The following is a 115,028-nucleotide window of genomic DNA, read 5'->3' on the forward strand; positions in this document are numbered from 1 at the left end:
TGCCGGCTGATCAGCATGTCGCGCTGAAACCAGAGCGGAATGCTCCAGATGTAGTCGCCGGACTGATTCGGCAGCCAGGACTGCGCGGCATAGCAGCGGACATCGACCTCGCCGTGTTCCATGGCGCCTTGCGCCCGCGCCCGGGGCAACACATGAAATTCGACCGGCACGCCGACTTGGGTCGCGAGGCTGAGCATCACGTCATACAGGATCCCCTGGGTTACACGCCCGCGCTCCAGTTGCACCATCGGCATCGCCCAACTGTCGGGCACCACAAAACGCAGCGGCGCTTCGGCGGCGGCGACGCTCAGACTTATCCACAGCAACGCCCCCAAGGCAAAACGCATAAACGCTCCGGTACGTCATAAACCTGAGCCGATAAAAAGCCCCCCAAAGTGCATCTTAGCCAGATTAGACGAGCGCACCGGATGCAATTTTGGCCTTGCTCCGCTAGCATTAGCCGCTTCTGTTCCTTCGTTGCGACGGTTTTCGATGAGTTATCAGGTTCTTGCACGTAAATGGCGTCCGCGCTCGTTCCGCGAAATGGTCGGCCAGACCCATGTGCTCAAGGCTCTGATCAATGCCTTGGACAGCCAGCGGCTGCACCACGCGTACCTGTTCACCGGTACGCGCGGGGTCGGCAAGACCACTATCGCGCGGATCATCGCCAAATGCCTGAACTGTGAAACAGGTATCACTTCGACGCCGTGCGGCGAGTGTTCGGTGTGCCGCGAAATCGATGAGGGCCGCTTTGTCGACCTGATCGAGATCGACGCCGCGAGCCGGACCAAGGTCGAGGACACCCGCGAGCTGCTCGATAACGTGCAATACGCGCCGAGCCGCGGGCGCTTCAAGGTCTACCTGATCGACGAAGTGCACATGCTTTCCAGCCATTCCTTCAATGCGCTGTTGAAAACCCTTGAAGAGCCGCCGCCCTACGTCAAGTTCATCCTGGCGACGACCGACCCGCAGAAACTTCCTGCAACCATTCTGTCGCGGTGCCTGCAGTTCTCCCTCAAGAACATGACCCCGGAGCGCGTGGTCGAGCATTTGACCCACGTCCTGGGCGTCGAGAACGTGCCGTTCGAAGACGACGCACTGTGGCTGCTGGGCCGCGCCGCCGACGGCTCGATGCGTGACGCCATGAGCCTGACCGACCAGGCCATCGCCTTCGGTGAAGGCAAGGTCATGGCTGCCGATGTGCGGGCCATGCTGGGCACGCTCGATCATGGTCAGGTCTATGACGTTCTGCATGCGCTGATCGAAGGCGACGCCAAGGCCTTGCTCGAAGGTGTCCGCCATCTGGCGGAACAAGGCCCGGACTGGAGCGGCGTGCTCTCCGAAATTCTCAACGTGCTGCACCGTGTCGCCATTGCCCAGGCGTTGCCTGAAGGCGTCGACAACGGTCACGGCGACCGCGATCGGGTGCTGGCACTGGCCCAGGCCTTGCCGGCCGAAGACGTGCAGTTCTATTACCAGATGGGCCTGATCGGTCGTCGCGACTTGCCGCTGGCGCCAGACCCGCGCGGTGGCTTCGAAATGGTCCTGCTGCGAATGCTCGCGTTCCGACCGGCGGACACCGCGGACGCCCCGAGGCAACCGCTAAAGCCAGTGGGGATCAGCCAGGCCACAGTTGATTCCGCAAATTCAGTGGCTGCCGCGCCGGTAGTCGCTACGGCAGTTGCCCCCGTTGTCCCTGCGCTTATGTCGGTGCTTGAGCCCGTCGCTGAGGCGGTGCCTGCTCCCGCGCCTGAACCGGTTGCACCCGTTGTAATGGCCGAGCCTGTGGTTGAGCCGGTCGCGGTCGAGGCGGCGGTCGATTTGCCGTGGAATGACCCGGTCGAACTGGAACCCGTCCAGCAACCCGCCGTCGAGCCGGTGCTTGAAACCGCCAGCGAACAACCTGATCTGCCGCCCATGCCGTTGCCGACGCCAGACAGCGTGGTGCCGGACGCGCCGGAGTGGGCCGCTGCGCCGATCCCGGAACCGTCGGTGGCCGACGTCGATGCTGCCACACCGGGCGTGGACCTGGATGACGAGCCGCCGCTGGACGAAGACTACATCGAGCCGGACATGGATTCGGCCTACAGTTACCTCGATGAGCTGGCCAGCGAACACGCTGCCGAGCCAGCGCCGGAACCCGAGCCTGAGCCGGCCGCCATGCCCGCCACCGGCCTGGCCCTGCAATGGCTGGAATTGTTCCCGAAACTGCCGATCTCGGGCATGACCGGCAGCATTGCCGCCAACTGCACCCTGATCGCCGTCGATGGTGACAACTGGCTGATGCACCTGGACCCGGCCCACAGCGCCTTGTTCAACGCGACCCAGCAACGGCGTCTCAATGATGCGTTGAACCAGTTTCACGGGCGCACGCTGACCCTGAGCATGGAGCTGATCAAGCCGGAGCAGGAAACCCCGGCCCAGGCCGCTTCCCGTCGTCGTGCGAACCGTCAGCGCGAGGCCGAGGAGTCGATCCACGGTGATCCGTTCATCCAGCAAATGATGCAGCAGTTCGGTGCGGTGGTCCGCAACGATACTATTGAACCTGTCGAAGCCCTGGTCAGTCAGGGCTAATAACTGAAGGCGTTTGGCCCCAAGGGCCGGGCGCTGTTTAAATCCAAGTACTTTTGAGGTGATTCCCATGATGAAAGGTGGCATGGCCGGCCTGATGAAGCAGGCACAGCAGATGCAGGAAAAAATGGCCAAGATGCAGGAAGAACTGGCCAACGCTGAAGTCACCGGTAAAGCCGGTGGCGATATGGTCACCGTGGTGATGACCGGTCGTCACGACGTGAAGCGCGTGACCATCGACCCGAGCCTGGTTGAAGGCCTGAGCGAAGACGACAAAGAGATGCTGGAAGCCGTGTTCGCCGCCGCCGTCAACGACGCCGTGCGCAAGATCGAAGCCAACAGCCAGGACAAAATGGGCAACATGACCGCTGGCATGCAACTGCCACCGGGTATGAAACTGCCGTTCTGATTCGCCAAAGCGCGTCGGATGAGCTACAAAAAAATGCCAGGCAGTGCGCCTGGCATTTTTGTTTTTGTCAGGCCAGGTTAATCCCTGTGGCGAGGGAGCTTGCTCCCGCTGGACTGCGCAGCGGTCCCCTTCATTTCAGCTAAAGAGCGGGCCGCTTTGCGACCCAGCGGGAGCAAGCTCCCTCGCCACAATGAAAGGCAGAAACATCGAACGCCACACCACCACAACGGTCTGCTCCCCTATACCGCCGAATTCATCGATCACAGGAGACGCTCACATGCCAGACGCATTGACCCTCAACCAACGTATCGTCCTGGCGTCGCGCCCCTTAGGCGCGCCGACACCGGAGAATTTTCGCCTGGAACGGGAAGCACTGCCGGAACTTGCCGACGGCCAGGTCCTGCTCAAGACTCAATACCTCTCGCTGGACCCCTATATGCGCGGTCGTATGAGTGATGCACCGTCCTACGCCGCGCCGGTGGAAATCGGCGAGGTGATGACCGGTGGCGCTGTCAGTCGTGTCGAGCGCTCGCTGAATCCGAAATTCCATGAAGGCGATCTGGTGGTGGGCGCCACCGGCTGGCAGAGCCACAGCATCAGCGACGGTCGCAACATCATTCCGGTGCCGAGCGGTTTGCCGTCCCCGTCCATGGCCCTGGGTGTGCTGGGCATGCCGGGCATGACCGCGTACATGGGCCTGATGGACATCGGCCAGCCCAAGGCCGGCGAAACCTTGGTGGTCGCGGCCGCCTCGGGCGCGGTGGGTTCGGTGGTCGGCCAGGTGGCGAAGATCAAAGGCCTGCGCGTGGTGGGCGTAGCGGGCGGTGCGGAAAAATGCCGCTACGTGGTGGAGGAATTGGGGTTCGACGCTTGCGTAGACCACAAGAGCCCGAACTTCGCCGATGAACTGGCCCAGGCGTGCCCCGAGGGTATCGATATTTACTACGAGAACGTCGGTGGCAAGGTGTTCGATGCGGTGGTGCCGCTGCTCAATGCCAAGGCGCGGATTCCTTTGTGCGGCCTCATCGCTTCCTACAACGCCCACGAAGCGCCGACCGGCCCGGATCGCCTGCCGCAATTGCAACGCACCTTGCTGACCAAGCGCGTGCGCATCCAGGGCTTCATCGTGTTTGACGACTACGGTGATCGTCAGCCGGAGTTCGTCAGTGCCATGGCGCCGTGGGTGCGTGACGGCAAGGTCAAGTTCCGCGAAGACGTGGTCGATGGCCTTGAGAATGCGCCTGAGGCCTTCATCGGTCTGCTGGAAGGACGCAACTTCGGCAAACTGGTGGTGCGGGTCGCCCGGGACTGAATAATTGACGCTATACAGAGGCGCGGGTATAAACCGCGTCTCGTTGATTTGTCGGACGTTTCCCCATGAGCTTCAGCCCTTTGATTCGCCAACTGATCGATGCCCTGCGAATTTTGCCGGGTGTCGGTCAGAAAACCGCCCAGCGCATGGCGCTGCAACTGCTTGAGCGTGATCGCAGCGGTGGTTCGCGACTGGCGTCGGCACTGAGCCAGGCCATGGAAGGGGTGGGCCATTGCCGGTTGTGCCGCACGCTGACCGAAGACGACCTGTGCCCACAATGTGCCGATACGCGCCGTGACGACACCTTGCTCTGCGTGGTGGAAGGTCCGATGGACGTGTACGCCGTGGAGCAGACCGGGTTCCGGGGTCGCTATTTTGTGCTCAAGGGCCATCTCTCGCCGCTCGACGGCCTGGGACCTGAGGCCATTGGCATTCCGCAGCTGTTGGCGCGGATTGAAGAGGCGGGCACCTTTACTGAAGTCATTCTGGCTACCAACCCGACGGTGGAAGGTGAGGCGACGGCGCATTACATTGCGCAGTTGTTGAGTAACAAAGGTTTGATTGCCTCGCGTATCGCCCACGGTGTGCCGTTGGGTGGCGAGCTGGAACTGGTGGATGGCGGGACGTTGGCGCATTCGTTTGCCGGGCGTAAGCCGATAGCCTTGTAGTGTTTGAACCGACGCCATCGCCAGCAAGCCGGCTCCTAGAGGGGCGCGTGATATCTCTGTAGGAGCCGGCTTGCTGGCGATCCAGGCGCCTCGGTCCATCTGATTCACAACAATCCTGTTGAAAACCAAGCAAGCGCTCGGTTAACTTCGCTGAACCTTCAGTGGAGTTCGCCGATGCCTGCCTTTCAGGAATATTTCGATCCCAGCCACCAATTGGTCCGCGACAGCGTCAGACGTTTCGTCGAGCGTGAGATCCTTCCGGATATTGATCAGTGGGAAGAAGCTGAAAGCTTCCCCCGCGAGCTTTATCTCAAGGCCGGTGCGGCGGGAATCCTGGGGATCGGCTATCCCGAATCCCTGGGCGGCAGTCACGAAGGCGATCTGTTCGCCAAGGTCGCTGCCAGCGAAGAGCTGATGCGTTGTGGCTCTGGCGGCCTGGTGGCCGGCCTCGGTTCGCTGGACATCGGGCTGCCACCGATTCTCAAGTGGGCCCGGCCCGAAATCCGTGATCGTGTCGTGCCGCAAGTGCTGGCCGGCGAGAAGATCAGCGCGCTGGCCGTCACCGAGCCCAGCGGCGGCTCCGATGTGGCCAACCTGCAAACTCGCGCTTTGCGTGACGGCGACTTTTACCGGGTCAGTGGCAGTAAAACCTTTATCACCAGTGGCGTGCGCGCGGATTTCTACACCGTGGCGGTGCGCACCGGTGAGCCGGGTTTCGGTGGCATCAGTCTGCTGCTGATCGAAAAAGGCACACCCGGTTTCACTGTCGGCCGTCAGTTGAAGAAGATGGGCTGGTGGGCGTCGGACACGGCCGAATTGTTCTTCGATGATTGCCGGGTGCCGGTGGGAAATCTGATTGGCGCCGAGAACATGGGCTTCGCCTGCATCATGGGCAACTTCCAGAGCGAACGCCTGGCGTTGGCGTTGATGGCCAACATGACGGCGCAGCTGGCGCTTGAGGAAAGCCTGAAATGGGCGCGTCAGCGCGAAGCCTTTGGCAAACCCATTGGCAAGTTCCAGGTGCTCAAGCACCGCCTCGCGGAAATGGCCACGGCCTTGGAGGTGTCACGGGAATTCACTTACCGTCAGGCGGCGAAGATGGCGGCAGGGCAGAGCGTGATCAAGGAGATTTCCATGGCCAAGAACTTCGCGACCGACACGGCAGACCGGATTACCACGGATGCGGTGCAGATCCTCGGTGGCCTCGGTTACATGCGCGAGAGCCTGGTGGAGCGGCTGTATCGGGATAACCGGATCCTGTCGATCGGCGGCGGGACGCGGGAAGTGATGAACGAGATCATTAGCAAGCAGATGGGGCTTTGAATCTTGTGGTGTAGCGGCTGACGCCATCGCGGGCAAGCCCGCTCCCACAGGATTATCGTCAGACACAAATCTTGTGTACGGCGTAGATCACTGTGGGAGCGAGGCTTGCCCGCGATGGCGTCAGTGAGAACGCCGCCTTACTTCTCGCTCAACGAAAACTGCGTCAGGCAAAACGTAGGAATCCCCATCTCTTCCAGCCGCTGCGAACCACCCAGCTCCGGCAGATCAATAATTGCCGCCGCTTCATGAACCCGCGCGCCCATGCGCCGAATCAGGTTCGCCGCCGCAATCAGCGTACCGCCAGTGGCGATCAAGTCATCAAACATCACCACCGAGTCGCCTTCGCACAAACTGTCGGCGTGCACTTCGAGAAAGGCTTCGCCGTATTCGGTCGCATACCCCTCGGCCAACACGTCGGCCGGCAGTTTGCCTTGCTTGCGGAACAGCACCAGCGGCTTGTTCAACTGATAGGCCAGCACCGAGCCGATCAGGAAACCACGCGCATCCATCGCGCCGATGTGCGTGAAGTCCGCCTCGACATAACGGTGGACGAAGCTGTCCATCACCAGGCGCAGGGCCTTGGGCGACTGGAACAGAGGCGTGATGTCACGAAAGATCACGCCCGGCTTCGGGAAGTCGATCACGGGGCGGATCAGGGATTTGATGTCGAAGGATTCGATGAGCATCGTCGAGGTGTCCTGGCAGGCTGCAAACGTCGCAGTATAACGGCGGCTGAACTGTTTCGCTCAGCCGCAATCATTGCCATCAGCCTTCGAGCGAGCCACCGGCCAGTGCGCAGAGCTGGATCGGGTCGAGGATGTGGATTTCCTTGCCCTCGGCGGCGATCAGTTCGTTTTGCTGGAAGCGCGTGAACACCCGGGACACGGTTTCCACCGCCAGGCCCAGGTAGTTGCCGATTTCGTTGCGCGACATGCTCAGGCGGAACTGGTTGGCCGAGAAGCCCCGGGCACGGAAACGTGCCGAGAGGTTGACCAGGAACGTGGCGATGCGCTCGTCGGCGGTTTTTTTCGACAGCAACAACATCATTTGTTGATCGTCACGAATCTCGCGGCTCATCACCCGCATCAACTGACGGCGCAGTTGTGGGAGTTGCAGGGCCAGTTCGTCGAGGCGTTCGAAGGGGATTTCGCACACCGACGTGGTCTCCAGGGCTTGCGCCGAGACCGGGTGCTTTTCAGTGTCCATGCCCGACAAGCCAACCAGTTCGCTCGGCAAGTGGAAGCCGGTGAGCTGTTCTTCACCGCCATCGCTCAGGCTGAAGGTCTTGAGGGCGCCGGAGCGTACTGCATAAACGGAATCGAAAGTATCGCCTTGGCGGAACAGGAACTCGCCTTTTTTCAGCGGGCGACCCCGTTTGACGATCTCGTCCAGCGCTTCCATGTCTTCCAGATTCAGAGAAAGTGGCAAACAGAGGGGGGCCAGGCTGCAATCCTTGCAATGGGCTTGGCTATGAGCGCGCAGCTTTACTGGCTCGGACATTTCTTCAATCCTTGTGGGAAAACACACATAAGCCGTAAGGGTAACTCACGGGAGGACATTCAGGCACGCGGCGATTTTGCCGCAGGGTCGTAAAGCCAGCATTTTGCTACCCGGCAACTAGATCACTCGCGAAAACCGCTGGTGATTGTGCTGTTGCAAATAGGCATCGAACACCATGCACACCGATCGCACCAGCAAGCGACCGGCGGGCAATACGTTGATTCGCTCATTGTCGAGGCTGATCAAACCGTCATCGGCCATGGTCTGTAGCTGCGGCCACAGGTCACCGAAGTAACCGCGAAAATCGATGTTGAAAGCCTGTTCGATGTCCGCGAACTCCAGATTGAACGTGCAGATCAACTGCTGAATCACCGCCCGCCGCACGCGATCATCGGCGTTGCACAGCAGGCCACGGCTGGTTGCCAGTTGGGCGGAGGCCAGCGTGTTCTGATACTGATTCAGATCGCTGTTGTTCTGGCAGTAAAGGTCGCCGATCTGGCTGATGGCCGACACCCCCAGTCCGATCAGATCGCAATGACCGTGAGTGGTGTAGCCCTGAAAGTTACGCTGCAGGGTCGATTCTTCCTGGGCAATCGCCAGCTCATCGTCGGGCAGGGCGAAGTGGTCCATGCCGATGTAGCGGTAACCGGCAGCGGTCAGTTGTTCGATGGTGCGCTGCAGCATTTCCAGCTTCTGCGCCGGCGTCGGCAACTCGTTGCTGTTGATCCGCCGCTGCGGCATGAAGCGTTCCGGCAGGTGCGCATAGTTGAACACCGAGAGCCGATCCGGTTGCAGCGCAATGACCTCGTCGACCGTGCGGGCGAAGTTTTCCGGGGTCTGCTTCGGCAAGCCGTAGATCAGGTCAATGTTGATCGAACGAAATTGCAGGGTCCGGGCGGCGTCGATCACGGCGCGGGTTTCTTCCAGGCTTTGCAGGCGATTGACCGCCCGTTGCACCGCCGGGTCGAGGTCTTGCAGGCCAATGCTGACCCGGTTGAAACCCAGTTCACGGAGCAGGCCCATGGTCGACCAGTCGGCTTCGCGCGGGTCGATCTCAATGCCGTAGTCGCCGGAATCGTCGTCCAGCAGATTGAAGTGCTTGCGTAACTGGGCCATCAACTGGCGCAGTTCGTCGTGGCTGAGAAAAGTCGGGGTGCCGCCGCCAAAGTGCAGTTGTTCAACTTTTTGCGCCGGGTCGAGGTGACAGGCGATCAGCTGGATTTCCTGCTCAAGGCGCTGCAAATAGGGCAGGGCGCGGCCACGGTCCTTGGTGATGACTTTGTTGCAGGCGCAGTAGTAGCAAATGTTCGCGCAGAACGGCACATGCACGTACAGCGACAATGGGCGCAGGGCCTTACGGCTGTCGCGCAGGGCGTGGAACAGGTCGAACGTGCCGACCTGTCCGTCGAATTGCACCGCGGTCGGGTAAGAGGTATAGCGCGGACCCGCCAAGTCATAACGGCGGATCAGATCGGTGTCCCAACGAATGGCGTCGAGCATCATGCGGGCATTCCCCCGGATAGGCTGGCAGTGTTAGCGAGTCTATGGGGTGCGACGCGGGGGCATCTTGATTTGCATCAACGGTCAGGATTTGTGTTGCCCGTTCGGGCCTCATCGCGGGCAAGCCCGCTTCCACAGGGATTGCAGTGTTCACAAAACCTGTGGGAGCGGGCTCGCCCGCGATGGGGCACCACCGATCTAATGCCCCATGAGCCAATGCTGATGCGGCCCCGGCAAGGTCCAGATGCCGAACAGGATCACCAGTAATCCGCCTGTCATCCGCACGCTACGCTTGCGCAACAACGCCGTGACCCGCTCCGCCGCCAGCCCGGTGGCCAGCAGCACCGGCCACGTACCGAGTCCGAACGCGAGCATCAGCAATGCACTGTCCAGCGCATTGCCCTGGCTCGCCGCCCACAGCAACGTGCTGTAAACCAACCCGCATGGCAACCAGCCCCACAGCGCGCCCAGCAGCAACGCGCGGGGCAGGCTCGACACCGGCAGCAGTTTGTTGGCAACCGGCTGGATATGCCGCCACAGGCCGCGGCCGAGGCTTTCGATACGGGTCAGGCCGCTCCACCATCCGGCGAGGTACAGGCCCATGGCGATCAGCAACAATCCGGCGATCACACGCATGAACATGGCGGCCGGGCTGTTGGCCACTGCCCAACCCGCCAGGCCGATCAAAAGACCGGCCGTTGTATAGCTGAGAATTCGCCCCAGGTTGTACGCCAGCAACAGGCGAAAACGGCGGCTGCGCTGCTCCTTGGGAATCGCCAGGGTCAGCGCTCCCATCAAGCCGCCGCACATGCCCAGGCAATGTCCACCGCCGAGCAGGCCGAGAATCACCGCAGACACCAGCAGTGGCGCCAACTCAAGCATGCGGAGGCGCCTTGTCGTCCGGTTTGGCCGGATGGCCGCTGGCTTCGTCGACCGCGGCTTTGTGGTTCGGGTCCTGGTCGTCGAACAGAATGCTGTGGGCCGGGCCGTCGAGGTCGTCGTACTGACCGCTGTCGACCGCCCAGAAGAAGATATAGATAGCGATGGCCACGATCAGCAGCGCGGCCGGGATCATCACGTAGAGAGCTGGCATCTGGACTCCATGCCCGCGCGGCTCAGGCCGGCAGCGGGCGGGTTTCTGGTGTGGGGCGGGCGCCAGGCGTGCTCGGCAGGCGAGTCAGGCGCAGGGCGTTCAGCACCACGGTCAACGAACTGATGGACATACCGACCGCAGCCCAGACCGGCGTGATCCAGCCGAGGGCGGCGAACGGCAACATGAGGCCATTGTACAGCCCGGCCCAGAGCAGGTTCTCGATGATTACCCGACGGGTGCGCCGCGCGAGGCTGAAGGCTTGCACCAGCGCATCGAGACGGTTCGACAGCAACACCGCATCGGCGCTGGTTTTCGCCAGATCGGTGGCCGAACCCATCGCCACGCTGATATCGGCAGCGGCCAGCACTGGCACGTCATTGACGCCGTCACCGAGCATCAACACCTTGCGGCCTTCCTTGTGCAGCTGGTGCAGGACCTGCAATTTGTCATCCGGGCGCAAACCGCCCCGGGCTTCGTCGATGCCCAGTTCGGCTGCCACGCTGGCGACCATCGGTGAGGTATCGCCCGACAGCAGCAAGGTGCGCCAGCCACGGGCCTTGCAGGCTTCCAATAGCGCCGGTGCATCGGCACGCAAACGATCATCGAGGACAAACCACGCCAGCGGCCCTTGGTCGTCGCCGAGCAGCAGCCATTGCCCCGCTTCATCGGGCATGACCGGTTCGGCCGCGCCACTGAGTTCGCAGACAAAACCCGGCTGGCCGATGCGCAGGCGTTGCGTGCCGACCAGGCCTTCGAGGCCAAGCCCCGGCGTACTGAGGACTTCTTCGGCCGCCAACGGCGCCCGGCCAAAGGCGCGGGCAATCGGGTGTTCGGAGCGGTTTTCCAGGGCTGCGGCGAGACTCAGGCATTGATCGCTGTCGAGCGCGCCGAGAGGACGGATCGAGCGCAACGCCAGGCGACCCTCGGTCAACGTGCCGGTCTTGTCGAAAATCACCGTGTCGATCTGGTTCAGACCCTCCAGCACATGGCCGCGGGTCAACAAAAGACCAAGCTTGTGCAACGTGCCGGTGGCGGCGGTGAGGGCGGTGGGCGTGGCCAGCGACAAGGCGCACGGGCACGTTGCAACCAGCATCGCCAGGACAATCCAGAAGGCTCGCGACGAATCCAGTTCCCACCACAACAGGCCGATTGCCGCTGCCGCGATCAATGACAGCAACAGGAACCATTGTGCGGCGCGGTCGGCGATTTCCGCCAGTCGCGGCTTTTCGGCCTGGGCACGATCCAGCAGGCGGACGATGGCCGACAGTCGCGTGTCCTGGCCCAACGCCAGGACTTCCACGGTCAACGCGCCTTCAACGTTCAGCGTACCAGCGGTCACTGCATCGCCCAGCGTGCGCGGTTGCGGCAGGTATTCGCCGGTCAGCAGCGATTCGTCGATGCTCGACTGGCCATCGAGGATCTTGCCGTCGGCCGGCAGGATCGCACCCGGGTGCACCAGCACTTGATCGCCGACACGCAGTTCGCTGAGCAGGATGCGTTCGCTCTGGCCGTCGGCACTCAGACGCAGGCACGAAGCGGGCAACAGGTTGACAAGCTGTGCGGTGGCGGCGGCGGTGCGCTCCCGGGCGCGACGTTCCAGATAACGCCCGGCCAGCAGGAATAGCGCGAACATCCCTACGGCATCGAAATAGAGCTCGCCGACGCCGGTGATCGAGGTCCAGATGCCGGCGATGTAGGCACCGCCGATCGCCAGCGACACCGACACGTCCATGGTCAGATGGCGGGTGCGCAAATCGCGCATCGCCCCTTTGAAGAACGGCGCACAGCTGTAGAACACAATCGGCGTGGTGAGGAACAGTGCGACCCAGCGCAGGATGGTGTGCAGCTCGGGGCTCAAGTCGATGTTGAATTCCGGCCAGGTGGCCATGGTCGCCATCATCGCCTGGAACCACAGCAGCCCGGCCACGCCGAGTTGGCGCAAGGCCAGGCGGTTTTCGCTGGCCAGTTGTTCGCTGGCGCGGTCGGCTTGGTACGGGTGGGCGGCGTAACCGATGTGGCGCAGTTCGCTGAGCACTTGGCTCAACGGCAATTGCGCGTCGGCCCAGCGCACGTGCAGGCGATGGTTGGACAGGTTCAGTCGCGCTTCGGCCACCGCCGGCAAGGCGCGCAGGTGTTTCTCGATCAGCCAGCCGCAGGCGGCGCAGCTGATGCCTTCCATCAACAGGGTGGTTTCGGCGAGTTCGCCGTCGTGGCGCACGAAAGGCTTTTGCACGTCGGCGCGGTCGTAGAGCGCCAACTCGTCCACCAACTGCACCGGCAAGGCTTCGGGGTTGGCCGATGACTCGCTGCGGTGCTGGTAATAGCTTTCCAGACCACCGGCCACGATTGCCTCCGCCACGGCTTGGCAACCCGGGCAGCAGAACTCGCGGATTTCACCGAGGACCGCAGCGGTGAAGCGGCTGCCGGCCGGGACGGGCAGGGCGCAGTGGTAGCAGGGGGTTGGCGTGGTCATCTGTGCTGCCATGGAAACCATTGTGGCGAGGGAGCTTGCTCCCGCTCGGCTGCGCAGCAGTCGTAAACCTGCGAACGCGCTATGACTGAAAGAATCGGTTTGCTGGTTTCAGGGGGCGCTTCGCATCCAGCGGGAGCAAGCTCCCTCGCCACAGTTGACCGTGTTCACTGGAACTTACTTCTTCAGGTCTTCCGCGCCTTGCAGCGGCTCGTCACCCAGCAGCAGTTCCTTGTCATGGCTGACCAGCTCTTCTTCGAACATGCGCCAGATGTGGTCGTCCTGAGTGCCCAGTAATTCGACAAAGCGACGGCCTTCAATCTTGTCGCTCAATTGACCGATGTAGCGGCCCTGTTCGGTTTCGCTGCGGGCGAGGGTGATCTTGCGATCCTTCTCCGGCTGGGTCGGTGAGATCAGGTTCAGCTCAAGGGTTTCAGGTTGGCTGTTGCCGCTCAGGCGCAGGTCGACTTCGCCGGTCACGTCATCCAGGTGAACGCTGGCCCGCAGCAACAGGGTCTGGGCCAGCAGCTCACGATCAAGGGAGCGGTTGATGCCTTTGCCGGCCTCGTAGTAGTTGTCGTTGACCAGGTTATCCGGGTTGTTCACCGCGATCGTCACCATGGACAGGGTCAACGTCACGGAACAGGCCAGGATGGCGATGATGATCCATGGCCAAAGATGCTTGTACCAAGGGCTTGCGGCGTTTGCTGCGGGCATGATCACTTCTCTCAACGAATTTGTGGGCCGATGAATCGGCTCTTGGCTTCAACGTGGATGCTGTCGTCGTCGGCATCCTTGAGGATGAATTTCACCTCGTTGGTGCTCGATGGCAGTTTTTCCGGTGCGATCGACAGTTCGACCGGCTGGCTGAAAATCTCCCCGGCGGCGACTTTGATCTCGCGCTTGCCTTGCAGTTTGAGGTCCGGCAGGCCTGAGGCTTCAAGTACGTAGGTATGGTCGCGCTGGTCTTTGTTCATGATCTTCAGGCTGTAGACGTTCTCGATCCGGCCTTCGGCGTTCTCGCGATACAGCACGCGGTCCTTGCTGACGTCGAAACCGACCAGCGACCGCATGAAGAACGCGCCCGCCAGCAATCCCATCATGGCCAGCAACACCACGGCATAGCCGATCAGGCGCGGGCGCAGTTTATGGGTTTTTTGCCCGGACAGGTTGTGCTCGGTGGTGTAGCTGATCAACCCGCGCGGGTAGTCCATCTTGTCCATGATGCTGTCGCAGGCATCGATGCACGCAGCGCAGCCGATGCACTCAATTTGCAGACCGTCGCGAATGTCGATGCCGGTCGGGCAGACCTGGACACACATGGTGCAATCGATGCAGTCGCCCAGGCCCTGGGCCTTGTAGTCGACACCTTTCTTGCGCGGGCCACGGCTTTCACCACGGCGCGGATCGTAGGAAACGATCAGCGTGTCCTTGTCGAACATCACGCTCTGAAAGCGCGCATACGGACACATGTAAATGCACACTTGCTCACGCAGCCAGCCGGCGTTGCCGTAGGTGGCGAGGGTGAAGAAGCCGACCCAGAAATACGACCAGCCATCCGCTTCGCCGGTGAAGAAATCGATGGTCAGCTCGCGAATGGGCGAGAAGTAACCGACGAAGGTCATGCCGGTGACGAAGCCGATCAACAGCCACATCGAATGCTTGCTGAATTTGCGCAGGAATTTGTTGGCGCTCATCGGCGCCTTGTCGAGCTTGATGCGCTGGTTGCGGTCGCCTTCGGTGACCTTTTCGCACCACATGAAAATCCACGTCCAGACGCTTTGCGGGCAGGTATAACCGCACCACACTCGACCGGCGTACACGGTAATGAAGAACAGGCCGAAGGCGCTGACGATCAAGATCCCGGAGAGCAGGATGAAATCCTGGGGCCAGAAGGTCGCACCGAAAATGAAGAATTTGCGCTCCGGCAGGTTCCACCAAACGGCTTGATGCCCGCCCCAGTTCAGCCAGACCGTGCCGAAATACAGCAGAAACAACCCGGCACCGCCCATCATCCGCAGGTTGCGGAACAGGCCGGTGAAGGCGCGGGTGTAGATTTTTTCTCGAGAGGCATAAAGATCGACGCTGTTGTTTGCGTCTTTGGCGGGCGGTGTGACGTCGTGTACCGGAATCTGATTGCTCATCATTGCATCCCACGGCAGTGGAAAAATGCCTCGGTCAGTACGTGCCGACCGCGGTCAAAAAGAGGTGTTGCAGTGGCGCAATGATACGCCTGTCGCTCTAGCTCAAGGGTGCGACCTTTGGTCGCGTTGGGCAAATTCAATTGATGGTGTAGTGACTTGAATCAATTGACTTGTAGATTATGGACGTTTTTTCGTGGTGCAGAATCAGAGGTGGGGCGATTCCTCGCCGCTGCTTGGCCGACGAGGTGACGGCGAGCTGCGGACCTCATCCGTCCGGGAGGTCTGCCGCTGGAATACACGCCATGGCGGCTGTAACTTCATAGTTGTCTCCTTGCAGTATCAAGCCAGCAAAACTCATAACTAACCAAGTTTAACTTGGTGGGGTGATTGTTCGTTGGTGTGCGACAGAAATATATTTATTTAATTGAAGTTACTTGGTTGTTTGATGTTTTGGTCTGTTTCCAATAAGTTAATTCGGCGCGGCTTGCTGGTTGCGCACTTTATCTAATACTAATGGAAACGGAATTCTATGATTTCTAAGAAAGTTAAGCGGTTTGTGCTGGGCGTTTGTCTGCTGTCTATGGCGCCTTTGGCCTATTCAATAGAAGGTGCTCCACGTCACATGATCTTCGCTTCGGATACGCAATACCCGTGGACAGACAAGCTCGACCGCAGAGAGCCCGAGTCCGAGGCGGATTTCAATAAACGCTCGAAATGGTTGGTGGAGACCCAGTTGGCGAGTATTGCCGACTTCCGTAAGAACCATGCGCAATCCCATGTACCACTGATGATCAATGGTGACATCACCGCTTTCGGTCACGGCTGGCAGCGCTCTTACATGAATTCGATGTTGAAGAAATACTTCAATGGCGATTTCTTGTATGGCTTGGGTAACCACGATTATGAGAATAACGTGGATGATTGCTTCAGCAATAACTGTGCGGCCGGCAGTATCGTGGAGTTTAAAGAACACCATGAGGGCAAGGTTGATGATTTTGACTTGAAAGTCACCGGAAATTTTCTGAGTCGGCTGTACTCCGGCAGTCTCGCCTATTCCAAAAACATAGGCGATGTCCATATGGTGCAACTCAATAATGAGCCGACCTATGCCACCCGGATTTCTCATGCGTTAAACCCGACGACGTTCGACATCACCAGTACCCTGGATTGGCTTGAAAACGATTTGAGAGTCGCTCGGACTCAGGGTTACGCCATCATTATCAACATGCACAAGCCACAGGAAATGATGGGTGACAGTGAGCAAACACGGCGCTTTTATCAGATGATCAGGAAGTATGAGGTCACTGCCATCTTCGCCGGTCATCTCCATGATCAAGGTGGTGATGCCTATGAAGTGAACGGCGTGCCGATGTACCTGAGCGGTGCCACTTCTCAGCAAACCTACCTGGTTGCCAGTTTCTCGGAGGATCGCAAGCAGTTGCACATCAACCTGGTGAAGGGCAATCAATGGCAGAGCCGCAAGCTGCTGGATACGGTACCGGTGAAATCGATCTGGGCCAGTCGCCCATGAAAAAGGCCCCGCCAGATCACTGACGGGGCCTTCTTTGTTGCGTCAGGCGTGTGCCTTACTGAGCGTCTTCCGTCGGCGCTTTCTCACCGTGAGAGAGGCTGTAGACGTAAGCGGCCAGCAGGTGAACCTTGTCGTTCCCTTGCAGCAGTTCTTGCGCAGGCATCTGGCCCTGACGGCCGTAACGGATGGTCTGCTGCAGTTGAGCGAAGCTCGAACCGTAGATGAACGCTGCCGGGTGAGTCAGGTTCGGTGCGCCCATGGCCGGGGTACCTTTGCCTTCCGGACCGTGGCACACGGCGCAGTTGGCGGCAAACAGCTTCTGGCCGGCAACCGGATCGGCCTTGGTGCCTTCCGGCAGCTTGCGGCCATCGAGGTTGGTCAGTACGAACGAAGCAACGTCCGCAACGCCTTGCTCGCCGATCACGTCAGCCCATGCCGGCATGACCGCGTGGCGGCCACCCATGATGGTGGTCTTGATGGTTTCTGCCTCACCGCCCCAGCGCCAGTCGGCGTCGGTCAGGTTAGGGAAGCCATAAGCGCCCTTGGCGTCGGAGCCGTGGCAGACCGAGCAGTTGGAGGCGAACAGGCGGCCACCCATCTTCAGGGCTTGCGGGTCCTTGGCGACTTCTTCAATCGGCATCGAAGCGAACTTGGCGAAGATCGGACCGAACTTGGCGTCCGACTTGGCCATTTCCTTTTCCCACTCGTGAACGCCGGTCCAGCCGGTCTGGCCGTTGGCGAACGCGGTCTGCTTCTCGTTATCCAGGTAGTTGTAACCCGGCAACAGGCCTTTCCAGTTACCCAGGCCCGGGTACAGCACCAGATAGCCCAGGGCGAAGATGATGGTGCCCACGAACAGCATGAACCACCATTTCGGCAGTGGGTTGTCGTACTCCTCGATCCCGTCGAAGGAGTGGCCAACCGTTTCCTCTGTCTGCTCGGCGCGCTGGCCCTTGCGGGTGGACAGCAGCAGCCAGGTCAGGGCGAAGATGGTGCCGAGACTGAGGACTGTGACGTACAGACTCCAGAACGTAGTCATTCTTTGTTACTCCTAGAAGCTTGCTCGACGTGCTTGATGGCTTCGGGATCATCCGCGAAAGGCAGCAAGGTCGCGTCTTCAAACTCCGACTTGCGCTTGGGGCTGAACACCCACAACGCCAGACCGATGAAGGCCACCATCACAACAACGGTGCCCAGGCCACGAATCATCCCGATATCCATCTAAATCACCGTTTGCTTTTGATGATGGTGCCCAGGCCTTGCAGATAGGCCACCAGCGCGTCCATTTCGGTTTTGCCCTTCACAGCATCCTTGGCACCGGCGATGTCTTCGTCGGTGTAAGGGACGCCGAGCGTGCGCAAGACTTCCATTTTCTTGGCGGTGTCTTTGCCGTCGAGCTTGTTTTCCACGAGGAACGGGTAGGCCGGCATTTTCGACTCGGGCACCACGTTGCGCGGGTTGTACAAATGCGCACGCTGCCAGTCATCGGAGTAACGACCGCCGACACGGGCCAGGTCCGGACCGGTACGCTTGGAGCCCCACAGGAACGGGTGGTCCCAGACGCTTTCACCGGCAACCGAATAGTGGCCGTAACGTTCGGTTTCCGCACGGAACGGGCGGATCATCTGCGAGTGGCAGCCGACACAACCGTTGGCGATGTAAATGTCGCGGCCTTCCAGTTCAAGGGCGGTGCGAGGCTTCATGCCTTCGACCGGCTTGTTGGTGACGTCCTGGAAAAACAGCGGAACGATCTGGGTCAGGCCGCCGATACTGACGGCGATAACCATGAAGAAGGCCAGCAGGCCAATGTTCTTCTCGACTGCTTCATGCTTCATCAGTGAGCTCCAACTACAGCGATCTGAGCGGCGGCTTCGGCTTCAGCCGGGTTCGAGGCGCGTACAGTCCGCCATACGTTGTAGGCCATGAACAGCATGCCGCTGGCAAAGAACGCGCCGCCCAGGGCGCGAACGATGAAACCAGGGTGGCTGGCTTGCAGGGCTTCGACGAACGAGTAGGTGAGGGTGCCGTCGTCGTTGATTGCACGCCACATCAGACCTTGGGTGATGCCGTTGACCCACATCGAAGCGATGTACAGAACGGTACCGATGGTTGCGAGCCAGAAATGCGTGTTGATCAGGCCGATGCTGTGCATCTGCGCGCGACCGAACAGTTTCGGGATCATGTGGTAGATGGCGCCGATCGAGATCATCGCTACCCAGCCCAAGGCACCGGCGTGTACGTGGCCGATGGTCCAGTCGGTGTAGTGCGACAGCGAGTTCACGGTCTTGATGGCCATCATCGGGCCTTCAAAGGTCGACATGCCGTAGAAGGCCAGCGACACCACCAGGAAGCGCAGGATCGGGTCGGTGCGCAGCTTATGCCAGGCGCCCGACAGGGTCATCATGCCGTTGATCATGCCGCCCCAGCTCGGAGCCAGCAGGATGATCGACATCGCCATGCCCAGGGACTGAGCCCAGTCCGGCAGCGCGGTGTAGTGCAGGTGGTGCGGACCGGCCCAGATGTACAGGGTGATCAGCGCCCAGAAGTGCACGATCGACAGGCGATAGGAGTAGATCGGACGCTCGGCCTGCTTCGGAACGAAGTAATACATCATCCCCAGGAAGCCGGTGGTCAGGAAGAAACCGACCGCGTTGTGGCCGTACCACCACTGGATCATTGCGTCAGTCGCACCGGCGTAGGCCGAGTAGGACTTGAAGAAGCTGACCGGCAGGGACGCGTGGTTGACGATGTGCAGCATCGCCGTCACGACGATGAAGGCACCGTAGAACCAGTTACCCACATAGATATGCTTGGTATTGCGCTTGGTGATGGTGCCGAAGAACACCAGACCGTAGGACACCCAGACGATGGCCAGCAGAATAGCCAGGGGCCATTCCAGTTCCGCGTATTCCTTGGTGGTGGTGTAACCCAGCGGCAAGGTAATAATCGCGCCGACAATGACCGCTTGCCAACCCCAGAAGGTGAAGGCGGCGAGGCTGTCGGAAATCAGTCGCGTTTGGCAGGTTCGCTGCACGACGTAATAAGAAGTGGCAAACAGTGCACAACCACCGAAGGCGAAAATCACCAGGTTGGTGTGCAACGGGCGTAAGCGTCCAAAAGTCGTCCACGGCAGACCGAGATTCAATTCCGGCCATACAAGCTGTGAGGCGATGAAGACACCGAGCCCCATGCCAAGGATCCCCCAGACCACCGTCATGATGGCGAACTGGCGGACTACCTTATAGTTATAAGCAGTCGGACTGATTGCTGTGCTCATTCTAAGGTTCCACGGTTTGGGTGTTTTATTAGGAGTAAAAATCGGCCGCAAGTATGTAGAAAGCGGGGGGTCATTGCAACGCGCCATGACCTGGGTCAATGCTTTCAAAAGCTGATTCTGCGGCCTTTCCATGCGCCGCGTAAGGACAAAATTGGCCTCGGACAAAATGTCGCAGCGAACGAAAAGGGTGAGGGGGTCAGGTCAGTTGTTACGGGGTGTGTTCAAACACAACGATCGGGTGACCGACGGCAATTGGCACGACAGCCGGTATCTACCAGCCTTTGCGGCCTGTCATCGAGCAGATTCGTCGAACACATCGGGCAAGGGCGACCTGGAACCGGCTCATGCCAGTCCGCATCGAATCAAGCTTAGACCCGAATCTGGTGAACCGAAAGGAGGACCAACGGAGGGGTGCGACACTTGGTCGCAAAGAGGCAGGGAACTGCCGCATTCGGGAGAATGCGGCAATAGAGCGGTCGAGATTTATTCGCGTTTGCCTTCTGCTTGCAAGCGCTCGGTGCTCAGACCGTGGGACAAGCTGTAAACGTAAGCGGCCAGCAGTTGCACCTTGTCGTTGCCGAGCAGTTCGTTCTGCGCCGGCATATGGCCCTGGCGGCCATGTCGGATGGTCTGCTGAAGTTGCGCCAGGCTTGTACCGTAGATGAATCCGGCCGGTTGCGTCAGGTTCGGCGCGCCCATGGCCTCAGTGCCCTGGCCGTTCGCACCATGACAGGCTACGCAGGTGGTGCTGAACGCTTGCTGTCCGGCTTGCAGATCGGCGGTGTCGCCAGCCGGCAATGGCAGGCCGGCCAGTTCATGACGCACATACGCGGCCACGTTCTTCACGCCGGCCTCGCCGAGGATTTCACCCCAGGCCGGCATTGCCGCCATGCGACCGCCCATGATCGTGGTCTTGATCATCTCGGCATCACCGCCCCAGCGCCAGGTGCTGTCGGCGAGGTTCGGGAAGCCGAAAGCGCCCTTGGCATCCGAGCCGTGGCACACCGAGCAGTTGGACGCGAACAGGCGACCGCCCATTTTCAGCGCTTGCGGGTCCTTGGCCACTTCTTCAACGGGCATGGCGGCGAATTTGGCGAAGATCGGCCCGAACCTGGCGTCCGCCTTGTTCATCTCCTTTTCCCATTCGTGGACACCGGTCCAGCCGTCCTCGTAACCCGGCAGGACGCCTTTCCAGTTGCCCAGGCCTGGATAAAGAATCAGGTAGCCCACGGCAAACACCAGCGTGCCGGCGAACAGCATGAACCACCACTGCGGCAGCGGATTGTCGTACTCCTCGATGCCGTCGAAGCTGTGGCCCATGGTCTGGTCGACGCTGCCCTTGGTTTCGCCCTTGCGGGTCCCGATCAGCAGCCAGGTCAGGCCGATCAGGCTGCCGATGGTCAGTACGCAGATCCACGTACTCCAGAAGGTGGTCATGGCCGGGTACTCCTAGTTTCAGGTTCTTGGGTGGCGTCGTCGGCCAGGGGTTCATCGGCGAACGGCAGCAAACGCGCTTCGGCGAATTCCGGGTTGCGCTTGCTGTTGAACACCCACAGCGTCAGGCCGACGAAGGCCACGAACACCACGACTGTGCCAAGACCGCGGATCATTCCACTGCTCATCGTGGTCACTATTTCGAAGGGTATGGTCATGGCTCACCTCTTGCTCTTGATGGCAGTGCCGAGCACTTGCAGGTAAGAAACGAGTGCGTCCATTTCGGTCTTGCCCTTGAGGCTGGCGACGGCGCCACTTATGTCATCATCGCTGTACGGCACGCCGAGGGTGCGCATGGTGCGGATCTTGGTTTCGGTGTGACTGCTGTCGACTGCTTGCGTGACCAGCCATGGGTAGCCAGGCATTTTTGACTCCGGCACCACGTTGCGCGGGTTATACAAGTGCGCACGGTGCCAGTCATCCGAGTAACGCGCGCCGACCCGGGCAAGGTCCGGCCCGGTACGTTTCGAACCCCAGAGGAACGGGTGATCCCACACGCTTTCCCCGGCCACCGAGTAGTGCCCGTAGCGTTCGGTCTCGGCACGAAACGGCCGGATCATCTGCGAGTGGCAACCGACACAGCCTTCGCGGATGTAAATGTCGCGGCCTTCCAGTTGCAGGGCGGTGTAGGGCTTCATGCCTTCCACCGGCTTATTGGTCACGTCCTGGAAGAACAGCGGGACGATCTGGGTCAGACCGCCGATGCTCACAGCCAGGACCATCAGCAGCATCAGCAGGCCGACGTTTTTCTCGATTGTTTCGTGTTTCATGGCGGACTCCTCAGGCCATCTGCGCGGCAGCGGCAACTTCGGCAGGCTGCGAGGCCCGCACGGTGCGCCAGGTGTTGTAAGCCATCAGGAACATGCCGCTGAGGAAGATCGCACCGCCCACCAGTCGCACGACGAAGCCTGGGTGGCTGGCCACCAGGGTTTCGACGAACGAGTAGGTCAGCGTGCCGTCTTCGTTGACTGCGCGCCACATGAGGCCCTGGGCGATGCCGTTGACCCACATCGAGGCGATGTACAGGACGGTGCCGATGGTCGCGAGCCAGAAGTGCGCATTGATCAGACCGATGCTGTGCATCTGGGGGCGACCGAAGATTTTCGGGATCATGTGGTACAGCGCGCCGATGGAAATCATCGCCACCCAACCGAGGGCGCCGGCGTGAACGTGGCCAATGGTCCAGTCGGTGTAGTGGGAGAGGGCGTTGACCGTTTTGATGGCCATCATCGGCCCTTCAAAGGTCGACATGCCGTAGAACGCCAGGGACACGACGAGGAAGCGCAGGATCGGGTCGCTGCGCAACTTATGCCAGGCGCCCGAGAGCGTCATCATCCCGTTGATCATCCCGCCCCAGCTTGGTGCCAGCAGGATCAGCGACATCACCATGCCCAGCGACTGCGCCCAGTCCGGCAGCGCGGTGTAGTGCAGGTGGTGCGGACCGGCCCAGATGTACAGGGTGATCAGCGCCCAGAAGTGCACGATCGACAAGCGATAGGAGTACACCGGACGCTCGGCCTGTTTCGGCACGAAGTAGTACATCATCCCGAGGAAACCGGCAGTGAGGAAAAAGCCCACGGCGTTGTGGCCGTACCACCACTGGACCATGGCATCGGTGGCACCGGCGTAGACCGAGTAGGACTTGGTGAAACTCACCGGCAGCTCAACGTTGTTGACGATGTGCAGAATCGCCACGGTGATGATGAACGCACCGAAGAACCAGTTTCCGACGTAGATGTGCTTGGTCTTGCGCTTGGCCAGCGTGCCGAAAAACACGATGGCGTAGGCGACCCAGACGATGGTGATCAGGATGTCGATCGGCCATTCCAGCTCGGCGTATTCCTTGGAACTGGTGTAACCCAGCGGCAGGCTGATGGCCGCCAAGAGAATCACAAGCTGCCAGCCCCAGAAGCAGAACGCGGCAACTGCGGGAGCATATAAGCGGGTCTGGCAAGTCCTTTGTACGGAGTACAACGAACTGGCGAACAGGGCGCAACCGCCGAACGCGAAGATCACCGCGTTGGTGTGCAATGGGCGCAAGCGGCCGAAACTGGTCCACGGCAAATCGAAGTTGAGTTCAGGCCAGACCAATTGGGCCGCGAGAAAAACCCCGAGCCCCATGCCGACGATGCCCCACACCACCGTCATAATGGCGAATTGGCGGACCACCTTGTAGTTGTAGGCGGTACTGATAGAAGTGTTCATGGTTCCCCATCCACGGTTCAGCCGAAGTGAAGGCCCGTCTTTGCGAGTAAGCCGCGCAAGGCAGGCGCTTCCTTCGCCTGGAGTTATAGGCAGACTAAAAGCGAGGCAAGCATGGACAAAGAGCACAAGGCCAGTATTGACGGGGATCAATGGGCGCGGTGTATGCAGGATCATGGATGGTTGTGGAATGCCGCCTCAGGACCTGCATCGGCCACGTTGATCCTCGCCCACGGTGCCGGTGCGCCGATGGACAGCGGCTGGATGAACGACATGGCTGCGCGCTTGGCGGCTCAAGGCGTCAACGTGCTGCGCTTCGAGTTTCCATACATGGCGCAAAGGCGTGTTGACGGGGGCAAGCGCCCACCGAATCCGGCACCGAAACTGCTCGAGTGCTGGCGTGAGGTCTATGCCGTGGTGCGACGCCATGTCACTGGGCGTCTGGCCATTGGCGGCAAGTCCATGGGCGGGCGGATGGCCAGTCTTTTGGCGGATGAGCTGGAGGCGGATGCGCTGGTGTGCCTCGGTTATCCGTTTTATGCGGTGGGTAAACCGGAGAAGCCTCGGGTCGAACATTTGTCTTCGTTGAAGACGCCGACATTGATCGTGCAGGGTGAGCGGGATGCGCTGGGCAATCGTGAGGCGGTCGAAGGTTATGAGTTGGCGGCGAGCATCGAGGTGTTCTGGCTGGTGGCGGGGGACCATGATTTGAAGCCGTTGAAGGCTTCGGGGTTTACCCATGAGCAGCATTTGGCGGCTGCGGCGAGTCGGGTAGCTGCATTTCTTCAGTGAAATAATGAGCGCCGAGGAGGGGCTGTTCGCGGGCAAGACCGCTCCCACTTTTGGGTTGTGTTGTGAGTGAGATCTTCAACACTGAAAACCTATGTGGGGCGGGTTCGTCCGGTTATTTTGACTCTTTCAGGCTCACAGGGCGCTTTCCCCTTGTTCGCCTGGCTTTTGCGCTGGCGGCCGCAGTCTCTTCATTGTGAATGTGCCTTTTGGATTCAGACGATAACCACGGCTTTTGAACAGGGCTTCGAATGTTCCGACGACGATGTCTGTATCACGATCGTAACTGATGATGTTCAGGGTGGCGGAGTCTGCCTCCACCGTTCGGAAACCATGGAAGCCGGGCGGTGCGGGAATCGAGTGGACATGTGTAAACGTCAGCCCGTCAGCCAGCGTATAGATGCCCTTGAGCGCGTCGTCACCTTTGTAGGGCAACGTCATACTGAAAATAAAACTGTTCTCCTCTTCGACTGTTCCCATTCCTCCGCCAATACTCCAGTAAAGCTCACCGTGAAAATCACCTTGGAGGAAGTCACTGAACTCTGCTGTCTTTTCGATGGCGCCGTATTTCCACTTAAGGATGTTTTCATTCGCAAGCGTGCCGTGTTTTTTTGGAATAAAGGTAGTGTGAGTTGTCATCATGAAATCCTTTTGCTGGTAAGAGATTGGCCGTCATTGTCCGATGGACAAAGCGACTGTCTCTTTGATAAGTCTCCTGGGTTTATCCGTCTACTGTCAGATCTGACAGGTGCTCCCCGATTGTCAACATTTCACGATGTCCAAATATAAAAAAACCCGGAGGTTTTCACCGTCCGGGTTCCAGTTCTACAGTTAGCGGTCAGCGGTTAAACCGCTCCACCAACGAATACTGGGTATTCGCCGTCTTCGTCAGCTCTTCACTCAACAGCGCCGAGTGCTGCGCCTGTTCCGACGTCTGGTCGGCCAGCTGCGAGATGTTGCTGATGTTGCGGCTGATTTCTTCGGCAACAGCACTTTGCTCTTCAGTCGCCGCCGCAATCTGGGTGGTCATGTCGGTGATGTTGGCCACCGCTTCGCTGATCCCCACCAGCGCCTGATCCGCTTCCAGTACCCGCGCCACGCCTTCTTCAGCCTGACGATGCCCGGCTTCCATGGTTTGTACTGCGGTGCTGGCGGTTTGTTGCAGCTTGGCGATCAGGGCGTGAATCTGCCCGGTGGATTCGCTGGTGCGTTGTGCCAGTTGACGCACTTCGTCGGCGACCACCGCAAAACCACGGCCCATCTCACCGGCACGGGCCGCTTCGATGGCGGCGTTCAGGGCGAGCAGGTTGGTCTGGTCGGCGATGCCTTTGATCACATCGACAACGCCGCCGATTTCGTCGCTGTCCTTGGCCAGTTGGGTCACGGTCTGCCCGGTTTCACCGACCACCACCGACAAGCGCTGGATGGCTTCGCGGGTTTCCCCGGCGATGTCACGACCGCGACCGGTCAGGCGATTGGCTTCCTGAGTGGCGTCGGCGGTGCGCTGCACGTGGCTGGCGACTTCCTGGGTGGTGGCGGCCATCTGATTGACGGCGGTGGCCACTTGCTCGGTTTCGACGCGTTGACGTTCCAGGCCACTGGAGCTGCTGTGAGCCAGGGTGTCGGACTGCTTGGCTTGCTCGGTCAAGTGCTCGGCAGTGTCCTGCAGGCGGGTCAGGCAGGTTTTCAGACGGGCTTCCTGGCTGAGAATCGACATCTCCAGACGTGCCTGGGCGCCACGGCTGTCGGTGTACATCTGCGCGATCAGTGGGTCGGAGGTGGTCTGCTCGGCCAGCCGCAGCAAGCGCTTGAGGCCACGCTGTTGCCAACTCAAGCCCAGCAGGCCCAGCGGCACCGAAAGGCCGGCGGCGAGGGCGAAGCCCCACTGGGAGTTGAGCGACGCACCGATCATGAAGCTCAGCTGGCTGACCAGAATGAACGGCAGCCAGTCCTGGAGCACCGGCAACCATTTGTCTGTCGAAGGGACGGCCGACTTGCCCTGGTTGATGCGTTGGTAGAGCGCTTCGGCGCGGCGGATCTGCTCGGCGGTGGGTTTGACCCGCACCGATTCGTAGCCGATCACCTGATTGCCTTCGAACACCGGTGTGACGTAGGCGTTAACCCAGTAGTGGTCACCGTTGTTGCAGCGATTCTTGACAATGCCCATCCATGGCAAGCCTTGTTTCAGTGTGCCCCACATGTGCGCGAACACCGCCGCCGGGACGTCGGGGTGACGGACCAGGTTATGCGGCGCACGGATCAGTTCTTCACGAGAAAACCCGCTGATTTCGACGAAGGCGTCGTTGCAGTAGGTGATCACGCCCTTGGCATCGGTGGTGGAAATCAACCGTTGCTGAGCCGGGAAGGTCCGTTCGCGTTGTGTGGTGGGCTGGTTGTTACGCATGGCTTTTTCAATCCGCAAGGCTTTGAGAGGTTGTCGGCGGCGTCAGGAATTTATTGAAGATATTTTTTCAATAATCAGTGGCGCGTCGCAAAACGGCCATTGCATTAGCTGGCGAGCATCGGGTAGGTGAACAGTGCGAAATGCAGCAGGTTCAAGCCGAAATGGGTGGCGATGGCCGCCCCCAATCCGCCGAAACGGTACGCCAGACCATAGCCGACACCTGCCAGACTCGCCAGCAGCACCCATTGCCAACCCGCGCCCGCATGCGCCAGGCCGAACAACAGCGAGGCGAGCAGCAACGCCAGGTTTTCACCGTAGGGCAGGTGTTTGAAGTGCCGGCTCAGCCCACCCTGGACGTAACCACGAAACAGCGCTTCCTCCACCAGCGTCACCAGCAGCAGATTGTTCAGGATCCACAACCCGGCTTGATCCGGCCACTTCGGCGCCCAACTGATCATCCCCAGCAAGAGTGCACCGCCCAACGCAAGGATGGTGCTCAGGGGCAGGGCGAGTGCGGTGGCATAGGCCGAAAGGCGCAAAGAGCGCCGGCCGACAATCCACGGGCACACCAGTAACAGCCAAAAGCCGATCAGGGGCTTGTCCTGATTCAGGTACATGGAAAAAGGCACGGCGTCGTCGGTGAAGCGTTGCGGGTCGATGCCGCGACCGTTGTAGAAACCGGGCAGCCAGTGCATCGCCAGTGCCAGGGCGAGGATGATGAACACGCCGTGACCGAGGTAGCGAGCGATGGGCAGTTTTTGCTGGCGGACCGCGAAACCGGCGACGAGCAGCAACGCGACGGAGATGCCGGCCAGCCAGCCGAGATGGCCGTAGGTCAGAGCGAGGGTGTAACCGAGGGAGAGTAGGGCCAGGTAAGTCCATGGCAGGGCAATCATTGAAAATCCTTGTGTCCAGAAATATGCAGGGCGCTGCAATCCCCTGTGGGAGCGAGCCTGCTCGCGATAGCGGTAGGGCAGACACCCATTCAGTGACTGTCAGACCGCTATCGCGAGCAGGCTCGTTCCCACAGGGGTTATTTGTCGTACACAACACCTGTGGAAGTGGCGGGGGATTATAGAGATGCACTTCACAAACAAAAACACCGCCCGAAGGCGGTGTCTTTGTCAGCGGTGGGTCACGACGCAATCAACTGTCGCAACACGTAATGCAAAATCCCTCCCGATTTGAAGTATTCCACTTCATTGAGCGTATCGATCCGGCACAGCACCTCGACTTTCTCGCGACTGCCGTCCTCGCGGGTGATGATGAGTGTCAGGTTCATCCGCGGCGTCAACTCCACGCCGGTCAACCCCAGGATATCCAGCGTCTCCTTGCCGGTCAGGTTCAGGCTCTTGCGGTTCTGATCCAGCTTGAACTGCAACGGCAGCACGCCCATGCCCACCAGGTTGGAACGGTGAATCCGCTCAAAGCTTTCGGCGATGACCGCTTTCACGCCCAGCAGATTGGTGCCCTTGGCCGCCCAGTCGCGGCTCGAGCCGGTGCCGTATTCTTGCCCGGCGATCACCACCAGCGGCGTGTCCGACGCTTGATAGCGCATGGCCGCGTCGTAGATCGGCATCCTTTCCCCGGTCGGGATGTAGATCGTGTTGCCGCCTTCTTCGCCACCGAGCATCTCGTTGCGAATGCGGATATTGGCGAAGGTGCCGCGCATCATCACTTCATGATTGCCGCGACGGGAACCGTAGGAGTTGAAGTCCCGCGGCTCCACGCCTTTCTCGCGCAGGTAGTGACCGGCCGGGCTGTCCGCCTTGATGTTGCCGGCGGGGGAGATGTGGTCAGTGGTCACCGAGTCGCCCAGCAGCGCAAGGACCCTGGCACCCGCGACGTCCTTGACCACCGGCGGCGGGCCGCCGATGTCATCGAAGAACGGCGGATGCTGGATGTAAGTCGAGTCGTCCTGCCAGACATACGTCGCCGCTTGCGGCACTTCAATCGCTTGCCATTGCTCGTCGCCGGCAAACACCTCGGCGTATTCCTTGTGGAACATGGCAGTGTTGACCTGACTCACCGCGTCGGCAATCTCTTTGGTGCTCGGCCAGATGTCCCGCAGGTACACCGGATTGCCGTCCTTGTCGTTGCCCAACGGCTCGCTGCTGATGTCAGTGCGCACCGTACCGGCCAACGCATAGGCCACGACCAGCGGCGGGGACGCCAGCCAGTTGGTTTTCACCAGCGGATGCACCCGACCTTCAAAGTTACGGTTGCCCGACAGCACCGAGGCGACGGTCAGGTCGGCGGCCTGGATGGCTTTTTCGATCGGCTCCGGCAAGGGGCCGGAGTTACCGATGCAGGTGGTGCAGCCATAGCCGACCAAGTCAAAACCCAGCTCATCCAGATACTGGGTCAGGCCGGCAGCCTTGTAGTAGTCGGTGACCACTTTCGAGCCGGGGGCCAGCGAGCTCTTAACCCACGGTTTGCGCTTGAGCCCTTTCTCCACGGCTTTCTTCGCCACAAGGCCGGCGGCCATCATCACGCTCGGGTTGGAGGTGTTGGTGCAAGAAGTGATCGCCGCGATCACCACCGCGCCGTTTTTCAATCGATAAGTCTGGCCGTCGTACTCGTAGTCGGCTTCGCCCGCCAGATCGGCATTGCCCACCGCCACGCCTCCGCCGCCTTCACTTTCGAGGCGACCGACTTCCTTGCTGGTGGGTTTGAATTGCAGGTCGATGAAGTCACTGAACGCCTGCGCGACATTCGGTAGCGAAACCCGGTCCTGTGGGCGTTTCGGCCCGGCCAGGCTGGCTTCGACGCTGGCCATGTCCAGCGCCAGGGTGTCGGTGAACACCGGTTCCTGGCCCGGCAGGCGCCACAGGCCTTGGGCTTTGCTGTAAGCCTCGACCAGTTTCACGGTTGCCAGTGGGCGACCAGACAGGCGCAGATACTCGAGCGTGATGTCGTCGACCGGGAAGAAACCGCAGGTGGCGCCGTATTCCGGGGCCATGTTGGCGATGGTCGCGCGGTCGGCCAGCGGCAGGTCGGCGAGGCCATCGCCATAGAATTCGACGAATTTACCGACCACGCCTTTCTTGCGCAGCATCTGTGTGACGGTCAGCACCAGGTCGGTGGCGGTGATGCCTTCCTTGAGCTTGCCGGTGAGTTTGAAGCCGATCACTTCCGGAATCAGCATCGACACCGGTTGCCCGAGCATCGCGGCTTCCGCTTCGATCCCGCCGACGCCCCAACCGAGCACGCCGAGGCCATTAATCATGGTGGTGTGGGAGTCGGTGCCGACCAGCGTGTCGGGGAAGGCGTAAGTGCGGCCGTCCTCGTCCTTGGTCCAGACCGTGCGGCCCAGGTATTCCAGGTTGACCTGGTGGCAAATGCCCGTGCCCGGTGGCACCACGCTGAAGTTGTCGAAGGCGCTCTGGCCCCAGCGCAGGAACGCGTAACGTTCACCGTTGCGCTGCATTTCGATGTCGACGTTCTGTTCGAAGGCGCTGGAACTGCCGAATTTGTCGACCATCACCGAGTGGTCGATCACCAGATCCACGGGGGAGAGCGGATTGATGCGCTGCGGGTCGCCACCGGCCTTGGCCATGGCGGCGCGCATGGCGGCCAGGTCGACCACGGCAGGCACGCCGGTAAAGTCCTGCATCAATACCCGCGCGGGGCGGTATTGAATTTCGCGGTCGGAGCGCCGCTCCTTGAGCCAGGCGGCAATTGCCCGGAGGTCGGCGCCGGTGACGGTTTTTTCATCTTCCCAGCGCAACAGGTTTTCCAGCAGCACTTTCAACGACATCGGCAGCTTGTCCAGGTCGCCCAGACTTTTGGCAGCATCCGGCAAGCTGAAATAGTGATAGGTCTTGTCGTCGACTTGTAAGGTTTTAAGGGTTTTCAGGCTATCGAGGGACGGCATTGCGATCACTCCTTTGAGTCCGCACGGCTACGGACTGAGGGGACGGACAGAGCTTTCAACCTAGCCCTGTTTGAACGTTAAAGCTAATAACTGGACTCTATGGCCAAGTCCAAGGTTCCGAACTCGGCTATCATGCGCCGGTTTTCGTGACAGGCTTTGCTTCAACGCAAGCCTGGGCATCGCGCAGTGGCTGAATTCTTCGCCAACTGCCCAGGAGTAAGAATGAACACCCTCTTTATGCATTGCCGGCCGGGCTTCGAAGGCGAAGTCTGTTCCGAGATTTCCGAACACGCCGCACGGCTGAACGTGGCCGGTTATGCCAAGGCCAAGACCGCCAGCGCCTGCGCCGAATTCATCTGCACCGAAGAAGACGGCGCCGAGCGCCTGATGCGTGGCCAGCGTTTCGCCGAGCTGATCTTCCCGCGCCAGTGGGCTCGTGGGATCTTCATCGATCTGCCGGAAACCGACCGCATCAGCGTGATCCTCGCGCACATGGCGGACTTCCCGCTGTGCGGCAGCCTGTGGCTGGAAATGGTCGACACCAACGATGGCAAGGAGCTGTCGAACTTCTGCAAGAAATTCGAAGGCCACCTGCGCAAGGCGCTGATGGCAGCCGGCAAGTTGGTCGAAGATGCGCACAAGCCGCGCCTGCTGCTGACCTTCAAGAGCGGCCGCGAAGTGTTCATGGGGCTGGCCGAGTCCAACAACTCGGCGATGTGGCCGATGGGCATTCCGCGCCTGAAGTTCCCGCGTGATGCGCCGAGTCGTTCGACGTTGAAGCTGGAAGAGGCGTGGCACCACTTCATCCCCCGCGATCAGTGGGATGAGCGCCTGCACAGCGACATGACCGGCGTCGACCTCGGTGCCGCCCCCGGCGGCTGGACCTGGCAACTGGTCAACCGCGGCATGCTGGTGACCGCGATCGACAACGGCCCGATGGCCGAAAGCCTGATGGACACCGGTCTGGTGCAACACTTGATGGCCGACGGTTTCACCTTCAAGCCCAAGCAACCGGTGGACTGGATGGTCTGCGACATCGTCGAGAAACCGGCGCGCAACGCTGCGATGCTGGAAGAATGGATTGGCGAGGGGCATTGCCGCGAGGCGGTGGTCAACCTGAAGTTGCCGATGAAACAGCGTTACGCCGAAGTCAAACGCTTGCTGGAACGCATTGCCGAGGGCTTCAAGGAGCGCGGCATCCGGGTCGAGATCGGCTGCAAGCAGCTTTATCACGACCGTGAAGAAGTGACCTGCCATTTGCGCCGACTCGACGTAAAGAAACCCAAGTCCCGCTGAAAGGCTTTTGTGGAGAGGGAGCTTGCTCCCGCTGGGCTGCGCAGCAGCCCTTAAATCAGGCGCCGAAATCTTCTGATAGACCGCATAGCCAGAATTTGGCCCGCTTCGCGACCCAGCGGGAGCAAACTCCCTCGCCACAGTTACAGTCAGTACGATTTGTTAAGGCACCCGGCAATGCGCGACAATGCCGGCCAGTTTCAGGAGTGAATCATGAGTGAAATGATTGATACGCCGGTAGACGGCACCCTCGACGCCACCGGCCTCAACTGCCCGGAACCGGTGATGATGCTGCACCAGCACATCCGTGACCTGGCACCCGGCGGCCTGCTCAAGGTGATCGCGACCGATCCCTCGACCCGTCGCGACATTCCCAAGTTCTGCGTGTTTCTCGACCATGAACTGGTCGCGCAGCACGAAGAGGCAGGCACCTACCTCTACTGGATCCGCAAGAAGCTCGCTTAACCCGCTGAATGACTGATGCGGATCCGCTTGCGTGCACTGCGCGTCAGGCGGATCGACAGCATCAGCGCCGCGCAGCTCAAGCCCACGATCAAACCCTGCCACAGCCCGCTCGGGCCGCTCGGCGCGCCGAACCAGTCGGTCAGGCCCAGTGCGTAGCCCACCGGCAAGCCAATGCCCCAATAGGCGAACAGCGTCAGGATCATCGTCACCCGAGTGTCTTGATAACCGCGCAGTGCACCGGCCGCTGTGACCTGGATCGCGTCGGAAAACTGGAACAGCGCCGAATACACAATCAGCATCGCTGCCACGCGAATCACCGTCGGATCGGCGGTGTAGATCGTTGCAATGTGTTCGCGCAGCAACAGCATCATGCTCGCCGAAATACACGCATAAGCCAGCGCCGTGCCCATGCCGACACCGGCGGCGAAGCGCGCTTCACGCGGTTCCTGACGACCGAGCGCCTGGCCGACGCGCACGGTCACGGCCATGCCCAGGGAATAAGGAATCATGAACACCAGCGAGCTGAAGTTCAGGGCGATCTGATGGCCTGCGACCACGGTGGCGCCAAGACTGCCGATCAGCAGGGCGATCACGGCGAAGATGCTCGACTCGGCGAACACCGCGATGCCGATGGGCAGGCCGATGCCCAGCAGACGTTTGATCACCGACCATTGCGGCCAGTCGAAACGGCTGAACAACTGACTCGACTGATAAGCCGGCGCCCAGCGCTCCCAGCCGGCCATGCCCAGCGCCATCACCCACATCACGATCGCCGTGGCCCAGCCGCAACCGACACCGCCCATGGCCGGGACGCCGAAGTGGCCATAGATGAAGATGTAATTCAGCGGAATGTTCAGTGCCAACCCGCACAAGCCGAGGACCATCGCTGGACGTGTGCGTCCCAGGCCATCACTGAAACAACGCAACACATGGTAGAGGGCAACGGCGGGCAGACCGCTGGCGATGCCGTGCAGGTATTGCATGCACGGGCCGATCAGCTCGGGATCGACCTTCATCAGGTGCAGGATCGGTTCGGCGCTCAACAGCATGCCGGTCGCTATCAAGCCCACCACCAAGGCCAGCCATAACGCCTGACGCACAATCGGGCCGATCTCGCTGTGGGTGCCGGCACCGAAACGCTGGGCGACTTTCGGGGTGGTGGCCAGCAAGGTGCCGGTCATCAACAGAAACACCGGCACCCAGATCGAGTTGCCGAGCGCCACCGCCGCCAGATCGCGCGGGCCGACCCGACCTGCCATCACCGCATCGACGAAGCCCATGGCGGTGGTCGCCAGTTGCGCGACCATGATCGGCAAGGCCAGGGCGAGCAGGTTTTTCAGCTCCAGGCGAACCCGGGCCGGGCGGGTGAGGGAAATAGCGGCGGGGCGGTCAGTCACGGAATTCAAGGGCGAAACGTCCAAAGATTTTGATGCACGAGGCGGCGCATTCTACGCGTTGACGCAGTGGTCAGGAAAAGTCCTGTGTTAGCTATTTGTAATCATCGATCCGGGTTAATGCCGAACACTATGTGGCGAGGGAGCTTGCTCCCGCTGGACTGCGCAGCAGTCCCATAGCCTTGCAAGTGATAAGCCTGTCAAAACCGGATCGCTAGGGTTGGGGCCGCTGCGCGACCCAGCGGGAGCAAGCTCCCTCGCCACGGGTATGGAGTGACCTTAATGCCCGCTGGCCCACTACGGTCATCTCCGCCTACACTGCCAACCCGCCAAAGGAGCCTGCCATGCTGATTGTTGCCGACGAAAATATTCCGCTGCTCGATGCCTTCTTCGAAGGTTTCGGCGAAATCCGCCGGGTGCCGGGACGTTCCATCGACCGCGCCACCGTCGAGCAGGCCGATGTGCTGCTGGTGCGTTCCGTGACCAACGTCAATCGTGCCTTGCTCGAAGGCAGCAAGGTGCGCTTTGTCGGCACCTGCACCATCGGCACCGATCACCTGGATCTGGATTATTTTCAGCAGGCCGGCATTACCTGGTCCAGCGCACCTGGCTGCAATGCCCGGGGTGTGGTCGATTACGTGCTCGGCAGTCTGCTGACCCTGGCCGAAATCGAAGGCGCCGACCTGACTCAGCGCACTTACGGCGTGGTCGGTGCCGGTGAAGTCGGCGGGCGCCTGGTCAAGGTGCTGCAAGGCCTGGGCTGGAACGTGCTGGTGTGTGATCCGCCACGGCAAGCCGCCGAAGGGGGCGATTTCGTCAGCCTCGAACAGATCATCGAGCAATGCGATGTCATCAGCCTGCACACCCCTTTGAAGAAACACGGTTCCCAGTCGACCTGGCACCTGTTTGATAAAAATCGCCTGAATCAGCTTAAGCCCGGCACTTGGCTGATCAACGCCAGTCGTGGCCCGGTGGTGGACAACACCGCCCTGCGCCAAGTGTTGTTGCAACGCGAAGACCTGCAAGCGGTGCTCGACGTTTGGGAAGGCGAACCTGAAGTCGATGTGGCGCTGGCCGAACTCTGCGTGCTGGCGACGCCGCACATTGCCGGTTATAGCCTGGATGGCAAACAACGGGGGACGGCGCAGATCTATCAGGCGTATTGCGAATTTATCGGGCAACCGGCCCAGGTCAGCTTGAGCGATCTGCTGCCGGCGCCGTGGTTGTCGCACGTGACCCTTCACGCTGAGAGCGATCCGGCCTGGGCGCTGGCGATGTTGTGCCGCGGCGTGTACGACCCGCGCCGGGACGATGCGGATTTCCGTCGCAGCCTTGTCGGCAGTGTGAGCGAGCAGCGTGCGGCGTTTGATGCGTTGCGCAAGCATTACCCGCAGCGTCGGGAGATTGATGGGTTGACGGTGCGGATTGAGGGAAATTCGCCTGAGTTGCTGAAGATTGTGGCGGCATTGGGCGCAACGGCTGTTTGAGACCGAGTTGACCCCATCGCGGGCAAGCCGCGCTCCCACAGGATCTGAGTTGTTCGCAAAACAGGTGGACGACCACAAAATCTGTGGGAGCGAGGCTTGCCCGCGAATGGCTGCACCGCAATTCCCGAATAAGCACCCACAAAAAACCCGGCCATCAGGGCCGGGTCAAGAAGACGGTGGCTATATCACTCTTGTTCGGCAGGCTTGACCAATCGCTTCTCCAGTTCGCTGCACGCTTGCTGGATCATGTCTTCAGTGATCGGTACTTCACGCCCATCCTTATCAATAATTGAGCAACCCAGAGACTGGTCTGGCTGTGTGCGGATCACTTGAATCTTGTCATCGCTGCTGTTTTGCAAGGACATGGCCTGTCTCCTCATCAGGTTGTGTGCCTACTTTAAAACCGCCAGGTGACCGGGCTGTGACAACTCCCTGCGATCTCTCCTGAGCGGCAACATCAGTCGACCAGAAATACCGCAGTGTTGCCACCCGGACTTTAGACCAATAGCGTCTAGGCGCTAGTCGTTGTGGTCATAATTAACCTGACTCATTGTGATTTACAGAGTTCCACCCCACTTTAGCGGTATAGGCTGGCCCCATCAATTGCGTACTGGATAACCCGATGCTCTCTGCCCGTCACCGCCGCGCGATTCGCCTGACCAGCCGTTTTCTTGCCCCTTATCGCTGGCCGGCCCTTGGCGCCTTGCTCGCGCTGATCATCACCGCCGGCATCACCTTGTCGATGGGGCAGGGCATTCGCTTGCTGGTGGATCAGGGGTTCATGACCCAATCGGCGCATTTGCTCAACCAGACCATCGGCCTGTTCATGGTGCTGGTGGTCGGGCTGGCGATTGGCACCTTTGCGCGCTTTTATCTGGTTTCGTGGATCGGCGAGCGTGTGGTCGCGGACATCCGCAAGCAAGTATTCAACCACCTGGTTTATCTGCATCCGGGTTTCTATGAAGACAATCGCAGCTCCGAGATCCAGTCACGGCTGACCGCCGACACCACGTTGCTGCAATCAGTGATCGGCTCTTCGCTGTCGCTGTTCCTGCGCAATTTGCTGATGGTGATCGGCGGGATCGTCTTGCTGTTTATCACCAACCCCAAACTCACCAGCATCGTGGTCGTGGCGTTGCCGCTGGTGATCGCGCCGATTCTGATTTTCGGCCGTCGGGTACGCAGCCTGTCGCGCCTGAGTCAGGACCGGATTGCCGACATCGGCAGCTACGTCTCCGAAACCCTTGGCCAGATCAAAACCGTGCAGGCCTACAATCATCAGGTCCAGGACGAGCAGCGCTTTGCCGTAACGGTGGAAGAGGCGTTCAACACGGCACGCAAACGCATTTTCCAGCGCGCCTGGCTGATTACGCTGGTGATCGTGCTGGTGCTCGGTGCGGTGGGCGTGATGTTGTGGGTTGGCGGCATGGACGTGATCGCCGGACGGATCTCGGCAGGTGAACTGGCGGCCTTCGTCTTCTACAGCCTGATCGTCGGCAGCGCCTTCGGCACATTGAGCGAAGTGATCGGCGAGTTGCAGCGCGCGGCGGGCGCCGCCGAGCGGATTGCCGAATTGCTGCGCTCGGAAAACATCATCCAGGCGCCCACCTCAGGTTTGGTCACCTTGCCTGATCGGGTAGAAGGCAATCTCGTATTGCGCGATGTGCGCTTTTCCTACCCGTCGCGGCCGGAAAGCTATGCTGTCGATGGCTTGAATCTGACCATTAATTCGGGCGAAACCCTCGCTCTGGTCGGCCCGTCCGGTGCCGGGAAATCCACCGTGTATGATCTGCTGCTGCGTTTTTACGATCCTGCCTCGGGACAGGTCCTGCTGGATGGCGTGCCACTGACCCAGCTCGACCCGCTCGACCTGCGTCGCTGCTTCGCCCTGGTCTCGCAAAACCCGGCCCTGTTCTTCGGCAGCATCGAAGAGAACATCCGCTACGGCAACCCGACGGCGACTCTGGCCCAGGTTCAGGAAGCGGCGAAAATCGCCTACGCCCACGACTTCATCGAGCAAATGCCCAACGGCTACCAGACCCACCTGGGCGATGGTGGCCTCGGGTTGTCCGGCGGCCAGCGCCAACGCCTGGCCATCGCCCGAGCGCTGCTGGTGGACGCGCCGATCCTGTTGCTGGACGAAGCCACCAGCGCCCTCGACGCCCAAAGCGAACACCTGATCCAGCAAGCCCTGCCGAGCCTGATGAAAAACCGCACCACCCTGGTCATCGCCCACCGCTTGGCCACGGTGAAAAACGCCGACCGGATCGCGGTGATGGATCAGGGGAAACTGGTGGCAATAGGGAAGCATCAGGAATTGATTGCGAGCAATGCGCTGTACGCGCGGCTGGCAGCGTTACAGTTTAGTGACGGGCACAACGCTCTGACCGACCCAGTAACCGACTAAGTACCGACTAAGTAGAGCGCCAAAAAAATGCCCGCATCAATCGATGCGGGCATTTCTATTCGTACTCCACAATCAGGATCACTGATCGTCAAAGTACCGCTCATGCCAATCCACCAGCGGCTGTGGCGAGTTGAGTTTCTGGCCGTAGATCACCGAGTACGACAACACGTTCTGCACATACTGGCGGGTTTCGTCGAACGGGATGCTTTCCACCCACACGTCGAAGCTCAGGTGATCCGCACCGCGCAGCCACTGGCGCACACGGCCGGGGCCGGCGTTGTAGGCAGCGGAGGCGAGGACGCGGTTGCCGTTGAACTGGCTGTGGACCTGGCTCAGGTAAGCGGCGCCGAGCTGGATGTTCTTGTCCGGGTCGAGCACTTGCTGTGGCGAGGCCAGCGGGATGCTGAACTTGCGCGCGGTTTCCTTGGCGGTGCCGGGCATCAGCTGCATCAGGCCGCTGGCGCCGACGCCGGAGCGGGCGTCGTCCATGAACGCGCTTTCCTGACGGGTGATGGCGAACACCCAGCTCGAGTGCAAACCACGGACCTTGGCTTCACGCACCAGGGTTTCGCGGTGGGCCATCGGGAAGCGGATGTCCAGATCGTCCCAGTACTGCGCCTGGCTGATGGTACGGATCGCCGGGAAATACCATTTCAGGTCGTAGGCCAGTTTTGCCTGGGCGACCATTTCGTCACGGCTGAAGTGACGGCTGACGTGGTACCACTCGCGACGGCCGTCGACGATTTGCCCGCGGGCGTGGAATTCAAGGGCACGACGAATGCCTGGTGTGTTGCGCACCTTGTTCATCAGTGCCTGGCTCATCACCAACGGTTTGTTCATCAGCGAATAAGGGGACTGCGAACGATCGGCGGCGAGGAAACCATAGAAATCGCGCTCGCGAGCGAGGTTCTTATATAGCGTCTGCGCTTCCGGGTTCTGCGGCTGCGCCAGTTCCAGGCTGCGGGCCTGCCAATAGCGCCAGCGGTTGGTGGTCGCCAGATCCTGCGGCAAGCGACGGGTCAACTGATAGGCATCGTCCCAGCGGGCCAGCCGCAACAACAGGCGCAGACGCCATTCGGACACTGTGTTGTCGCGCAGTTCCGGGTCGTATTTGGTCATCATCTCCAGCGCGCGAGGGTCGAAACGTTTGGCGAGGGTCAAACCGATTTCGCGGGCGATTGCCACTTTTTCATCGCGGGAGAAGTGCATGCTGCTGGCATAGCCATCGAGCAGGTCCATGGCCTTGTCGGGGTCCTGGCGGGCCAGGCGGCGCAGGCCGAGGCTGACCACGTCGGACATCGGTTCGTCGGCGGGGGTGAAGCGCGATGGCTGGTTCAGCAGTTCAGGTTTCTGCGCCACATCCACCAGCAAGCGACCGCGAGGGGCGAGGGTGCTCAGGCCGTTGACCAGGCTGTTGGCCAGCGGATAGTTGCGCGCCTGGGCGGCGAGCTTGACGCGCTCCCAGCGTTTTTGTTCGGTCAGTTGACCTTCGGCGGCCCATTGCCCGAACAGCGCATCGCAGGCGGCTGGTTGGGATTTGCCGGTCAGCCAGAGTTTGTTGGCGTTGGCGTAGCCTTCGGCTTTCTGGTTGTGCCCGATCTGGTACTGCGCGTTCAGGCAGTCCAGTTCGGTGAAATTGAGCTTGGGGTCGTAGTACTTGACGAAGGTCGCCCAGTCGCCGCGATCGGCCAGCCAGCGCAACCAGCGCAATTTCATCCAGTTGGCCTGGGGCAGATCACCGTGTTCAGCGAGGAATTTTTCGATTTCGGCATTGCTGGCGGTTTTCAGCCGTGCGGTCAGCTCGTCGTAGGCCAGGTACGGCTCCAGTGGATAGTCGCTGAGGGCCTGGCTGTAACGAAAGTAAGGGCCGGTATCGCCCTTGGCCAGGGCACGCTTGGCCTCATCGTAATATTGGCGCTGGGTGGACAGGTCCACCGCCTGGGCGGTTTGAACGGCAGCGGCAGAAAGAAGCAAGCAAGATAAAAGACTGAAGAGGCGACTGCGCATGAGACGTCCGGGCATAGAAATCACGACAAGTGCAGACTTAACCTGCACTGAATTATCTGTAGCTTAGCCTTTTGCCAGCAACGGGCGAAAGCTTTGCCGGCCTCTCGGCACAAGTTCGCAACAATTGTCATGCAGAGTGCTTCGACATTGAAATTGCCGGCCTTCTGAAGCCTCAAGTCAGGTAGAATGCGCGCCCGGTTTTTGGAGAAGCTCATGACCCTGCTCAAATTCAGCGATGTGTCCCTTGCTTTCGGCGCTATGCCGTTGTTGGACAAGGTGTCCTGGCAGATCGCCCGTGGTGAGCGGGTGTGCATCATCGGCCGCAACGGCACTGGCAAGTCCAGCATGATGAAGCTCGTCAAGGGCGACCAGAAGCCCGACGAAGGCTCCGTTTGGCGTGCACCCGGCCTCAAGATTGGCGAATTGCCGCAAGAATTGCCGGTAGCCGACGAGCGGACCGTGTTCGACGTGGTGGCTGAAGGCCTGGACGGTGTCGGCGAGCTGCTCGCGCAGTATCACCACCTGAGCCAGAACATCGTCACCGACGCCGACCTGGACAAGCTGATGCACGTCCAGCACGACCTCGAAGCCCGCGATGGCTGGCGTTTGCAGCAACTGGTCGATAGCACCTTGAGCCGTCTGCAGTTGCCAGCCGACAAGACCCTCGCCGAATTGTCCGGCGGCTGGCGTCGTCGCGTCCTGCTGGCCCAGGCCCTGGTTTCCGAGCCGGACCTGCTGCTGCTCGACGAACCGACCAACCACCTGGACATCGGTGCAATCGCCTGGCTCGAAGAAGCGCTGAAGGATTTCCAGGGCGCCGTGCTGTTCATCACGCACGACCGTTCATTCCTGCAAAACCTCGCGACGCGCATTCTGGAACTGGATCGCGGCGGCCTGATCGACTGGAACGGCGACTACGCCAGTTTCCTCGTGCACAAAGAAGCCTCCCTGGCCGCTGAAGAAACCGCCAACGCTCTGTTCGACAAAAAGCTGGCCCAGGAAGAAGTCTGGATCCGTCAGGGCATCAAGGCCCGTCGCACCCGTAACGAAGGTCGCGTCCGCGCATTGAAAGCCTTGCGCGTCGAGCGCAGCGAACGTCGCGAGCGTACCGGCAAGGCCAACATTCAGCTGGACACCGCCGACAAGTCCGGCAAGCAGGTGATGGTCCTCGAGAACGTGAGCTTCGCTCACCCGGGCGGGCCGTTCCTGATCAAGGATTTCTCGATGGTCCTGACGCGCGGTGACCGTATCGGTCTGCTCGGCGCCAACGGTACCGGCAAGACCACGTTGCTGAAGCTGATGCTCAGCGGTCTGCAACCAACCAGCGGCACAGTGGAAGAGGGGACGCGCATCGATGTGGCCTACTTCGACCAGTTGCGCCATCAGCTGGACCTGGAAAAGACCGTGATCGACAACGTGGCCGAAGGTCGCGACTTCATCGATATCGATGGTCAGAGCCGTCACGTGCTGAGCTACCTCGGCGACTTCCTGTTCAGCCCGCAGCGTGCCCGCACGCCGGTGAAGGCGCTGTCGGGTGGTGAACGTGCGCGTCTGTTGCTGGCGAAACTGTTCAGCAAACCGGCGAACTTGCTGGTCCTCGACGAACCGACCAACGACCTCGACGTAGAAACCCTCGAGCTGCTGGAAGAGGTCTTGCTGACCTTCAACGGCACCGTGCTGATGGTCAGTCACGACCGGGCATTCCTCGACAACGTGGTCACTAGCACCCTGGTCTTCGAAGGTGAGGGCAAGGTGCGCGAGTACGTCGGTGGTTATCAGGACTGGCTGCGTCAGGGCGGCTCGCCGCGCCTGCTGGGCGTGACCGAGAGCAAATCCGGCAAGGCCGACCTGACCTCTGCGGTCGTGACGGCGGAAGCGGCACCGGTTACTGCGGCAGTCGATGCACCGGTGGCGAAGAAGAAGCTCAGCTACAAATTGCAGCGTGAGCTGGAAATGTTGCCGGCCCAGATCGAAGCCATGGAACAGCAGATCGCTGCCGTCGAGGCCCAGATGGCCGATGGCGGTTTCTACCAGCGTCCTGCGGCCGAGACCGCTGCCGTGATCGCTCAGCTTGAGCAGTTGCAGGCTGAACTCGACGTGATGGTCGAGCGTTGGGCCGAGCTGGATGCCTGATTGATCCTGTAACAAAAAAGCCCGGCGTTCAGTGATGAGCGCCGGGCTTTTCGTATGGAATGCGATCTACTGGGCTGCCAAAGATCCAATAATGTAGGAGCGGGCTTGCTCGAGAAAGCGGTGTATCAGTCAGCACATTTGTTGAATGTTAAGCCGCCTTCGCGAGCAAGCCCGCTCCCACATTGGTCCGTGTTGTCAGCTTTTGATCAGGCGCACCGCGAGTACATCACACGGCGCACCGTGCAGCACGTCATTGGCCGTCGAACCCAGTAGCAATGCCAAGCCGTGTCGGCCATGGCTGCCCACCACGATCAGGTCGCAGGTTTGTTCCTTGGCCAGGTGATGAATCTCCTGGCGTGGCTGGCCATAAGTCAGGTGGCTGTATTCTTTGGTGAGTTCCGGATATTTCAGGATCAGTCGGTCCAGGCGTTCCTTGGCCTGATCGAACTGCTGCTGTTGCAATTGTGACAGGTCCATGGGGACGTCGCCGCCAAAGGCCATGGCCATCGGTTCGACGATGTGGACCAGGGATAATTTCGCGCCATTGCTCACTGAAAGCTCACGAGCACGGTGGATTACAGGGTCGCACTCTTCGGTTAGATCTACAGCGACCAGAATATGGTGGTAGGGCATGAAGTGCTCCTCCTGAGGATTGCAATATTGGTAAGTATGGCTGGTTTCAAGCGCAATGGTTCCAAAGTGACTCAAAGCGCCCATCAAGAATCGGGAGTACAGATATGACGGTCTGGATAGTGGTGTCAATCCTGCTGGTGGTACTGAGTCCGCTGGCATGGTTGCGACCGTCCCGTGGACAGAGCGGGCGCATGGCCCTGCGCATGGAGGCGCGGCGTATCGGCTTGGCCATGCAGCTTGCGCCCCAGGAGTGGCCGCACTGGCTGAGCCAGGAGCCGCCGAGCCCTTGTGCTCAGTATCATCGACCGCGTCGTGGCAATCAGCCGGCGTGCTGGAGTTACTGGCAAAAGTCACCGGGTGTGTGGGTGAACCAGTGGCAGGAGGTTTGCGAAGACCAGACGCTGCTCAGTTATTTCGAAAAATTGCCAGCCAACGTCTACAAGGTTGAAGCGGACAAGCAGATGATCACCCTGTATTGGGGCGAGAAGGGCGAAGCGACGGTGTTGCAAGATATCGATGCGGTACTGAAAGCACTGGCATGACTCACGGACATTTCGCGCTGCAATGGCGCGAAATCTCTGACAGGCAGGCAATAAAAAGCCCGACATCATCATCGGGCTGGGGTTGGCCAGGCAGGCCGGTAAATCTTTGTGCGGCTGATCTTACGCTTGGCGTTCGCCAAAAGTGTTCAATTTTTTTCTCCGGGTCCCGCCAGCGTAGCCTTGTTAAACAAAGGCTGCAGAGAATTAGGGCGACTTTTCTAACTATTGATTCTATGAATGGCTTCACATGCAGAGGCGTGTTGAAGATCTTCGCAGTACGGAAGTGACCGCAAAGTCGCGTTTCAACCCGTATTTTGGGCGATTGACAATTGCCGGAAATTCCGTGAAGGTGACGTACCCAAATCAAACGGGCGTATGAATTGAGCGTTTGTATTTCAGACCGCTCCTACAGAATCCCGACTATCGCGTTGGCGGGTGTGCCGGGTGGATTGGCGTAGCATCGACGATAAGCGTCCCTGCCAAGCCATTCGCCTGCGTCCGACGTGTACTGTTCAGCTTCCATATCGTGGAGATCAGTTGATGATTTACGAAGGTAAAGCCATCACGGTTAAGGCTCTTGAAAGTGGCATCGTCGAATTGAAATTCGACCTCAAGGGTGAGTCCGTCAACAAGTTCAACCGTCTAACCCTGAACGAACTGCGTCAGGCCGTAGACACCATCAAGGCAGATGCTTCGATCAAGGGTGTGATCGTCAGCAGTGGCAAGGACGTCTTCATCGTCGGCGCCGACATCACCGAATTTGTCGAGAACTTCAAGCTGCCTGATGCAGAGCTTGTTGCTGGCAACCTGGAAGCCAACAAGATTTTCAGCGATTTCGAAGACCTCAACGTCCCGACTGTCGCCGCGATCAATGGCATCGCTCTGGGTGGCGGTCTGGAAATGTGCCTGGCGGCGGACTACCGCGTCATGTCCACCAAGGCCAAGATCGGTCTGCCGGAAGTCAAACTGGGCATCTACCCGGGCTTCGGCGGTACCGTGCGTCTGCCGCGCCTGATCGGTGCTGACAACGCCATCGAGTGGATTGCCGCTGGCAAGGAAAACCGTCCTGAAGACGCGCTGAAAGTCGGCGCCGTCGATGCAGTGGTTGCCCCTGAGAAACTGCAGGAAGCGGCCCTGGAACTGATCAAGCGCGCCATCTCTGGCGAGTTTGACTACAAGGCCAAGCGTCAGCCGAAGCTGGAAAAGCTGAAACTGAACGCCATCGAACAAATGATGGCCTTCGAAACCGCCAAGGGTTTCGTGGCCGGTCAGGCCGGTCCGAACTACCCGGCACCGGTCGAAGCGATCAAGACCATCCAGAAAGCCGCAAACTTCGGTCGTGACAAGGCGCTGGAAATCGAAGCCGCCGGTTTCGTCAAACTGGCCAAGACCTCTGCCGCGCAGAGCTTGATCGGTCTGTTCCTGAACGATCAGGAACTGAAGAAAAAGGCCAAGGCCTACGACGAAATCGCCAAGGACGTGAAGCAGGCCGCTGTATTGGGCGCCGGCATCATGGGTGGCGGTATCGCTTATCAGTCGGCCTCCAAAGGTACGCCGATCCTGATGAAGGACATCAACGAGCACGGTATCGAGCAAGGCCTGGCTGAAGCCGCCAAGCTGCTGGTCGGCCGTGTTGATAAAGGTCGCATGACCCCGGCGAAAATGGCTGAAGTGCTCAACGGCATTCGTCCGACCCTGTCCTACGGTGATTTCGGTCACGTTGACCTGGTCGTCGAGGCCGTCGTCGAGAACCCGAAGGTCAAGCAAGCTGTTCTGGCTGAAGTCGAAGACAAGGTCAAAGAGGACACCATCCTCGCGTCCAACACCTCGACCATTTCCATTACCTTGCTGGCCAAGGCCCTCAAGCGTCCGGAAAACTTCGTCGGCATGCACTTCTTCAATCCGGTGCACATGATGCCGCTGGTTGAAGTGATTCGTGGTGAGAAGTCCAGCGAGTTGGCTGTTGCCACCACCGTTGCCTACGCCAAGAAAATGGGCAAGAACCCGATCGTCGTCAATGACTGCCCGGGCTTCCTGGTCAATCGCGTCCTGTTCCCGTACTTCGGCGGTTTCGCCAAGCTGGTCAGCGCGGGTGTGGACTTCGTCCGTATCGACAAGATCATGGAAAAATTCGGCTGGCCAATGGGCCCGGCGTACCTGATGGACGTGGTCGGCATCGACACCGGTCACCACGGTCGTGACGTGATGGCTGAAGGCTTCCCGGACCGCATGAAAGACGACCGTCGCTCGGCTGTCGACGTGCTCTACGAAGCCAAGCGCCTGGGCCAGAAGAATGGCAAGGGTTTCTACGCTTACGAGACCGACAAGAAAGGCAAGCAAAAGAAAGTGGCCGATCCGTCGGTGCTGGAAGTGCTCAAGCCGATCGTTTACGAGCAGCGCGAAGTCACTGATGAAGACATCATCAACTGGATGATGATCCCGCTGTGCCTGGAAACCGTGCGTTGCCTGGAAGACGGCATTGTCGAAACCGCCGCCGAAGCCGACATGGGCTTGGTCTACGGTATTGGTTTCCCTCCATTCCGTGGCGGTGCGCTGCGCTACATCGATTCGATCGGTGTTGCCGAGTTCGTTGCCCTGGCTGACCAGTACGCTGATTTGGGCGCGCTGTACCACCCGACCGCAAAACTGCGTGAAATGGCCAAAACCGGCCAACGGTTCTTCGGTTAAGCGTCCCAACACTTGAGCGAGAGTGAAATTTTATGAGCTTGAATCCAAGAGACGTCGTGATTGTCGACTTCGGTCGTACTCCGATGGGCCGCTCCAAGGGCGGCATGCACCGCAACACCCGCGCCGAAGACATGTCGGCGCACCTGATCAGCAAATTGCTGGAACGCAACGTCAAGGTTGATCCGAACGAAGTCGAAGACGTGATCTGGGGCTGCGTAAACCAGACCCTGGAGCAGGGCTGGAACATCGCCCGTATGGCGTCCCTGATGACGCAGATCCCGCACACTGCTGCCGGCCAGACCGTCAGTCGTCTGTGTGGTTCGTCGATGAGCGCGCTGCACACTGCCGCACAAGCGATCATGACCGGCAACGGTGACGTGTTCGTCGTCGGCGGCGTCGAGCACATGGGCCACGTGAGCATGATGCACGGTGTCGATCCGAACCCGCACATGTCGCTGTACGCGGCAAAAGCCTCGGGCATGATGGGCCTGACCGCTGAAATGCTGGGTAAAATGCACGGCATCACTCGCGAACAACAGGACGCTTTCGGCGTGCGCTCCCACCAGCTCGCTCACAAGGCGACCCTGGAAGGCAAGTTCAAAGACGAAATCATCCCGATGCAGGGCTACGACGAGAACGGTTTCCTGAAACTGTTCGACTACGACGAAACCATTCGTCCGGAAACTACCCTGGAAAGCCTGGCGGCTCTGAAGCCAGCGTTTAATCCGAAGGGCGGCACCGTGACGGCCGGTACCTCGTCGCAGATCACCGATGGTGCTTCGTGCATGATCGTGATGTCGGCACAGCGTGCACAGGACCTGGGCATCCAGCCGCTGGCTGTGATCCGCTCGATGGCAGTTGCGGGTGTGGACCCGGCAATCATGGGCTATGGTCCAGTACCGGCCACTCAGAAAGCACTGAAACGTGCGGGCCTTGGCATTAACGATATCGACTTCTTCGAGCTCAACGAAGCTTTCGCTGCACAGGCCCTGCCAGTGCTGAAAGATCTGAAAGTACTCGACAAGATGAACGAGAAGGTTAACCTGCACGGCGGCGCGATCGCCCTGGGTCACCCGTTCGGTTGCTCCGGTGCCCGTATCTCCGGCACTCTGCTGAACGTGATGAAGCAGAATGGCGGCACCTTCGGGGTTGCCACCATGTGCATTGGTCTCGGCCAAGGCATCTCCACCGTCTTCGAACGCGTTTAAGCGTTTCGTTGACGGAAGCCGGGGCCAAGTGCCCCGGTTTTTGTTTTTCTGAATTTATTTTTTGTTTTTATTTTTAAAAGATTTGAGTGAGGGCCAAACCATGCCGATACAACCTGGGCTCTACCAGCATTACAAAGGCCCGCAGTACCGGGTATTCAGCATTGCGCGGCATTCGGAAACCGAAGAAGAAGTGGTCTTCTACCAAGCCCTGTATGGCGATTACGGCTTTTGGGTGCGTCCCTTGAGCATGTTCCTGGAGTCGGTCGAGGTTGACGGCGAACAGGTGCCACGCTTTGCTTTGGTGCAAGCCGAACCGAGCCTTTTTTCGAAGCCATAAGCTGAGTGCGCGCAGGACCCTGCGCTTGACCTCACCTTGTAGCCACTATATATAGCGGTGCCGCGTCAGGCGCCAACCGCCTTTCACTTCTAGAATTCAGGAATTTTCTGATCCATGGGCAAATCGCTGGTCATTGTGGAATCCCCGGCTAAGGCCAAGACCATCAACAAGTATCTGGGTAACCAATACGTGGTGAAGTCGAGTATCGGCCATATCCGAGACCTGCCCACCAGCGGTTCGGCTAGCGCCAGCAAAGAGCCTGCCGCCAAGCGCGGCAAGGCTGCCGCGGGTGAAGGTCCGGTGCTCACGCCGAAAGAGAAAGCGCGCAAGCAGCTGGTCTCGCGCATGGGTGTCGATCCCGATCATGGCTGGAAAGCCAAGTACGAGATCCTCCCGGGCAAGGAAAAGGTCATAGAAGAGCTGCGCCGGCTCGCCAAAGATGCTGACACCATCTATCTCGCAACCGACTTGGATCGCGAGGGGGAAGCCATTGCCTGGCACCTGCGCGAAGCCATCGGTGGTGACGACAGCCGCTACAAGCGCGTGGTGTTCAACGAAATCACCAAGAAAGCGATCCAGGAAGCTTTCTCCAAACCGGGCGAGCTGGACATTGACCGTGTCAACGCACAACAGGCGCGTCGTTTCCTCGATCGCGTGGTGGGTTACATGGTTTCGCCGCTGCTGTGGGCCAAGGTCGCCCGTGGCCTGTCCGCCGGTCGCGTGCAATCGGTTGCCGTGAAGCTGGTGGTCGAGCGTGAGCGTGAAATCCGCGCGTTCAACCCGGAAGAATACTGGGAAGTCCACGCCGACCTCGGCACCGCCAAGGGCGCCACCGTGCGCTTCGATGTGGCTCGCGAGAAAGGCGAAGCCTTCAAACCGCTCAACGAAGCCCAGGCCATGGCCGCGCTGGAGAAGCTCAAGGCTTCCAGCTACAGCATCGTCAAGCGCGAAGACAAGCCGACCAGCAGCAAGCCGTCGGCACCGTTCATCACGTCCACCCTGCAACAGGCCGCGAGTAACCGCCTGGGCTTCGGCGTGAAGAAAACCATGATGATGGCCCAGCGTCTGTACGAAGCCGGCTACATCACTTACATGCGTACTGACTCCACCAACCTCTCGGCCGATGCCGTGACGATGGCGCGCACTTATATTGAAGGCGAGTTCGGCAAGAAGTACCTGCCGGAAAACCCGAATGTCTACAGCAGCAAGGAAGGCGCACAAGAGGCTCACGAAGCGATTCGTCCGTCTGACGCCAACACCGAGCCAAGCAAGCTGTCGGGCATGGAGCGTGATGCAGAGCGGCTCTACGAACTGATCTGGCGCCAGTTCCTCGCTTGCCAGATGCTGCCGGCCCAATACCTGTCGACCACGGTCACCGTCGGTGCCGGCGAATTCGAGCTGCGCGCCAAGGGCCGCATCCTGAAGTTCGACGGTTACACCCGCGTCATGCCGCAAATTGCCAAGCCTGGCGATGACGACGTGCTGCCGGACATGGCCCAGGGCGACGCGATGAAGCTGATCAAGCTTGATCCGACCCAGCACTTCACCAAGCCACCGGCGCGTTACTCGGAAGCGAGCCTGGTCAAGGAAATGGAAAAACGCGGCATCGGTCGTCCTTCGACCTACGCAGCGATCATTTCGACCATCCAGGACCGTGGCTACGTTGCGCTGCATAATCGTCGTTTCTACTCGGAAAAGATGGGCGACATCGTGACCGAACGTCTGGCCGAGAGCTTCTCCAATCTCATGGACTACGGCTTCACCGCCGGCATGGAAGAGAACCTCGATGATGTGGCCCAGGGCGAACGCGACTGGAAAAACGTGCTCGACGAGTTCTACGGCGACTTCAAGAAGAAACTGGAAGTAGCCGAAAGCGCCGAAGGCGGCATGCGCGCCAACCAGCCGGTGATGACTGACATTCCGTGCGTGTTGTGCGGTCGTCCGATGCAGATTCGTACTGCATCGACCGGCGTGTTCCTGGGTTGCTCGGGTTACAGCCTGCCGCCGAAAGAACGCTGCAAGGCTACCGTCAACCTGGTACCGGGCGATGAAATCGCGGCGGACGACGAGGGTGAATCGGAATCCCTGGTACTGCGCGGCAAGCACCGTTGCCCGATCTGCAGCACGGCGATGGACGCTTACCTGCTGGATGAGAAGCGCAAGCTGCACATCTGCGGTAACAACCCGGATTGCGCTGGTTATGAAATCGAAGAGGGCACCTACCGCATCAAGGGCTACGAAGGTCCGAGCCTGGAATGCGACAAGTGCGGCAGCGAGATGCAGCTCAAGACCGGCCGTTTCGGCAAGTTCTTCGGTTGCACCAACGCGACGTGCAAAAACACCCGCAAACTGCTGAAAAGCGGTGATGCGGCGCCGCCGAAGATGGACCCGGTGAAGATGCCTGAGCTGAAATGCGAAAAGGTCAACGACACTTATATCCTGCGCGACGGTGCTTCCGGCCTGTTCCTGGCGGCCAGCCAATTCCCGAAAAACCGCGAGACGCGTGCTCCGCTGGTCATCGAAATTGTGCCGCACAAGGATGAGATCGATCCGAAGTACCACTTCCTCTGTGAAGCACCGAAGAAAGATCCGGACGGCTTGCCCGCGGTGATCCGTTACAGCCGCAAGACCAAAGAGCAGTACGTGCAGACTGAAGTCGACGGTAAGCCGACTGGCTGGAAGGCGTACTACGACGGCGGAAAATGGACGGTCGAAGACAAGCGTCCGGCAGCCAAAGCGTAAAGAAGCTGTACACAAAAGGCCGCATGACAACCCTCGGGTTTTCATGCGGCCTTTTTGTTTTGTGCTTGCGGTGAGATCGGCTGATCCACGACACTGTCTGACCTGCGTGAAGCAATTATTTCGTTGTGGAGGCTGCCGTCATGGCCCACGAACTCTATACCCGTACCAACCAGAAGATTTATTTCGCCGGCCTGTCGCTGGAAGCGCTCGCCAAGGCCGAAGAGGGGCGGGCGATGAATTCCTTGGCGCTGATTCAGGCTGGGCGCGAGTCGGCGTTGTTTCACCTGTACGGTGCGTTGCTGGGGCTGTGCCATGAAATCGCCGGCTTCTATCGCTTGCCTCAGGCCAGTGCGCCTCGGGCAGAGATGTTGCTGACTCGCGAAGTGCTGGAGGCCATTGCCATTCCCGAGATGGCTGAGATGTTCGAGCTTGCCCAGAATCCGGAAACCTGGCTGGCCAAGCTGCTGGCGGCTCACGCGGCGATGTTTCAACCGCCTCGCGCTCCGCATAAACCCAAGGGCGACGTGACTCAGCCGCTCATCCTGGCCGTTAACCTGGATGAAGAAGAGGCGCTTGAGGAGTTGGGTCGCGAAGAGCTGGAGAGCTGGCGTCAGAACCTCAAAGGGCTGGCGATCCGGTTTCGCGAAGGATTGAACGAGTGCTGATCGACTGAGAGCCGGCGGCGTGATTAAAAGCGCTGCTGGTCAAGTTACCGAGCGAAGCCTGGCCGATGCCTATATAATCCCCGCCTTTCGTGGAGAACAGACCTTTATGCCAACGTCCTTTCTAGAAATTGTCGAGTTACCAGACGGCCGGATCGAGCTGCGCAGGGCCGAGGACGAGGGTTCTCTGGTTACTTTGGATTTCTCCGAGGATGCCAAGGCTTTCCTGCAGGGCCAACACGTGGAAGTCGCCAAGGCGATGTTGAGCGTCGGTGTTCAGATGGCAGGACGCCTGGTTGAAGGCGAATTCAATACGGATGAGAGTTCGCGGATCCTCCACTGATCCTATTCGTCGCTTTCTGCTAATACGGCTACGAACCGGCTTCTCTGTCCTTTGAGAAGCCCCGCGCTATGCATAGCGCGCATTGTTGACACATTAACCCAAGCGAATATTCAGGCTCTGCGCATCCCCGGTACGGGCTGCGCTGATCAACTGTTGCCGTGAGTTTGCGTTCAATGGGTTGAGCCAGCTGACAACCGTATGGCTGCGGCCCAGGCGCAAGGCTTCGCAGGTCAACTGCTGAGCGCTCTGAGTGCCGCGAGGTTGCAGCAGCAGGATGCGTTCGCGGTTAAGGCCGGCGTCCCGTAACCACGTCTGAGTCAAGCTGGCGGGCGGGGCGATCAGTGTCAGCCACCGCGCGTCCTGATCCTGACTCAATTCACGAAGAATCGGCGCCAGAAGGTTCAGGCAGTTCCCGGTCGCACCACGCAGTGAAAGCTCGCTGAAGACTTCGGGTTCGGCGCTCCAGGGCAACTCGACCACTTCTTTCAGTATCGGCGCCAACGGCTGCACCATGAAAGCCTCGAACAACGGCAGTTGGGCTTGCTGTGATGTGTGTGGGAACTGCATAAAGCCTCCTTTAGCGGCGAATGACGCCGACACTCAAGCCTTCGATCACCAGTTCCTGATCTTTCAGGTTGACTTCGATAGGGGCGAATTCAGGGTTTTCGGCAATCAACCAGACCTTGCTGCCATCGCGCTTGAAGCGCTTGACGGTCACTTCGTCACCGATCCGCGCCACGACGATCTGGCCATTGCGGGCTTCCCGGGTGGTGTGGACGGCCAACAGGTCGCCATCGAAGATGCCGACGTCCTTCATGCTCATGCCATGAACGCGCAGCAAGTAGTCAGCGCGCGGATGAAAGAAGGCGGGGTTGATGTTGCAGGACTCTTCGATGTGCTGCTGGGCCAGAATCGGCGCACCGGCAGCCACTCGGCCAATGATCGGAAGGGTGGAGTCATCGGCTTTCGCTTCGAAGCCCGGAATGCGAATGCCGCGGGACGCGCCCGGGGTCATCTCGATCGCACCTTTGCGGGCCAGCGCCTTGAGGTGCTCTTCCGCCGCGTTGGGCGACTTGAAACCCAGTTCCTGAGCGATTTCCGCACGGGTCGGCGGGTAGCCGTTGTCTTCTAGGCAGCGTTTGATGAAGGCCAGAATCTCTGCTTGGCGTGGCGTCAGCTTTAGCATATTGATCGCTCTGTCTTTTTATACAGTGACTGGGATTATATACAGTGAAACGGTCTTGGCAATGCCCCTTTTTTCGCCGGCTGCTGGACGGTCGATCAGCCGGCTGATTAAAGCCTCGCCGATGTATGGTTAAATAGCTGACCGACCATTCCCAAAACGAACCGGCAGGCTTGACAACGCACAGGCTGAAACGTATGTTTCAAACAAGTGTTTGTCAGGCGGAGTAGCCATGGCCCAGTCGGAAACCGTTGAACGCATTCTTGATGCTGCCGAGCAGTTGTTCGCGGAAAAAGGTTTCGCCGAAACCTCGTTACGCCTGATTACCAGCAAAGCCGGTGTCAATCTGGCAGCGGTGAATTATCACTTCGGTTCGAAGAAGGCGCTGATCCAGGCTGTCTTCTCGCGCTTTCTCGGGCCGTTTTGCCTGAGCCTTGATAAAGAGTTGGAGCGGCGCCAGTCCAAGCCTGAAAACAAGCCGACACTCGAAGAGCTGCTCGAAATTCTCGTTGAGCAAGCCCTCGTCGTGCAGCCGCGCAGCGGCAACGATCTGTCTATCTTCATGCGCTTGCTGGGGCTGGCGTTCAGTCAGAGCCAGGGCCACCTTCGTCGTTATCTGGAAGACATGTACGGCAAGGTGTTCCGCCGCTACATGACGCTGGTCAACGAAGCTGCGCCGCGTATTCCGCCGATCGAACTGTTCTGGCGCGTGCACTTCATGCTCGGCGCCGCGGCGTTCAGCATGTCGGGGATCAAGGCGTTGCGGGCCATTGCCGAGACCGATTTCGGCGTTAACACCTCCATTGAGCAAGTGATGCGTCTGATGGTGCCATTCCTGGCCGCGGGCATGCGTGCCGAAACCGGCGTCACCGACGCGGCCATGGCCACTGCGCAACTGCGTCCGCGCAACAAGTCGGCCTCGGCTGCCGCCAAGGTTTAGCTGCGCACGGGTGGGCGCGGCGGCTGACATCCGCTAAGCTAGCCGCCCATGCCGACTCTCGTTCTGAACCCGCTCCCCATTGATATCGCCGACCTGCCGGGCACAGCCCAGGGCGGCGAACGCGTGCGAGCCGGGTTTTTCGTTATCAAGGAATCTCTATGACTGCTGGCCTGCAAGGCTCGTTGATGGTGGACGTCGCCGGTACCTGGCTGACGGCTGAAGATCGCCAATTGTTGCGTCAGCCCGAAGTGGGCGGCCTGATCATTTTCGCCCGTAACATCGAAAACCCGCGCCAGGTGCGCGAGTTGAGCGCTGCGATCCGCGCCATTCGTCCCGACCTGCTATTGGCGGTGGATCAGGAAGGCGGTCGCGTTCAGCGTCTGCGCCAGGGTTTCGTGCGACTGCCGGCCATGCGCGCCATCGCCGACAATCCGAACGCCGAATACCTGGCCGAGCAGTGCGGCTGGATCATGGCCACCGAAGTGCTGGCCGTCGGCCTCGACCTGAGTTTCGCCCCGGTGCTGGACCTGGATTACCAGCGCAGCGCCGTCGTCGGCACCCGGTCGTTTGAAGGTGACCCGGAGCGCGCAGCACTGCTGGCGGGTGCATTCATTCGCGGCATGAACAGCGCCGGCATGGCCGCCACCGGCAAGCATTTCCCCGGCCACGGCTGGGCGGAGGCGGATTCCCACGTCGCGATCCCGAACGACGAACGCAGCCTCGATGAAATCCGCGCCAACGACCTGGTGCCGTTCGCCAGATTGAGCAAGCAACTGGCCGCCGTCATGCCAGCCCACGTTATTTACCCGCAAGTCGATTCCCAACCAGCCGGTTTCTCCCGCCGCTGGTTGCAGGACATCCTGCGCGGCGAGCTGCAATTTGATGGTGTGATCTTCAGCGACGACCTGTCCATGGCCGGCGCCCACGTGGTAGGCGATGCCGCCAGCCGTATCGAAGCCGCGTTGACTGCCGGCTGCGACATGGGCCTGGTGTGCAACGACCGCGCTGCAGCGGAGCTGGCTTTGAGCGCTGCCCAGCGCTTGAAGGTCAAACCGTCCAAGCGCATTACGCGGATGCGTGGCCAGTCGTATGCCAACACTGAATACCGTCAGAATCCGCGCTGGCTGACCGCCATCGGCGCGCTTAAAGAAGCTCAACTGATTGAATAAGGACTTTTCGTTATGACGGTTTACGCGATTATCGGTGGCACCGGCCTGACTCAACTCGAAGGCCTGAACATTCGTCAGTCACTGGCGGTGGACACCCCTTATGGCGCGCCTTCAGCCGACGTGCAGATTGGTGAATACGCCGGCAAGGAAGTCCTGTTCCTTGCCCGCCACGGTCACCCGCACCGTTTCCCGCCGCATCAGGTGAACTACCGCGCCAACCTTTGGGCGCTGAAACAGGCCGGCGCCGAAGCGATTATCGCGGTCAACGCCGTGGGCGGAATCCATGCCGCAATGGGCACCGGGCATTTCTGCGTGCCGCATCAGTTGATCGATTACACCAGCGGTCGCGAACACACCTATTTCGCCGATGACCTGGAACACGTCACCCACATCGACTTCAGCTATCCCTACAGCGAAGCGCTGCGTCAGCAATTGATCGCGGCGTTGGCGGCTGAAGACGTCGATTACAGCAGCCAAGGCGTTTACGCCTGCACCCAGGGCCCACGTCTGGAGACCGTCGCTGAAATCGCGAAACTGGAACGCGACGGCTGCGACATCGTCGGCATGACCGGCATGCCGGAAGCCGCATTGGCGCGTGAGCTGGAGCTGGATTATGCGTGTCTGGCGCTGGTGGTGAACCCGGCAGCGGGCAAGTCCACGGCGGTGATCACCATGGCCGAGATCGAGCAGGCGTTGCAGGATGGGATGGGCAAGGTCAAGTCGACGCTGGCGCGGGTGTTGGCGGGTTGAGTATCAGCGCGGTCGGATGAGGTACTTGGCTGCTTTACGATTCAATGAGTTTCAAGCGGTGTTGATTTCATGACCACAATAACTGAGCAACTTCATGCGCTACCCTGGGCAGAGGTGTTCAGCCATCGCTCTCTGGAAAAAGCTCGCAGGTACGCGGATGAGGATCGGATAACGATCCATCAAATTGATGACCTTATGGTTATCGCTGCGTGCATCGGCTCCCAGACGCAGGCATACGAGCAGGTCATTGAGCTCACTGAAGATCGGCGTGGGCAAGCGCAGCTCCAATGCGTTTGTTCCTGCCCTGTCATGTTCAATTGCAAGCACTGCGCCGCAGTCATCTATCACCTGCAAGAACATCCCGTTAACGCGCCTGAAAGTGCCGTCCAGGTTCACTTGAATCGTGAACTGGAGCGCTGGATCGACGGTATTCCTTCTGCAAGCAATCCCCCTGACGAGTCGGCGCAGGGAGCGGGCACGCGCCTGTTTTACAAACTCAGGGCAACACCCTCTGTCGGGAAATGGACGCTGGAAATTTTCAAGGCCCGTCAGCTTAAGGACGGCCGCCTGCAAGACATCAAGCCGGTGTACTCGCTGTCGGATACGCTGATTCGGCAACCCGGTTACCTGACTGAACTGGATCTGCGGATCGCCAGATTGTTGGTCGCCGTTCACTCCCATCACGCCTATTACGCCGGCTACCCCTTGGAAGGCAGCAGTGGCGCCGAACTTATCGAAATGCTGTTGCGAACCTCGCGCCTTTTCCTCGATCTCGAACAACCGCAACCGCAACCCCTGACCCCGGGCATGCGGAGAACAGGTCAATTTTCCTGGGCCGAACAGTCCAATGGCAGTTTTCGTCCTCAATGGGGCAGCGACGAAGCGCCAGTGGAAACGATCCTGGCCCTGGAACCCTTGTATTATCTGGATCGCGAGCGGCTGCAAGTCGGACCGCTGTTCAGCGAGCTGGATGAAAAGCTGGCCAGTCACTTGTCATTGGCTCCCGATATTCCTGCACGTCAGGCGATGCAGTTCAGCCAGCGGATGACCGCTGCGACCCGGGCAGCACCACCTCCGCACGCCCTGACGGAACGGGTGGTCGAAGGCATTTTTCCTCAGGCTCACCTGGCGCTCGCCAGCGGCAAGCGTTACATCCGCTGGCAGTATGAGCCAGAGCATCGGGCTGCATTGGCGTTTACCTACAACGGCCAACCGACGTCGGACCGAAACCCGGAGGTGCTGATCCTTTCAGGTACCGAAACCCAGCGCATCCAACGCAACCCTGTCGCCGAAAAAGCCTTGCGCCAAGCCCTGCAAAAACACGGTTTTAAAAAGGCTACACGCAAAAGCAACCTGGATCGTCCGGGCGAAATGTTCGCCCTGCCGGATGACGCGGCCTGGCTTGCCTTTGTGCAGGATGGCATCCCGGCGCTGCGGGAGAAAAATTGGCTGATCGATATCAGCGATAACTTTCACTTCAACTTGCACCCCGTCGAACAGTGGTATGCAGAAGTCGAGGAGGAGTCGGGGCGCCAGTGGTTCGATTTGCAGCTGGGCATCGTCGTCAACGGCGAGCGTCATAGCCTGTTGCCCATCCTGCTGCATTTGCTACGTAGCCAGCCACAGTTGATGGAACCTGCGAGCTTGGCCCAGCGCAATGATGACGAACAGCTACTGATTGAACTTGGCGATGGGCGTTTCGGTGGCAAACCCCGTGGCAAAGTCGCACTTCCTTTTGGCCGGATAAAACCGCTGATGGCGACCCTTGGCGAGTTGTACCTGGGTAAACACCTGGGCGACTCGTTGCGTTTGAGTGTTCCAGATGCGGCGCGGCTGAGTGCGCTGGAAGGCATTCCGCTGGTCTGGCAGGGCGGTGAACGACTGCGCAGTTTTGCAAAGCGTTTACGGGAGTCGATCCATGCTCATGTCCCGGCGCCCGAGGGCCTGAACGCGACGCTACGACCTTATCAGCTGGAAGGGCTGAACTGGATGCAAACCCTTCGAGAACTGGAGGTCGGCGGTATTCTCGGCGACGACATGGGCCTGGGGAAAACCTTGCAAACCCTGGCTCATCTGCTGACAGAAAAACAGGCCGGGCGGCTTGATCGTCCGGCACTGGCTGTGATGCCCACCAGCCTGATCCCCAACTGGCTCGACGAATCGCAGCGCTTTACCCCGCAGTTGAAGGTCTTGGCACTGCATGGTGCGGCGCGGCAAAAAGACTTTGCGAGCCTTGCCGACTACGACTTGATATTGACCACCTACGCGCTGTTGCCGCGCGATCTGGAGGTTTTGCAGCCTCAGGTCTGGAGTGTGCTGATTCTCGATGAGGCGCAGAACATCAAGAATCCGGTCAGCAAAGCGGCTCAAGCAGCCCGAGACCTACAGGCCCGCCAGCGATTGTGTCTGTCCGGCACTCCGCTGGAAAATCATCTCGGCGAGTTGTGGTCGCAATTTCACTTTTTGCTGCCTGGCTGGCTTGGCGACAGCAAAACCTTCAATCGCGACTACCGCACGCCGATCGAGAAGCACGGCAATAACGAACGGATGCAACATCTGACGGCCCGGATAAAGCCCTTTTTGCTACGTCGCAAGAAAGATCAGGTGGCAACCGAATTACCGCCGAAAACCGAGATTGTGCATTGGGTTGATCTCAGCGATGGGCAGCGGGATGTGTATGAAACCGTGCGCGTAGCAATGGACAAGAAGGTTCGTGACGAAATTGCCCGCAGTGGTGTCGGGCGCAGTCAAATCATCATCCTCGATGCATTGCTCAAGCTGCGTCAGGTGTGCTGCGATCTGCGGTTGATCAAAACGCCGCTCACCGCCAAGGCTATTCGCTCTGGCAGCGGGAAACTGGTCAGCCTGATGGAGATGCTGGAAGAGTTGCTCAATGAAGGCCGCAAGGTTTTGCTGTTTTCACAGTTCACTTCGATGCTCACCTTGATTGAGGAAGAGTTGCAGCAACGTGGTCAGGGCTACTCGTTGTTGACAGGTGAGACGACGGATCGGCGCACACCGGTCAAGGATTTTCAGAGCGGTAAAGTGCCGCTGTTTCTGATTAGTTTGAAGGCTGGCGGCACAGGTCTGAACCTGACAGCAGCGGATACGGTCATCCATTTCGATCCCTGGTGGAATCCGGCGGTCGAAAACCAGGCGACTGATCGGGCCTACAGGATCGGGCAAAACAAACCTGTGTTCGTCTACAAGCTAATAGCCCGTGGCACCGTAGAAGAAAAAATTCAGGCATTGCAGTTGGAGAAGGCCGCACTGGCCGGGGCGGTGCTTGAAGGTGGAACGACGGTTGGCTGGAAGCTTGAGCAGAGTGACATTGAGGCGCTGTTTGCGCCGTTGCCAAATCTCAAGTCCTGATTTCCGATCTCTTAAATGAAGACGAGTTGAACCTATCGCGGGCAAGCCACGCTCCCACAGGATGATCGCTGAACCTGTGGGAGCGTGGCTTGCCCGCGATGGCGATCTACCAGGCGACACAGATCTCAGCGCTTCTCGAGCTTATCCGGCAACGGCGCAAACAACGCTTCAATATCATCGCTCTGCAACTTCCAGTCCCCGGTCTTGCGCCCATCCAGGACACCGGCCGCCAGGTCGGATTTTTCCTTTTGCAGGTGCTGAATTTTCTCTTCCACCGTGCCGCGGGCAATCATCTTGTAGACGAACACCGGCTTCTCCTGGCCGATGCGATACGCCCGGTCTGTCGCCTGATTTTCCGTCGCCGGGTTCCACCACGGATCGTAATGGATCACCGTATCCGCTTCCGTCAGGTTCAAGCCGACACCGCCCGCTTTCAAGCTGATCAGAAAGATCTGACGTTTGCCGCTCTGAAAGTCCTTCACGGGGGCGCGGCGGTCACGGGTCTGTCCCGTCAGCAACGCGTATTCAACACCGCGTTTCTTCAGTTCGACCTCGATCAACGCCAACATCGACGTGAACTGCGAAAACAGCAAAATCCGCCGTCCTTCCTCAAACAGCTCGTCCAGCATTTCCATCAGGCTGTCGAGCTTGCCCGAGGTGCTGCCGCGAGTCGGCGGCACGGCATCGCTGACCAGGCGTAAATCGCAGCACACCTGGCGCAGTTTCAGCAGCGCTTCAAGAATGATGATCTGGCTGCGCGCCACGCCTTTGCGAGTAATCTCATCGCGGACTTTCTTGTCCATCGCCAGGCGCATGGTTTCATAGACATCACGCTGGGCTTCGTTGAGTTCGACCCAGTGGATGATTTCGGTCTTCGGCGGCAATTCCGTCGCGACCTGCTCCTTGGTCCTGCGCAGCAGGAACGGTTTGATCCGACCGTTGAGGTGCTGAAGTCTGACTTCACTGGCGCGCTTTTCAATCGGTACGCGGTAATCGCGGTTGAAGCTTTTAACGTCACCAAGCCAGCCAGGCAGGAGGAAGTGGAACAGCGACCACAGCTCACCCAAGTGGTTTTCCAGCGGCGTGCCACTCAGGCAAAGGCGCTGACGCGCATTCAGCTCGCGGGCCGCGTGGGCGGCCTTGCTGTTGGGGTTCTTGATGTATTGCGCTTCGTCCAGCACCAGCACGTGCAGGGGCTGCGTGGCCAGGCGTTCGACGTCCTTGGGCAGCAGTGCATAGGTGGTGAGGATCACGTCGTAATCGGTCAAGTGATCAAAGTGTTTTTTGCGACTGGCGCCGTACAGCGCCAGCACTTTGAGCTGTGGCGTGAAGTGCGCGGCTTCGTCGAGCCAATTCGGGATCAGGCTGGTGGGCATCACCACCATGCACGGCCGGTCGAGGCGTCCGGCGTTCTTCTCACTAAGAATATGCGCCAGCGTCTGTAGGGTTTTACCCAGGCCCATGTCGTCCGCGAGAATTCCGCCGACTTCCAGTTGCCGCAGCGACTGCATCCAGCTCAAGCCCTCCAGCTGATACGGGCGCAAGGTCGCGTTCAAGCCTTCGGGGGCTGTCGCGGTGTAGTCCTTGATGTCCCGCAGGCGCTGGGCAAACGTGCGGATCTGCTCGCCACCTTCCCAAAGCAGCGGCATGCCTTCCAGCGGATTCAGGCGCGTGGCGTCGGCCTTACTCAGGCGTAGCGTGGTTTCGCCGGGTTCTTGCAGGTAGAACTCGCCAAGTGTCGCCAACACCGGTTTCAACCGGCCGAAGGGCAGGGCGACCTGCAAAGGGCCGTACTCGGAATTCGGGCGGTTGGGGATATTCACCAGAATCAATTCGTCGTCGCGTCGGCGGGCGAGGCGTTCCGGATTGAGAATTTCGGTGTGGGAGCGCATCAGGTTCAGCAGGATCGGCAGCAAACTCAAGCGCTCGCCGTTGACGATGATCCCCAGCTCCAGATCAAACCAGTCGCGCTCCGGTGCCTGCTCGACGGTGGCGTACCAGTCGTCCACGGCGGTCAGGTCGAAACCGAAATCTTCGTCGATCTGCAGCTCCCAGCCTTGAGTGCGCAGCTTCGGCAGTTCGTTGAGGGTGAAAGTCAGCCAGGCGCTGTCGTTGACCATCTCATAAAGTTCGCCAGCACTTTCCGGCAGGGCTTTGCTTTGGCGGGTGGCGACTTTGAAACCGAGGATTCGCAGCTGCTCCCGGTAAGTCTGTTCGACTTCCGGGTGGCGTTTTATCCGCAGCGTCTGGGTTTCCTGGCGAATCAGTACGTCGGCGTTCTTCTGCCCGGAAACGTATTCATCCAGATAGCTGAACGACAACGCCGCACGATGCTGGATGTAGCGCTGCATTTTGCCGTTGCGTGGTTCGAAGGCGCTGAACTCGATGCTCGCCAGCCACAGGCGCGGCACTGGTTGCACGTTATCCACCAGCACTTGGGGTGGCGCCTTCGGGCTGCGGTTTTCCAGCACAGCCTGCAGTTTTTCCAGCAGCTCGGCGTCTTGTGCGGCGGCGGGATAGGCGAGGGTTTCCTGAACCTTCAGCAGCACCGCTGCGCAATGTTTGCAGTTGGCGTGAACCGGGCACGTGCACGTGGCGTCGACCATCAGCAAGGTCGCTTTGGCTGACTCACGCAGGCGAATGGTCTGACGGTAAACGTTGCCGCCAGAGCCTTCGCAAGCGGCGATGATTGTAGAGTCGCCGGCCTCGACGATCCTGACGCGGTTCTCCAGCGCGTAGCGACGGCCACGCTCCAGGCTCTGTTCCTTGAATCGGCTGACCCAGGAAGGTGCCAGGGGTTTGCTCAGGGTCGCTGACATATGGACTCAATCAGTCCGGAATTTCATCGGGGACTGGCCGAGGCGCAGGGGCGGTGAGCGAGGTGATCTTGATCAGCAGGGCCAGGTGGCCATTGTCGAGGAAGTTCAGCTGGCCGTTCTTGGTGTGGCTTTCCTGTTTCAGGCGTTCGCTGGCGGTGACCATGCCGTTGGCGTCGATCTGGTTAACCCAGAAATCGGCGTCGACGTCGGTGAAGCGTCCGAGTTTCAAGCTCAGCGTGCCCTCGATCGGGAACTGGCCAAATTGTTCGGTGCCTTCGCTGATTGCGACCTTAGTGGCCTCTTCACCGAGGGTCTGCTGCCAGGCCTTGTGCAGCAAAACGGTGTATTCGTTGCTGGCGGTGAGCTTTTCCACTTCGCCATTGAGGCTCGGCGTGCGCAGGCTGTCTGGGCTGATCGGCTTGGCGCCGGCATTCCAGTCTTCCGGGGCGGCGCGGCTAACAATGGCGGGCACGGCGTTTTGGCGGACCAGAATCATTTCAATCTGATAAAGGTCATCGGCATATGCCATAGGGGCGACCAAGGTTATCAACACGGTCAGTAAACGAAACAGGCGCATGCGGCGTCCTTCAAGCAGTTTTCGGAATGAGGCACTCAAGCAGCGCCTCTACAGTATTAAAGCGCTCTTCCGGGCGCTCCATCGGGACCATGAATTTAAACATCGTGGCACCTTCGAATTTGTAGCGTTTGGGCTGGCCCTGGATCAGTTTGATCAGGGTCAGCGGGTCGACCGGGGTCTGCGCCGCGAACTCGATCCGGCCGCCCTGCGGGCCACCGTCGACTTTCTTGATGCCCAGCAGTTCGGCCTGCAACTTCAATGCGGTGATGCGTATCAGGTTCTTCGTCGGCTCCGGCAGCAGGCCGAAACGGTCGATCATCTCCACTTGCAGGTCCTTGAGGCCTTCCTCATCGGTGGCCGAGGCAATGCGTTTGTAGAGAATCAGTCGGGCATGCACGTCCGGCAAGTAGGCTTCCGGAATCAACGCCGGGACGCGCAAGTTGACCTCCGGACCACCGCCCAGCGGTTGATCGAGGTTCGGTTGTTCGCCCTTGCGGATCGACTTCACCGCGCGTTCGAGCATTTCCATGTACAGGGTGAAACCGACCGCCTGGATCTGACCGCTCTGACCGTCGCCCAGCAGTTCGCCGGCGCCACGGATTTCCAGGTCGTTGGTGGCAAGCACGAAGCCTGCACCGAGGTCCTGGGTGTTGGCGATCGCTTCCAGACGCTTTTCCGCGTCTGGAGTGATCTGCTGACGCGGCGGCGTCAGCAAATAAGCGTAAGCCTGGTGGTGACTGCGACCGACCCGGCCACGCAATTGGTGCAGCTGCGCCAGGCCGAATTTGTCGGCACGCTCGATGATGATGGTGTTGGCGCTCGGCACGTCGATGCCGGTCTCGATGATGGTCGAGGCAATCAGCACGTTGAAGCGCTTGTGATAAAAGTCGCTCATCACCTGTTCGAGATCGCGTTCGCGCATCTGCCCGTGGCCGATGCCGATCCGCGCTTCCGGCACCAGTTCGGCGAGGTCGGCGGCGCATTTCTCGATGGTCTTCACGTCGTTGTGCAGGTAGTAGACCTGACCGCCGCGCAGCAACTCTCGCAGCAGGGCCTCTTTGACCGTGCTCTTGTTCTGCTCCATGACGAAGGTCCGCACCGACAGGCGACGGGCCGGCGGCGTGGCAATGATCGACAGGTCGCGCATGCCTGACACTGCCATGTTCAACGTGCGCGGAATTGGCGTTGCAGTCAGGGTGAGAATGTCGACTTCACTGCGCAGGGCTTTGAGCTGTTCTTTCTGACGGACACCAAAACGGTGCTCTTCGTCGATGATCACCAGCCCCAGGTTTTTGATTTTTACATCGTCGGACAGCAGTTTATGAGTGCCGATGACGATGTCGATCTTGCCTTCGGCCAAGTCAGCGATGGCGGCATTCACTTCCTTGGTCGACTTGAAGCGGCTCATTACTTCCACGCTCACCGGCCAATCGGCGAAGCGGTCGCGGAAGCTGTTGTAATGCTGCTGGGCGAGGAGGGTGGTCGGCACCAGAATCGCCACCTGACGACCGCCGTGCACCGCGATGAACGCCGCGCGCATGGCCACTTCGGTCTTGCCGAAACCTACATCGCCGCAGACCAGGCGGTCCATCGGCTTCGGTGCGAGCATGTCGGCGCGGACTGCATCGATGGTGGTTTGCTGATCCGGGGTTTCTTCGAACGGGAAACCGGCGCTGAAGGTTGCGTAATCGGCTTTCGGGTCTTCGAAGGCATAACCTTCGCGAGCGGCGCGACGGGCATAGATGTCGAGCAACTCGGCGGCGACGTCGCGCACTTGCTCGGCGGCCTTGCGTTTGGCTTTTTGCCAGGTTTCCGAGCCGAGGCGGTGCAGCGGGGCCAAGGCATCGTCGCTACCGGTGTAACGCGCGATCAGGTGCAGGTTGGCCACCGGCACGTAGAGCTTGGCGCCCTCTGCGTATTGCAGCGTGAGGAACTCGGCAGCCTGATCGTCGATTTCCAGGGTCGCCAGACCCAGATAGCGACCGACGCCGTGATCGATGTGCACCACCGGCGCACCTTCGCGCAGCTCGGTAAGGTTCTTGATGACTGCATCGTTGTTGGCATCGGCGCGTTTTTCGCGACGACGACGTTGCATCACGCGCTGACCGAACAACGGGCTTTCGGCCACCAGCGCCAGGGCCGGGTCGTCGAGTACCAGGCCTTCGTCGAGCGGCGCGATGGTGATCGCCAACCGCTCCTTGCTGGCGACAAAGTCCGGCCAGCTGTCGACGGTTTTCGGTCGCAACTTCAGGCGTTCGAGCAATTCCAGCAGCACTTCACGACGGCCCGCGGACTCGGCGGTAAACAGCACGCGCCCGGGGAACTCGTCGAGGAAACCGGCCAGCGCCGCCAACGGCTGAGTGGCCTTGGCTTCGATGGCCAGATTCGGCAGTTCGCGCGCCGGGAAGCGCTCGCGGCCAACGCCGGTTTCCACGTCCTGCTGACTCGCTACCACACGCGGCCAGTTCTTCAGGCGCGCAAAGCAGTCTTCCACCGGCAGGAACAGCTCGGCCGGTGGCAATAAAGGACGGGACGGATCGACGCGGCGCTCTTCGTAGCGATTGCGCACGTCGTTCCAAAAGTTTTCCGCCGCCTGCTCGATGCCCGGCAGGGAAAACACCTGCGTGTCCTGGGGCAGGTAATCGAACAGTGTCGAGGTTTCGTCGAAGAACAGCGGCAGGTAGTACTCGATACCGGCCGGTGTAATCCCGCTGCTCAGGTCTTGAAAGATCGGGCAGCGGCGGAAGTCGACATCGAAACGCTCACGAAAGCGTGCCTTGAAGCGGGTGACAGCGTCTTTCTGCAGCGGGAATTCCCGCGCGGGCAGCAGGCGAACGGTGTCGACTTTATCGATGGAGCGCTGGTTTTCCGGATCGAAAGTACGCAGCGTCTCGATTTCATCGTCGAACAAGTCGATACGGAAGGGTAGTTTGCTGCCCATCGGGAACAGGTCAATCAACGAACCGCGGACGGTGAATTCGCCGTGTTCGTACACCGTGTCGACGTAGCGATAGCCGCTGGCTTCGAGCCGGGTGCGCATTTGCTCGACGTCGAGCTTCTGACCGACGTCCAGCACCAGGCTGCTGCCGAGCAGGAATTTGGTCGGCGCCAGGCGATGCAGCGCGGTGGTGATCGGCACCACCAAGACGCCATGACTCAGCTCCGGCAACCTGTATAGGGCCGCGATGCGCTGGGAAATGATGTCCTGGTGTGGCGAAAACAGATCGTAAGGCAGGGTTTCCCAGTCCGGGAAATGCAACACAGGCAAATCCGGGGCGAAGAAACTCAGCTCCTGTTCCAGCCGTTCGGCACTTTGGCTGTCGGCGGTCAGCAGCAGGGTAAAGCGCTTGGCAGCGCTGGCAGCCTCGGCGATGGCCAGGCTCAGGGCGGCACCGGGCAGATTGCCCCAGTGCTGTTTACCTGCCGCGGCAGGGAGAAGCGGTAGACGCAGAACGGGCACGGAAGGTTGAGCTCCAAGCGTTGCGACAAAGTCGGTAATTGTAGCGGCCCCGGGTGCCGCCTGTCAGTTGCAGACTGTGTCTATTACGCAGGTTTGGCGAAATGTAGTGGTAAAGACAAAATTCGCCGGTTTTTTACCTGAAATTGATGATTATGTAGTGGCAAAACGACCGAGTGTTACGGAGGGTTACGGATAAGACAGCGGTATCTCCAAAAAATTGACTGCGCTGAAAGCCCCGGTTTTACTGGGCTCCGTCGCTGCGTGATTTTTTTGAACCTGAATTTGTTACGGATCGCACGACAGGCGCGCATTGCTACAGGACTCACTCGGCGGCATAATGTAGCCCCTTTTTTCTGCCCCTACATGTGGAAGGTTCCCGTGACTCAGAAGCCCGACCAGTGTCTTGGTGAATGGATCGACCGTGAAGCACTCGCAGAAGCGATGATTCCGCTTATCGGTCAGCTCTACCGCAATAACAACGTGGTGAGCTCGATCTATGGCCGCAGCCTGATCAATCGTTCAGTCATTGCGATTCTCAAAGCTCACCGCTTTGCTCGTCATCGTCAGTCCGATGACAGCGAATTGTCCGTCCACGAAACATTCCCGCTGCTCAAGGCGATGAGCGAGCTCAAGCTCGGCGCCGCTTCGGTTGACCTGGGCAAGCTTGCCGTCAAGTTCAAGGCCGAAGGCAATGGCCGTACTGCCGAGCAGTTCGTCCGCGAAGAACTGGCTGACGTCGTTGGTCAGCAGAACGTTTCCGCTCGCAAAGGCACCGACGTTGTCCTCTACGGCTTCGGTCGTATCGGCCGTCTGCTGGCGCGCATCCTGATCGAGAAAACCGGTGGTGGCGACGGCCTGCGTCTGCGCGCCATCGTTGTCCGCAAGGGCGCCGAGAACGATCTGGTCAAGCGTGCAAGCCTGCTGCGTCGTGACTCGGTTCATGGTCCGTTCGATGGCACCATCACCATTGATGAAGCCAACAACACCATCACCGCCAACGGCAACCTGATCCAGGTTATCTACGCGAAAAACCCGACTGAAGTGGATTACACCCAATACGGCATCAAAGACGCGCTGCTGGTGGATAACACCGGTGTATGGCGTGATGCCGAGGGCCTGGGCCAGCACCTGGCTTGCCCGGGTATCGATCGCGTTGTTCTGACCGCGCCGGGTAAAGGCAAGCTGAAGAACATCGTTCACGGCATCAACCACGGTGAAATCACCGCGGATGACAAGATCGTATCGGCTGCTTCCTGCACCACCAACGCCATCGTGCCGGTGCTCAAAGCCGTCAACGACAAGTTCGGCATCATCAACGGTCACGTTGAAACGGTTCACTCGTACACCAACGACCAGAACCTGATCGACAACTTCCACAAAGGCGATCGCCGTGGCCGTAGCGCCGCGTTGAACATGGTGATCACCGAGACCGGTGCTGCCACCGCTGCTGCCAAGGCCCTGCCTGAACTGGCCGGCAAGCTGACCGGTAACGCGATCCGTGTTCCGACGCCAAACGTGTCGATGGCCATTCTCAACCTGAACCTTGAGAAAGCCGCCACCCGTGAAGAGATGAACGATTACCTGCGCTACATGGCGTTGCACTCCGATCTGCATAAGCAAATCGACTACGTCAATTCGCAGGAAGTGGTTTCCACCGACTTCGTTGGCTCGCGCCACGCAGGCGTTGTGGATGCTGAAGCGACCATCACCCAAGACAACCGCGTTGTTCTGTACGTTTGGTACGACAATGAGTTCGGTTACAGCTGCCAGGTGGTTCGCGTGATGGAAGACATGGCCGGTGTAAACCCGCCAGCCTTCCCGCGCTAAGCCTTAGCTGCACATGAAAACGCCCCGACTTTGGTCGGGGCGTTTTTGTTTGTGCAGTTTGTCAGTTGCATGGGTGTTGAATGTGCAGGCCTCTTCGCGGGCAAGCCTCGCTCCTACAGGTTATGCGTCAACTCTGACATCGCACACGACCTGTAGGAGCTAGGCTTGCCCGCTAAGGCTATAGATCAGGCGCCGCCAGCCACCGCTGCCTGCGCAGTCCGCAGTTCATGCCGATTGCCTTTGAACAGCACCAGCGTCGCAATCAACCCCAGCAACGCCGCGCCAGTGAGCCAGATCCCCGGCGCAGCCTTGTTATCCAGCACATGGATCAGGTAAGTACACGCCGCGGGTGTAAACCCGCCGAAGGTTGCAGTCGCCAGGCTGTAGGCCAAGGAGAAACCGGTGGTACGAACTTCCACCGGCATGATCTCGGTCAGCGCTACCACCATGGCGCCGTTGTACGAGCCATACAGGAACGACAGCCACAACTCGACGATCAGCAAATGACTGAAGCTCGGGTTCGCCACCAGCCATGACAGGGCGGGATAGGCCGTGAGGATCGCCAGAATGGTCGCCGCCAGGAGTAGGGGTTTGCGCCCGATCTTGTCGGACAGGGAACCCATGACCGGCAGCCAGAAAAAATTCGACAGACCGATACAGACCGTCACCAGCAACGCATCCAGATCCGACAGGTGCAATTCGGCTTTGCCGAAGGTCGGGGTATAGGCGGTAATCAGGTAGAACGACACGGTGGTCATCACCACCAGCGCCATGCCGGCGATGACGATGCCAACGTTCTGACTGATCGAGCGGACGACGTCCCGCAGGGTAGGGCGGTGTTTACGGGCCTGGAATTCCGGGGTTTCTTCCAGTGAACGACGAATCACGAAGATCACCGGCACAATCATGCAACCAATCAGGAATGGAACGCGCCAGCCCCAGTCACCCATTTCTTCGGGGCTGAGCCAGTGGTTCAAACCGACTCCCAGCAGACCGGCGAACACCACCGCGGCTTGCTGACTGGCGGATTGCCAACTGACAAAGAAGCCCTTGCGACCCGGCGTGGAAATCTCTGCCAGGTACACCGATACGCCGCCCAGTTCCACGCCGGCCGAGAAGCCTTGCAGCAGACGGCCGAACAACACGAGCAGCGGCGCGGCCACGCCGAGAGTGGCGTAACCCGGCACGCAGGCAATCAGCACCGTACCGGCAGCCATCATCGCCAGGGTGATGATCAAGCCTTTGCGGCGGCCATGACGGTCGATGTAGGCGCCGAGGAAAATCGCACCCAGCGGGCGCATCAGGAAGCCGGCACCGAAAGTGGCCAGCGACAACATCAGGGAGGCGAAAGCGCTGTCGGCAGGAAAGAAGGTTTTGGCGATGGCGGTGGCGTAAAAGCCGTAGACCATAAAGTCGAACATTTCGAGAAAGTTACCGCTGACAACGCGAAAAATCGCTTTGCCTTTGCTCGTGTTGGAGGACATTTGTAGATACTCCCTCTGGTGAATCTTGTTTGAAAGCGCTGCTCCTGTGGGAGCCTGTGTGGCGAAGGGACTTGCGCGAGCACGCTCGCTCCCACAGGTTTTGCGTCTGGCAGGCAGTTGAGGCAGGTCTGGCTCCCCTGCGCTCTGAAGCCCATAATGGCGGGCGCGGTTTTTGGGGGAGATGAAGATTTGTTAACTGGACGGTGGGCTGGGATTGTGATGCTGGTCGGCGTTTTGTCCGGTTGTGGCAACGGCGACAGTCTGGAACGCTTCGACGGCCCAACCATGGGCAGTCGTTATTCCATTCAATACGTAAGGCACTCCTCCACGCCCGGGCCGAAAGCGGTGCAGGCCGAAGTAGAAAGTATCCTCGCTGAAGTGGATCGACAATTCTCGACCTACCGCAGCGACTCGGACATCGAGCGCTTCAACGATCTCCCCGCCAATCGCTGTCAGAAAATGCCTGCGCCGATCCTCAAACTGATCCGCTTTGCTCAGCAGCTGTCCGAACAAAGCGAAGGCGCCTACGACCTGACCGTTGAACCGCTGCTGAATCTCTGGGGGTTCGGCCCGCAGGCCCGTGAGGAAAAAGTCCCTGCGGCCCAGGCACTGGCCGAAGTGCGGCAGCGGGTCGGCTACCAACACCTGCGCATCGATCGCGATCAGCTGTGCAAGGACGCCGCCGTCGAAGTCGACTTCAACAGCATCGCCGCCGGTTACGCCGTCGACACCATTGCCGACAAACTCGAAGCGCTGGGTATCCGCAACTACCTGGCCGAAGTCACCGGCGAGCTCAAGGCCGCGGGCATAAAACTCGACGGCTCAGCCTGGAAGGTCGCGCTGGAAGAGCCCCGGGACGATCAGCAAGTGGCGCAAAAAATCATCGCGGTCGACGGCTACGGACTGTCCACTTCCGGCGACTACCGCAACTATTTTGAGCAGGACGGTCGGCGCTATTCCCACACCTTCGATGCCCGCACCGGTGCACCGGTCTCACACACCCTGGCGTCGGTCACGGTGATTAATCCTTCAGCGTTAATGGCCGATGGCTTATCGACGCTGTTGCTGATTCTCGGCCCGGAGCGCGGTTGGGACTACGCAGAAAAACATGATATCGGCGCATTTTTTGTGATCCGTGCCGATACAGGTTTCGTCACACGAACCAATCAGGCATTTGAGCGCCTCAGCGGCGGCAAAACCGAATGATTACGACAGTTCGTGCATTGAAGACTGGCGTTGTAGTGCAGGCAAAACTAGCCTACGACGCGACCAAGGGTTAATGTGCCCGGCGTTGACGCTTCTATAGACTGTGTCCGGGTTCTGCATTGGCCCCAAATTGTTCCTTCACGCCACAGATCGGCGTGATTTAGCCGCAGGTGCCGAGGGCGCCGCGGCCTGTTCTGAGGAGTACGCATGGCTGTCTACAACTACGACGTGGTGGTACTGGGTTCCGGCCCGGCGGGAGAAGGCGCGGCAATGAACGCCGCCAAAGCAGGGCGCAAGGTGGCGATGGTCGATAGCCGTCGCCAGGTCGGCGGCAACTGCACCCACCTGGGTACCATCCCGTCTAAGGCACTGCGTCACTCGGTCCGGCAGATCATGCAGTTCAACACCAACCCGATGTTCCGGGCCATTGGTGAGCCACGCTGGTTCTCGTTTCCAGACGTGCTGAAAAGCGCCGAAAAAGTCATTTCCAAACAAGTCGCCTCTCGCACCGGCTACTACGCCCGCAACCGCGTCGACGTGTTCTTCGGCACTGGCAGCTTCGCCGACGAGCAAACCATCGAAGTGGTCTGCGCCAACGGTGTGGTCGAAAAACTGGTGGCCAAGCACATCATCATCGCCACCGGCTCGCGTCCTTATCGCCCGGCGGACATCGATTTCCATCACCCGCGCATCTACGATAGCGACACCATCCTCAGCCTCGGCCACACCCCGCGCAAACTCATTGTTTACGGCGCTGGCGTAATCGGTTGCGAATACGCGTCGATCTTCAGTGGCCTGGGTGTTCTGGTTGAACTGGTGGACAATCGCGGTCAGTTGCTGAGCTTCCTGGACTCGGAAATTTCCCAGGCCCTGAGCTACCACTTCAGCAACAACAACATCACGGTTCGCCACAACGAAGACTACGACCGCGTCGAAGGCGTGGACAACGGCGTGATCCTGCACCTCAAGTCCGGCAAGAAGATCAAGGCCGATGCCTTGCTCTGGTGCAACGGTCGTACCGGTAACACCGATCAGCTGGGTCTGGAAAACATCGGCGTGAAGGTCAACAGCCGTGGCCAGATCGAAGTCGACGAAGCCTATCGCACCTGCGTGCCGAACATTTACGGTGCCGGTGACGTGATCGGCTGGCCGAGCCTGGCCAGTGCTGCGCATGACCAGGGCCGTTCGGCCGCTGGCAGCATCGTCGATAACAACAGCTGGCGCTTCGTCAACGACGTGCCGACCGGTATCTACACCATTCCGGAGATCAGCTCGATCGGCAAGAACGAGCAGGAGCTTACCCAGGCCAAGGTGCCCTACGAAGTGGGCAAGGCGTTCTTCAAGAGCATGGCGCGTGCACAGATTGCCGGCGAGCCTCAGGGCATGCTGAAAATCCTGTTCCACCGCGAGACCCTGGAAGTGCTGGGCGTTCACTGCTTCGGTTATCAGGCGTCGGAGATCGTTCACATCGGTCAGGCGATCATGAGCCAGCCGGGCGAACTGAACACCCTGAAGTATTTCGTCAACACGACGTTCAACTACCCGACCATGGCCGAAGCCTATCGGGTAGCGGCGTACGATGGCCTCAACCGGCTTTTTTGAGCGGCTCCGGCCGGTGGCCTGAGCCGGCCGGGGAGACCGATTTCAGCAATTCTCGAGGGTGGCGCTGGCCAAACCGGGAAAGTCTGTAATCAGGCTGTCAACGCCGAAGTCGGCGAGTCTGCGCATCAGCGCGGGCTCGTTGACTGTCCATACCGACACATGCAGCCCCTGACGTTGCGCCTTCTGCAGGCGTTCCGGCGTACACAGGGTCCAGTTCAGCGCCAGAATCTCACAGCCATAACTCTGGGCGACCTTCAACGGGTCGAGCCACGCATATTCAGCCACCAATCCACGAGACACGTCCGGCACCAGGTCCAGTGCGGCTTTCAGCACCTCACGTGAACTCGAGGTGATCGTGACCTTGTCGAGCAGGCCGAAACGCTGAGCCATTTCGCGTATCGCCAGTACGGTCGTCGCGGCACGGGTGCGAGAAGCGCTTTTGACTTCCAGCTGCCAATGCTCGAAATCGCATTTCTCGAACAACTCTTCCAGCGTGGGGATCGGGCAGGGCTTGATCCATCCCGGTCCGCCCTTGCGTGCGTCGTAGGTTGCCAGCTCCGCCGCCGTGTGCTCGACGACCTTGCCGCGTCGGTCGGTGGTGCGCTTGAGCGTCGGGTCGTGGATGACCATCAACTCGTTGTCCATGGACAGGTGCAGGTCCAGTTCGCAGCGGCGCACGCCGTGCTTGAGGCATTGCTGAAAACTGGTCAGCGTGTTTTCTGGTGCTTCGCCCTTGGCGCCGCGATGGCCGTAGATGAGGGTCACGGTTCTTCCTTAAATTAAATGCCTGATTCGTTTTCGCGGGCCAGACGTCGTTCCTGGGCCTGCTTCTGCAAAATGTAGCGGGCGAGCAATTGGCGTTGGGCGTCGGTCGGGTATTCGAACTCGGTGCCAACGTCGTAGGCGCCCGCCTTGCGATCGCAATGCGTGACCTTGGCCCGCAGCAGCAGGCCGAGGGCTTGCGGCATCAGCACCAGTTTGACCGACAGATGCGCGCCCACGGCGATGGGCGTCGGGTACTGAAAGTCGATACCGCCTTCGGAAATGATCACCGGCTGCGGCTCGCCGATCTGCCCGAGCACGGTGATGGCGATCACCTGGCTCAGCAAATCGATGCGTTTGTTCTGGGATTTCAGAAACGCAGCGAGGTTGCGGTCGCGCTCACTGATCTGGCGCAGCAGGTGTTGCGACTCGAATTCGCTCAGGTGCAGTTCGCTGAGCAAGTTGAACAGTGGGGAAGCATCCTGCAACACTTCCTGGCCTGCGGCTTCGGGAGCGGACAGGGGCCGAATTTCCAGTGCGATCGTGTCCTCGATACGGTAGTATTCGCGGCGATCTTCTTCATCTAATGTCGACATGGCGAACCCATGGTAGCGGCGGTGGTCTGAGTGTAAAGCTGGTTATCGACCCCCGCCACAAGGACGTTCCTTTTCCCTCCGAACAAGCCCCGACATGTTCAGACCTCTCTTCGTATTTATTGGCACGCGTTATACCCGTGCAAAGCGTCGCAATCATTTTGTGTCGTTCATTTCCCTGACCTCAATGATCGGACTCGCCCTCGGCGTGGTCGTGATGATCGTTGTGCTTTCGGTCATGAACGGCTTCGATCATGAGATGCGCACCCGCGTGCTGGGCATGGTGCCCCACGCGACCATCGAGTCCGGTGAACCGATCAGCGACTGGCAAAGCCTGGCCGCCAAGGTCAAGCAGAACCCGCAGGTGACGGCCGTTGCGCCGTTCACCCAGATGCAGGGCTTGCTGACCAACAACGGCAAGGTCTCCAAGGTCCTGCTCAACGCCATCGACCCTGCGCTGGAACGCCAGGTCTCGATCATCGATAACTTCATGCAGCAGGGCAAACTCGACGATCTGACCCCTGGCAGCTTCGGCATTGTCATCGGTGACAAGGCGGCCGCCAAACTCGGTGCAGCGATCGGCGACAAGCTGACGTTCGTGGCGCCGGAAGTCACGGTGACCCCGGCCGGGATGTTCCCGCGCATGAAACGCTTTACCGTGGTCGGCATCTTCCATGTCGGCGCCGGTGAGATCGACGGGTACCTGGGTGTCACCAACCTGCAGGATCTGGCGAAGCTGCATCGCTGGAAGCCGGATCAGGTCCAGGGTATTCGCCTGAAGTTCGACGACCTGTTCCAGGCCCCGCGCACGGCGTGGAATATCGCCCAGCAACTCGGCGAAGACCATTTCTACGCCCGTGACTGGACCCGCACCCACGGCAATCTGTATCAGGCGATCCGCATGGAAAAAGCCATGATCGGCCTGTTGCTGCTGCTGATTGTCGCTGTGGCCGCGTTCAACATCATTTCCACGCTGGTGATGGTGGTGAACGACAAGAAGGGCGACATCGCAATTCTGCGTACCCTGGGCTCCACGCCGGGGCAGATCATGGCCATCTTCATGGTCCAGGGCACGGTCATTGGCGTGATCGGCACGCTGATCGGCGCCGTGGTGGGGATCTTCGCCGCGTTGAACGTCAGCGCCGCGATCTCGGCCCTCGAAGGGTTGATCGGTCACAAATTCCTGAACGCCGACGTGTATTTCATCGATTACCTGCCGTCGCAAGTGCAGAGCCAGGACGTATTGATGGTCTGCGCCGCCGCGTTGGTCCTGAGTTTCCTCGCCACCCTGTATCCAGCCTGGCGTGCCGCGCGCACCCAGCCTGCGGAGGCGCTACGTTATGAGTGAGTTGGGTATGAGTGATAAAGCAATCTTGAGCTGCCGCGACCTGGGCAAATCCTACGAGGAAGGCCCGGAGTCGGTAGAAGTGCTGGCCGGCCTGCAACTGGAGCTGCACCCGGGTGAGCGCGTGGCGATTGTCGGCACCTCGGGTTCGGGCAAAAGTACCTTGCTCAACCTGTTGGGCGGTCTCGACACGCCGACCAAGGGCAGCGTGTGGCTAGACGGCGAAGAGCTGTCGGCCCTGAGCGAGAAGAATCGCGGCCTGTTGCGCAACCGGTCGCTGGGTTTCGTTTACCAGTTCCACCATTTGCTGCCTGAGTTCACCGCGCTGGAAAACGTCTGCATGCCGCTGCTGATCGGCAAGACCGCGATCCCGGAAGCGCGTCAGCGTGCGACCGCGTTGCTGGAGCGGGTAGGGCTGGGGCATCGCCTGGAGCATAAACCTTCGGAATTGTCCGGCGGCGAACGTCAGCGCGTGGCCATTGCCCGCGCCCTGGTGAACAAGCCAGGCCTGGTGATGCTCGACGAGCCGACCGGCAACCTCGACTCCCACACCGCACAGGGCATTCAGGACTTGATGCTGGAACTCAGCACCTCGATGCGCACGGCGTTCCTGGTGGTGACTCACGACATGAACCTGGCTCGCCAGATGGATCGCGTCCTGCATTTGCAGGAAGGTTGCCTGACGCCCATCTGATTGACCGAAACCCGGCGTGCTGAACAGTACGCCGGGTCTTTTATTTTTATACGGTGCCCCAGCGAATGTTCAGACCGTTATCGATCTTTATTGGCACGCGCTATACCCGCGCCAAGCGCCGCAATCGCTTTGTTTCCTTCATCTCGATGACCTCGATGATCGGCCTCGCCCTCGGCGTGCTGGCGATGATCGTGGTGCTGTCGGTGATGAACGGTTTCCAGCGCGAAATGAGCTCGCGCATCCTCGGCATGGTGCCGCACGCGACCATCGTCGGCGTGAACCCGATCGACGATTGGCAGCCCGTGGCCGCCGCCGCGATGAAAAACCCGGAAGTTACCGCCGCCGTGCCGTTCACCGAAATGGAGGGCATGCTCTCCTATAAAGGCACGATGCAGCCGATTCAGGTCAGCGGTGTTGATCCGGCGCTGGAAGGCAAGGTGTCGATCGTTGCCCAGCACATCGTTCAGGGCCGTCTCGATGCATTGAAGCCGGGCGAGTTCGGCGTGGTGATCGGCGAAATCACCGCGCGGCGTTTCCGCTTGAATGTCGGCGACAAGATCACCCTGATCGTGCCGGAAGTCAGCAGCGCACCGGGCGGCATTACCCCGCGCATGCAGCGGTTGAACGTGGTGGGCGTGTTCAAGGTCGGCGCCGAGCTGGATGGCTCGATGGCGCTGATCCACGTCGCCGATGCCGCGCAGATGCAGCACTGGGAACCGAACCAGGTACAGAGCGTGCGTCTGGCCGTTAAAGATTTGTACGCGGCGCCGAAGGTGTCGAGCGATGTGGCTGCGGGTCTCGGCACCGCCTACCGGGCCGACGACTGGACCCATACCCAGGGCAGTCTGTTCAGCGCGATGAAGATGGAAAAAACCATGATCGGCCTGCTGTTGCTGATGATCGTCGCCGTGGCGGCGTTCAACATCATTGCAACGTTGATCATGGTGGTGAACGACAAGGGCGCGGACATCGCGATCTTGCGCACCATCGGCGCCACACCGCGGCAGATCATGGCGATCTTCATGGTGCAGGGCACGGTGATCGGGGTTGTCGGCACCTTGATCGGTGGCGTACTCGGCGTGATTGCAGCGTTGAACGTCAGTGAGCTGGTGGGATGGATGGAGCGGGTGAGTGGCCAGCACATCTTCAGTTCGGATGTGTATTTCGTCAGTAACTTGCCATCGGAATTACAGGGTGGGGATGTGTTGTTGATCTGCTCGGCGGGGTTCGTTCTGAGCTTCCTGGCGACGGTCTACCCGGCCTGGCGTGCGGCGAAGATCGAGCCAGCTCACGCGTTGCGGTATTCGTAAGCCGTCACACCGTCATCGCGGGCAAGCCCGCTCCCACAGGGTTTCGAGTCGTTCACAGCGTTGTGATTCAACTCGGTCACTGTGGGAGCGGGCTTGCCCGCGATGGGGCCAGACCTGCTGGCCTCAATCCCCCTTCGGCAACTCAATCACAAACCTTGTCCATCCCTCATCCGATTCACAGCGAATCTGCCCGCCATGGGCGCGGATGATTGACTGAGTGATCGCCAACCCCAATCCCGCATGTTCACTGCTGCCTTCCTGCCGCGCTGGATCAGCCCGGTAGAAGCGATCAAACAAACGCGGCAGCAGCGCGCCGTCAATCCCGTCCCCACTGTTCTCGACCGTCAAACTCAAGCCTTTGACCTGATCGACAATCCGCACCCGCACCTCGCCATCAGCGGGCGTAAACCGCAACGCATTGTCCAGCAAATTGGAGAGCGCTCGCCGCAACATGCTGCGATCACCTTCCATGCGCGCACTGCCTTCACGACTCAACCTGACCTGAGCGTCCTCCGCCAACGGCGCAAAAAACTCCAGTAAAAGGTCCGCTTCTTCCGCCAGCTCCAGCGGTTCGCGCTTGGGCATCAACAACCCATGGTCAGCCTTGGCCAGGTACAACATGTCGTTGACCAGTTGCGCCATCCATTGCAGTTCTTCGAGGTTGCTGTGCAGCGCTTCGCGGTAGTCCTCGATAGGTCGAGGGCGGGTAAGGGTGACCTGGGTGTGGGTCAGCAGGTTCGACAGCGGCGTGCGCAGTTCGTGGGCGATGTCAGCGGAAAACGCCGAGAGCCGTTGAAAAGAGTCGTCCAGGCGTCCGAGCATGGCGTTGAAGCTGTGGGCCAATTCCTTGAGTTCCGACGGCATATTCTCTTCGGGCAGTCGGGCATTGAGCGATTGCGCCGAAACGCCGCTGGCGATCGCACTCATGCGTCGCAACGGGCGCAAACCACTGCGTGCCGCCCATGCACCGAGCAACGCGGTGGCCAGGGCGGACAAGCCGACGGTCAGCCAGATCAGGTGCTGCATGCGTTGCAGAAAGTGCTGGTGATGGGTGATGTCCAGCAGCAAGGTCAGTTGCGGTGAGTCAGGCCGGTCGACAAACAACGGCGCGTTCAGGACACGGTAATCGGTGCCGTTGTCGTTCAGCGTGGATATGCCCGGTTTTTGCGGGAGCTTTTCCGGCAAGCGCGCCGAGCTGTCATACCAGCGCTGGCCATCGCTGCCGGTAATTCGCAGCGACAGGTCCGCTTGCCGACTCAGTTCATCCGCCCGCCTGACTTCACTTTCATTCGACTGAACGTCATGCAGTGCGCGGCGCAAATCCATCAATTTACCGTCCAGCAACTGCTGATCGAGTTCGACGAAGTGCGCCTCGCTGGCGCGACTGAACAACACTCCGGCAAACAATGAAACCACGGCGGTACAGGCCGCAAACAGCAGCGCCAGACGACTGCTCAGCGAGAGTCGACGCATCAGGCAGGGCGCTCTTCAAGGACATAACCCATGCCGCGCACGGTATGAATCAGCTTGTTGGGGAATTCATCGTCGATCTTCAGGCGCAAACGGCGGATCGCGACTTCGATGACATTGGTGTCGCTGTCGAAATTCATGTCCCAGACCTGGGAGGCGATCAGTGATTTGGGCAGCACTTCGCCCTGGCGCCGCAGGAGCATTTCCAGCAGGGCGAACTCCTTGGCGGTCAGGTCGATGCGCTGACCGCCGCGCTCCACCCGACGGCGGATCAAGTCCAGGCGCAGGTCGGCCAGTTGCAGGCTGGTTTCCTGAGGCGTAGCGCTGCCGCGTCGCAACAGGCTGCGGACCCGAGCCAGCAATTCGGAAAAGGCGAACGGCTTGACCAGGTAATCGTCAGCCCCGAGTTCGAGGCCGTGGACTCTGTCCTCAACGGCATCTCGCGCCGTCAGAAAAAGGACTGGCGTATCGAGACCGGCGCCACGCACCGCCTGCAGGATTTGCCAGCCATCACGACCGGGTAGCATCACATCAAGGATCAATAACGCGTAGTCACCACTCAAGGCCAGTTGTTGCCCGGTGATGCCGTCGGCCGCCAACTCGGTGTTGAAACCGGCCTCGGTCAGGCCTTGGCGCAGGTAGTGGCCGGTTTTCGGTTGGTCTTCGACGATCAGCAGCTTCATGGGCAACTCGAGGCAAGTGGAACGAACGCTTTATACCGTGGGCAGCGTTAATACAGGTCAACCTGACAAAGTTGTAATCTGGCTGTCAGGTTGCGGGCAGTGGCGACAGTTTAGAGTTTTCCACAGGCTGAACCTTATCTAGTTGGAGTACGACTATGTTTTTGCGCAAACCTCTGAGGCTGGCCGCGTGTTTGCTGGCACTGAGCTCGCCGGTGTGGGCAGCGCCGGCGCATACCTACGATTTCGGTCAACCGGCCCCGGCGGCCAAGGCTACCCGCAGTGTAGAGGTGGTGATGGGTGACATGTCGTTCACCCCCAAGGCGATCGATATCAAAGCCGGTGAGACGGTTCGTTTTGTGCTGGTGAATAAAGGCCAGTTGTTGCACGAATTCAACCTGGGTAATGCGGCGATGCATGCCAGGCATCAGCAGGAAATGATGAAGATGCAGCAGAGCGGCATGCTCACACCTACAGGCATGAAGGAAATGGACCACAGTTCGATGGTTGGCATGGACCACGGGATGATGAAACACGACGACCCGAACAGCGTCCTCGTCGAGCCGGGAAAAACGGCCGAGCTGACCTGGACCTTCACCAAGGCCACCAACCTGGAATTTGCCTGCAACATTCCCGGCCATTACCAGGCGGGCATGGTCGGCAAACTGACTGTCAGTCAGTAAGCACTCAAAGGCGGGCGCAAAGGCTGGTAGAATCCGCTGATTCTTCAGTCAGGTTTCCGCCATGCATCCCGCAGCCGAACACTCGCCGCTGGGCAAATCCAGCGAATACATCGCCACTTATACGCCGTCCTTGCTTTTTCCGATCCCGCGCACCGCGAAATGGGCGGAGTTGGGCCTGACGGCGCAAACCCTGCCTTATAAGGGTGTGGACTTCTGGAACTGCTTCGAGCTGTCGTGGCTGTTGCCGTCGGGCAAGCCGGTGGTGGCGATTGGTGAATTCAGCATCCCGGCGGATTCGCCGAACATCATCGAGTCGAAGTCGTTCAAGCTGTACCTGAACTCGTTGAATCAGACGCCGTTTACCGATACCGCGACCCTTGAAGCGACGCTGGTCAAAGACCTGTCGGCCGCTGCCGGCAAGCCGGTTGGCGTGCGGATTCGCAGCCTCAAGGATGTCGAAGCCGAAGGCGTCGTGGCGTTGCCGGGTGTGTGCATCGATGATCTGGAAATCAGCGTCAGCAACTACGAACATCCGCGCCCGGAGCTGCTGCGTTGCGATGATTCGCGCATTGTCGAAGAGAGCGTGCACAGTCATTTGCTCAAATCCAACTGCCCGGTCACCAGCCAGCCGGACTGGGGCAGCGTGGCGGTGGAATACCGTGGCGCGGCGCTGGATCACGCGAGTTTGCTGGAATACATCGTGAGCTTCCGTCAGCACTCAGACTTCCATGAGCAATGCGTGGAGCGGATTTTCCTCGACTTGCAGCGGTTGCTGAAACCGGAGAAGTTGACGGTCTATGCACGGTATGTGCGGCGTGGTGGGTTGGACATCAACCCGTATCGCAGTACTGAAGAAGTGCAATTGCCGAACCACCGCCTGGTCCGCCAATGAAGATTTAATGTGGGAGCGAGCCTGCTCGCGATGGCGGGGTGTCAGACAGCATTAATGTTGAATGTGCTGACCTCATCGCGAGCAGGCTCGCTCCCACAGGGGATTGCATTTCAAGTCGCAGATATGAAAAAGCCCCGCTAGCGATAGCGGGGCTTTTTTGCATCTGGCGGGTTCAGATCCCCATGTTGGCCAAGGCTTGTACGATGTTGCGCAAGGTGCCGGCGAGGGTAGGGTGTTCGATTTCGAAGCGCTCGACAGCCAGGTTCACATTGTCGGCGAGGTTGGAGTCTTTGGTTTTGGTTTCCAGCTCAAGCTCGAGTTCGATCTGTTGCATCAGCGCGTGCAGGTCTTCGCGCTCGGCTTCCGTCAGCGGTGGATTCTGTTCCAATTGCTCGCGCAGAGTATTGAGTTGTTCTTGCAGTTCGCGGGCAGGCATGGCGTTCTTCCTTTTATCGATAAGCACTGGCATAGACCGCAGCAGCGTGCCAAAGGTCTATGGCTTGGCTTTAGATTAATCCACTCCCGCGCAACCTGCATGATCTCGATCAGGGCTTTTCGCCCTTGAGCCGACGCAGGCTGATGTCCGCCAGGCAGGTGTCGAGCTCACCGAGGTGATCGATCACCGAATGCACACCCAGACTGAACAACTGCACGGTCGCTTTACCACGCAGGTGTTCGCGCTCCTTTTGGCTCAAGGCCTGCCATTCGCTGGGCGCCAACCCGCAGAGCGAGCCGCAGGACGCCAGGCCGATCGTCCACAACCCGGCATTCAGTCCCGATTGCAGCAATCGCGGTTCACCGCTGACCAGCACGCAGCCATCCAGTTGCTCGACATTCAAGGCCATCAGGGCTTGCCAGCAAGCGTTCGGGGCGGGCCATGGATTGATTGTTGCAGGATGTTGCGAAGATTTGATCCACGAAGGCAACGCGCTGGCCAGGGAATGGGTGAGGGCGGGGGGCAACTCGTCGAGCCAGGCGCAAGGAATCTGCTGGCGTTGCAAGCTGTTCAGGCTGTCCAGCGCGCCGGGCGTGACCTCGGCGTGCTCGGCCGTGTGAGTGTCGTGCTGGCGCATCCGGGCGCCGAAATCCACCAGGCAACCACTGAGCCCGAACAGTACGGCGGTCAGGCTGGGTGCGGCAACAGGCAAGGCTTCGGCGTGCGGCATATCAACGTCCCTGAAATAACGATAAGGCTATGTGCTGCCGGTGACAGTTGCATGACACTGATGTGAAGCGCTCTCAGTCAGGACGAATCATCCGTAGGTCATCACGCGCGAGGCTGCCCTAAACCGGCTTTTCCGTCTTATACTAGCCAGCTTATCGCCTGGGCCAAGCGCCCATGCCAGTACAATCCAAGGAGTTTTCTATGCGCTGGAGCAATCGTCTAGCTCAGCTTTGTGTGTGTGCCAGCGTGTTGGTGGTTCCGTTCGCAGCCCAGGCTGCCACGGAAGAAGACCCTTGGGAAAGCGTCAACCGTCCAATCTTCAAGTTCAACGACTTCGTCGACACTTATGCACTCAAGCCAATCGCTCAAGGCTACGAGTTCGTGACGCCGCAGTTTCTGGAAGACGGTATCCACAACATGTTCCGCAATGTCGGTGATGTCACCAACCTTGCCAACAACGTCTTGCAGGCTAAACCGGCCGCGGCTGGCGTCGATACTGCGCGTCTGATCTTCAACACCACCTTCGGCCTGCTGGGCTTCTTCGACGTCGGCACTAAAATGGGCCTGAATCGTAGCGACGAAGACTTCGGGCAGACGCTTGGTTACTGGGGTGTGGGCAGCGGTCCGTATGTGATGTTGCCGCTGTTGGGCCCAAGCACGTTGCGCGATGCGCCATCCAAGTACGTCGACGGCTACACCGGCCCGTACCGCTATATCAACGACGTGCCCGTGCGTAACTCGATCTTCGGCCTGAACATCGTCGACACCCGCGCCAGCTTGCTGTCGAGCGAGAAGTTGATCAGCGGCGACAAATACACCTTCATCCGCAATGCGTATTTGCAGAACCGCGAGTTCAAAGTCAAAGACGGCCAGGTCGAAGACGATTTTTGATCTCGACCCCATAAAATGAAGAAGGCGGCCAATCGGCCGCCTTCTTTCGTTTGGATCCGGGCTTATTTCATCTTCAAGATTGTAAGCCCGAGTTTCTGACTGCCACCGTCCTGTTCTTTCACCCATACCACTTCGGTGTCGGCTTCAAGCCCTTTGAGCGCTACGTGATCGGAATCGATGCGCACGCTGAGCCGGTCACCTACCTTGAACAAGCGGGGTGCCTCAACCTGCATGCCACTGCTGGAAAGGTCTATACAGACGGCTGGCACCTCATCGCCTTCGTGAATCAGCGACACATCGGCATCGACCCGCATGCGGATGAAATCGCGCTTTTCGCTGTAGTCCCGATCGGTTTGACTCATGGGCTTCATCCTTTCATTGGGTTACGGTTTTGCCTGTTCTTATAACTCCCGGTGATTTGACAAGTAAAGACGTCAAGCGACCATCGGCGTGAGCTTGAAACGCCCCGCGGATGGGAGTACCGTCTGCGCCTTAGAAGGGCACCTCTGGTGTACCTGTGTGTAGGGCAAACGCTCGAAAACAGTGCAGTAGAGAGGCTAGAAAGCGAATCCAGTAGTGTGAGCCGGGCTAAACCCCCTGCCTGCTACGCCAACCTAATTCTGGCGCCGTTTGCCCACATGCCAAAAACCAGTGCCACGCTGCTGATAATCGATGATGACGAAGTAGTGCGCGCGAGCCTCGCGGCCTACTTGGAAGACAGTGGTTTCAGTGTCCTGCAGGCCAGCAATGGCCAGCAGGGTCTTCAGGTATTCGAGCAAGACAAGCCCGACTTGGTCATCTGCGATCTGCGCATGCCGCAGATGGGCGGACTCGAACTCATTCGCCAGGTCACTGAGCTGTCGCCGCAAACCCCGGTGATTGTGGTTTCGGGTGCCGGTGTGATGAACGACGCGGTCGAGGCCTTGCGCCTGGGTGCGGCGGATTACCTGATCAAGCCTCTCGAAGATCTGGCTGTGCTCGAGCATTCTGTGCGCCGTGCCCTGGATCGTGCGCGCCTGCTGCTGGAAAACCAGCGCTACCGCGAGAAGCTGGAAAAGGCCAACCGCGAGCTCGCCGCCAGCCTGAACCTGCTCCAGGAAGACCAGAACGCCGGTCGCCAGGTGCAGATGAACATGCTGCCGGTCAGCCCCTGGACCATCGACGAGTTCCAGTTCGCCCACCAGATCATCCCGTCGCTGTACCTGTCGGGTGATTTCGTTGACTACTTTCGGGTCGACGAGCGTCGGGTAGCTTTTTACCTGGCGGACGTTTCCGGTCATGGCGCCTCTTCAGCCTTCGTCACCGTGCTGCTGAAGTTCATGACCACGCGCTTGCTGTTCGAATCCAAGCGCAGCGGCACATTGCCGGAATTCAAGCCTTCAGAGGTCCTTGGTCATATCAACCGAGGCCTGATCAGTTGTAAGCTGGGTAAACACGTCACAATGGTCGGTGGTGTCATCGACGAGGAGACAGGTTTGTTGACCTATAGCATCGGTGGTCATTTGCCGTTGCCTGTGTTGTACACGCCAGACAGTGTTCGTTATCTGGAAGGTCGTGGTCTGCCGGTGGGCCTCTTCAATGAAGCCACCTATGAAGACCACGTGCTGGAGTTGCCGCCGACGTTCAGCCTGACGCTGATGTCCGATGGCATTCTGGACCTTTTGCCAGAGCCTACACTCAAAGAAAAAGAAGCGGCTTTGCCCCAACGGGTCAAGGCAGCGGGCGGCAGCCTGGATGGTCTGCGGCAGGTTTTTGGATTGGCCACGCTAGGGGAGATGCCGGATGATATCGCCCTGTTGGTGTTGAGCAGGAATCTTTAATGAGTACCGGTAGAATCCAGTTCGCCGAGCAGGATGGCACCTTCGTCCTGAAGTTCGTCGGTGAAGTTCGCCTGACCCTGTGTTCGGCGTTGGATGCGACTATTGAGCGGATCTTCACCGCGTTGAACTTCAACGCGATCGTGATCGACCTGACCGAAACCCGCAGCATCGACAGCACCACCCTTGGCCTGCTGGCCAAACTGTCGATCCTGTCGCGGCAAAAGGTCGGCCTGCTGCCGACCGTCGTCACCACCCACGAAGACATCACCCGTCTGCTGCAGTCCATGGGCTTCGAGCAAGTGTTCAACATTGTTGACCGCCCGATCCCGTGCCCTGAATGCCTGACCGACCTGCCAGATCAGGATCAGTCCGAGGAGGTCGTGCGGATCAAAGTGCTTGAGGCACACAAAATCCTCATGGGCCTGAACGACTCCAATCGTGAAGCTTTCCATGACTTGGTGAATGCTTTAGAACGTCATTGATCCCCTGAGATGGATGTAGAGCAGGCGGGCTCCACCGCAAACACCGGAATTTAAAGCATAAAAAAGGGCGAACCTGTAAGGGGTCGCCCTTTTTGCGTTGCGTTGTCCTAGATCACAGCTTGGCTTGCAGCAGTGCTTCGAGTTTTTCCTGGTCGCGAGCGAACTGACGAATGCCTTCTGCCAGTTTCTCGGTCGCCATCGCATCCTCGTTGGACAACCAGCGGAACTGCGCTTCATTCAGGCTCAAGCGCGCCTCACCCGCATGACCCGGGGCCAACTTGCGCTCCAGCTTGCCAGTGTCCGCCGCCAGCTTTTCCAGCAGGTCCGGGCTGATGGTCAGGCGATCACACCCGGCCAACTGCTCAATCTGATTCAGGTTACGGAAGCTCGCACCCATGACCACGGTCTTGTAGTCATTGGCCTTGTAGTAGTTGTAGATGCGCGTCACCGACTGCACGCCCGGATCATCCGCGCCGGTGTAGTCGTTGCCGTTGGCTTTCTTGTACCAGTCGTAGATGCGGCCTACGAACGGCGAAATCAGGAACACACCGGCGTCAGCACACGCCGCTGCCTGAGCAAACGAGAACAGCAGCGTCAGGTTGGTCTGAATGCCTTCCTTTTCAAGCTTCTCGGCGGCGCGAATGCCTTCCCAGGTGGAGGCGATCTTGATCAACACGCGGTCGCGGCCGATGCCGGCCTTGTCGTACAGCTCGATCAGACGGTGCGCACGCTTCAATACGGCGTCAGTGTCGAACGAAAGGCGCGCATCCACTTCAGTGGAAATGCGGCCCGGTACAACCTTCAGGATTTCCTGGCCTACCGCTACGCCAAAGCGGTCGCTGGCCAGGCCCACATCGCCATGGCAGTCATGAACGCAGGCGTTCAGCAACTCGGCATAACCGGGAATGGCCGCCGCTTTCAGCAGCAGGGAAGGGTTGGTGGTAGCGTCGACGGGTTTTACGCGAGCGATAGCTTCGAAGTCGCCGGTGTCGGCAACTACGGTAGTCATTTGTTTGAGTTGTTCCAGCTTGGAAGTCATGGGCGTGCTCTGTCCTATGGGTCTAATGACATTACCCGAGCGCTGACAGCCACTCAAGGGCGCATCTACGTATCGGTGGCCCCGTTGGCAACAACCGGAAAACGGATGTTTGAAAGGCGGGGCGCGGGTCTCGGTAAATACGATGCCAAAACCGCGCGCAGGTTCAAAGCAACTGACCGTTGACGGCTCTGTGGCAATTCTGGCGCCTGAGCTGGCATGCCTGCATTCGGGCGCCAACCGGTGTTAAAAATGGTCAAGTTCAGCCGTTATAAGATGTCAATTAGTGCTACTCGGATGGCATGTAATGTGGCGCGGATAAATGTAGGTATTGGATGGGGAAATGACTTCACAAGGGGAGAGGGTGTCTGCAATTGTGGACGCCTTCGATGACTTTATTCTCGGTTATGTCTTGAAGAAATTGACCGAAGTATTTGAAGAGCTGATGGCCGCATCAAAGAAGAACCATCCGGACAATATGACGGGTCTGGTTCAAATGGGAAGAGTGAAAGCCGCAAAGAAAATTCCCGGCTGGCTAAATCGAGTGAAACACAGCATGCCCAGTCAAGTCACTCGCGTGTTGATGGCACAAATGAACGATTCACAGAAGTCCAAACATGACCTGCGGTTTGAAGCGCAAGTCGTATTGTTCGAGGTGCTTGTGGAGGAGTCACTGGCAATGGACGCCGCGAGTTATACGGCATGGATTAATAAAAGCCCCTGTTAACGGTGTGCGAGGTCATTCGACAGAGTTACTTCAATAACATTTTGACGGCGGCTTCCGCAGGTTTTGATGTTCCATCGGACGACTTTAATCCAAAACTTCGCTCGCGATCATTACTGCCAGAGTCGCTGTTTTTCCATTCGTACAGGGAGGTCAGCGGTATATTCAGTTTTTTGACATCCGAGATGAATCTTGTAATGCGTGATGCTTGTCCGGCGGTGCCTCCGATGGAACTGAGTGATGGCACTCCCCATTCGGTAATGACCCCCGGTACATGGAAGTTATCAAGGATAAACGCTTGAGCACGGCTGATCTCGGTGCCCGACATGCCATACGGGTGATAAGAAACAGCACTGAGGCAGTGTGGGTGTTCTTTCAGGATTTCAGTCAGTGCGACGGTCGCCTTGGAGTCTTTGGTGGGCGCCTTCGCGAATCCAAACCCGATCAGGGGTGTTGAATGATCCCGCTTTTGTAACGCGTTGCACACCGCGCTCATGAACGGCACAAACGTTCCTTCAAAATCCTGGGTAGGCCAGTATTTTGGCAAGTCCGGTTCATTCCAGATTTCAATGGCGACAAGCTGCTTACTGAAGGCGTTTTCCAGACCGATGACCGAGTTGGCGAGTGAATCTCCCGCAGCGGTGAGATCTCTGCCACTGCTTTGCGTTTTGTGGGTTAACGCTTTGGTTGAGCGAACGGTCATCAATACGGGCAGGTCGGCGGATTTGGCAGCCGCGAAAGCTTCATTGATCTGCTGTTGATACGCCGGGTTACCCAGGCTGTTCGTCCATACGCCAAGGCGCACGAATCCGAACCCTGAGGCTTTGATCTGATGGGCGTCGGCCGTCGAGAAATTCTGGATTTTCACCTGAACGCCTATTGTCTTGTTGTCCTGGGCCAGCGCTGAAAAAGCCTGACTGGCGTAAACAGGGCTGAAGGCGCCAAGTATAAATAGTGTTGAAGTGGCAATCAGTCGAAAACACGTGGAGGGCATAACGGGAAATTCCTGTAGTCGTCCCGGGTAGGGGCAGGGGAACATAGCATTAGTCAGTTAATACAGCGATATCATCAATTTTCCATCCCCGACGCCCATTGTTAATATTGGTCGGATAAATAACTTCCATTTTGCGAGTGTTATTTATGGTCCGGTTTTCTGGTTGGGCGTTTTTTGTGTGCCGTGGTATTTAATACGAAAGTATTTTCATGATGGGGCCCTCTCTGAATGCGGGACGGTCTTGTTGGTTCACTTATATCCTCGCTATACGTAGGCCGAACCGACACTACACGGGAAGAGTAGCCTTGTTCAGAAAGATTCTTGTGGTCTGTGTCGGCAATATTTGCCGGAGTCCTACTGCTGAACTGTTGCTACGCCATGCGTTGCAACCTTCAGGTATTTCGGTGACCTCCGCGGGATTGAACGCTCGGGTGGGTGAGTCTATGGAGCCCGACGCACTTCGGGTTCTTGAAGAACAGGGTCACGAAGACCAAGGGTTTAAAGCGCGGCAGATTACGCCCGCCATTGTCAATGAATCAGACCTCATTCTGGTGATGGAAAAAGAGCATGTACAGGGCGTACTAAAGATTGCATCACACGCCAGGGGCAAAGTGTTTCTTCTGGGGAAGTGGCAGAGCGAACGCGAAATAAAGGACCCGTATCGTCAAGGAAAAGCTGCGTTTATCCATGCCCATGCATTGATTGAAGATGCCGTTTGCTCATGGGCGCAGCGCCTCGGACGTTGATGGATGATTTTCAGATTAGTAATAATGGTAAAAGAATAGACCTTATGCAGTTACCGTCAGTAATCAGCACCCGGGATAAAGACAGAGACGAGATTGATCTGCTCGGTTTATTAGGCACATTGATTGACCATAAATGGTTAATAGGTGCCATCACCGGGGCGTTCATGGTGACCGGTGCCGCGTACTCGATTTTATCGCCGCCCGTGTATCTGGCGAACGCCCTGGTCCAGGTCGAGCCGAAGAAGAACGACATGCTGGGGTTCTCGGATATCAGCAGCATGCTCGGTGGACAATCACCGGCGGCTACCGAGATCGGCATTATCAAGTCTCGCGCGGTTATCGGTAAAACGGTCGATGATCTGCGTCTTGATATTGTGATTACGCCCAACACCTTTCCCGTCGTCGGCGGCTTTCTTGCTCGGCGCTATAAAAACAGCCCCACGGAAAGTGTCTCGCCACCGCGCTTTGGCATGAACAGTTATGCATGGGGCGGCGAGCGCCTTGATATCGAACAGCTTGATCTGCCGGCTGAACTGTTGGGCAAGAAGTTGATGCTGGTTGCCGAAGAGCAGAATCGATTCAAGCTCTACGATGACAACGGTGGTTTGTTGGCCGATGGCGCCGCAGGCGAAGCCATCGCGCAGGAGGGTGTCGAGGTCCTTATTGCGAGCATGGCCGCGAATCCGGGCACTAAATTTGAAGTCGTGCGCAATCCACGCATTGTCACCATTCAGAATTACCAGGACGCCCTCGATGTCTCCGAGCAAGGTAAAGAGTCGGGCATTATAAGTCTGGCCCTGGCCAGCACCGACTACACCTTGGCGGTGAAGATTCTCAACAAAATCTCAAGGCTTTATGTGCAGCAGAATGTGCAACGCACTTCTGCCGAGGCTGCCCAGAGTCTGGAGTTCCTTCAGGCACAACTCCCGCAAGTCAAAGACGATCTGGTCAAAGCCAGCAACGCACTGAACAGCTATCAGACCCGCGGAAATACAGTCAACATCTCCCTCGAAACCAAGTCTGTGCTGGAACAGATGGTGGTGCTGGATACGCGCATCTCGGATCTGAAACTCCAGCAAGCGGAGATGGATCGAAAGTTCACCCGAGAGCACCCGGCCTACCGTGCATTGATGGCGCAGATGGGGGATTTGAACAAACAGCGACAAGGGTTGGAAAAGAAAGTCCAGGGTCTTCCGGCTACACAGCAGGAACTGTTGAACCTGACCCGTGATGTGGAGGTGGCGACACAAATCTATACCCAGTTGCTGAACAAATCCCAGGAACTCGACATCGTAAGGGCGGGGGCGGTCGGCAATGCGCGGTTGATTGATACGGCGGACGTCGACATCACTACCCCGGTCAAACCTCGCAAAGCCCTAATCATCTTGATTGCGACTTTGCTGGGTGGCTTTGTCGGTGTAGCGCTGGTGTTAGTGCGTAAATCGCTGAGCAGAGGACTCGAAGGGCCGGAAGCGATCGAGCAATTGGGTCTGCCGGTTTATGCCTCCATTCCTTACAGCACACTGCAACAAGAAGAGGACACTAAAAAAGTCCGATTGGGCGACAGCGCCAACAGCCAGTCTTTTCTATTGGCCCTGCGTAATCCCACCGACCTGTCCATCGAATCAATACGCAGCCTGCGAACCTGCCTGCATTTTGCAGGGTTGGATGCAAACAACAACCGGATCATGATTTCCGGTCCGAGCCCCCAGGTAGGCAAGACATTTGTCTCTTCTAACCTGGCCGCGGTCATCGCTCAAAGTGGGCAGAGGGTCGTACTGATCGATGCCGATATGCGCAAAGGTCATCTGCACAAGACCTTGGCGACACCGATCAGCAATGGCTTGTCCGATCTGTTGACCAAGCGCTGCAGTATCGAGCAAGCGATCAATAAACTCGAAGTCGATAACCTGCATTTCATCAGTCGTGGGCAAGTACCGCCCAACCCGTCCGAGCTGTTGATGCATGCCAACTTCAGAGAACTCCTCGCTGAACTGAGTGAACTCTACGACGTGGTAATCATCGACACGCCACCTCTTCTGGCCGTGACCGATGCGGCCATCGTTGGCCGTGAAGCCGCCATTAATTTGATCGTGACGCGTTTCGGCGTCAATCCAGCCAAAGAGATCGAATTGACGATTCGTCGGTTTGCTCAAAACGGCATCGAATTGAAAGGCGCAATTTTCAACGGTGTCGAGAAGCGAGCGTCCAGCTATTACGGTAATGGCAGTTATGGCTATTACAACTACGAGTACGCCGCTGACAAGTCGTAATGCGAGTTCTATTTGCCAGGTAATGGACTGAGAGTGGACTAACCATTCTCCGGTCCCTGTTGCCTTGCGACTACGATAATGGAGTTGGGTGAACTGTGAAAAAAATACTACATGTGGCGGAAACGATTAAAGGTGGTGTTGCGACGGTCATCCGGACGATATCAACCCCTCCCAAGGGCGACGCCCAGCAGTATGAACTGGTGTATTTGATTCCGTTCGACCAGAAAAAAGAACTGCATGGCATTGATGAAAAAGACATCAGGACCTTCTCCCGAAACAAGAGAGATGTCGTGTCGCTGCTGCGGTTTGCCTGGCAACTCATCCGAGTGATCTTCAAGGAAAAACCGGATGTCGTGCACTTGCACAGCACGTTTTCCGGGGTTATTGGCCGATGTGTGTGTCTGATCTTGCGCCCTTGGCGGTCACCGAAAATCATCTACTGCCCGCACGCGTTTTCGTTCTTGATGGAAAGTTCTCCCGCCAAACAGAAAGTGTATTCACTGATTGAGCGGCTTTTGCAAAAAGTCACGGATGTCATTATCTGTGTCAGCCAGTATGAACTGGATAAAGCGGCCTCGTTCGGTATCGACCGCCACCGTATGAAACTGATTTACAACGGTATTCATTATAAAAACGATGAGAGCCTGTCCAGTCAGTGCACGGATATTCAACTTTTATTTGTGGGGCGACTGGACTATCAGAAGGGCTTTGATGTGTTGCTCAAGGCATTCACGGAAGTCGAGCGCACCGACTTGAAACTGACGGTGGTCGGCAGTGCCGTGAATGAGGAGCCGGTAGAGTGCCCCGTCATTGACGCTGTTGAATACCTGCCTTGGGTGACCCCGGCCGAAGTCAATGCCCTCTATAAAACTGCCGATGCCCTGATTGTCCCCAGCCGCTGGGAAGGTTTTGCCATGGTTCCCCTTGAGGGCATGGCCATGGGCGTGCCCGTTATTGCCAGCGACTGCACTTCGCTCCCTGAACTGGTTACGCACGATGTCACGGGCTATATCTTTTCGACGGGCGATCACCAGGCGCTCGGCAACATCTTAGTGAACATCAAGAAACAAAAATTGTTGGAGCTCGGCACCGCTAGCCGCAAGCGGGTGCGCGAACGCTTCAGCGCAACGCTGATGATCCAGCAAACCTATGACGTGTATTCCGCTCAAACTTATTAAGTAGATATCAAGATATGAACGTAACTATTTTGCATGGCTACAGTGCATCCAATTCCGGTGATGGCCTCCTGGTGGATTTGGCAATTGCCTTGGTGCTGCGAAACTTCGGTGCCGACACGTTAATCAATGTCGTTGCGTCAGACCCCCAATCATTCAGTTACCTTCCCTATAAGCGGTATGACGCGCCAGTCATGGCGGCAAAAGGACTGGGGCGCGTGAAGGAAGCGGTTTTCCTTAAACAGTCTTACGCGCCACTCGCCGACCTCTTGAGCACCAGTGATCTGATCGTCGGGGTGGGCGGTGGGTACATGCGGTCAAAGAGCGCCTTTGAACACATCAAGCTGAAGCTGGGTCACGCCAAACAGCTCGAAACGGCGATCTTGAGCAAGGTGCCGTCGGTTTACCTGCCGCAAAGTATCGGCCCGTTCCACGGTGAGAGCAGCGCGATCGTAAATCACTATGCCAGTGCCGATGCGGTGTTTGTCCGTGACAACAGGTCGTCGGCTATTTTCCAATCCAATGAAAATGTTCATCGAGCGCCAGACCTGGCGGTCCAGGCGTTGGCGAAAAAGATTCTGGTGCAACCCAAGTTCACCCGCTGTGCGTCATCGCCGGCCGTGGTCTGTGTGGTTTTACGCAAGCCGCCGGAATGGAGCAAAGAGAAAAAGATCGCCTACGTTGCCAACTTGAAGCTTCTTTTGAAGAGACTTAGGGCGAAAAGCAAAGTGGTCTGCGCTGTTCAAAGCGCCGTCCGTGGCAACGATGACGGAGCGTTCTATCGGGAACTTGGCATTACCGAGGACCTCTTGCCCTTGAAGGCGACCCTGTCCAAGTATCAGCCCGACCTGGTCATCTCCGTAAGGCTGCACGGAGCCATCGAGTCTTTACTCGCCGGCGTGCCTGCGTTTCATATCAGCTATGAACGCAAAGGTTTTGGCGCCTATCAGGATATGGGCGTGGAAGATTGGGTGATCAATGGCGGGGACATCAATGTCGACACGATCATTGACACGGTTTACGCCCCGAACGCGTTGTCCAGATTCGGTAAAAAACTGACGGACACCTGCAAAGAAATCGAAGCCAAAACGGAGCATATGGACACGATCATCAAAGGGATCGTTCGATGATATTTCGGCTGTTGCTACGCGGAGGTGCTTTAGGCGCAAAGTTTTTACTGGTGTTGGCCATCACGCATTACCTGGGTTATGAGGCATTGGGTTTTTACGGGGTGGTGGTGGCCGCTTCATTGATCGCTTCCAAGTTTTACAGCGTCGGGTTCAGTTCTGAAATCAACCGGCTGATCTGCGTGGGGGGCAGTACGAAGCTTGTCGTTGATAAGGTACTGATTCTGTACCTGGCCGTTGGTTTGTTGTTATCGGTGGTCACGGTCGCACTCTACTCACTGTTCAGCGATGTTGAGGCGAGTGCCGCGTTGATCGCCTGCGTCACGCTGTTGCTGCTCACCGAGCATCTGTCCTTCGAAATAAACTCGTTTGTCTTTTCCGCACAAAAGGCCAACTGGGGGGCGTTGTTGTTTTTCATCAAGACCGGCCTCTGGGCGCTCTTTGCCGTGGGCGGACTGATGACGGGCGTAGTGTCCACTATCGCCAGTGTGCTTTGGTTGTGGGTGGCCACCAACCTGTTGGTCATCGTGGCCGGTTACTTCATTGTGGTTAACGTTCATAAGGGCCGCGACGTCAGTGCCGTCACCACGGTTTCGGTCTGGAAGGCAGGGTTGCCCTTTTATCTGGGAGGCGGGCTGATCGCATTAAGTCAGTACGCTGAACGATTTCTGATTCTGGACATTGAACCGTATGCCAGCCTCGGCAAGTACGTGTATTCCTGGTCTGCGGCCAATACGTTGCAAGCGCTGTCCTACGCCGTTGTTGCAGTGGTGGGCATTCCCGTGCTCGCCAAACGTTATAAAAATAACCAGCAGGCGCTGACGGTCCGGCAATTGTTCGTTAATCAATGGGTGCTGCGCTCGTTGATTGTTTCCTGCGCAGTGGCTGTGCTGATTTATGCTTTCTTCAACATCCTGCTCGACTACGTGGACGCAGCAGTCCCGCGTCCGGATAACCGGATTTTAGCGATTCTGATTTTCTCTTTTGCCCTGCGCGCCGTCGGCGACATCGTGTGGGGCGGTCTTATTGCCTCGAAGAACAGTCGGGTTTCGTTAGCCAGCGCGGCGATCTGTTTAGTGGTTTCACTGCCCGTCAGCTATGTGCTCATCAAGCACTATTCAATTTATGGCGCGGCGTGGGGCAATGTCTTTTCGATCACGGTGCAGTTGGCCGTCATTGCTTTGCTGACCAGGTTTTCCCGGTCGAAGGGGGCCTTGTAATGGCCATCTCTCTACCGTCTATAGAGTTTCGCGGAAGAAAACTCGATTCGCCCATTTCATTGCTGATTCTGCTGTGTGGTCTTTTTCTGTCTATTGCGATGCCGCTGCTTATGCACCGCGATCCTGGCCCCGATGCCATGACCTTGTGGACGTCATACGTTCGTTCAGACAACTGCAATTTCTGGAATCCGTTTTCACCAGACCGGTCCTCCTATGAGTGCTCCGCCTACCTGCTGCGTCCCACCGGTATCAACCTGACCAATGCGTGGGCCTACGGGATGTTGTGCAACCTGTTTCTGACCTCTATCCCGATCTTCATCTTCAAAAGAATACCGATAACGATCTTCCTGACCTTGTGCCTGTGGGGGGTGGTCAGGTCGTTTTTCCTCGATAACCTGACCAAGGAAATCATTGTCTCGGTGGCGGTAATCGCCATTTTGTTTTTCTCCTTTTCGAGGCGTTACCGCGCGGGCTTTTTTCTTTCTGCGCTGTTTTACGGTGTGCTGATCCGACCCTACTGGATATTGTTTTCGCTGGTCTGGGTCGGCGTGTGCGTAATGAAGAAGCATGTGTCGCGTTTCAGCTTTTTCGTGATGTTGTTCATGTTCTATTTGGTGATCGCGACGGCCATTCAGTTGCTGGTCGGCTATTCGGTTTCATCCATTCGCGCCAGTAACAATGAACAGCGAACCTTGGGTGAAGAAGGCTCGAAGTCATTGATCGTTTCGTGGATTAACGGCGGTGACTTCGTGTCGCAGGCCGTGGACTCGATGAGCATCTTTTTCAGGCTGTCTTTCCCGGTGGAGTTGATTCTGCTCTCCGGTCTGGGCCAGATCATCTTCGTCGTCCTGATGATGATGACCTCGTTGTTGATGTTCAAAATGATGACGTCGAGTCATTACAAAGGCTCAACCATCGAGCCGAAAGTCAAAGAGCTGATTGCGATCCCACTGTCCTTTTTATTGGTGCAGGGGTTGTTCGAGCCTGACTTCGGCTCGTTTGCCCGACATTTCTCCATGGTGGTGCCGGTGCTGTTTCTGGGCCTGGGATTACAGTTGCGCTCAAAAAAGCCTGAGTCGGTTGAATCAAGCGTCTTGCGCTGAGGTTTGTGGTTTATGCAAAGCAAGAAAAAATCGTTGGAAATAGAAACGCTCAGAGGCCTGGCATGCCTGCTGCTGGTGCTCTATCACGTGATAGGGCCGTTGGGCGGCGGACTGAAAATAGACCTGGGATCACCATTTCGGGTGTTGGCGGATTCGATGGTGTACGTCAGGATGCCGCTGTTCACCTTCATATCGGGCTACATCTATTCGATATACAAAATCAGAGGCAATGACTTCTCCGCTTACTGCGTTGGCAAGGTGAGACGGTTGATCGTGCCGTTGTTTTTTGTCGGTATTCCGTTTTCGGTGCTGCAGGTTGTCGGGCCTGGCGTTAACAAGGAGGTCGGGTTAATCGACGCCTTGTTGTCGTTCTACATACCGGTTAACCATTTCTGGTTTTTGCAGGCCGTCTTCATCATCTTTGTGTTTGTCGGTTTTCTGCAGTGGCGCGGTCTGTTGCAGACGGCGACGCGGCTGTATCTGCTGTTCTTGTTTTCGGCGCTGGTGTTCTTGTTGCCGGCTTTTCCGGTTGATGCGTTTGGCATCAATGGCGCGGTCTATTTGTTGCCATTTTTCGTGACGGGGATGATTTGCCACGAAAAGGTCAGCGCTTTAAAGCAATCGCTGAAAGTGATCGGGCCGGTCGTGTTCGTCTTGATATCGGCTGTGCTGCTGTATGTCGCCGCCGTGGATCGCGAACTCATTGTCGATCGTAGAAGCGTTGTCGGTTTGCTTGTTGGCTGTATGTCCTGTGTGGCGCTACTGTCGACTGACATGCGTTCGAAAGCCCTGATCTGGCTGGGTGGATATTCTTACGCCATTTTCCTTTTTCACGTGCTGTTTGCCGCCAGTTCGCGGTTTGCCTTGGGGCGTTTGGGCGCCACGGACGACAGCGTTCTGGTCGCAGGCGGCGTGCTGTGCGGATTGTTGGGGCCTGTGCTGTTGTCGAACGTTTTCAGCCGTTTCACCCTGACTTCCGTTCTGTTTTTGGGCGAGCGTGTTACCCGCAAAAAGACTTCAGAGGTCGGGTTGAAGGTGCCTCAATCCTGAGTGCCTATTCAGCCGGCTTCCTGATAGAGGGATGAGTCAATGGTAGATGTCGATGATGTGCGCCCTGTTCCTGCTCCGGTTGTCGAAGTGAGAAGTTCACGCGAGCGGCTTTCCACAATGGCTAAGGGTAAAGCGGGGGAGGTGCTGGCCATCTCGGTGATAGGCGACAGTTACAGCGCCGGGCAGGACTTTTATCTCAATGCCCTCACTCAGCACCTGGCGAAAGAGTTTGGTTTCGCCGGGCCTGGTTACGTCGGGTTCAATCACGGTGCCGCGCTTGGCGGTACGAATTTCAAATACACCCGCGGCAGCAAGAACTACTTCGGTGGGGATTGGGACGTTTCCAGTCTTGGCCAGGCGAGTCCGGACAGCCGCACCGTGACCGGGCAGGCCGGTGCTTTTCTTGAAGTAGACTCCAAAGAAACAGCAACCATCAATACAGCCATTACCGACGCCAAGTTGCTCTACCTGGGCAATGGCAAAACCAGTGAGATGCGCTATCGGTGGACGCCTTCAGATACCTGGCATCCTTTGACGACGGCCGGTTCAGGTGTTCAGGAAGTGCAACTTAGCGTCCCCGTCAATGATGAATGGTCGTTAAGGCTCGAAGTGGTGAAAGGTGCGCCGACGTTGTTTGGTCTGTGGCTGGCGAATAATCAGGGCGGCGTCAGGGTCTCCAAACTCGCTGCTTCCGGCGCCGCCTCAGGTGACTTTTATAAAAACGACCGCCCATGGCAAACCCAATGGAAGGCCGTTGTTTCCAAGATACCGGCGGACGTTTACCTGATCATGTTAGGCGGTAATGACCAGGGGTTTGGCGTCAAGCCCCAGGACTATCTGGAGAACATGAAAGGGTTGGTGCGGATGATTCGCGAAGTTCATCCGGCCGCGAGCATCAACGTAATCCTGCGTCAGGACACAACGCGCTCCAGTGCCTATCCGATGTCGGAGTACGCTCAGGTGCTTGAGCCTTGGGCGCATTCGGAGCACATCGTGTATTCGAGTTTGCAGTGCACCTTTGGTCCCGACTTCAAGCGCTACGCCAATGATGGGCCGACGCCCATGATCGGCCCGGACAACATCCATCCCATCCCGGGTTCGGGCGGTCGGCTTATCGCCGATTATGTGTATCGCCTGATTGTCGGAGGTGTCAGTGAGTCGTCGGGTCAGTGTGGTTCTGCTTTGAAATAATCATTCACCGTTCAAAGCGTTCCAGATGGCTCATCAGCTCTGCCGTTTTCACAGGTATCAAGTCAGGATCACATCGCGTTTCAATATTGACGACGATTGCCGGGTCGCTATAGCGCACGCGAACCCGGAATCGCCAATCATTGAAAATCACTTTAAGCCCGTCGCGTTCATCGATATCCAGGGCCTGGTGGGCGTACAGACTTTTCAGATGATTCAAGAGTGCAAAAGGATCCCTGACCGGGCGATGGATATCGCCCGAAGAGGGGAACACCCCGATGCGCTCAACCAACAAGGCTGTGCCAAACCAGGCCGCCGAAGTGGAGGATAACGACGGGGTTTTTGACAGCCAGGCCATCACCCCAACGTTGCCCGCTTTCTGTTCGATGTCTACCGAGCGTTTTGCAGTGGTCATAGTGGCCTGCCTGAGTGAGTGAGTGGGTCAAAGACCGTTGAGATACAGCTGCTCATAGCAAAAGTTGGTGGCGTCGATATAGCCTTCTGCACCGCCGCAATCAAAGCGCAGGCCTTCGAACTTGTAGGCCAGCACGCAGCCATTTTGCGCCTGCTTCATCAGTGCGTCGGTGATCTGGATTTCGCCGCCCTTGCCGGGTTGGGTGTCGGCAATCAAATCAAAAATATCGGGGGTCAGAATGTAGCGGCCAATGATTGCCAGGTTGGACGGTGCGTCCTCGGGTGCCGGCTTCTCGACCATGCTGTTGACCCGGTAGATCCCTTCGGAAATCAACTCGCCGGCGATCACGCCATATTTGTGAGTCTGATCTCGAGGCACTTCTTGAATGGCCACGATCGAGCAACGGAATTTTTTGTAGAGCTTGATCATCTGCGCCAGTACGCCGTCACCTTGCAGGTTCAGGCACAAGTCATCCGCCAGCACCACGGCGAACGGTTCGTCACCGATCAAGGGACGACCGCTGAGAATCGCGTGCCCCAGGCCTTTCATTTCGACCTGACGGGTGTAGGCGAACGTGCACGTTTCAATCAGCTCCCGGGTGCCGGCCAGAAACTTTTCCTTTTCGGTGCCGCGAATCTGGTGTTCCAGTTCATAGCTGATATCGAAATGGTCTTCCAGCGCACGTTTGCCCCGGCCGGTCACAATTGCCATGTGCTGCAGACCGGCGTCCCGTGCCTCTTCAACGGCGTACTGGATTAAAGGCTTGTTGACGATTGGCAGCATTTCCTTCGGCATGGCTTTAGTAGCAGGCAAGAAGCGCGTGCCATAACCGGCGGCGGGGAACAAGCATTTACGAATCATAGATATATCCTGGAAAGTCATTCCACAGCCACACGGAAAACAATATCGAGTAGGGCTGTGAGTTTTGAAGTATTACGGAGGTTGTACTTTAATACCTGAGTGGGGGTTTATTGGCAATTATTAGCAGGTGTAGAGTGGGGTAAATGTTATTAGTTGTCGGGACTGATACCTTTTAGTTAATTTTAGTCGGTGTCTGTTAATAGTGTCGGTTGTTCTGAAGTGCTAATAAGTGTTTGGCGTCAATGGGTGATGTGCGCATTTAACATCACCTGTCATTGAGCACTTAAATACCCCACTATGGACCGCTCTATGAAGATTCTGGTAACGGGTGGAACCGGTTATATCGGTTCTCACACTACACTTGCGCTGCTTGAGGCGGGCTTCGACGTGGTTGTGCTGGACAACCTTTGCAACAGCTCTGACGCGTCCCTGCACGCCATTGAAGCCATCTGCGGCAAAACCGCGTCAATGATTCGCGGGGATGTGTGCGACCGAGCATTGCTGGACCGGATTTTTCAGGAGCATTCCATTGATGCTGTCCTGCATTTTGCCGGGCTCAAGGCCGTAGGCGAGAGCGTGCGCAAGCCGCTTGAGTATTACGAGGCCAATGTTTGCGGGAGCATTACGCTGTGCCAGGCGATGTCGGCGGCGGGCGTGTTCCGGTTGGTGTTCAGTTCATCGGCCACGGTGTACGGCGCGCCTGAGCAGATGCCGATTCGAGAAGATTTTCCTACCGGTACGCCGACCAATCCCTACGGGCAATCCAAGCTGTTCATCGAAAACGTGCTGCAGGATCTGTTTGCGGCAGAGCCGCGCTGGAGCATCGCGTTGTTGCGTTACTTCAACCCGATCGGCGCTCACGCCAGTGGCCACATGGGTGAAGACCCCAGCGGGATTCCCAATAACCTGGTGCCTTACATCAGCCAGGTGGCCGTCGGCAGTCTCAAGGAGTTGTCGATATTTGGTGACGATTACCCCACCGTCGATGGCACCGGCGTGCGCGACTACATCCACGTGGTGGATCTGGCGGACGGGCACCTCAAGGCATTGCAGACGATCTCGACGCGTACCGGAATCAATATCTGGAACCTGGGCACGGGCGACGGTTACAGCGTTCTGGAGGTAGTGCGGGCCTTTGAGCAGGCTTCGGGGCGTCCAGTGCCTTATCGCGTGATGCCGCGACGCTCGGGCGATGTCGCCAAGTGTTGGGCCGATCCTTCCAAGGCGGCGAAGGAGCTCGACTGGAAGGCCACGCGGAACTTGCAGGAGATGATGACGGACACTTGGCGTTGGCAATCGAACCATCCCAAGGGCTACCTCGAGTAAGGCTTTAAACAGGCCGTCAGCGTCCGGTTTTTCTGCTGAACTGTTATATCAGGACTCGATGTTAATTATGGTCGGGAAAATTGACTGGAAACCCATCCCGCAAGTCCGTAGATATAAAGAACACGCAGGAAGGAGTTTGATATGAAAAAGATGATGGTAATTGCCGTGTTGTCGATGATGAGCAGCGGGGCTTTCGCAGTAGAAGCACCTCTTTCGCTGGATACAAAAGTGTTGGGTGATGTCACGGCGGCACAAGCGGCGCTGGCCAGCACTGCGCTGGTTGCAGGTGCCGTTGCAGCGTCTAACAGCGGCGGAAGTTCCAATGGCGGAACGACCGGAAGTACCGGGACTACAGGCACTACCGGTACCACCGGCACAAACTGATAAATACCGCAGGTGTCACACAAGATTGCCCGGCTAACACTGGGCGATCTTGTTTTGGGTTTGCCCTTGAATAGCGTAGTGCCATTATGATTCGTAGTGTTCCTTTTTTAATGCTGGCAAGTATTGCTTTGCAAGGTTGTATGTTTTCGCCAGGTCAACATATGAGCACCAGCGATATCACTCGCGAAGGCGCCAGCGAAAACAGTCGGGTTGAGCTTATTCCGATCACCCCCAAGCTCATCGCCATGGACAGGGCCACTCAGGTACGTGAGTCATTGCCCCCGGAATTGTTGACCACGCCCGACGAATACCGCATTGGCAACAACGATGTCTTGTACATCACGGTTTGGGATCACCCCGAGCTGACCGCACCTTCTGGCGCGCAACAGCAGATCGATGCAAACGGCCGTCTTGTTCGGTCCGATGGCACGCTTTATTACCCCTACATCAAAGAAGTCCAGGCCGCCGGAAAGACCATCCAGCAACTGCGATCCGATATTGCCGAGAAGTTGTCGACCTTCATCTCGGACCCGCAAGTGGATGTCGCGGTGTTGCGCTTTGCCAGTCAGAAAGTGGTGGTGTCGGGCGCCGTATTGAGAGCAGGCCCTCAAGCGATTTCCACCAACCCGCTCAACGTGGTTGAAGCCTTGGGTTCGGCCGGTGTCGATCCGCTGAATGCGGACTTGTCCGGGTTGCTGTTGACGCGAAACGGGCGGGTTTATCCGCTGAATCTCGACGCGCTCAATCAACAGAATGCCGAGTTGCAGAAGGTCTATCTCAGAGGTGGCGATCAGTTGTATCTGCCGTACAACGACAGCAAGAAGATCTACGTGATGGGCGAGGTCAATCAGCCGCGTGCATTGACGTTCAAGACCCGCACCATGAATCTTTCCGACGTCATTGGCTCGGTAGGGGGGTTGAACCAGACTACTTCGAACGGCAACGCTGTGTACGTCATCCGGGGCGTGGAAAACCTCGATGTAGAACCCGCCAAAATCTATCAACTGCTAGCCGAATCGCCTTCGGCCATGGCGCTCGCCACTCACTTCGATGTTCGTCCCCAGGACATTGTTTACGTGGGCCCTGCCAACGTCACCCGCTGGAACCGCTTCATCAGTCAATTGGTGCCATCGGCCTCGATTCTCGGTATGGGCGCGGCGGCACAAAACAACTTAAGTGAAGCCAACAGCAGATAAGGTCTGGTCCCACTGTGAGAACGTTGAAAGTTAGCGTCTGCTTGATGGCGGCCTTGCTGTTGTGTGGATGTAATCCGCTGATGAAGGCCACCTTGGCGAACTTCAAAGCCGTGGTCACCGGGCCTGACGATCTGGAATTGACCCCGGCGCAAGTGGCCGAAGTTCAGTATCCGCAACTCAAGCTGACGACCCCTTCCGGCGAAGGGGTGTTGGCGATGGTGCGTGAGCGAGGCGATTTGCAGTACTGGGTCGCGTCCGGCAAGCAGGTGCTGTTGCTGCGCGACGGGTTGGCGGTTCGCACTGTCGGCCTGGGCTTTGAAGGTGACCTGGACGGGACCCGTATCGAAGCGCTATCGCCGTTTAAGCAAGGCCTTCACCGACTGCCCGACGGATACACCAGCCAGCGCTGGATCGATCTCTATCGAGGTTACGAAGTCGGTGTTGCCGTGAGCAGTCGCTTCACTCGAAAACCCATGGAAACCCTCAGGATCCTGGACAAGGAATACGCCGTGCTGCGTGTCGATGAGCAGATAGAAGCACCGGCTATTGGCCTGCGCGCGACCAATCATTATTGGGTCGATCCGGATAACGGTTTCATCCTCCAGAGTGAACAGCAACTGACAGGGCAACTCAGGGTGAAGATCGTGCAGTTGACCTCTGAGCGCAGGGCTGTCCGTTGAAGTTTCCCAAGGTGTTATGGACGTGCCTGTTGTTGATCTCCGGTGTCGTGAATGCAGCAGTCAACGTCAGCGGCGATGTGCACAATCCGGGGCCGGTCGAGCTGCAACCCGGGGGGCGCGTGCTGGACGTGATGCGTTTGGCGCAACCCAACCCTGAAAGCTACTGGCTGGCGGCCGCCTGGCTGCGACAACCATTGCATGAGGATCAGACCCGACTCAAGGCGGGGGTCCTGTTCGACTTGAAGGTGCTGCAACGCACCGCATTGCTGTTCGATCGGCCCAGCCGGGCGGCATTGGCGTTGCGGTTGTACGAGCAAGTCAGCCGCATGCCGGTTACCGGGCGCGAATTGGCAGTGCTGGATCCGATCGCGGTAGAGGTCGGGTTCGCTCGCAACTTCCGCCTCGATGACGGCGACAGCCTGGTTTACCCGATGCGTTCCGATGTGGTTGAGGTGCTGGGCGCTGTCGCCGAACCGTGCCGGCTCACCTATAGCCCGCTGCAAGAAGCGCGGGATTACCTGCAAGGGTGTTCACTGCTGGCCGATGCCGAAGCCGATTACCTCTGGATCGTTCAGCCCGATGGCGTCACCCGCCGTGTCGGCATTGCGCCGTGGAATCGCGAAAGCGGGCAGGTGCCAGCAGCGGGCAGCAAAATCCTGGTCCCTGTCAAAACCGATGATCTTAATCCGCCTATACCTGAACTGAATCAGCAGTTGGCCGAATTTCTTGCCACGCAACTGGCTGAGGTGGTTCCTTGAATTTACGTTTTGCTGCAGTGCTGTTGTTGCCGTGTGGTTTGGCTCACGCAGAGCCGCGATTGACTCAAAATGATTTCGGCGGCGTCGGCTTGATGCAAACGCCGACGGCCCGAATGGCACCGGCCGGCGAGCTGAGTGTGAATGCCAGTCGAACCGACCCCTATACCCGTTACAGCGTTTCATTGCAGCCATTTGAATGGCTGGAAGGTTCGTTTCGCTATACCGCGATCACTAACCGCCGGTATGGCCCCGAATCGTTGAGTGGCGACCAGAGTTACAAGGACAAGGCCGTGGACCTCAAGGTCCGCCTGTGGCAAGAAAGCCACTGGGCACCTGAACTGGCCCTGGGTTTTCGGGACATCGGGGGGACCGGGCTGTTCTCCAGCGAATTCCTGGTCGCTAACAAACGCTATGACGACTTTGATTTCAGCGCGGGTATTGCCTGGGGATACATCGGCAATCGAGGCGATTTCGACAACCCGTTGGGTTGGGCGGCTGATCGCTTCAAGACCCGGCCGGACGGCGAGGGCACCGGTGACGTCAACACCAATGCCTATTTCCGTGGGCGACCTTCATTGTTCGGCGGCGTGACCTACCAGACACCTTGGGACCCGCTCAGCCTGAAGCTCGAATACGAAGGCAACGACTACAAAAACGAGCCGAAAGACAACGCCATCAAGCAAGATTCGCCCATCAACATCGGCGCCGTGTTCAAACTGACCGATTCGGTCGATCTCAGCGCGGGTTGGGAGCGCGGCAATACCGCGATGTTCGGCATCACCCTGCACACCAACTTCGTCAGCCGCAAGGCACCGGCCAAGACTTACGATCCGCCAGCGGAGCGTCTGCCGACACAAGCACCCGCCACTCCACCGGATCAGGTCAACTGGGCCAACGTGTCCCAGCGCTTGCAGAAAAATGCCGGCTATAAAGTCGAGCGCATCACTCAGCGCGGCCCCGAGTTATTTGTGTACGGCGAGCAGACGAACTATTTCGATTCGGCCAAAGCGGTCGGCCGGGCCAGCCGGATTCTGGACAACAGCGTCAACGACGATATCGACTGGTTTACCCTGGTGAACAAGCGTTATGACATGCCGCTTGAAGAAACCAGCGTACCGCGCGAGACCTTTCGCGAAGTGGTCAACAATGAGGAGCCGCTGCAAACCTTGCACCGCACCACTGAGGTCAACGGGGCGATGCCGCACACCGAGACCACGCTCTATACTGCTGCGCGCGATCCCTTCAACTATGGCTTCGGGCTGGGCTACAAACAGAACGTCGGTGGCCCTGACGGTTTGCTCTATCAGCTGAGTGCCGATGCGGACGCCGAATATCGTTTCACGCGCAATACCTGGTGGAGCGGCCTGCTCAGCGCCAACCTGGTGAACAACTACGACAACTTTACCTACGACGCTCCAAGTGGTTTGCCCCGGGTGCGGACCGACCTGCGCAAGTACCTGACGACCTCTGACGTCACCATGCCCACGTTCCAGCTCAACCACGCCGAGCAATTGGACAGGGACCTATATGGCATGGTCTACGGCGGCTATCTGGAGTCGATGTTTGCCGGGGTTGGCGGTGAAGTGCTGTTCCGTCCGGCAGGCCAGCGTTGGTCGGTGGGTGCAGACCTGAACTACGTGCGTCAACGCGAGTTCAATCAGGGCTTTGGCCTGCGTGATTACTCGACCGTGACCGGCCACATCACCGGCTATACCGACTTGCCTTTCGATACCCAGGCAGCCGTCAGTGTCGGCCGTTACCTGGCGCGGGATTGGGGCGCGACGATCGACCTGTCGCGGGAGTTCCGCAATGGTGTGCGATTCGGTGCATGGGCCACGCTCACCACCGCGACAAAAGCGGAATACGGCGAAGGCAGTTTCGACAAGGGTATCTACATCTCTATTCCTTTCGACGAATTGATGAGCATGTCGACCATGCGTCGGGCCAATATCGTCTGGTCGCCGCTGACCCGGGACGGCGGTGCACGGCTCAATCGCAGCTACTGGCTGCACTCGATGACCGATAGCCGTGACAGCGACTTGTTCTACCGTAACTTCGACAAGATCACTGAGTGAAGGCGGGCGATCTGCAGGGCGAATAGTGCTGCAGATCGCATCGCGGTCGACCGGAAGGGGCGACCTGGAGGGTCTTTTAGTGAGCAGCGCCATCTTGCGCAGGGTTCTCTGCGTTATCCCGACACACTTGCAACGATAAGCCGGGGGCTGACTTGGCTCCCGGCTTGAACAGGTGTTGCCGCGTATCAGGGGGGCTGGTTTGGCAGGGGTGTGAGTGCAACTCAGCGCGCAATACACGCCCATGAAAAAGGGGACTTGCGTCCCCTTGTCATTTTGCGGTGCCTGGCATTCAAACGATCAATAGATGTCTTTTGACAGCAACGTGAAGGGAGTCTTTACCAGAATCTTCAGGTCCAGCCACAACGACCAGTTATTGATGTACTTGAGATCGATCTCCACACGCTTTTGCATCTTGTCGATGGTGTCGGTCTCGCCACGGCAACCGTTGATTTGAGCCAGCCCGGTAATCCCCGGTTTGATTCGGTGGCGAGCCATGTAGGCGAGAATCTTCCCGGAGTAGTAATCGTTGTGTGCAACGGCGTGGGGACGTGGTCCGACCAGGGCCATATGGCCTTGCAGCACATTGATCAGCTGCGGTAGCTCATCCAGAGAAGTGCGACGGATAAAGCGTCCAACCGGAGTGATTCGTGAATCGTTACGGCTGGCCTGCTTGACCTCTAGATCATCGTGCACGCGCATCGAGCGAAACTTCCAGACCTGGATCACCTTGCCATTCCAGCCGTGGCGGTCCTGCTTGAAGAACACCGGACCGGGGGAGTTGAGTTTAACGGCCAGGGCAATCAGCAACAGCAACGGGCTTAGAAGAACAAGGGCCAACAGCGCCACGCTCTTTTCCAGCAGGCTTTTACTCAGTGCGGCGGTCGGCTGGCTGGTCAACGGGCTTTCATTCAAGTAGATCGCCGGCAAGCCGTCCACGACCCTTACCGAGTGATTGAGCAGCGTCAGGCTGTTCAAATCCGGCACCCAGACCACGTCGACGTTGGCCCCCAGCAAATCGATGTACATGGCTTCGATTTTTGCCGCTTCACTCAGGGGCAGCGTGATGTACAAACGTCGGATGTCATGGGCCTTGATCAACTCCAGCAACTGCTCCTGCGGGCCTACGATCGGCGGTGAACCCATCGCGAGCGGGAGCGTGGTGTCGGTGCTGACCAACCCCACCAGCGGGAAGTGTTCAAGGCTGCGCAATTTCCTGGCGAGCCCCAGCGCCAACTCACCCGTACCGACGATCAGGGTTTTATGCTCGCTTTGAAGTGACCGTTGATAGTATTGCGAGAACCCGTGCAGCGGCACGTACAACAGAGCCTGTCCGAGATAACCGCAGGCTGCCCATACCAAGATCAGTTGACGGGAAAACAGTTCATCGGCCTTGCAGATGAACGCCACACAGGCCAACGCCGCCAGGGTCATTGTCCAGCCCATCAACAAACGTCCCAATCCCTCCAAGTAATTATCTTTCTTTGCGTAGACGCCACTCCAAGTATAGGCGGGCACCGAGGCAAGTACCGTCAGGATTGCGCACACTCGGTAATAGAACTCAACCGTCCCGGTGTGGTAATAAACCAATAGAAACAACAGGGCAACAACAAAGCCCTGACCCAGTGCCCATTGTCCCCAGAAGGTCAATCCTTTGAGGTGGGTATTTCGATTGATACGAAGATTGTTAACCATGCGATATCCCCAAAATACGTCCATTCGCGTGTCGACAGACAAGAGCCAAGTTGATGTAACAAATATTATTGTTTTTATAAGATGGCAAAACATTGACGGTCGAAACACCACTGCGCGGCGCGCTCGTCAGTGAATAGATTAATTTATTGGGCAGAAAGCTGTCTGACGACTTTTAACGAGTGGTAAGTGGGTGTGCTGGTTATATTGAGGCGGCGAGGTGTTAGAAATGGTCAATAATGAAAGTTGATTTCAGGAGGGGGCAAGCGAATTATCTGAGGAGGGGGGAGGAACAGTAGGGTGAAATGGTGGGGTGCTTTTTTGTTTTTGTATGCACTACCATTGCGGTCGTCTTATTGATTCAGGTGAGACTTTTTCCCCGTACTATTTTTTGAATCAGGCAATAGCCACGATTCCTGACGGCCCGGAACAAACGTTCACCATTGCTGGCACTTTTGAACTTTTCCTGTAGCCTACTCAAGCACATTTCCAGGCCTCGATAATGTTCGGGTTCTCTGCCGATGCTCCGAATAAGATCATCTTTACTTACGACTCGCTCATCATGGTGCAGCATTTTCTTGACCAGTGTTGCTTCCAGTCCGGTCAAGACAACCTCTACGTCATCTTTGATCAATGCGCCATTGCCATGACTCAATCGCCAAGCTTCTGTATAGGGATAATGTGATTTGACCGCCTCATTGGAGAGTGAATCCTGGGTGGCGTCCCGGTCTTCATCCGCCGGTGAGGATATGTTGTTGCACCGCGTATCGGACTGGGCCGCTCGCCACTCGGATTCGAATGACGAGAGTATGCGCTGTGTATCATGTCTGATAACTGGAGGGACACTTCTGTCCAGGTGAGGGGAAATAAATTCCATGAGTTTAGGGGCGGAAGAGGGTAGGGCAACACCCTCAACAAACATCTTTGCCTGCGACGTACCAAATGAGTTATATCGCTCGCTTGATAGTAAAGCCTCAAGCTCTAGTTGTAATGCCGGGCTGTGTGTAACTACGACAAAATATTTTCTGGGGAGGGGTGTACTGCTTTCCATGTCTCTCTCCTGAAGGGCACACTCGGTTTTTAATTCAAAAGGTTGTCGACAGGGGAGTAATGGCTCCCTTGAAAATATTCAAAAGGCAACGCGCGCGCCAGTATATGGCTCGCGGCATGCTCCACTCTGTCAGCTATGAAGGCGACTTTGGTGGTGTGGGTCAGCATGGTCATGCGTTCGTGGAGACGATTGAATAACTCGGGGTTGCCTGTCAGTTTAAGGCTCAAGTCTAGGGCTGAAAGAGGGATCTTGATATAGTCGAAAAGATTCAGGGTTGTAAAGATCTCGATACTTTCATTGTCGATGTTGTAACCATCGAACGCGATTTCTATGCCGTGGTCTTTCAACAAATACACGTTGTTGAGAATCTTCTTTTTATCACTGAAACTGACCGCCGAAAGGGGCAGTTCATTGAAAGCGATAACCAGCGTCTGGCCAAAATTGCGCAGGGCGTCGCTGGACTGTATCAACTCTTCCGTGAGTGCTGAATCGGCAAGGTCTGATTGTCCGACGCAGACAAATCTACGACTTAAGTATTTGTTTTTGCTAGATATATTATAATCTTTCAGCGAAAAGGCAATCAGCCGGGTCTGCATGAGCACTTCACTGTAGATGCCGCTCATCTGCTGCATGGCTGCCGCAAAAGTTGCATGGGCTGGCTGAGCCGGACTGTCGTCAAACTGTATTCTGATCTCGCTGCCAAATGGGCAGTCATCACGAGTGAGGATCAATTGTCGAGACAGATAATGACTCGCACGATAGATATGTGACGCGCTCATCGTTGCGTTCATAATGCAATAACTCCCTGCATATTATAATCATCAGGCGGTCGAGATCAGACCCCTGACGAGACGATATCCATGCCCACGAATACTTTGAATGGCGTTAGTGCCATACATGCCTTTTATCTTGCCGCGAAGGCGGCTGATAGATTTTTCCAAGGCCCTTGGGTCATAAAACGTTATATTCAGCCCCATGATTCTGGCGATTTCATCGTGGCTCAATATTTGGTTTCTTGTTTCGGAAAATGCTTCAAGGATTTTCATTTCCGGAAACGATACATCCAGCTTTTTATAGTCTCCAATCAGGCACATACGCGTCGGGTCCAAGAGCAAATTGTGCTGCTTGTGCCATTCTGCGCTATTAAAAAACTCGGAAAGTACGTCCGGGTTATCTTCTGGAAGCGTACTGAATTTAATGCAGTGGTCGGCGCCAGCAAGATAGTATCTCATCTTGTTGTAGGTGCCTTTTCCGGTGATGGCTACAAAGATAATAAGGGCCTGGTTATCGGCACGCATATTTTCCACCAAGGCGATGCTTTCATCAAACGCCTGTGGGCTGTCAATGACAATGAATACTGCACGGTATGAATGGGAGTCCTCATTTTTTCTAAACAAGTTGTTGAAACACATGGTATCAACGGGTATATCATGCGCTACATATCTTGCAACTAATGTCCTGAAACCCTCAGCTAAACTATGGGTCCGCCCAATGGTGAGAATACCCGTCACCTCCTTTGTGTGGCTGTGGCTGGTATTCGTTAATTTCCCTGTAAGCATCATGCTTTGACTCGGCTGGGTGCTGTCATTTGGATGTTAAAGCACCAATTCTCATTTGTGACTGACAATTGGTAACATTTCCCGGGTTTTCAAGCAGGGGTCACAATTTTTTTAACATTGTTGACCAATCTGGCGAGATCCTTTGTGCCCCTGAAGCTTGGCATGCACAGTGGCAAAGGGGCATCATTGTGCCATCTTTTCGCGCAATGTCCCGCTTTTCCAGTTCAATAAGCCTGGGTGGGCGGCTGAAGCTGCCTTAGTTGTATTTTTTATTGAGGTCTTATGAGTTACCAGAACTAGGCTGCTTTAAGTACTGGTTTGAGTCTGGCTTTAGTTTGGAACTAAACGATATTTCTTGTTATATAACGTCCATGACTCATGGTGGCAGTTATGACATTTGTTAACGTTGAGTTTTAATCCAGGTCTGAATGCGTTTTACTGACTCGTTGGCGATATAGCCGTCAGTTCGTCAGCAGATCTGCTTTTGTGGGTGAGGGGGATTAATGGATTTTTGGACTACCGTAACGATATTGATTTTAGGCGTGGTGGAAGGGCTGACAGAGTTTTTACCCATATCAAGTACAGGGCACCAAATCATTGTCGCGGACCTGCTCGGCTTCGGCGGTGAGCGTGCCATGGCCTTCAATATCATCATTCAACTGGGGGCCATCCTGGCCGTGGTCTGGGAGTTTCGGCGCAAGATCCTCGAGATCGTCACAGGCTTGCCAACCCAACTCAATGCGCAACGGTTTACCTTGAACTTATTGATCGGCTTTATGCCTGCCGTTGTATTGGGTATATTGTTCGCCGATAAGATTCACGAGTATCTGTTCAATCCAATCACCGTGGCGGTGGCATTGGTAGTGGGCGGTATTATTATGTTGTGGGCTGAGCGGCGGGAACATGTGGTGTATGTCGACCATGTTGACGACATGCGTTGGACCGACGCCTTAAAGGTCGGGTTCGCTCAATGCCTGGCGATGATACCGGGTACCTCACGCTCAGGATCGACCATTATCGGTGGGTTGCTGTTTGGACTGTCGCGCAAGGCGGCCACCGAGTTCTCGTTCTTCCTGGCCATGCCAACCATGGTCGGTGCGGCCGTCTACTCAGGCTACAAGTATCGGGATCTGTTCCAGGCCGGCGACCTGCCAGTCTTCGCCTTGGGCTTCGTCACAGCGTTCTTCTTCGCCATGATCGCCGTGCGTGGCTTGCTCAAGTTTATCGCCAGCCACAGCTACGCCGCGTTCGCCTGGTACCGAATTGCATTCGGTCTGGTGATCCTGGCCACATGGGCATTCGGTTGGGTTAACTGGACTGAAGCAGCAGCGCTCTGACACTTGAACCAGGCTGCGGACCCGCCAGCCTGGTATTTGAAAGATAAAACGGATTAACGCCCTTCAAGCAACTCAGCTGCCTGATCCAGCAACGCCAAAGGCTCTTTAGCCTTGTGGATATCCACCGACAACAACTGCCGAAACTTGCGTGCCCCCGGAAACCCGGTGCCCAGCCCCAGCACGTGCCGGGTGATATGGTGCATCGAACCGCCCGCATCAATATGCGCCGCTATATAAGGCCGCAACTGCGCCAGCGCCTCCGCCCGGGTAATCACCGGCGCCGTACTGCCGAACAACTGCTGATCCACCTCAGCCATCACATAAGGATTGTGATACGCCTCGCGGCCCAACATCACACCGTCAAACGTCTGCAAATGCGCGTGACAGGCCTCCAGTGTCTTGATCCCGCCGTTAAGAACAATCTCCAACTCCGGAAAATCCGCCTTCAACCGCGCCGCCACGTCATAACGCAGGGGCGGAATGTCACGGTTCTCCTTAGGCGACAACCCCTCCAGAATCGCGATCCGCGCATGCACCGTAAAACTCGTGCACCCGGCATCCCGAACCGTCCCGACGAAATCACACAACTCCTCGTAACTGTCCCGCCCATTAATTCCGATCCGATGTTTCACCGTCACCGGAATCGACACCGCATCCCGCATCGCCTTCACACAATCCGCCACCAACTGCGGATGCCCCATCAGGCACGCGCCGATCATATTGTTCTGAACCCGATCACTCGGACAGCCGACATTCAGATTCACCTCGTCGTAACCGTGGTCCTGGGCCATGCGGGCGCAGGCGGCCAAGTCGAGAGGGACGCTGCCGCCGAGTTGCAGGGCCAGCGGGTGTTCGGCTTCGTTGTGACGGAGGAAGCGTTCGTGATCACCGTTGAGGAGCGCGCCGGTGGTGACCATTTCGGTGTAGAGGAGGGCGTTTTTCGATAATAGACGTAGGAAAAAACGGCAGTGGCGATCGGTCCAATCCATCATCGGGGCGACGGAGAAACGGCGGGAGAGCGGGGCGGGTGTGGCGCTGATTGGGGGCATTGGGGATCTGAAATCGGTGGGGCTGGGAGGTGGGGGAGTTTATCAGGAATGGGCTTTTGAGGTTGAGACGAGTCTTACTGGCGTTGCGTTGCAGTAGAAGAGAGCGCCTTTTTTGCATCAAGAACCCGCCTTAGCTGAACCAATCCTGTCGCCCAGCCAAGTTTCATGATGTCTGACGAATTAGCGTCCTAGGATGAGGAGTAGCCGAACTACCACGCTTTCAGCCCCCAGGAACCTGAAAAATGATCTCAAATCTCTTCAAAGTAGTGATGATCATCAGCGCTCTGCTTTTAAGTGCCTGCTCAGGCGTCAGCACCAGCACCTGTTTTTCAGAAGGCTGCCAATCGTTCGACGGCCATGGTGCCAGCAAGTTAAACCTTGGCGGAAGCGCGATCGGTAGCAGTTTCAGCGAGTACAGCTCGGAATTGTTGCACGACGATTAAGGAGTAACGCCCCGGCGGAAGATGTTTCCGCAGGGGCGCGTTGTTATTTGATGCACCGTGGGTGCTGATTTTGCGACTGCTTCGCAGCCGGACGCAGGCTTCGCCAGCTGCTACAGGGGTCGTGGGTGTGGTGTTTATTTGGGCGCGGGCGTTGCTATCCACTGGCTCAGGACTTTCTGGTAGTTGCCGGTCACTTTGGCGAGGTGCAGCCATTGGTCGACGTATAACTTCCAGGTCATGTCATCGCGGGGCAGCAAGTAAGCCTTCTCGCCGTACTGCATGAATTGGCTCGGGTTAACCGCGCACAACCCGCGTTTAAGTTTCTGCTGATACAACGCTTCCGACGCATCGGTAATCATCACATCGGCCTTCTTATCCAGCAGTTCCTGAAAGATGGTCACGTTGTCGTGAAGGCTCAATTGCGCCTTGGGCAGAAACGCGTGAACAAAAGCTTCGTTGGTGCCACCGGCCGGTTCAACCAAACGAACCGAAGGCTGGTTGATTTGTTCGACGGTTTGGTACAGCGCTTGGTCTTCGCAGCGCACTAACGGGATTTTGCCGTCGACATCCAGTGTGGTGCTGAAGAAGGCTTTATTCTGACGTTCCAGGGTGACCGAGATACCGCCGACGCCGATGTCGCATTTGCCGGCCAGCATGTCGGGCATCAGCGTTTTCCACGTGGTCTGTACCCATTCAACCTTGACGCTCAGGCTGTCGGCCAATGAGCGGGCCATGGCGATGTCGATGCCCGAGTATTCGCCGTTCTCGGCTTTGGAGGTATAGGGTTTGTAGTCGCCCGTCGTACACACGCGCAGTTCACCTTGCTGGATGATGCTGTCCAGATGCGAGGCGCTTTCCTGGGCTTGAATGCCAACACTTAGAGCGAGCAGGCCACTGAGCATCATTGTGCTTTTTATGGTTTTCATTTTTGTCGGGCTTTAGTGATGGAGTGGGGTTGAAGCGACATTGAGTGTAATAGCTAAAAGCGCAGAGGCCGAAAATGAAAAAGGGCGCTCCTTGGCGGGCGCCCTTTCTCGTATTTAGTGCCTTTCAGAAGCAGAGGCGGTGATTATCGCTCTGCAAGCATCACACATTGTTCACTTGCGGACAGTGGTTTTGGAGGTTGACGCCACGGTACCGCTGCCGCAATTGATATACGAAGAAGACTTTAACCAACGCTGATCCGGGTAGTAAGAAAACAACAGTTGCCCACCCTTCATCGAATCAATCAGCCGACGAGCAACCGCCGGCCTTACCGCCGGGCAGCCAAGGCTTCTGCCAATACGCCCATTCGCACGGGCCAGGACCGGACTCACATAAGGCGCGCCATGAATCACGATGGCCCGGTCAAACGCGTTGTCATTGAAACCCGGCTCCAGGCCTTCCATGCGCAGCGAGTAACCGTTCTGCCCGACATAGCTCTGCTGGGTGCGATACAACCCGAGGCTGGTGGCGAAGCTTTCATTCTGATTGGAGAAGTTGACGGCCATGTTCTCGCCGCTGTTGCGTCCATGGGCGACCAGTTCATGAAACAGCAACTTGCGCTTCTTTAAATCGAACACCCATAAACGTTGTTCGGTCGAAGGCAGGGAATAATCAATAACCGCAAGTCTTTGGACAGGATCTTTGCCTTGAGCGATGCTGCATTGCGAGGCGCGAACGGCGAGGTTGATGACGTTGGCGTTAGCTTTCGGGGCCGCTTTGATGAGGGCGGCCGCGAGCGAATCGGCGTAGGCTGACGGTACGGACATTGCAGTCAGTAGCAGGGCCGAAAGTAGATAGCCAAAACGTAGTGGCGCCATATAGATGTCTCATCATGTTAAGTTCGAGTCTAGCAGTGCGTTGCAAGCCGGGCGTTGAATGCGGGGGATTAAGGATTATTCATGGTGCTTTTAACAAGGTTATTCGTCATAAGCCGCGTATTTTTTATGGGCTTTCTGATAAGCGGCACAGCACTTGCGGAAACGTCGTCGATTGAGCCGCTAAATGCGCCTACCTCCATTATCGAGGCGGCAGCGGGCGATAACGTCGGTCAAGCGATTCAGGCCTCGCTTGAACCGCTGAAAACTGCATTTCCGCCGCTGCTGACCGCACCACGCAATCGGCGGGTGGATGTCAGCCGTCTGGTCATGGATTTTTATACGCATCGTGCCTACCGCGCGGCGTGGACGAATGACAGCGATGTTGCGCAATTGATCGCCAGCCTGAACGCGACTGAGGCCGATGGCTTGACCCCGGCTGACTTTCATATCGATGAATTGGTCCGGTCGCAAACCACGATGCAGACAACACCGGTTACGCCCGAGCAGCGGGCGGCTTTCGATTTGGCGACCACGCATACGTTTATCACCGCGCTGCTTCAGTTGCGGCGGGGCAAGGTCGACCCTTCGCGGCTCGACATTCACTGGAATTTTGACTCGAATGGCGTCGATCCACGTGACGACGTCAATGCTTTCTTCGCCGCACTCGACAATCACGACGTGGCCAAGGCTTTTGCCCAGGCACCGCCGCAAGAAGCGGTGTACGTCGGTTTGCGTCAGGCCCTGGCGCAACTGCGCGGCATTCGGGACCGAGGTGGTTGGCCGAAAGTGGTGGTCGACCATTCGCTCAAACCCGGCATGGACGAACCGGCTGTGGCGCAGTTGCGCGCGCGGATGGTCGCGGCCGGTTTTCTCGATCCGCGATTGATTCACGGTACGAAGTACGACGGCGCCGTCACCACAGCGGTGAAAAAGTATCAAAACGAGCAATACCTGGGCGCGGACGGCATGGCAGGGGCGACAACACTGGCAGCGCTGAACGTGCCCGTTGATGCGCGCATCGATCAGGTCCGGGTGAACATGGAGCGCGCACGTTGGCTGCTCTACAAACTCCAGGGCACGTTCGTTATCGTCGATATCGCCGGCTACAAAGTGGCGATGTACCGTGATGGCCTGCCGATCTGGCGATCCCGGGTGCAGGTCGGCAAAACGGCTCGCAATACGCCGATCTTCCAGGCGCAGATTACTTACATCACGTTTAACCCGACATGGACCGTGCCGCCAACGATCCTGAAGGAAGATATGCTGCCAAAGGTTCAGAGCAATCCCGGCTACCTCGCGGCCAACCGCATTCGAGTGCTCGATCGCGAAGGCAATGTGCTCGACCCGTCGACCGTCGACTGGGCCAACCCGCGCGGCCTCACGTTGCGTCAGGACGCCGGGCCTGACAGTTCGTTGGGCCAGGTGGTAATCCGCTTTCCCAACGACTATGCGATTTACCTCCACGACACGCCGCACCGCGAGTTGTTTGCCAAAACCATCCGCGCGACCAGCTCAGGCTGTATTCGGGTAGAGAATCCGCTGCAGCTTGTGGAGTTGTTGTTCAACGACCCGGTCCGGTGGAACAGCGAAGGCATTCAAAAGCAGCTGGCCAGTGGCAAGACCGAGAACATTCGGCTTCCGGTGAAAGTGCCGGTGTTGCTGGCGTACTGGACTGTGGATTTGGGC

Annotated in this window: 102 protein-coding genes (2 of these 102 running past the window's edge); 52 read left to right on the plus strand and 50 right to left on the minus strand. The window is 58.2% G+C overall.

The annotated features are described in order from the left end of the window. Nucleotides 1–347, minus strand: the start of a protein-coding gene (locus tag ACA075_RS10330; RefSeq protein ID WP_497298364.1) for a substrate-binding periplasmic protein. 403 nt of this gene lie to the left of the window's left edge; 347 of the gene's 750 nt are visible here — the first part of the coding sequence; the start codon lies at nt 345–347; the stop codon falls past the left edge of the window. A 145-nt stretch (nt 348–492) separates the two neighbouring features. On the opposite strand from ACA075_RS10330, the gene dnaX reads away from it, so the two are divergent. The 5 genes from dnaX to ACA075_RS10355 all read left to right on the plus strand — a co-directional run bounded on the left by dnaX (nt 493) and on the right by ACA075_RS10355 (nt 6,283). Further along, nucleotides 493–2,574 (plus strand): DNA polymerase III subunit gamma/tau, encoded by a 2,082-nt coding sequence (gene dnaX, locus ACA075_RS10335; protein WP_497298365.1) that lies wholly within the window; start codon nt 493–495, stop codon nt 2,572–2,574. Nucleotides 2,575–2,641: 67 nt separating this feature from the next. Further along, the gene (locus tag ACA075_RS10340) at nt 2,642–2,980 is read left to right on the plus strand and encodes a YbaB/EbfC family nucleoid-associated protein (RefSeq protein ID WP_109628912.1); all 339 of its coding nucleotides are present in this window, start codon (nt 2,642–2,644) and stop codon (nt 2,978–2,980) included. A 277-nt stretch (nt 2,981–3,257) separates the two neighbouring features. Continuing rightward, complete coding sequence (gene curA / locus ACA075_RS10345) at nt 3,258–4,292, plus strand: NADPH-dependent curcumin/dihydrocurcumin reductase (protein WP_497298366.1); 1,035 nt, start codon at nt 3,258–3,260, stop codon at nt 4,290–4,292. Nucleotides 4,293–4,357: 65 nt separating this feature from the next. Then, nucleotides 4,358–4,960, plus strand: coding sequence for a recombination mediator RecR (gene recR / locus ACA075_RS10350; RefSeq protein ID WP_214381918.1), 603 nt, complete (start codon nt 4,358–4,360; stop codon nt 4,958–4,960). 174 nt (nt 4,961–5,134) lie between these two features. Next, the gene (locus tag ACA075_RS10355) at nt 5,135–6,283 is read left to right on the plus strand and encodes an acyl-CoA dehydrogenase family protein (protein ID WP_497298367.1); all 1,149 of its coding nucleotides are present in this window, start codon (nt 5,135–5,137) and stop codon (nt 6,281–6,283) included. Between the two features lie 137 nt (nt 6,284–6,420). Here the strand turns inward: ACA075_RS10355 and ACA075_RS10360 are convergent, their stop codons facing one another. From ACA075_RS10360 to ccoG, 8 genes are all read right to left on the minus strand, one after another. Next, the gene (locus ACA075_RS10360) at nt 6,421–6,969 is read right to left on the minus strand and encodes an adenine phosphoribosyltransferase (protein ID WP_497298368.1); all 549 of its coding nucleotides are present in this window, start codon (nt 6,967–6,969) and stop codon (nt 6,421–6,423) included. Between the two features lie 79 nt (nt 6,970–7,048). Then, entirely contained in the window at nt 7,049–7,783 is a 735-nt protein-coding gene (gene fnr, locus ACA075_RS10365) for a fumarate/nitrate reduction transcriptional regulator Fnr (RefSeq protein ID WP_109628922.1), read from the minus strand. 117 nt (nt 7,784–7,900) lie between these two features. Continuing rightward, nucleotides 7,901–9,283: an oxygen-independent coproporphyrinogen III oxidase gene (gene hemN, locus ACA075_RS10370; RefSeq protein ID WP_219096463.1), complete on the minus strand. Its 1,383-nt coding sequence runs from the start codon at nt 9,281–9,283 to the stop codon at nt 7,901–7,903. Between the two features lie 198 nt (nt 9,284–9,481). After that, nucleotides 9,482–10,165 carry a sulfite exporter TauE/SafE family protein gene (locus ACA075_RS10375; protein ID WP_497298370.1) on the minus strand — a complete coding sequence of 228 codons (684 nt, stop codon included), beginning with the start codon at nt 10,163–10,165 and terminating at the stop codon, nt 9,482–9,484. Beyond that, nucleotides 10,158–10,376, minus strand: a complete 219-nt coding sequence (gene ccoS, locus ACA075_RS10380; RefSeq protein ID WP_007905420.1) for a cbb3-type cytochrome oxidase assembly protein CcoS — start codon at nt 10,374–10,376, stop codon at nt 10,158–10,160. The genes ACA075_RS10375 and ccoS overlap by 8 nt, the downstream gene beginning before the upstream one ends. A 22-nt stretch (nt 10,377–10,398) precedes the next feature. Next, nucleotides 10,399–12,849 carry a heavy metal translocating P-type ATPase gene (locus tag ACA075_RS10385; protein WP_497298371.1) on the minus strand — a complete coding sequence of 817 codons (2,451 nt, stop codon included), beginning with the start codon at nt 12,847–12,849 and terminating at the stop codon, nt 10,399–10,401. 174 nt (nt 12,850–13,023) lie between these two features. Next, a complete protein-coding gene (locus ACA075_RS10390) occupies nt 13,024–13,563 on the minus strand; it encodes a FixH family protein (RefSeq protein WP_497298372.1) in 540 nt (179 codons plus the stop codon). An 11-nt stretch (nt 13,564–13,574) separates the two neighbouring features. Continuing rightward, nucleotides 13,575–14,990, minus strand: a complete 1,416-nt coding sequence (gene ccoG, locus ACA075_RS10395) for a cytochrome c oxidase accessory protein CcoG (RefSeq protein WP_497299225.1) — start codon at nt 14,988–14,990, stop codon at nt 13,575–13,577. A gap of 529 nt (nt 14,991–15,519) precedes the next feature. Here ccoG and ACA075_RS10400 point away from each other — a divergent pair. Beyond that, nucleotides 15,520–16,521, plus strand: a complete 1,002-nt coding sequence (locus ACA075_RS10400; RefSeq protein WP_497298373.1) for a metallophosphoesterase family protein — start codon at nt 15,520–15,522, stop codon at nt 16,519–16,521. Between the two features lie 55 nt (nt 16,522–16,576). Here the strand turns inward: ACA075_RS10400 and ccoP (ACA075_RS10405) are convergent, their stop codons facing one another. The 8 genes from ccoP (ACA075_RS10405) to ccoN (ACA075_RS10440) form a co-directional block, all read right to left on the minus strand. Beyond that, nucleotides 16,577–17,560 carry a cytochrome-c oxidase, cbb3-type subunit III gene (ccoP, locus tag ACA075_RS10405; protein ID WP_497298374.1) on the minus strand — a complete coding sequence of 328 codons (984 nt, stop codon included), beginning with the start codon at nt 17,558–17,560 and terminating at the stop codon, nt 16,577–16,579. After that, nucleotides 17,557–17,742 (minus strand): CcoQ/FixQ family Cbb3-type cytochrome c oxidase assembly chaperone, encoded by a 186-nt coding sequence (locus tag ACA075_RS10410; protein ID WP_003175465.1) that lies wholly within the window; start codon nt 17,740–17,742, stop codon nt 17,557–17,559. The genes ccoP (ACA075_RS10405) and ACA075_RS10410 overlap by 4 nt, the downstream gene beginning before the upstream one ends. Before the next feature lie 5 nt (nt 17,743–17,747). Then, nucleotides 17,748–18,356 (minus strand): cytochrome-c oxidase, cbb3-type subunit II, encoded by a 609-nt coding sequence (gene ccoO / locus ACA075_RS10415; RefSeq protein ID WP_018925301.1) that lies wholly within the window; start codon nt 18,354–18,356, stop codon nt 17,748–17,750. Continuing rightward, nucleotides 18,356–19,798 (minus strand): cytochrome-c oxidase, cbb3-type subunit I, encoded by a 1,443-nt coding sequence (gene ccoN, locus ACA075_RS10420; RefSeq protein ID WP_497298375.1) that lies wholly within the window; start codon nt 19,796–19,798, stop codon nt 18,356–18,358. Before ccoN (ACA075_RS10420) ends, ccoO (ACA075_RS10415) begins: the two co-directional genes overlap by 1 nt. 483 nt (nt 19,799–20,281) lie before the next feature. After that, nucleotides 20,282–21,235, minus strand: a complete 954-nt coding sequence (ccoP, locus tag ACA075_RS10425) for a cytochrome-c oxidase, cbb3-type subunit III (protein WP_497298377.1) — start codon at nt 21,233–21,235, stop codon at nt 20,282–20,284. After that, nucleotides 21,232–21,432, minus strand: a complete 201-nt coding sequence (locus ACA075_RS10430; protein ID WP_497299226.1) for a cbb3-type cytochrome oxidase subunit 3 — start codon at nt 21,430–21,432, stop codon at nt 21,232–21,234. The genes ccoP (ACA075_RS10425) and ACA075_RS10430 overlap by 4 nt, the downstream gene beginning before the upstream one ends. Before the next feature lie 21 nt (nt 21,433–21,453). Then, the gene (gene ccoO, locus ACA075_RS10435) at nt 21,454–22,062 is read right to left on the minus strand and encodes a cytochrome-c oxidase, cbb3-type subunit II (protein ID WP_010456405.1); all 609 of its coding nucleotides are present in this window, start codon (nt 22,060–22,062) and stop codon (nt 21,454–21,456) included. A gap of 10 nt (nt 22,063–22,072) precedes the next feature. After that, nucleotides 22,073–23,497: a cytochrome-c oxidase, cbb3-type subunit I gene (gene ccoN / locus ACA075_RS10440; RefSeq protein ID WP_497298379.1), complete on the minus strand. Its 1,425-nt coding sequence runs from the start codon at nt 23,495–23,497 to the stop codon at nt 22,073–22,075. A 111-nt stretch (nt 23,498–23,608) separates the two neighbouring features. Here ccoN (ACA075_RS10440) and ACA075_RS10445 point away from each other — a divergent pair, with 111 nt between their 5' ends. Beyond that, nucleotides 23,609–24,286, plus strand: a complete 678-nt coding sequence (locus tag ACA075_RS10445) for an alpha/beta family hydrolase (protein ID WP_497298380.1) — start codon at nt 23,609–23,611, stop codon at nt 24,284–24,286. Between the two features lie 132 nt (nt 24,287–24,418). Here the strand turns inward: ACA075_RS10445 and ACA075_RS10450 are convergent, their stop codons facing one another. The 4 genes from ACA075_RS10450 to acnA form a co-directional block, all read right to left on the minus strand. Continuing rightward, nucleotides 24,419–24,925 (minus strand): hypothetical protein, encoded by a 507-nt coding sequence (locus tag ACA075_RS10450; protein WP_497298381.1) that lies wholly within the window; start codon nt 24,923–24,925, stop codon nt 24,419–24,421. A 196-nt stretch (nt 24,926–25,121) separates the two neighbouring features. Then, nucleotides 25,122–26,687, minus strand: a complete 1,566-nt coding sequence (locus ACA075_RS10455) for a methyl-accepting chemotaxis protein (RefSeq protein WP_497298382.1) — start codon at nt 26,685–26,687, stop codon at nt 25,122–25,124. A gap of 104 nt (nt 26,688–26,791) precedes the next feature. Next, complete coding sequence (locus ACA075_RS10460) at nt 26,792–27,583, minus strand: CPBP family glutamic-type intramembrane protease (protein WP_497298383.1); 792 nt, start codon at nt 27,581–27,583, stop codon at nt 26,792–26,794. A gap of 239 nt (nt 27,584–27,822) precedes the next feature. Then, entirely contained in the window at nt 27,823–30,564 is a 2,742-nt protein-coding gene (acnA, locus tag ACA075_RS10465; RefSeq protein ID WP_497298384.1) for an aconitate hydratase AcnA, read from the minus strand. Between the two features lie 222 nt (nt 30,565–30,786). Here acnA and rlmM point away from each other — a divergent pair, with 222 nt between their 5' ends. Next, nucleotides 30,787–31,860: a 23S rRNA (cytidine(2498)-2'-O)-methyltransferase RlmM gene (rlmM, locus tag ACA075_RS10470; protein WP_497298385.1), complete on the plus strand. Its 1,074-nt coding sequence runs from the start codon at nt 30,787–30,789 to the stop codon at nt 31,858–31,860. 210 nt (nt 31,861–32,070) lie between these two features. Beyond that, nucleotides 32,071–32,322: a sulfurtransferase TusA gene (tusA, locus tag ACA075_RS10475; protein WP_095052036.1), complete on the plus strand. Its 252-nt coding sequence runs from the start codon at nt 32,071–32,073 to the stop codon at nt 32,320–32,322. Here the strand turns inward: tusA and ACA075_RS10480 are convergent. Further along, the gene (locus tag ACA075_RS10480) at nt 32,319–33,728 is read right to left on the minus strand and encodes an MATE family efflux transporter (RefSeq protein WP_497298387.1); all 1,410 of its coding nucleotides are present in this window, start codon (nt 33,726–33,728) and stop codon (nt 32,319–32,321) included. The two genes, tusA and ACA075_RS10480, sit on opposite strands and share 4 nt — an antisense overlap. A 332-nt stretch (nt 33,729–34,060) precedes the next feature. Between ACA075_RS10480 and pdxB the strand changes: the two genes are divergently transcribed. Continuing rightward, entirely contained in the window at nt 34,061–35,203 is a 1,143-nt protein-coding gene (gene pdxB, locus ACA075_RS10485) for a 4-phosphoerythronate dehydrogenase PdxB (protein ID WP_497298388.1), read from the plus strand. Between the two features lie 185 nt (nt 35,204–35,388). Here pdxB and ACA075_RS10490 read toward each other — a convergent pair whose 3' ends face one another. Next, the gene (locus tag ACA075_RS10490) at nt 35,389–35,568 is read right to left on the minus strand and encodes a PA1571 family protein (RefSeq protein ID WP_094471511.1); all 180 of its coding nucleotides are present in this window, start codon (nt 35,566–35,568) and stop codon (nt 35,389–35,391) included. A gap of 257 nt (nt 35,569–35,825) precedes the next feature. Between ACA075_RS10490 and ACA075_RS10495 the strand changes: the two genes are divergently transcribed. Next, nucleotides 35,826–37,610 carry an ABC transporter transmembrane domain-containing protein gene (locus tag ACA075_RS10495; protein ID WP_497298389.1) on the plus strand — a complete coding sequence of 595 codons (1,785 nt, stop codon included), beginning with the start codon at nt 35,826–35,828 and terminating at the stop codon, nt 37,608–37,610. A 78-nt stretch (nt 37,611–37,688) separates the two neighbouring features. On the opposite strand, the gene ACA075_RS10500 is transcribed toward ACA075_RS10495, so the two are convergent. Next, nucleotides 37,689–39,617: a transglycosylase SLT domain-containing protein gene (locus ACA075_RS10500; protein ID WP_497298390.1), complete on the minus strand. Its 1,929-nt coding sequence runs from the start codon at nt 39,615–39,617 to the stop codon at nt 37,689–37,691. Nucleotides 39,618–39,830: 213 nt separating this feature from the next. On the opposite strand from ACA075_RS10500, the gene ACA075_RS10505 reads away from it, so the two are divergent. Beyond that, the gene (locus tag ACA075_RS10505; RefSeq protein WP_497298391.1) at nt 39,831–41,750 is read left to right on the plus strand and encodes an ATP-binding cassette domain-containing protein; all 1,920 of its coding nucleotides are present in this window, start codon (nt 39,831–39,833) and stop codon (nt 41,748–41,750) included. Between the two features lie 195 nt (nt 41,751–41,945). On the opposite strand, the gene ACA075_RS10510 is transcribed toward ACA075_RS10505, so the two are convergent. Further along, complete coding sequence (locus ACA075_RS10510) at nt 41,946–42,383, minus strand: universal stress protein (RefSeq protein ID WP_094471516.1); 438 nt, start codon at nt 42,381–42,383, stop codon at nt 41,946–41,948. 104 nt (nt 42,384–42,487) lie between these two features. Between ACA075_RS10510 and ACA075_RS10515 the strand changes: the two genes are divergently transcribed. The 7 genes from ACA075_RS10515 (at nt 42,488) to ACA075_RS10545 (ending at nt 50,905) form a co-directional block, all read left to right on the plus strand. Further along, the gene (locus tag ACA075_RS10515; protein ID WP_497298393.1) at nt 42,488–42,925 is read left to right on the plus strand and encodes a hypothetical protein; all 438 of its coding nucleotides are present in this window, start codon (nt 42,488–42,490) and stop codon (nt 42,923–42,925) included. A 540-nt stretch (nt 42,926–43,465) separates the two neighbouring features. Continuing rightward, entirely contained in the window at nt 43,466–45,613 is a 2,148-nt protein-coding gene (gene fadB / locus ACA075_RS10520) for a fatty acid oxidation complex subunit alpha FadB (protein WP_083376184.1), read from the plus strand. A gap of 32 nt (nt 45,614–45,645) precedes the next feature. Beyond that, the gene (gene fadA, locus ACA075_RS10525; protein ID WP_010456360.1) at nt 45,646–46,821 is read left to right on the plus strand and encodes an acetyl-CoA C-acyltransferase FadA; all 1,176 of its coding nucleotides are present in this window, start codon (nt 45,646–45,648) and stop codon (nt 46,819–46,821) included. Nucleotides 46,822–46,921: 100 nt separating this feature from the next. Then, the gene (locus ACA075_RS10530) at nt 46,922–47,158 is read left to right on the plus strand and encodes a DUF1653 domain-containing protein (RefSeq protein ID WP_046047845.1); all 237 of its coding nucleotides are present in this window, start codon (nt 46,922–46,924) and stop codon (nt 47,156–47,158) included. 114 nt (nt 47,159–47,272) lie between these two features. After that, nucleotides 47,273–49,900 (plus strand): type I DNA topoisomerase, encoded by a 2,628-nt coding sequence (topA, locus tag ACA075_RS10535; RefSeq protein ID WP_219096434.1) that lies wholly within the window; start codon nt 47,273–47,275, stop codon nt 49,898–49,900. Between the two features lie 140 nt (nt 49,901–50,040). After that, complete coding sequence (locus ACA075_RS10540; protein WP_497298394.1) at nt 50,041–50,565, plus strand: DUF6586 family protein; 525 nt, start codon at nt 50,041–50,043, stop codon at nt 50,563–50,565. A gap of 106 nt (nt 50,566–50,671) precedes the next feature. Beyond that, nucleotides 50,672–50,905: a hypothetical protein gene (locus ACA075_RS10545; RefSeq protein WP_497299227.1), complete on the plus strand. Its 234-nt coding sequence runs from the start codon at nt 50,672–50,674 to the stop codon at nt 50,903–50,905. A 93-nt stretch (nt 50,906–50,998) separates the two neighbouring features. On the opposite strand, the gene sulA is transcribed toward ACA075_RS10545, so the two are convergent. After that, nucleotides 50,999–51,472, minus strand: a complete 474-nt coding sequence (sulA, locus tag ACA075_RS10550) for an SOS-induced cell division inhibitor SulA (protein WP_497298395.1) — start codon at nt 51,470–51,472, stop codon at nt 50,999–51,001. A gap of 10 nt (nt 51,473–51,482) precedes the next feature. After that, nucleotides 51,483–52,091: a transcriptional repressor LexA gene (gene lexA, locus ACA075_RS10555; RefSeq protein ID WP_046026989.1), complete on the minus strand. Its 609-nt coding sequence runs from the start codon at nt 52,089–52,091 to the stop codon at nt 51,483–51,485. A 229-nt stretch (nt 52,092–52,320) separates the two neighbouring features. Here lexA and ACA075_RS10560 point away from each other — a divergent pair, with 229 nt between their 5' ends. The 3 genes from ACA075_RS10560 (at nt 52,321) to ACA075_RS10570 (ending at nt 54,947) form a co-directional block, all read left to right on the plus strand. Then, nucleotides 52,321–53,028, plus strand: coding sequence for a TetR/AcrR family transcriptional regulator (locus ACA075_RS10560; RefSeq protein WP_497298396.1), 708 nt, complete (start codon nt 52,321–52,323; stop codon nt 53,026–53,028). A gap of 170 nt (nt 53,029–53,198) precedes the next feature. Continuing rightward, complete coding sequence (nagZ, locus tag ACA075_RS10565; RefSeq protein ID WP_497299228.1) at nt 53,199–54,197, plus strand: beta-N-acetylhexosaminidase; 999 nt, start codon at nt 53,199–53,201, stop codon at nt 54,195–54,197. 12 nt (nt 54,198–54,209) lie between these two features. Beyond that, nucleotides 54,210–54,947 carry an S-methyl-5'-thioinosine phosphorylase gene (locus ACA075_RS10570; RefSeq protein ID WP_497298397.1) on the plus strand — a complete coding sequence of 246 codons (738 nt, stop codon included), beginning with the start codon at nt 54,210–54,212 and terminating at the stop codon, nt 54,945–54,947. 99 nt (nt 54,948–55,046) lie between these two features. On the opposite strand, the gene ACA075_RS10575 is transcribed toward ACA075_RS10570, so the two are convergent. Then, on the minus strand, nt 55,047–55,235 hold the full coding sequence (locus ACA075_RS10575) for a hypothetical protein (protein ID WP_497298398.1): 189 nt from the start codon (nt 55,233–55,235) through the stop codon (nt 55,047–55,049). A gap of 21 nt (nt 55,236–55,256) precedes the next feature. Between ACA075_RS10575 and ACA075_RS10580 the strand changes: the two genes are divergently transcribed. Further along, nucleotides 55,257–58,319, plus strand: a complete 3,063-nt coding sequence (locus tag ACA075_RS10580) for a DEAD/DEAH box helicase (RefSeq protein ID WP_497298399.1) — start codon at nt 55,257–55,259, stop codon at nt 58,317–58,319. Between the two features lie 125 nt (nt 58,320–58,444). Here the strand turns inward: ACA075_RS10580 and ACA075_RS10585 are convergent, their stop codons facing one another. Genes ACA075_RS10585 through mfd form a run of 3 tightly spaced genes read right to left on the minus strand, consistent with a single transcriptional unit; the run spans nt 58,445 to nt 65,175 of the window. Then, nucleotides 58,445–61,138 (minus strand): SNF2-related protein, encoded by a 2,694-nt coding sequence (locus tag ACA075_RS10585; RefSeq protein ID WP_497298400.1) that lies wholly within the window; start codon nt 61,136–61,138, stop codon nt 58,445–58,447. A 10-nt stretch (nt 61,139–61,148) separates the two neighbouring features. After that, complete coding sequence (locus tag ACA075_RS10590) at nt 61,149–61,715, minus strand: CsiV family protein (protein WP_497298401.1); 567 nt, start codon at nt 61,713–61,715, stop codon at nt 61,149–61,151. A 10-nt stretch (nt 61,716–61,725) separates the two neighbouring features. Then, nucleotides 61,726–65,175, minus strand: coding sequence for a transcription-repair coupling factor (gene mfd / locus ACA075_RS10595; RefSeq protein ID WP_497298402.1), 3,450 nt, complete (start codon nt 65,173–65,175; stop codon nt 61,726–61,728). A gap of 363 nt (nt 65,176–65,538) precedes the next feature. Between mfd and ACA075_RS10600 the strand changes: the two genes are divergently transcribed. Further along, entirely contained in the window at nt 65,539–67,002 is a 1,464-nt protein-coding gene (locus ACA075_RS10600; RefSeq protein WP_219096444.1) for a glyceraldehyde-3-phosphate dehydrogenase, read from the plus strand. 185 nt (nt 67,003–67,187) lie between these two features. On the opposite strand, the gene ACA075_RS10605 is transcribed toward ACA075_RS10600, so the two are convergent. Continuing rightward, a complete protein-coding gene (locus ACA075_RS10605; RefSeq protein WP_497298403.1) occupies nt 67,188–68,486 on the minus strand; it encodes an MFS transporter in 1,299 nt (432 codons plus the stop codon). A gap of 219 nt (nt 68,487–68,705) precedes the next feature. Here ACA075_RS10605 and ACA075_RS10610 point away from each other — a divergent pair, with 219 nt between their 5' ends. Continuing rightward, complete coding sequence (locus ACA075_RS10610; protein ID WP_497298405.1) at nt 68,706–69,692, plus strand: FAD:protein FMN transferase; 987 nt, start codon at nt 68,706–68,708, stop codon at nt 69,690–69,692. A 207-nt stretch (nt 69,693–69,899) separates the two neighbouring features. Further along, a complete protein-coding gene (gene sthA / locus ACA075_RS10615; RefSeq protein WP_007907752.1) occupies nt 69,900–71,294 on the plus strand; it encodes a Si-specific NAD(P)(+) transhydrogenase in 1,395 nt (464 codons plus the stop codon). Between the two features lie 42 nt (nt 71,295–71,336). Here sthA and ACA075_RS10620 read toward each other — a convergent pair whose 3' ends face one another. Beyond that, on the minus strand, nt 71,337–72,059 hold the full coding sequence (locus ACA075_RS10620) for a glycerophosphodiester phosphodiesterase (RefSeq protein WP_497298407.1): 723 nt from the start codon (nt 72,057–72,059) through the stop codon (nt 71,337–71,339). 14 nt (nt 72,060–72,073) lie between these two features. Next, a complete protein-coding gene (locus ACA075_RS10625; RefSeq protein WP_109629003.1) occupies nt 72,074–72,652 on the minus strand; it encodes a PilZ domain-containing protein in 579 nt (192 codons plus the stop codon). 94 nt (nt 72,653–72,746) lie between these two features. Between ACA075_RS10625 and ACA075_RS10630 the strand changes: the two genes are divergently transcribed. From ACA075_RS10630 to ACA075_RS10640, 3 genes are all read left to right on the plus strand, one after another. Then, nucleotides 72,747–73,997 carry a lipoprotein-releasing ABC transporter permease subunit gene (locus ACA075_RS10630; RefSeq protein WP_109629005.1) on the plus strand — a complete coding sequence of 417 codons (1,251 nt, stop codon included), beginning with the start codon at nt 72,747–72,749 and terminating at the stop codon, nt 73,995–73,997. A gap of 7 nt (nt 73,998–74,004) precedes the next feature. Beyond that, the gene (lolD, locus tag ACA075_RS10635) at nt 74,005–74,688 is read left to right on the plus strand and encodes a lipoprotein-releasing ABC transporter ATP-binding protein LolD (RefSeq protein WP_497298408.1); all 684 of its coding nucleotides are present in this window, start codon (nt 74,005–74,007) and stop codon (nt 74,686–74,688) included. A gap of 65 nt (nt 74,689–74,753) precedes the next feature. Continuing rightward, a complete protein-coding gene (locus ACA075_RS10640; RefSeq protein WP_497298409.1) occupies nt 74,754–75,998 on the plus strand; it encodes a lipoprotein-releasing ABC transporter permease subunit in 1,245 nt (414 codons plus the stop codon). A 123-nt stretch (nt 75,999–76,121) separates the two neighbouring features. Here ACA075_RS10640 and ACA075_RS10645 read toward each other — a convergent pair whose 3' ends face one another. Both ACA075_RS10645 and ACA075_RS10650 read right to left on the minus strand, forming a co-directional pair. Continuing rightward, nucleotides 76,122–77,471 (minus strand): heavy metal sensor histidine kinase, encoded by a 1,350-nt coding sequence (locus ACA075_RS10645; RefSeq protein ID WP_497298410.1) that lies wholly within the window; start codon nt 77,469–77,471, stop codon nt 76,122–76,124. Continuing rightward, entirely contained in the window at nt 77,471–78,151 is a 681-nt protein-coding gene (locus ACA075_RS10650; RefSeq protein WP_497298411.1) for a heavy metal response regulator transcription factor, read from the minus strand. Before ACA075_RS10650 ends, ACA075_RS10645 begins: the two co-directional genes overlap by 1 nt. Before the next feature lie 155 nt (nt 78,152–78,306). Between ACA075_RS10650 and copI the strand changes: the two genes are divergently transcribed. Continuing rightward, nucleotides 78,307–78,831 (plus strand): copper-resistant cuproprotein CopI, encoded by a 525-nt coding sequence (gene copI, locus ACA075_RS10655; RefSeq protein ID WP_497298412.1) that lies wholly within the window; start codon nt 78,307–78,309, stop codon nt 78,829–78,831. A 61-nt stretch (nt 78,832–78,892) separates the two neighbouring features. Continuing rightward, a complete protein-coding gene (queF, locus tag ACA075_RS10660) occupies nt 78,893–79,723 on the plus strand; it encodes an NADPH-dependent 7-cyano-7-deazaguanine reductase QueF (protein WP_497298413.1) in 831 nt (276 codons plus the stop codon). 172 nt (nt 79,724–79,895) lie between these two features. Here the strand turns inward: queF and ACA075_RS10665 are convergent, their stop codons facing one another. Together ACA075_RS10665 and pcrP are read right to left on the minus strand one after the other, a co-directional pair. Then, nucleotides 79,896–80,159: a DUF4404 family protein gene (locus ACA075_RS10665; RefSeq protein WP_497298414.1), complete on the minus strand. Its 264-nt coding sequence runs from the start codon at nt 80,157–80,159 to the stop codon at nt 79,896–79,898. Between the two features lie 109 nt (nt 80,160–80,268). Beyond that, complete coding sequence (gene pcrP, locus ACA075_RS10670; protein WP_497298415.1) at nt 80,269–80,889, minus strand: HAD superfamily inactivated hydrolase PcrP; 621 nt, start codon at nt 80,887–80,889, stop codon at nt 80,269–80,271. Between the two features lie 200 nt (nt 80,890–81,089). Here pcrP and ACA075_RS10675 point away from each other — a divergent pair, with 200 nt between their 5' ends. Beyond that, nucleotides 81,090–81,779: an MlaA family lipoprotein gene (locus ACA075_RS10675; RefSeq protein WP_497298416.1), complete on the plus strand. Its 690-nt coding sequence runs from the start codon at nt 81,090–81,092 to the stop codon at nt 81,777–81,779. Nucleotides 81,780–81,841: 62 nt separating this feature from the next. Here ACA075_RS10675 and ACA075_RS10680 read toward each other — a convergent pair whose 3' ends face one another. Next, nucleotides 81,842–82,141 (minus strand): PilZ domain-containing protein, encoded by a 300-nt coding sequence (locus ACA075_RS10680; RefSeq protein WP_077748235.1) that lies wholly within the window; start codon nt 82,139–82,141, stop codon nt 81,842–81,844. Between the two features lie 276 nt (nt 82,142–82,417). Between ACA075_RS10680 and rssB the strand changes: the two genes are divergently transcribed. After that, nucleotides 82,418–83,599: a two-component system response regulator RssB gene (gene rssB / locus ACA075_RS10685; protein ID WP_010456296.1), complete on the plus strand. Its 1,182-nt coding sequence runs from the start codon at nt 82,418–82,420 to the stop codon at nt 83,597–83,599. Then, nucleotides 83,599–84,081 carry an anti-sigma factor antagonist RssC gene (gene rssC / locus ACA075_RS10690; RefSeq protein ID WP_007935262.1) on the plus strand — a complete coding sequence of 161 codons (483 nt, stop codon included), beginning with the start codon at nt 83,599–83,601 and terminating at the stop codon, nt 84,079–84,081. The genes rssB and rssC overlap by 1 nt, the downstream gene beginning before the upstream one ends. A 112-nt stretch (nt 84,082–84,193) precedes the next feature. Here rssC and tal read toward each other — a convergent pair whose 3' ends face one another. Continuing rightward, a complete protein-coding gene (tal, locus tag ACA075_RS10695) occupies nt 84,194–85,120 on the minus strand; it encodes a transaldolase (protein ID WP_497298417.1) in 927 nt (308 codons plus the stop codon). 340 nt (nt 85,121–85,460) lie between these two features. Here tal and ACA075_RS10700 point away from each other — a divergent pair, with 340 nt between their 5' ends. After that, the gene (locus tag ACA075_RS10700; protein WP_497298418.1) at nt 85,461–85,844 is read left to right on the plus strand and encodes a hypothetical protein; all 384 of its coding nucleotides are present in this window, start codon (nt 85,461–85,463) and stop codon (nt 85,842–85,844) included. A 25-nt stretch (nt 85,845–85,869) separates the two neighbouring features. Here the strand turns inward: ACA075_RS10700 and ACA075_RS10705 are convergent, their stop codons facing one another. Then, the gene (locus ACA075_RS10705; RefSeq protein WP_497298420.1) at nt 85,870–86,835 is read right to left on the minus strand and encodes a glycosyl hydrolase family 5; all 966 of its coding nucleotides are present in this window, start codon (nt 86,833–86,835) and stop codon (nt 85,870–85,872) included. A gap of 305 nt (nt 86,836–87,140) precedes the next feature. On the opposite strand from ACA075_RS10705, the gene ACA075_RS10710 reads away from it, so the two are divergent. The 8 genes from ACA075_RS10710 to ACA075_RS10745 all read left to right on the plus strand — a co-directional run bounded on the left by ACA075_RS10710 (nt 87,141) and on the right by ACA075_RS10745 (nt 96,720). Continuing rightward, nucleotides 87,141–87,581: a low molecular weight protein-tyrosine-phosphatase gene (locus ACA075_RS10710; protein WP_497298421.1), complete on the plus strand. Its 441-nt coding sequence runs from the start codon at nt 87,141–87,143 to the stop codon at nt 87,579–87,581. A gap of 44 nt (nt 87,582–87,625) precedes the next feature. After that, entirely contained in the window at nt 87,626–89,854 is a 2,229-nt protein-coding gene (locus tag ACA075_RS10715) for a polysaccharide biosynthesis tyrosine autokinase (protein WP_497299229.1), read from the plus strand. Nucleotides 89,855–89,949: 95 nt separating this feature from the next. Next, a complete protein-coding gene (locus ACA075_RS10720) occupies nt 89,950–91,032 on the plus strand; it encodes a glycosyltransferase (RefSeq protein ID WP_497298422.1) in 1,083 nt (360 codons plus the stop codon). A gap of 14 nt (nt 91,033–91,046) precedes the next feature. After that, complete coding sequence (locus tag ACA075_RS10725) at nt 91,047–92,159, plus strand: polysaccharide pyruvyl transferase family protein (RefSeq protein WP_497298423.1); 1,113 nt, start codon at nt 91,047–91,049, stop codon at nt 92,157–92,159. Then, nucleotides 92,156–93,376: an MATE family efflux transporter gene (locus ACA075_RS10730; RefSeq protein WP_497298425.1), complete on the plus strand. Its 1,221-nt coding sequence runs from the start codon at nt 92,156–92,158 to the stop codon at nt 93,374–93,376. Before ACA075_RS10725 ends, ACA075_RS10730 begins: the two co-directional genes overlap by 4 nt. Continuing rightward, nucleotides 93,376–94,479 carry a hypothetical protein gene (locus tag ACA075_RS10735; protein ID WP_497299230.1) on the plus strand — a complete coding sequence of 368 codons (1,104 nt, stop codon included), beginning with the start codon at nt 93,376–93,378 and terminating at the stop codon, nt 94,477–94,479. The genes ACA075_RS10730 and ACA075_RS10735 overlap by 1 nt, the downstream gene beginning before the upstream one ends. A gap of 12 nt (nt 94,480–94,491) precedes the next feature. Continuing rightward, entirely contained in the window at nt 94,492–95,529 is a 1,038-nt protein-coding gene (locus tag ACA075_RS10740; RefSeq protein WP_497298426.1) for an acyltransferase family protein, read from the plus strand. Between the two features lie 39 nt (nt 95,530–95,568). Beyond that, a complete protein-coding gene (locus ACA075_RS10745; protein ID WP_497298427.1) occupies nt 95,569–96,720 on the plus strand; it encodes an SGNH/GDSL hydrolase family protein in 1,152 nt (383 codons plus the stop codon). A gap of 4 nt (nt 96,721–96,724) precedes the next feature. Here ACA075_RS10745 and ACA075_RS10750 read toward each other — a convergent pair whose 3' ends face one another. Both ACA075_RS10750 and galU read right to left on the minus strand, forming a co-directional pair. Beyond that, complete coding sequence (locus tag ACA075_RS10750; protein ID WP_497298428.1) at nt 96,725–97,132, minus strand: mannose-1-phosphate guanylyltransferase; 408 nt, start codon at nt 97,130–97,132, stop codon at nt 96,725–96,727. Between the two features lie 27 nt (nt 97,133–97,159). Beyond that, nucleotides 97,160–97,993, minus strand: a complete 834-nt coding sequence (gene galU, locus ACA075_RS10755) for a UTP--glucose-1-phosphate uridylyltransferase GalU (protein ID WP_090182155.1) — start codon at nt 97,991–97,993, stop codon at nt 97,160–97,162. Nucleotides 97,994–98,302: 309 nt separating this feature from the next. On the opposite strand from galU, the gene galE reads away from it, so the two are divergent. From galE to ACA075_RS10785, 6 genes are all read left to right on the plus strand, one after another. Continuing rightward, complete coding sequence (galE, locus tag ACA075_RS10760; protein WP_497298429.1) at nt 98,303–99,319, plus strand: UDP-glucose 4-epimerase GalE; 1,017 nt, start codon at nt 98,303–98,305, stop codon at nt 99,317–99,319. 141 nt (nt 99,320–99,460) lie between these two features. After that, entirely contained in the window at nt 99,461–99,703 is a 243-nt protein-coding gene (locus tag ACA075_RS10765) for a hypothetical protein (protein WP_497298430.1), read from the plus strand. Between the two features lie 86 nt (nt 99,704–99,789). Further along, entirely contained in the window at nt 99,790–100,899 is a 1,110-nt protein-coding gene (locus ACA075_RS10770; RefSeq protein WP_497298431.1) for a polysaccharide biosynthesis/export family protein, read from the plus strand. Between the two features lie 14 nt (nt 100,900–100,913). Beyond that, nucleotides 100,914–101,579, plus strand: coding sequence for a YjbF family lipoprotein (locus ACA075_RS10775; protein WP_497298432.1), 666 nt, complete (start codon nt 100,914–100,916; stop codon nt 101,577–101,579). After that, the gene (locus tag ACA075_RS10780) at nt 101,576–102,337 is read left to right on the plus strand and encodes a capsule biosynthesis GfcC family protein (RefSeq protein WP_497298433.1); all 762 of its coding nucleotides are present in this window, start codon (nt 101,576–101,578) and stop codon (nt 102,335–102,337) included. Before ACA075_RS10775 ends, ACA075_RS10780 begins: the two co-directional genes overlap by 4 nt. Beyond that, complete coding sequence (locus tag ACA075_RS10785) at nt 102,334–104,412, plus strand: YjbH domain-containing protein (RefSeq protein WP_497298434.1); 2,079 nt, start codon at nt 102,334–102,336, stop codon at nt 104,410–104,412. The genes ACA075_RS10780 and ACA075_RS10785 overlap by 4 nt, the downstream gene beginning before the upstream one ends. A gap of 297 nt (nt 104,413–104,709) precedes the next feature. Here ACA075_RS10785 and ACA075_RS10790 read toward each other — a convergent pair whose 3' ends face one another. The 4 genes from ACA075_RS10790 to ACA075_RS10805 form a co-directional block, all read right to left on the minus strand. Next, entirely contained in the window at nt 104,710–106,104 is a 1,395-nt protein-coding gene (locus ACA075_RS10790; protein WP_497298436.1) for an undecaprenyl-phosphate glucose phosphotransferase, read from the minus strand. Nucleotides 106,105–106,462: 358 nt separating this feature from the next. Then, complete coding sequence (locus ACA075_RS10795) at nt 106,463–107,152, minus strand: winged helix-turn-helix domain-containing protein (protein WP_497298437.1); 690 nt, start codon at nt 107,150–107,152, stop codon at nt 106,463–106,465. Between the two features lie 29 nt (nt 107,153–107,181). Then, the gene (locus ACA075_RS10800; RefSeq protein WP_497298438.1) at nt 107,182–107,943 is read right to left on the minus strand and encodes an EAL domain-containing protein; all 762 of its coding nucleotides are present in this window, start codon (nt 107,941–107,943) and stop codon (nt 107,182–107,184) included. Between the two features lie 30 nt (nt 107,944–107,973). Next, on the minus strand, nt 107,974–108,714 hold the full coding sequence (locus ACA075_RS10805; RefSeq protein WP_497298439.1) for a winged helix-turn-helix domain-containing protein: 741 nt from the start codon (nt 108,712–108,714) through the stop codon (nt 107,974–107,976). A 500-nt stretch (nt 108,715–109,214) separates the two neighbouring features. Between ACA075_RS10805 and ACA075_RS10810 the strand changes: the two genes are divergently transcribed. Beyond that, complete coding sequence (locus ACA075_RS10810; protein ID WP_497298440.1) at nt 109,215–110,048, plus strand: undecaprenyl-diphosphate phosphatase; 834 nt, start codon at nt 109,215–109,217, stop codon at nt 110,046–110,048. Between the two features lie 53 nt (nt 110,049–110,101). Here the strand turns inward: ACA075_RS10810 and dusA are convergent, their stop codons facing one another. Further along, the gene (dusA, locus tag ACA075_RS10815; protein ID WP_497298442.1) at nt 110,102–111,097 is read right to left on the minus strand and encodes a tRNA dihydrouridine(20/20a) synthase DusA; all 996 of its coding nucleotides are present in this window, start codon (nt 111,095–111,097) and stop codon (nt 110,102–110,104) included. 242 nt (nt 111,098–111,339) lie between these two features. Here dusA and ACA075_RS10820 point away from each other — a divergent pair, with 242 nt between their 5' ends. Then, nucleotides 111,340–111,540, plus strand: coding sequence for a hypothetical protein (locus ACA075_RS10820; protein WP_497298443.1), 201 nt, complete (start codon nt 111,340–111,342; stop codon nt 111,538–111,540). A 134-nt stretch (nt 111,541–111,674) separates the two neighbouring features. On the opposite strand, the gene ACA075_RS10825 is transcribed toward ACA075_RS10820, so the two are convergent. Both ACA075_RS10825 and ACA075_RS10830 read right to left on the minus strand, forming a co-directional pair. After that, complete coding sequence (locus tag ACA075_RS10825; RefSeq protein WP_497298444.1) at nt 111,675–112,466, minus strand: transporter substrate-binding domain-containing protein; 792 nt, start codon at nt 112,464–112,466, stop codon at nt 111,675–111,677. Nucleotides 112,467–112,637: 171 nt separating this feature from the next. After that, on the minus strand, nt 112,638–113,342 hold the full coding sequence (locus tag ACA075_RS10830; RefSeq protein WP_497298445.1) for a murein L,D-transpeptidase catalytic domain family protein: 705 nt from the start codon (nt 113,340–113,342) through the stop codon (nt 112,638–112,640). Between the two features lie 81 nt (nt 113,343–113,423). On the opposite strand from ACA075_RS10830, the gene ACA075_RS10835 reads away from it, so the two are divergent. Then, nucleotides 113,424–115,028: the 5' portion of a L,D-transpeptidase family protein gene (locus ACA075_RS10835; RefSeq protein ID WP_497298446.1), read on the plus strand. 147 nt of this gene lie beyond the right edge of the window; 1,605 of the gene's 1,752 nt are visible here — the first part of the coding sequence; its start codon is at nt 113,424–113,426; its stop codon lies beyond the right edge, outside the window.

It is taken from the genome of Pseudomonas sp. LBUM1663, assembly GCF_059695905.1.

Coding starts and splice junctions, on each gene's coding strand:
- dnaX (WP_497298365.1), top strand. CDS start 493: ATGAGTTATCAGGTTCTTGCACGTAAATGGCGTCCGCGCTCGTTCCGC.
- ACA075_RS10340 (WP_109628912.1), top strand. CDS start 2,642: ATGATGAAAGGTGGCATGGCCGGCCTGATGAAGCAGGCACAGCAGATG.
- curA (WP_497298366.1), top strand. CDS start 3,258: ATGCCAGACGCATTGACCCTCAACCAACGTATCGTCCTGGCGTCGCGC.
- recR (WP_214381918.1), top strand. CDS start 4,358: ATGAGCTTCAGCCCTTTGATTCGCCAACTGATCGATGCCCTGCGAATT.
- ACA075_RS10355 (WP_497298367.1), top strand. CDS start 5,135: ATGCCTGCCTTTCAGGAATATTTCGATCCCAGCCACCAATTGGTCCGC.
- ACA075_RS10360 (WP_497298368.1), bottom strand. CDS start 6,969: ATGCTCATCGAATCCTTCGACATCAAATCCCTGATCCGCCCCGTGATC.
- fnr (WP_109628922.1), bottom strand. CDS start 7,783: ATGTCCGAGCCAGTAAAGCTGCGCGCTCATAGCCAAGCCCATTGCAAG.
- hemN (WP_219096463.1), bottom strand. CDS start 9,283: ATGCTCGACGCCATTCGTTGGGACACCGATCTGATCCGCCGTTATGAC.
- ACA075_RS10375 (WP_497298370.1), bottom strand. CDS start 10,165: ATGCTTGAGTTGGCGCCACTGCTGGTGTCTGCGGTGATTCTCGGCCTG.
- ccoS (WP_007905420.1), bottom strand. CDS start 10,376: ATGCCAGCTCTCTACGTGATGATCCCGGCCGCGCTGCTGATCGTGGCC.
- ACA075_RS10385 (WP_497298371.1), bottom strand. CDS start 12,849: ATGACCACGCCAACCCCCTGCTACCACTGCGCCCTGCCCGTCCCGGCC.
- ACA075_RS10390 (WP_497298372.1), bottom strand. CDS start 13,563: ATGCCCGCAGCAAACGCCGCAAGCCCTTGGTACAAGCATCTTTGGCCA.
- ccoG (WP_497299225.1), bottom strand. CDS start 14,990: ATGAGCAATCAGATTCCGGTACACGACGTCACACCGCCCGCCAAAGAC.
- ACA075_RS10400 (WP_497298373.1), top strand. CDS start 15,520: ATGATTTCTAAGAAAGTTAAGCGGTTTGTGCTGGGCGTTTGTCTGCTG.
- ccoP (WP_497298374.1), bottom strand. CDS start 17,560: ATGACTACGTTCTGGAGTCTGTACGTCACAGTCCTCAGTCTCGGCACC.
- ACA075_RS10410 (WP_003175465.1), bottom strand. CDS start 17,742: ATGGATATCGGGATGATTCGTGGCCTGGGCACCGTTGTTGTGATGGTG.
- ccoO (WP_018925301.1), bottom strand. CDS start 18,356: ATGAAGCATGAAGCAGTCGAGAAGAACATTGGCCTGCTGGCCTTCTTC.
- ccoN (WP_497298375.1), bottom strand. CDS start 19,798: ATGAGCACAGCAATCAGTCCGACTGCTTATAACTATAAGGTAGTCCGC.
- ccoP (WP_497298377.1), bottom strand. CDS start 21,235: ATGACCACCTTCTGGAGTACGTGGATCTGCGTACTGACCATCGGCAGC.
- ccoO (WP_010456405.1), bottom strand. CDS start 22,062: ATGAAACACGAAACAATCGAGAAAAACGTCGGCCTGCTGATGCTGCTG.
- ccoN (WP_497298379.1), bottom strand. CDS start 23,497: ATGAACACTTCTATCAGTACCGCCTACAACTACAAGGTGGTCCGCCAA.
- ACA075_RS10445 (WP_497298380.1), top strand. CDS start 23,609: ATGGACAAAGAGCACAAGGCCAGTATTGACGGGGATCAATGGGCGCGG.
- ACA075_RS10450 (WP_497298381.1), bottom strand. CDS start 24,925: ATGATGACAACTCACACTACCTTTATTCCAAAAAAACACGGCACGCTT.
- ACA075_RS10455 (WP_497298382.1), bottom strand. CDS start 26,687: ATGCGTAACAACCAGCCCACCACACAACGCGAACGGACCTTCCCGGCT.
- ACA075_RS10460 (WP_497298383.1), bottom strand. CDS start 27,583: ATGATTGCCCTGCCATGGACTTACCTGGCCCTACTCTCCCTCGGTTAC.
- acnA (WP_497298384.1), bottom strand. CDS start 30,564: ATGCCGTCCCTCGATAGCCTGAAAACCCTTAAAACCTTACAAGTCGAC.
- rlmM (WP_497298385.1), top strand. CDS start 30,787: ATGAACACCCTCTTTATGCATTGCCGGCCGGGCTTCGAAGGCGAAGTC.
- tusA (WP_095052036.1), top strand. CDS start 32,071: ATGAGTGAAATGATTGATACGCCGGTAGACGGCACCCTCGACGCCACC.
- pdxB (WP_497298388.1), top strand. CDS start 34,061: ATGCTGATTGTTGCCGACGAAAATATTCCGCTGCTCGATGCCTTCTTC.
- ACA075_RS10490 (WP_094471511.1), bottom strand. CDS start 35,568: ATGTCCTTGCAAAACAGCAGCGATGACAAGATTCAAGTGATCCGCACA.
- ACA075_RS10495 (WP_497298389.1), top strand. CDS start 35,826: ATGCTCTCTGCCCGTCACCGCCGCGCGATTCGCCTGACCAGCCGTTTT.
- ACA075_RS10500 (WP_497298390.1), bottom strand. CDS start 39,617: ATGCGCAGTCGCCTCTTCAGTCTTTTATCTTGCTTGCTTCTTTCTGCC.
- ACA075_RS10505 (WP_497298391.1), top strand. CDS start 39,831: ATGACCCTGCTCAAATTCAGCGATGTGTCCCTTGCTTTCGGCGCTATG.
- ACA075_RS10510 (WP_094471516.1), bottom strand. CDS start 42,383: ATGCCCTACCACCATATTCTGGTCGCTGTAGATCTAACCGAAGAGTGC.
- ACA075_RS10515 (WP_497298393.1), top strand. CDS start 42,488: ATGACGGTCTGGATAGTGGTGTCAATCCTGCTGGTGGTACTGAGTCCG.
- fadB (WP_083376184.1), top strand. CDS start 43,466: ATGATTTACGAAGGTAAAGCCATCACGGTTAAGGCTCTTGAAAGTGGC.
- fadA (WP_010456360.1), top strand. CDS start 45,646: ATGAGCTTGAATCCAAGAGACGTCGTGATTGTCGACTTCGGTCGTACT.
- ACA075_RS10530 (WP_046047845.1), top strand. CDS start 46,922: ATGCCGATACAACCTGGGCTCTACCAGCATTACAAAGGCCCGCAGTAC.
- topA (WP_219096434.1), top strand. CDS start 47,273: ATGGGCAAATCGCTGGTCATTGTGGAATCCCCGGCTAAGGCCAAGACC.
- ACA075_RS10540 (WP_497298394.1), top strand. CDS start 50,041: ATGGCCCACGAACTCTATACCCGTACCAACCAGAAGATTTATTTCGCC.
- ACA075_RS10545 (WP_497299227.1), top strand. CDS start 50,672: ATGCCAACGTCCTTTCTAGAAATTGTCGAGTTACCAGACGGCCGGATC.
- sulA (WP_497298395.1), bottom strand. CDS start 51,472: ATGCAGTTCCCACACACATCACAGCAAGCCCAACTGCCGTTGTTCGAG.
- lexA (WP_046026989.1), bottom strand. CDS start 52,091: ATGCTAAAGCTGACGCCACGCCAAGCAGAGATTCTGGCCTTCATCAAA.
- ACA075_RS10560 (WP_497298396.1), top strand. CDS start 52,321: ATGGCCCAGTCGGAAACCGTTGAACGCATTCTTGATGCTGCCGAGCAG.
- ACA075_RS10570 (WP_497298397.1), top strand. CDS start 54,210: ATGACGGTTTACGCGATTATCGGTGGCACCGGCCTGACTCAACTCGAA.
- ACA075_RS10580 (WP_497298399.1), top strand. CDS start 55,257: ATGTTCAATTGCAAGCACTGCGCCGCAGTCATCTATCACCTGCAAGAA.
- ACA075_RS10585 (WP_497298400.1), bottom strand. CDS start 61,138: ATGTCAGCGACCCTGAGCAAACCCCTGGCACCTTCCTGGGTCAGCCGA.
- ACA075_RS10590 (WP_497298401.1), bottom strand. CDS start 61,715: ATGCGCCTGTTTCGTTTACTGACCGTGTTGATAACCTTGGTCGCCCCT.
- ACA075_RS10600 (WP_219096444.1), top strand. CDS start 65,539: ATGTGGAAGGTTCCCGTGACTCAGAAGCCCGACCAGTGTCTTGGTGAA.
- ACA075_RS10605 (WP_497298403.1), bottom strand. CDS start 68,486: ATGTCCTCCAACACGAGCAAAGGCAAAGCGATTTTTCGCGTTGTCAGC.
- ACA075_RS10610 (WP_497298405.1), top strand. CDS start 68,706: ATGCTGGTCGGCGTTTTGTCCGGTTGTGGCAACGGCGACAGTCTGGAA.
- sthA (WP_007907752.1), top strand. CDS start 69,900: ATGGCTGTCTACAACTACGACGTGGTGGTACTGGGTTCCGGCCCGGCG.
- ACA075_RS10625 (WP_109629003.1), bottom strand. CDS start 72,652: ATGTCGACATTAGATGAAGAAGATCGCCGCGAATACTACCGTATCGAG.
- ACA075_RS10630 (WP_109629005.1), top strand. CDS start 72,747: ATGTTCAGACCTCTCTTCGTATTTATTGGCACGCGTTATACCCGTGCA.
- lolD (WP_497298408.1), top strand. CDS start 74,005: ATGAGTGATAAAGCAATCTTGAGCTGCCGCGACCTGGGCAAATCCTAC.
- ACA075_RS10640 (WP_497298409.1), top strand. CDS start 74,754: ATGTTCAGACCGTTATCGATCTTTATTGGCACGCGCTATACCCGCGCC.
- ACA075_RS10645 (WP_497298410.1), bottom strand. CDS start 77,471: ATGCGTCGACTCTCGCTGAGCAGTCGTCTGGCGCTGCTGTTTGCGGCC.
- ACA075_RS10650 (WP_497298411.1), bottom strand. CDS start 78,151: ATGAAGCTGCTGATCGTCGAAGACCAACCGAAAACCGGCCACTACCTG.
- copI (WP_497298412.1), top strand. CDS start 78,307: ATGTTTTTGCGCAAACCTCTGAGGCTGGCCGCGTGTTTGCTGGCACTG.
- queF (WP_497298413.1), top strand. CDS start 78,893: ATGCATCCCGCAGCCGAACACTCGCCGCTGGGCAAATCCAGCGAATAC.
- ACA075_RS10665 (WP_497298414.1), bottom strand. CDS start 80,159: ATGCCTGCCCGCGAACTGCAAGAACAACTCAATACTCTGCGCGAGCAA.
- pcrP (WP_497298415.1), bottom strand. CDS start 80,889: ATGCCGCACGCCGAAGCCTTGCCTGTTGCCGCACCCAGCCTGACCGCC.
- ACA075_RS10675 (WP_497298416.1), top strand. CDS start 81,090: ATGCGCTGGAGCAATCGTCTAGCTCAGCTTTGTGTGTGTGCCAGCGTG.
- ACA075_RS10680 (WP_077748235.1), bottom strand. CDS start 82,141: ATGAGTCAAACCGATCGGGACTACAGCGAAAAGCGCGATTTCATCCGC.
- rssB (WP_010456296.1), top strand. CDS start 82,418: ATGCCAAAAACCAGTGCCACGCTGCTGATAATCGATGATGACGAAGTA.
- rssC (WP_007935262.1), top strand. CDS start 83,599: ATGAGTACCGGTAGAATCCAGTTCGCCGAGCAGGATGGCACCTTCGTC.
- tal (WP_497298417.1), bottom strand. CDS start 85,120: ATGACTTCCAAGCTGGAACAACTCAAACAAATGACTACCGTAGTTGCC.
- ACA075_RS10700 (WP_497298418.1), top strand. CDS start 85,461: ATGACTTCACAAGGGGAGAGGGTGTCTGCAATTGTGGACGCCTTCGAT.
- ACA075_RS10705 (WP_497298420.1), bottom strand. CDS start 86,835: ATGCCCTCCACGTGTTTTCGACTGATTGCCACTTCAACACTATTTATA.
- ACA075_RS10715 (WP_497299229.1), top strand. CDS start 87,626: ATGCAGTTACCGTCAGTAATCAGCACCCGGGATAAAGACAGAGACGAG.
- ACA075_RS10725 (WP_497298423.1), top strand. CDS start 91,047: ATGAACGTAACTATTTTGCATGGCTACAGTGCATCCAATTCCGGTGAT.
- ACA075_RS10730 (WP_497298425.1), top strand. CDS start 92,156: ATGATATTTCGGCTGTTGCTACGCGGAGGTGCTTTAGGCGCAAAGTTT.
- ACA075_RS10735 (WP_497299230.1), top strand. CDS start 93,376: ATGGCCATCTCTCTACCGTCTATAGAGTTTCGCGGAAGAAAACTCGAT.
- ACA075_RS10740 (WP_497298426.1), top strand. CDS start 94,492: ATGCAAAGCAAGAAAAAATCGTTGGAAATAGAAACGCTCAGAGGCCTG.
- ACA075_RS10745 (WP_497298427.1), top strand. CDS start 95,569: ATGGTAGATGTCGATGATGTGCGCCCTGTTCCTGCTCCGGTTGTCGAA.
- ACA075_RS10750 (WP_497298428.1), bottom strand. CDS start 97,132: ATGACCACTGCAAAACGCTCGGTAGACATCGAACAGAAAGCGGGCAAC.
- galU (WP_090182155.1), bottom strand. CDS start 97,993: ATGATTCGTAAATGCTTGTTCCCCGCCGCCGGTTATGGCACGCGCTTC.
- galE (WP_497298429.1), top strand. CDS start 98,303: ATGAAGATTCTGGTAACGGGTGGAACCGGTTATATCGGTTCTCACACT.
- ACA075_RS10765 (WP_497298430.1), top strand. CDS start 99,461: ATGAAAAAGATGATGGTAATTGCCGTGTTGTCGATGATGAGCAGCGGG.
- ACA075_RS10770 (WP_497298431.1), top strand. CDS start 99,790: ATGATTCGTAGTGTTCCTTTTTTAATGCTGGCAAGTATTGCTTTGCAA.
- ACA075_RS10790 (WP_497298436.1), bottom strand. CDS start 106,104: ATGGTTAACAATCTTCGTATCAATCGAAATACCCACCTCAAAGGATTG.
- ACA075_RS10795 (WP_497298437.1), bottom strand. CDS start 107,152: ATGGAAAGCAGTACACCCCTCCCCAGAAAATATTTTGTCGTAGTTACA.
- ACA075_RS10800 (WP_497298438.1), bottom strand. CDS start 107,943: ATGAACGCAACGATGAGCGCGTCACATATCTATCGTGCGAGTCATTAT.
- ACA075_RS10805 (WP_497298439.1), bottom strand. CDS start 108,714: ATGATGCTTACAGGGAAATTAACGAATACCAGCCACAGCCACACAAAG.
- ACA075_RS10810 (WP_497298440.1), top strand. CDS start 109,215: ATGGATTTTTGGACTACCGTAACGATATTGATTTTAGGCGTGGTGGAA.
- dusA (WP_497298442.1), bottom strand. CDS start 111,097: ATGCCCCCAATCAGCGCCACACCCGCCCCGCTCTCCCGCCGTTTCTCC.
- ACA075_RS10820 (WP_497298443.1), top strand. CDS start 111,340: ATGATCTCAAATCTCTTCAAAGTAGTGATGATCATCAGCGCTCTGCTT.
- ACA075_RS10825 (WP_497298444.1), bottom strand. CDS start 112,466: ATGAAAACCATAAAAAGCACAATGATGCTCAGTGGCCTGCTCGCTCTA.
- ACA075_RS10830 (WP_497298445.1), bottom strand. CDS start 113,342: ATGGCGCCACTACGTTTTGGCTATCTACTTTCGGCCCTGCTACTGACT.